Genomic DNA, 115,343 nt, shown 5'->3' with positions numbered 1-115,343 from the left:
GCAATGCCGCCGGCGCACGCATCCAGACCAACCAACCGCAGAACATGGCCAAGCTGTGGACCACCTGGCGCCTGGCGCAAGGCGTGCCTGGCCTGGTGCTGGGCGGCGGTGTGAACTGGCAAAGCGATATCTACATGGATGACCGCGGGCCGAACGGCGAACGCTTCACGCAGAAGGCCTATGCGGTGGCGGGACTGATGGCGCAGTACCAGTTCAGCAAGCAACTGGTGGCGACCCTGAACGTCAACAATGTCTTCGACAAGCGCTACTACTCGACGGGCATGGGTGGCTATTACGGCGATCCGCGCAACGCCATGCTGTCGCTGCGCTATCAGTTCTGAATGGCTTCGCCACTTTTGAGCAGCGCCTCGATACCCTCGGGCGCCATGGCGCGGCCCAGGTAGTAGCCAAACGCCTCGTCGCAGCCCATCTCGGCCAGCAGTTCCAGCTGCTCGCCGCTTTCCACCCCGCCGGCGATGGTGCGCAGTCCGAGCGTGCGTGCCATCGCCACGATGGCGCGCACCATGGCGCCGTCGCCGCCCGGCTTTCCCACGTCGTCGACAAAACACTTTTCGATCTTCACGGCATCCGTGGGAAAGCGTTTCAGGTAGTTCAGCGAAGCGTCGCCCGTGCCAAAATCGCTGATGGCAATCGCCATGCCCAGCTGGCGGAACTGGCGCAGTATCAGTTCGCAGTTCTGGTTGCGGGCGATCAGAATGCCGGCGGCGATTTCCAGTTCGATGCAATGCCCCGGCACGCCGGCCGCCTCCAGCGCAGCGGCGAAATTGCGTGCGATATCGCGCTGGTAGAACTGGCGCGCCGACAGGCTGACGGACACCGTCAGCATCTGCCCTTGCGCGATCCAGCTGCGCGCCTGCTCCACCGCCGTGGCCATCACCCACGCTCCCACAGGCAGGATCAGGGCGCTTTCCTCCAGTACCGGTAAAAAGTCGAGCGGCATCATCAGGCCCAGTTCCGGGTGCTTCCAGCGCAGCAGCGCCTTCACGCCCGTGATCCTGCGCATCTTCAAGTCCATGCGCGGCTGGTAGTACAGCGCGAATTCATCGCGTTCGAGCGCGTGGCGCAGGGCCGTCTCGAGGATGGTGCGCGAATACGACTGCGTCTGCATGCGCGGCGCGTAGCGCAGGCAGGTACCGGGCGCATGGCGCTTGGCCGCATACATGGCCAGGTCGGCCTTTTCGATCAGCGCATTGACGTCGTCGTCGTCGTCCGGGTACAGGGCCACGCCCACGCTGGCCGCCACCGACAGGCTGTATTCGCCGATGACGAAGGGGGCGGCGATGGCGCCGACGATTTTTTCGGCCACCCGCTCGGCATCGTGCGCCGTGCGCAATTCCGTCAGCAGGATGATGAATTCGTCGCCGCCCTGGCGCGCCACCGTGTCGACCTTGCGCACGCACTGCTGCACCCGGCGCGCGAACTCCGTCAGCACCTGGTCGCCCACGTCGTGCCCCAGGCTGTCGTTGATGGATTTGAAGCGGTCGATGTCGACGAACAGCACGGCCAGCAACGCCTGGTGGCGGCGCGCGTAGGCGATGCCGTGCTCGAAGCGGATCTGGAAATGCAGCCGGTTCGGCAGCCCCGTCAAGCCGTCGTGGTGGGCGATGAATTCCAGCTGCTGCTCGGCGCGCCGGCGCGCCGACACATCGTGCAGCAGCATTACGGCGCCACCCTGCGCCAGCGGCGCGCAGCTGTACTGCACGTCGATGCGCTTGCCGTCGAGATGGCGCAGCAGCACGGCGCCGCGCGCCACTTCCAGCACTTCCTGCTGCGCCACGCAGTCGCGCACCTGGCGCGCCGCATCGATGGGCGTGCCGTCATGGAACAGGGGCAGCAACTGTGTCACGGGCTGGCCCAGGCCACCGTCGCCCAGCAGTCCGCCCATGGCGCTGGCGCGGGGATTCAGGTACTGCACCACGCCATCGTGGTCGGTGCCGATGACGGCCGCCGGCAGCGCCTGCAACAGGGCCAGCGCATCGGCCATGCGCTGGCCCTGCGCCGCCTGCAGCACCACGCCCGTCGCATGGCGCAGGCGCCACGTGCGCGCCGCTTGCCACTGGCAGGCCAGCAGCATGCTCAGCACCACGGCCAGGACCAGGCACAGCGCCAGCAGCAGCGCCGTCATGCGTCACCCGGCAGGCAAGATTTGGAAGACATGCTTTTCCTTTGCAACGCGCGCCATGCAGCCGGGCGCAGAACCATGCGGAAAGGAAATAGTATAAGAATTTGGGCGCGATATTTGCCTGATCGGGGGCCGCTTGACTGGCATCAAGCGGAACGGGGCAGGTCTTCGTCAGGCCAGCGACAGCCTCCGGGCCAGCGTGGCACCGGCCGGTGCGGCCGCGCCGGGCGCCGCATGCAGCTTGAAGATACTGACGGCGTCGGCCAGGCTGGCCGCCTGCTGCTGCAGCGCGTCCGCAGCGGCGGCGGCCTGCTCCACCAGGGCCGCATTCTGCTGCGTCACGCCATCCATCTGGCTGATGGCGATGCTGATCTGCTCGATGCCGTCGCGCTGCTCCACGCTGGCCACGGCGATCTCGCCAATGATGGCGTTGACGCGCTGCACGCTGCTCACCACGTCATCCATCGTGCGCCCCGCCTGGCCGGCCAGCACGCTGCCCTCTTCCGCCGTGCGCACGGATTCGCCGATCAGCTGCTTGATTTCCATGGCCGCCGCTGCCGAACGTTGCGCCAGGTTGCGCACCTCGGTGGCAACGACGGCAAAGCCGCGTCCCTGCTCGCCGGCCCGCGCCGCTTCCACGGCCGCATTCAGGGCCAGGATATTCGTCTGGAAAGCAATGCCGTCGATGACGGCGATGATATCGACGATACGCTTCGACGAAGCATTGATATGGCTCATGGTCTGCACCACCTGCGCCACGGCCTCGCCGCCGCGCTGCGCCACGTCGGAGGCGCCGCCGGCCAGCTGGCGCGCCTGGTCCGCGTTGTCGTTATTCTGCCGCACGGTGGACGTCAGCTCGATCATCGAGGCAGCCGTTTCTTCCAGCGAACTGGCCTGTTCTTCCGTCCGCGACGACAGGTCCATATTGCCGCTGGCGATTTCGCCGGACGCCGTGGCGATGGCGTCCGTGCCGGCGCGCACCCGTCCCACGATGGCGGCCAGGTTACCGCTCATGGCTTTCAAGGCGCGCAGCAGGTCGCCGATTTCATCGCGGCTGCCGTCGGCCACCACGGCGCGCAGGTCGCCCGCCGCCACCTGCTGGGCGATGCCGACGGCCGCACCGAGCGGCACGGTGATGCTGCGGATCAGCCACCACACGGTCACGCTGCCGACGACCAGGGTCACCAGCACGGTGGCCAGCATCGCGATGCTGGCGCTGCGGTGCGCGGCCGCATCCTGCTCCTTCATCTGCGCCATCAGGGTGTGCGACTGCTTGCCGATGGTCGCGACGATGGCATCGATCTGGCGCGTCGGTTCGCGGTCCATGCCTTTCACCAGCGCATCGACGGTCTGGGCGCTGTCGGCGCGCGCGCCATCATACTTTTGCAGCGCCGCCAGGTAGCTGACGCCCAGCGCGTCGTGCGCCTGCAGCGCGTGCTCCACGGGCGCCGTGTCGAGCTTCAGCGCCCCCATCATCGCTTGCAGGCTTTTCAATTCCTTGCGCGTCTGCGCGCCGCTGGCGACGAAGGCTTCGCGGTAGCGCTGGAAGGCGGCAGCATCGCCGCCGCGCAGCAGGATGTTTTTCCATTCCTGCACCTGGATCTTGAATTCCACCTGCGCGCTGCGCGCCGCGTCGACCGCTTCCGTCAAGGCGACGGAACGCTGCATGGCGTCCGCGCTGCGCGCACTGGCCGCGTCGAGAGCGCTCCAGCCACGCGCGCCAACGAACACCAGCGCAAGAAAAAAGAAGGCGCCCAACAGACCCAGGCGGACGGAGATTTTCAGATTCGCGAGTTGCATGTGTTTCTCCCGGCTGCAAGAACAGGATGGCAACAAAGGCGCCGCCAAAACTAACCAATTCTCACCAAATGAAGAAATCATGCGGCGCGCCCCGTGAAAAACCAAGCAGCGCTTTCGTTAGAGAAACACTTTCAACATAGAAACAACAAATTACATGGAAAAGTTGACTGCCTGGCCATATTGGCGCGCCCACAGCATGGTCAGGCCGGCAATCTTGTTGGCAGCGTCAGCGCGCCACCACAGCGGCTCCCGCGAACTCTTCGCGCAGCAGCGGATACAGCCGCCGGTAGCGCGCCAGGCGGTCGTCCAGCACGGCGGACACCTGCGGTGCGATGGTTTCCTGCACGGGCGGGCGCGTGCACACCTGCGCGGGCGGCAAGCCCGTCACCGCCATCTGCGCCAGGCGCGCCGCGCCCATGGTGCCGCCGGCCACGCCGTGGTCGTGGCGCAGCACGTGCAAGCCCGAGGCATTCGCGCACAGCTGCGCCCAGAAGCGGCTGCGCGAGCCGCCGCCGACGAACGACGCTTCTTCCAGATGCGTGCCGGCGCTGCGCAAGGCCGCATTGCCGTCGGCCATGGCAAAGGCCACGCCTTCCATCACGCTGTAGGCCAGTTCGGCGCGCCCGTGTTCCGTCGACAAGCCGAAAAATACGCCGCGCGCGGAGGCATCGTTATGCGGCGTGCGTTCGCCGCTCAGGTAGGGCAGGAAGACCGGCGCCGTGCGCGCCTCGACATTTTCCGCCAGGCTGACCAGTTCGCCGATATCGCTCGACTGCGTCAGCCGCGCCACCCAGCTGAGGCTGGACGCGGCACTGAGGATCACGCTCATCTGGTGCCAACGCTCGGGCAGGCAATGGCAGAACGCATGCACGCCCTGGCCCGGATTCGGCGCAAAACCATCGCTGCCCGCGAACAGCACGCCCGAGGTACCCAGCGACAGCAGGCCGGCGCCCGGCTCCACCACGCCCAGGCCCACGGCGGCGGCCGCGTTGTCGCCCGCGCCGCCGGCCAGCAGCACCGGATGCGCGATGCCCCACTCCTGGCACAGGGACGGGCGCACCTGCGCCGCAGCGTCGCTGCCTTCGACCAGGCGCGGCATATGCTCGCGCGTCAAGCCAGTAGCGGCCAGCATGCGCTCGGACCAGTCGCGCCTGGCCACGTCCAGCCACAGGGTGCCGGAAGCGTCGGACATGTCGGACACATACTCGCCCGTCAGGCGCAGCGCCACGTAATCCTTCGGCAGCAAGACCTTGGCCGTGGCGCGGAACAGCGAGGGTTCGTACTTTTGCAGCCACAGCAGCTTGGGCGCCGTGAAGCCAGGCATCGCCTGGTTGCCCGTGATGGCGCGCGACTCGGGCACCAGCGCCTCGAGCTCCACGCATTCGGCAAACGCCCGCGTGTCATTCCACAGGATGGCCGCGCGCAGCACGTGCTGCTGCTTGTCGAGCAGGGTCGCGCCATGCATCTGGCCCGACAGGGCAATGCCGCGCAGGCCGGAAAACGCCACCGGCTGCGCGGCGCGGATGGCCGCGATGACGTCCAGGGTGGCGTGCCACCAGTCCTCGGGATTCTGTTCCGACCAGCCGGGATGGGGGCTGGAGACGCGCAGGGTCACGCCGGCGCTGGCAAGGATGGCCTGGGCATCATCGGTGAGGATGGCCTTGACTTCGGAAGTGCCGATATCGATACCGAGATAAGTCATTTGATTCCAAAAGAAAGTTAAGAATGGCCGTCGCCTGACGGCTCGGGCATGTTCATCAGCAGGCAGGAGCGGAATTTCGACGGCGACATCTGCTTGTGTGCCAAAAACTGGCGGTTGAAATTGGAAAGGTTGTTGAAGCCCGTGCGATAGCAGATATCGGTGACCTTCATGTCCGTGTTCATCAGCAGTTCGCAGGCCAGCGCGATGCGCTCCTGGTTGACGTATTGAATGAACGAGGTACCCGTATGCTTGCGGAAGAAACGCGTGAATTTGAGCGTATTCATCTCCGCCACGTCGGCCACGTCCTGCTCGCAAAAATCGAGCGTGATGTTCTGCTTGATATAGGCCAGCACCAGGTTGATGGTCGACGACATGTAGCGGCCCGCCTGCGCCAGGTAGGTGACGCTGGCCAGCGGGCGCCGCTCACGGCAGTCGCACAGCTCGCCGAACAGGCGCGTAAACAGTTCGACCCGGCGCAAGCCCTGCGCCGTCGTCAATTCCTTCATCAGCGGCACCAGGCGCAGGCCCAGCGCATCGGGAAATTGCAAGCCCCTGCCCGCCTCGGCCAGCAGAGCTTTCAAGGGCGCCATCTCCGGGAACAGCAGCGCGCAACGTTCGATGAAGTCGCTGGAAAACTGCAGCACCAGGTCGCGCTCGGGCAGGACCACGCCTTCCGGCAGTTCGCTGACCCAGTTATGCGGCAGGTTCGGCCCTGTCAGGATCAGATTGCCTGCCCCGTAACTGCCGATATGGTCGCCGATAAAAAATTTGCCATTCGATGTGATGATGAAGTGCAGCTCGTACTCGGGATGAAAATGCCATTTCGCCACGCTGTGCGGAAAACCGTGCGCCCACGCGCGAAACGATTCGTGGATCGGTTTATGGATCAGTTCCAGGTCAGGCGTCACGGCAGTTCCCTTGCACGGTCTTGGTCACCCTATTCTAACCACTTACTGACCACCGGGCGCCACGGCCAGCCCGCTGTCGGCGTCGAACAGATGCATGTGCTCTTCGTCGAAGGCCAGCGCCAGGGTCTGCCCTACCTGCGCCGCGCTGTTGGCCGCATTCGCCGGCAGCAGGGCCGACAAGGTCAAGGTGCCGCACTGAAAGCTGATCAGCGCTTCGGCGCCCAGCAGCTCGACCAGGTCGATGGCGCACGCCAGGCCATGGCTGCCGGCATGTTCCTGCGGCAGCGCCGCGCGCAAGTGGTTCGGCCGCAGGCCGAAGACCACGCGCGCGCCGGCCGGCAGCGCCGCGAAGCGGGGCGAGACCAGCGGCCAGCGGTAGCCGGCGCATACGAGCACCGTTTGCCCGTTTTCTTTTTCGATGACGCCGTCGATGAAATTCATGGCTGGCGTGCCGATGAACCCTGCCGCGAACAGGGTGCGCGGGTGGTTGTACAGCTCCGCCGGCGTGCCGATCTGCTCGATATGCCCGCCCTTCATCAGCACCACCCTGTCGGCCAGGGTCATCGCTTCGAGCTGGTCGTGCGTGACGTACAGGGTGGTGGTGCGCAAACGGCGGTGCAAGCGCTTGATGTCGGCGCGCAGCTGCGCGCGCAGCTTGGCGTCCAGGTTCGACAGCGGCTCATCGAACAGGAACACTTGCGGCGTCTTGATCATGGCGCGCGCAATCGCCGTGCGCTGCTGCTGGCCGCCCGACATGGCGCGCGGCTTGCGCTCGAGCAGGCTGTCCAGGCTGAGGATGGCCGCCACCTCGCGCACGCGGCGCTCGATCTCGTCATTCGGCACCTTCAGGCGGCGCAGGCCGAAGGCGATATTGTCGTACACCGTCATGTGCGGATACAGCGCGTAATTCTGGAACACCATCGCCACGTTGCGCGCGCGGGGCGGCAAGTCGTTGACGACGGCGCCGCCGATCAGCAGCTCGCCGCCGCTGATGTCTTCCAGGCCCGCGATCATGCGCAGCAAGGTCGACTTGCCGCAGCCCGATGGCCCCAGCAGGACGATGAATTCGCCGTCATCGATTTCCAGGTCGAACGGCTGCAGCACGGCCGTCTTCTCGTCATACGTCTTGTGCAGCTGCCTGCAGGCGATATTTGCCATGGTTAGTCTCCTGCCAGTTCAATCTGGATCTTGACGTCGCACGGATGGCCCTTGGCCGCTTCCTCGAACGCCTGCACGCCGTCGGCAAAGCCGAAGGTACGCGAAATGAAGGGCTTCACGTCGATCTTGCCGGAGGCCAGCAAGGCGATGGCGCGCGGGAAGATGTTCGCGTAGCGGAACACCGACTCGATGCGCACTTCCTTGGCCTGGATGGCGACGATATCCAAAGGTACCTTATCCGGCGGCATGCCGACCAGCACCAGGCAGCCGTTCGGGCAGAGCAGATCGATGATATTGTCGTAGGCGCGCATGCTGCCGCTGGCCTCGAAGACGATGTCGGCGCCCCATCCATCGGTAGCCTCGCGCACCGTGTCGGCCAGGCTGGCCTGGCGCACGTCGACCGTGGTCACGGCGGGATTGCCGGCGAACAGGGCCAGTTTTTCCGGCACCAGGTCGGCCAGGATCACGCGCGAGCAGCCGCCCGCCAGCGCGGCCAGGGTGTTCATGGCGCCAATGGTGCCGGCGCCGATCACCACGGCCACGTCGCCCGGCTTGATGGCCGCCTTCTTGGCCGCCTGCAGGCCGATGGCCAGCGGTTCGACGATGGCGCCTTCGCCGAAGCTGACGTTGTCGGGCAGCTTGAAGGTGAACGAGGCCGGATGCACGACATATGGCGTGAGACAGCCGTGGATGGGCGGCGTGGCCCAAAAGCGCACGGCGGGATCGAGGTTGTACAGGCCGCGCATGGTGGCCGGCGAATCGAACTGCGGCACGCCCGGCTCCATGCAGACCCGGTCCCCTACCTTCAGGTGCGTGACTTCCGCGCCCACTGCGGCCACCACGCCGGATGCCTCGTGGCCAAGCACCATCGGCGCTTCGACGGCGAAGGGGCCGATCTTGCCGTGCTTGAAGTAATGCACGTCGCTGCCGCAGATGCCCACGGTATGAATCTTGATTTTCACGTCGCGCGGGCCGACGGCGAGCGGCACGTCGATATCGCGCAGGGTGATGGAATGCGCCTGTTCCAGTACGAGTGCTTGCATGATAGCCTTCCTTATTTATGTTTGAGCATGGAGTTGAGCAGCCGTCCCAGGATGCCGACGAACAGCAGCGGCGGCAGCGCCAGCAGCACGGTGGAAGCGTTCACCACGCCCCACGGCACTTCCTGGCCCATCGACGTGAAGGCCGACGCCACCACGGGCAGGGTCATGCTTTTCGAGGAGGTGAGCGCCAGCGCGATCATCAGTTCGTTCCAGACCAGCACGAAGCTGAAGACGATGCCGCCCATCAGGGTTTTAGAGGCCACCGGCAGGGCCACGTGCCAGAACACCTGGTAAGGGCCGTAGCCGTCCAGCGCCGCCGCTTCCTCGATCTCTTTCGGGATGCGGGCAAACGCGGGAATCGACAGCCAGATGATGGTTGACAGGGTCACCAGCAGATATGTCACCACCATCGACAGGCGCGAGTCGTACAGGCCCAGGTCGATCCAGATCGAGATCAAGGGAATGGCGACGGCGACGGGTGGCAAAAAGCGCAGGGAGAGCAGGAAGAACTGGATATCCTTCTTGGCCGGGATCGGATAGCGGGCGATCGCATACGCGGCCGGCACGCCCAGCACGGCGCCCAGCAACACGGCCACGCCGACGATGGCCACGCTGTTGCCCAGTCCCGTCAGCACTTCGGGGCTGGCCAGCACCTGTTTGTAGTTGGCCAGGGTCGGGCTAAAGAAAAAGCGTGGCACGGGCGTGACGATATCCATCAACTCCTTGAAGGAATTGAGCACGGCCCACAGGATGGGAAACAGCGCCACCAGCACGATGGCGGTGGTAATGGCGGTGGTGGCGGCATGGTCCATGCCGCGCCGAACAGTCAGTTTTCCCATTTGGCGACCCGCTTCCAGAGTAAAGTGAAGATGACAGTCGTGGCCAGCATCATCAGCACGGCCATGCTGGACGCATACGACACCTTGCCCATCAGGCCGATGCCTTGCGCATACGCGTACATGTCCAGGGTTTCGGTGGAGATGCCGGGGCCGCCCTTGGTCATCACGTAGATCAGGTCGAACGAGCGCAGCGACTCGACCATCTTGATGAACACGAGGCTCATGATGGGCACCTTCAGCATCGGCAGCGCAATGTACGCATACACCTGGAGCGTGCTGGCGTAATCGAGGCGCGCCGCTTCCAGCGGTTCGGCGGGCAGGGTTTCCAGCAGCTTCAGGATGACGGCGCCGAAGAACAGGCCCCACTGCCAGATGTCGACCAGCGCCACCGCGTACAGGGCCGTGGCGGGATCGGACAGCAAGGCCGTGCCGCCCAGGCCCACGCACTCGAGCAGCCAGTTGAGGATGCCCATCAGCGGCGAATACATGAACTTCCAGATGAAGGCGGCCGAGACGCGCGGCAGCAGCACGGGCACGATCAGCAGCAGCGCGATGACGTCACGCGTGCGTCCCTTGACTCTCTCGAACAGGAACACGGCCAGCAGCACGCCGACGATCAGCGAGCCGGCCACGGTGACCACTTCCCAGATGGCCGATACCTGCACGGCATTGACGAAGCGGCGGTCGCCGAACAGGCGGATGAAATTGGCAAAGCCGACGTAATCGCTGTCGCTATAGCGCAGCACGCGGTTTTGCAGGGCCAGGTTGATGGCGGCGATGCTGGGCACCAGGCCCAGTATCAGCAGGACCAGCAGCGGCAGCGTCAAAAACACGGCCGGCAGCCAGGTGTGGCGTTTTTTACGGATGGAGTGTGACATAGGCATCGGCTTTCAAGCGTCATGTTTACCCCAAAGGCGAGTACCGGGGTCGGACCCTGAGGGTCCGACCCCAGCCTTTCGCCGTCGGGGGGTGGAACAGTACTACCGGCTTATTTGCGTTTACTAGCCCGTTGCATCACTTCCGTCGCGTACTCGTTGGCTTCATCGAGCGCGCTTTGCACGTCGCCGCGCGTGCCCGTAAATACCTCTTCCAGCACCACGCCCAGGTTGTCGCCGATGTCCGGCCACTCGGGGCTAGGCCAGATGGTGACGCGCGAGACGGGCGTGGTGTCCGTCAGGCCCGCCTGGATCTGCGGCTTGACGTGCTTGCGGAAGTAGTCGCTGGCGATGGTGCTGCTGCGGTTGTAGTCGCTGAAGACGTTGTCCTTCAGGCGCGCCTGCTCCTGTTCCTTGCCCGTGGCGAAAGCGATAAACTTGCCGGCCGCCTGGCGCGTGCATTCATCCTTCGCGCCCGTGGCGGAGATGGCCAGGCCGTGGCCGTAAGCGGCAGACGCCAGCGGCGCGGGCGGGCGCACATAGCCGACCTTGTCGACCACCGAGGATTTTTTCGGGTCTTCCATCCAGTCGGCAAACGGCGTCGACTCGATCATGAAGGCCACCTTGCCCGACCTGAACGCTTCGAGCGCATTGCTCCAGTCGTAGGTGGCGCCGCCCGGCGGCGAATACTTGAACAGGTCGCGGTACAAGGTGGTGGCCTTCACGGCCTGCGGCGAATTGAAGGTCGGCACGCCGTCCTTTTCCCACTTGCCGCCGGCGGCCAGCATGAACGGCGACCAGCGCCACACATTCATGCCCGAGCCGCGCTGGCCCCGCGCCGCCCAGCCATACACGTTGGGCGGGCTGTTGAGTTTTTTCACGGCGGCGACCAGTTCGTCGAGCGTCTTCGGCACGGCGATGCCGGCCTTTTCCAGCAGGTCGCGGCGGTAGAACAGGAAGTCGCTGCCGCCGATCAGGGGCGCGAAATACGCCACGCCCTTGTACGAGGCGACGGCGCGGCGGCCCGGCAGGAAGTCGTCGTAGTCGGCTTCCTTCGGCAGGTATTTGAGCAGGGGGACGACCCAGCCGGCAGTGGCAAATTCGGCCACGTTGGCTTCATCGATGTAATAGATCTGGTAGGAACCGGCCTTGGTGGAAGCATCGAGCCTGGCCTTGGAGCGGCGGTCGTTTTCGCCGAAATAGCTGATTTGTACCTTGGTGCCGCTTTTCTTTTCATACTCGGCGAGGGTCTTTTCCATCACGGTCAGGCCCAGGCTTTTTTGCGCCAGCACCTTGAGCACAGGCACCGAGCAGCTTTGCGCCGAGGCGTCTGCGAACCCGGCGGACATGAGGGCGCCCCATGCAACAGCAGTCATGATTTTCATAACACGTCTCCATTTTTATAGTCCGGCGGTTTTCCACCGGTATGCCAACTATAAAAACAAAGATCGCGCGCCACCACTACAAAAGGCGCGGGTTTCTAAATACTTTTTTTCACTTCCCTGATACGCATTTGCCGTCTCAGTCCAGACGAAAATCCTTGCGGTAGACATTCGTCTCCTTGCCATCCGGCGGCAGGCGCGAGAAACGCTCGAAGCGCAGGCCCAGCTTGTTGAGCAGGTTGATCGACGCCTGGTTCTGCTGCGAAGTGATGCCGTACAGGGTGCGCAGGCGCAGCACGTGCTGCGCATGCTGCACGATGGCGGCCGCCGCTTCCCAGGCATAGCCCTGGCCCCAGTACGCAGGGCGCACGGCATAGCCGATATCGGGGCCGGGCAGGCTGTCGCGGCGCACCAGGCCGGCCATGCCGACAGGCGCGCCGTCGCTGCGGCGCTCGACGATGTACAGCGAATAGCCATGCTCGCGGAACTGCGCCATGGGTCCCGTTTCAAGCGCGGCGCGGGCCGCTTCCAGGGTGTGGATGTTGCGCTGCCCGATGTTGGCGATCCACGACGGGTCGTTGACCAGCTCCATGTAGAAGGCCGCATCGTCCAGGGTAGCGGTGCGCAGGCGCAAGCGGGGCGTCTCGATGACGGTGATCGGCTCTGTCATGGCGCCGCTCATGCCGGCCACTGCATCGGGTCGGTCAGCAGCTGGTACATCACGTAGGCATCGACATAGCCCAGCTGCGCGTGGTGGTAGGCCAGCGGCAGGGTGGCGACGACCGTGAAGCCCAGTTTTTTCCACAGGGTGACGGCGGCCAGGTTGGTGCTGACGACGAAGTTGAACTGCATCGCCAGATAGCCCGCGCGGCGTGCTTCTTCCATGCAGTGCACGCCCAGCAGGCGGCCCACGCCCACGCCCTGCGCGGCGGGATCGACCATGAACGAGGCATTGGCCACGTGCGATCCATGGCCCGGCTGGTTCGCCACCAGCTTGTACATGCCCAGCAGGCGCTCGCTGCCCATCACGGCGACAAAGCTTTGCACGCCGGGGCCGAACCAGTAGGCATGGCACTCTTCGCGCGTGGTATCGGCGGGGAAGGTATAGGTGTCGCCGCCGGCAACCAGAGTCTGGAAGATCGGCCACATGGCGTCGAAGTCGGCTTCGTTGGCCGGGCGGATATCAATTTCTTTCAAAACGGTACTCCCGATAACAAGTGATGTCTGATTGTATCAGCGCCCCAGGCGAAAATTGACCGTTTCGGGCCGTCCCGGCAGGTGCAGGCGCGATTGCGCGCGCGGTGCCTCGCTGACGACTTTCCCCCGCCGCAGCACCAGGCGCCGCGCCGCGCGCAGGCGCAGCGCTTCCACCGTGGAGCTGCAATCGAGGATCAGCAGATCCGCATGGCAGCCGGGCGCGATGCCGTAGCCATCGAGGCCCAGGATGCGCGCCGGCGTCTCCGTCACGGCCAGGAAGCAGTCGTGCATGGCTTGCTGGCCCGTCATCTGCGCCACGTGCAAACCCATGTGCGCCACTTCCAGCATGTCGCCCGACCCCAGGCTGTACCACGGGTCCATCACGCAGTCGTGGCCGAAGGCGACGGGAATGCCGGCGGCCAGCATCTCGGGCACGCGCGTCATGCCGCGCCGCTTCGGATACGTGTCGTGGCGCGCCTGCAAAGTGATGTTGATGAGGGGGTTGGCGATGGCCGCCACGCCCGCCTCGCGGATCAGCGGCAGCAGTTTGCTGACATAATAATTGTCCATCGAATGCATGGACGTCAGGTGCGACCCCGTCACCCTGCCCTGCATGCCAAGACGCTGGCTGTGGAAGGCCAGGGTTTCGATGTGGCGCGACAGCGGGTCGTCCGACTCGTCGCAGTGCATGTCGACCATCAGGCCACGTTCACAGGCAAATTCGCACAGCAGGCGCACGGATTCCGCGCCGTCGGCCATGGTGCGCTCGAAATGCGGGATGCCGCCCACCACATCGACGCCCATGGCAATCGCGCGCTTCAGATTGTCGAAGGCGCCGGGGCTGCGCAGGATGCCATCCTGCGGGAAGGCCACCAGCTGCAAATCGAGATACGGCGCCACTTGCCGCTTGACGTCGAGCAGCGCTTCGACGGCCAGCAGGCGCGGGTCGCAGATATCCACGTGCGAGCGGATGGCCAGCAAGCCGCGCGCCACGGCCCAGTCGCAATACTGCAAGGCGCGATCCACCAGGGCGTCCTGCGTCAATTGCGGCTTCAGTTCGCCCCACAGGGCAATGCCTTCGAGCAGGGTGCCGGAAGCGTTCACGCGCGGCAAGCCGTAGCTGAGCGTGGCGTCCATGTGGAAGTGGGCGTCGACGAACGGCGGCGTGACGAGGTCGCCGGCGGCGTCGATCTCTTGCGCGCCCGCCACGGGCAAGGCGGGGCCGACGGCGGCGATGCGGCCGCCCTCGATGGCGATATCGATGGCGCGGCGCCCGTCGGGCAGGCTGGCATTGCGGATGACAAGGTCCATGCGGACACTCCTTCTGTTGGCTACTTGGGGGCAATGACATCATTGCCATTACATCTACTTCTGTGCGAATGCTGCAGTGCAAAAATATAGCGACTGGCAAAAACATAGCCATAGAATCACGATGCGCGCCTTGCGCGGGCGCAAACATTCGTCAGACAGCAACAAGCTGATGAATACTATGCCGCCATGACAGGGCGGCGCGATAAAAATAACTTTCAACCAACTCGAATCACCGCTAGAATATTCATATTGCGTTGCATCAAAATCAGCCTATGATCAGCTATTCAGCACGCTACCAGCTTTACAAAACGCGGCCAACTCTGGTTTTCGGGATTTTGCAGAGCGTTTTGCCAGCATTTTAATCCGTACAAAGGAGTAAATATGTTTCCGCTTCCTGAACAAATTTCCAGCGCCGCCAAGTCGCAACTGGAAAACCAGCTGCAGATCTTCAGCACGCTGACCAGCAAAGTCTTTGAAAGCGCCGAGAAAATCATCGCCCTGAACTTGAACGCAAGCAAGGCCGCCCTGTCGCAGACAGCGGAAACGGCGCAGCACCTGCTGGAAACGCAGGACCCGCGCGACTTCTTCAGCTACAGCAGCAACCAGGCGCAGCCTAACATCGAGAGCGTGCTGGCCTACAGCCGCCAGCTGTTCGGCATCGCCTCGAGCACCCAGGCGGAATTGCTGGCCTCGGCCAAGGCCCGCCTCGATGCGGTAGCCCCTGCCGCCGCAACGGCCCCTGCCGCTGCCAAGCCGGCGCCGGCCGCCGTACCGGCACCTGTTGCTCCCGCTGCCGCACCTGCGCCAGCAGCGGCCCCAGCGCCCGTTGCCGCCAAGCCTGCCGAAGTGGCCAAGCCTGTCGCCAAGCCAGCGCCCGCGCCTGTCGCCGCACCGGCAGCCAAGCCGGCGGCAGCGCCTGCCAAGGTGGCAGAGAAGGCCGCCGACAAGCCCGCCGTGAAAGCGGTCGAAGCCAAACCGGTTGCCAAGCCTGAAGCGGCCAAGCCCGCACCTGCACCCGCCGCCGCGCCAGCACCGACCAAACCGGCCGCCAAGCCGGCCAGCGCCGTCGGCAAGACCGTGGCCAAGGCCGCCGTGAAGCACGCTCCTGCGCCAGCCGCCAAGCCGGCAGCCAAGGCCGCCCCCAAAGGCACGCCATCGAAGCAGCTCGACATGCTGGGCGGCAAAGGCAGCGGTCGCAAGTAAGCGTCGCGCGCCGCACTGATGCAGCAAAACAACGGGCTACGGCCCGTTTTTTGCGTGCCCGTCCACAGCGCGCTTTTCTACCTTGTTGTATCCTACGCGTACTTTTCGTCCGCGTGCCCGTCCTTCCGCCCCGCGACACCCCATTACTAAAAACAAAAGGTAACCATGAGTTTATCGAGGCTCATCGCCGGCTTCGTGCGTCAGCATTGGCCGGCGTATGCCGCCGCTGCCGTCATGCTGACAGGCGTGGCAACACTGACCGTCTGGATTCCGCGCCGCGTGGGCGCCATCATCGACGCCCTGGCCGCACACCGCATGACGGCGGCCGAACTGTGGCTTGAGCTGCTGACCCTGCTCGCCGTCGGCGTCGTCATCTATTTCCTGCGCGTGGGCTGGCGCATCACCCTGTTCAAGGCCGCCTACCAGCTGGGCGTGATGCTGCGCACGCGTTTCTACACGCGCATGTCGCAGCAGGGCGCGTCGTTCTACCAGAACCAGCGCACGGGCGACCTGATGGCGCTGGCGACGAACGACATCGACGCCATCGAAATGGCCGCCGGCGAAGCCATGCTGGCCGGCTTCGACGGCACATTGACCTTGCTGATGGTGCTGGGCATTATGCTGCTGGGCGTGGACTGGCGCCTGGCCTGCATCGCCCTCTTGCCCTTCCCGTTGATGGGACTGGCCTTCTGGCGCATTTCCAGCCATATCCACACGGCGTCGACGGATTCATTGAAACGCTTTTCCGCGCTGAACGACCATGTGCAGGAATCGCTGTCGGGCGTGCGCACCCTGCGCGCGCTGGGCCTGGAAGAGCGTAGCAGCAAACAGTTTTCCGCCCTGGCCGGCCACGCGGCGAGCGCCAGCCTGACGGCGCAGCGCTGGGAAGCGGCATACGAACCGGCCGTCGGCCTGACGCTGACGGCCGCCACGGCGCTGACCCTGGGCCTGGGCGGCTACCTCGTGTGGCAAGACCAGCTGACCATCGGCGCGCTGACGAGCTTTTCCATGTACCTGGGCCAGCTGATCTGGCCCATGTTCGCCGCCGGCTGGGTGCTCTCCCTGATCGAACGGGGCCGCGCCGCCTGGCAGCGCTTGCAGCCGATGCTGGACGCGCCGCTGGCCATCGACGACCATGGCACTATTGATACGGTGACGCCCGGGCCCCTGCAATTGCAGGACGTCGGCTTCGCCTACGCGGGCCAGACGGCGCCCGCGCTGTCCGGCATTTCGTTGCATTTGGAACCGGGCCAGACCCTGGGTTTAGTGGGCCCGACGGGCAGCGGCAAGTCGACCCTGCTGCGCGTGCTGCTGCGCCAGGTCACGCCGCAATCGGGCACGGCCACGTGGAGCGGCCAGCCGCTGGACGCGTATACCTTACACGCGCTGCGCGCTGCCATCAGCTGGGTGCCGCAGGAATCGTTCCTGTTTTCCGCCACCATCGCGGACAATATCGCCCTGGCCCGTCCCGGCGCCACGCGCGAGGAAGTGGAACGGGCGGCGCAGCTGGCCGACATCCATGCCGATATCCTGCAATTCCCCGACGGCTATGCCACCCACGTGGGCGAGAAAGGCATCACCCTGTCGGGCGGCCAGCGCCAGCGCGTGGCGATTGCCCGGGCTCTGCTGGCCGACAACGGCTTGCTGCTGCTCGACGACGCGCTGTCCGCCGTCGACACGGGTACGGAAACGCGCATCCTGCAGCACCTGGAGGAACTGCGCCGCAAGCGCCCCGAACGCAGCGCCATCATCGCCAGCCACCGCCTGAGCGCCGTCGTCAACGCGGACCTGATCCTGGTGCTGCGCGACGGCCACGTCACGGAAACGGGCAACCACGACGCGCTGATGCAGCGCGACGGCTGGTATGCCAGCCAGTGGCGCTATCAACAACTGGAGGCCAGCCTCGATGCCATCTAAGACCGACCAAGCCACCACCGCCACGCAATCCGTGCGCCGCCAGGCCGCGCAAGCCATCGGCCTGCTGCGCCGCGCCGCCGCGCCCGACCTGCGCCATTTATACTGGGCCACATTCTGGCTGATCCTCGCCGCCGCCCTGGAAGTGACGGGGCCGATCCTGGGCAAGGCCCTGATCGACCAGCATCTGCTGCCACGCAACCTGGACTGGACGCGCATGTCGCTGCTGCTGGGCGGATGCCTGCTGACGGGCTGGGTCGCTTCCGGCCTGCGCTATCTGCAGCTGGTGCGCCTGTCCGGCCTGGCCATGCGTTCGGTGCAGCGCCTGCGCGAAACCGTCTACCAGCACGTGCTGCGCCTGCCCATGGCCTTCTTCGACCGCGCCATCACGGGACAACTGGTCAGCCGGGTCACCAACGACACGGAAGCGGTGAAATCGCTGTACGTGCAGGTGCTGTTCGTCATCCTCGACAGCTCCATCGTGCTGGTCGGCACCATGGCCGCCATGGCCTTCCTCGACTGGCGGCTGATGCTGATCGTGCTGGCCCTGCTGCCGGCCGTGCTGGCCATCGTCTTCCTGTACCAGCGCTGGAGCGCGCCGGCCGTCACGCGCGCGCGCGCCCTGCGCAGCGAGATCAACGGCCAGATCGCCGAATCGATCGGCGGCATGAGCGTGCTGCAGGCGAATAACGCGGAAAAGCGCTTCGGCGCGCGCTTCACGGGCATCAACCAGGACCACTACACGGCGCGCATGCAGGAATTGCGCGCCAACGCCTGGCTGCTGCGCCCTGCGCTCGACATGCTCAACATCGTGCTGCTGGCCGTCGTCATCTTCAGCTTCGGCCGGCGCGAGATGGGCGCCGTGGAAGTGGGCGTGCTGTATGCGTTCATCAGCTACATCGCGCGCGTGATCGAACCCTTGATCCAGATCACCATGCAATTCAGCCAGTTGCAGCAGTCGGTGGTGGCCACGGCCCGCGTCTCGGCCCTGCTGGACGAAGCGCAGGCGCTCGAGCATGCACAGGGAAGGGAAACACCGGCCCTGCGGCAGACGAAAGCGGGCAGCGACCTGCCCGCCGTGGACATCCAGAACCTGACGTTCGCCTACGTGGAAAACCAGCCCGTGCTGCACGACCTGTCGCTGACGATTCCGCAGGGCGCCTTCTTTGGCATCGTCGGCCATACGGGCAGCGGCAAGTCGACCCTGCTGTCGCTGCTGCTGCGCTTTTATCCCGTCGCGCGGGGCAGCATCGCCATCAATGGCGTGGCCCTCGACAGCATCGACAACGAGCACTTCCGCGCCGACGTGGGCCTAGTGCCGCAAGACCCCTTCCTGCTGGCGGCCTCGGCGCGCGAAAACATCGACATGGGCCGTGGCTACACGCAGCAGCAAATCGAGACGGCAGCCCGCGCCGCGCATGCGCACGATTTCATCGCCGCGCTGGAACACGGCTACGACACGCCGCTGGGCGAAGGCGGCTCGCGCCTGTCATCGGGGCAGAAGCAGCTGATCGCGATTGCCCGCGCGCTGGCCGGCCAACCGCGCATTCTGCTGCTCGACGAAGCGACGTCGCGCATCGATAGCCAGACGGAGCAGATCGTGCAGCAGGCCCTCAACGAGTTGCGCGGCAAGGTGACCATCATCGCCATCGCCCACCGCCTGTCGACCATCCGCGAGGCCGACCGCATCATCGTGCTGAACCACGGCCGCATCACGGAAGCGGGACCGCACGATGCCCTGATGCAGATCGAAGGCGGCCTGTACCAGCGCCTGTACCTGCTGCAGCAGCTGGCGCAGTAAAGGGGCCTTGTCAATGCCGGCAGTGTGCACTTTCGCAAATTTCTGTGCCCTGCATGATATTTCTTGATTGCAACAGAATATAATCTGTTACAGACAGGTGTCATTGCGGGAGCGGGACGTTGGCAGGCAGACAGAATCGGGCATCATGGCGAAAGGCGCATTGGCTGCTGGTACTGGCCTGCTTGCTGCCGCCCGCCAGCCATGCCCAGGTCAGCAAGCTGGAACAGCATATTGCCGCCGTGCGCGAAGATGGCCGCTTCGTCCCCGCGCGCGCCCTGCAGCGCCTGGAGGAGGTGGAATCGCAGGCGCGCAGCGCTCCCCTGCTGGTGCGCGCGGAATTCCTGACACAGCTGAGTACCGTGCGCATGCGCCTGGGACAGAACGATATCGCCATGCGCCTGGCCGAGGAACTGATCGCCTACGCCCGCCAGAACAAGAGCGACGTGGCGCTGGCAAAAGGCATCCTCTGCAAAGCCTATGTCACGTTCGCCATGAACGAGCGCCGCGCCTCGCACCTGCTGGCCTTTGAGGCGGAACGCATCGCCAACCGCACGGACGACCTGCCCGTGCGCGTGCAGGCCACCATCAGCGCGGGCCAGTCCTGGGCCGAGGAAGGCAATTTCCCGTTTGCGCTGGCCAAGCTGCAGGCGGCTGTCGACCTGGCGCGCCAGAGCAACTCCCCCTCCAGCCTGGCCGCCGCGCTGAATGCCCTCACCCTGCTGTACACGCAGATGCGCGAATACGACAAGGGCTTCGAGGTACTCGACGAATTGCTGGCCGTATCCGGCACCCTGGCATCGCCGGGCCGCATGGCGCAGGCAAAGAATACGGAATACGGGCTGGCGCTCGACGCGCAGCAGCCGCAGCGGGGCCAGCGCGCCCTGCTGGCGGCCCTGGCGCTGGAGCGCCAGCTGGGCGCGCGCGGCATGGTCGCCGTCACCCTCGTCAATCTGTCGGACAGCTATCTGAAGGAAGGCGACTACACGCGCGCCCTGCGCTTTGCGAATGAAGCCATCACGGCGGCGCGCCTGGTCAACAATGAACAGGTGGAGGCGACGGCGCGCCTGAACATCGGCCAGGCGCTGATCGGCCAGGGACGTTTACAGGAAGGCAAGCAAAGCGTGGCCACGGGCCTGGCCTACTACGAACGCACGGCCAACCAGCCGGAAATGCAGGCCGTGATGCTGGAATACGGCATGGCGCTGGAAAAGGCAGGCGACCTGCGCGGCGCCGTCACGGCGTATCACCGCGAACGGGGCATCTCGAACCAGCTGTTCGAGAAACAGCGGCAAAAGGCCGTATATGAGCTGCAGGAAAAGTATGAGGCGGAAAAGAAACAGCGCCAGATCGAGCTGCTGAGCCGCGAGAATCAGATCAAGAGCACGGAAATCGACAACCGCCGCCTGCAGCAGCGCGTATGGTGGCTGCTGGCACTGGTACTGGCCATGGCGTCCGTGATCGTCGGCTTGCTGTACCGCAAGGTGCGCCACGCGAACGTGCAGCTGAAGGTGAAAAATCAGGAACTCAAGCGCCAGAGCTCGCGCGACCCGCTGACGGCCCTGTACAACCGCCGCCATTTCCAGGAATTCATGCGCAGCCATGCGGGCAAGCCGCAGCCGTCCTATGGCGGCGCCGATGTCGTGGGCGCGCTGTTCCTGCTCGACGTCGACCATTTCAAGCACATCAACGACGCTTACGGCCATGCGGCAGGCGACCTGGTGCTGACGACGATCGCCGAAACCCTGCACGAAGTGCTGCGCGAAACGGACATGATCGTGCGCTGGGGCGGCGAAGAATTCCTCGCCTTCCTGCCAGCCGTCGCGCGCGACGGACTCGACGATATCGCGCGGCGCATCCTCAACGGCATGGCGGCGCAAAGCATCCACTACCAGGGGCAAGCCATCAAGGTGCACGTGTCCGTGGGCTTTGCGCCCTATCCGCTGGCGCCGCTGGGACGGCCGCTCACGTGGGAGCGCAGCGTCAACCTGATCGACATGGCGCTGTACCTGGCCAAGGCGCACGGGCGCAACCGGGCGTATGGCTTGCGCGGTTTTCAGCAGGTGGAAAGAACGACCCTGGAGGCGGTGGAGCAAGACCTGGAACGCGCGTGGCGCGACGGCTTTGTCGATTTGAGCGTGGTACTGGGGGGCGCGGACGAGGTGGACAAAACGGAGACGGCGGGGAAGAAGAGGCCAGGCGGCCAGGCCAGCGATGGCGTCGCCGCAGCCGCCATCACCTGACGACAGCTGCGGGGGCCGGGCCGGAAGTGGCCGGCCCTGGCGCGCCTGTTACGCTGATTACTTGTGCGCGGATTCCTGCATCTTTTCGCCGGCTTTTTCCACTTTCTTGCCGACGGCATCGGCCGCTTCGCTCATTTTCTTGTCGGCGTCAGCGGCGACCTGGTCCATCTTGGCGCCCGTATCGGCAGCGGCCTGGCTCACGGCAGCGTCAGCTTTGGTAGCGGCGGCCTTGATGTCGGCTTCAGCCTTGGCAGCGGCCGCATCGATCTTCTGGCCAGCCTGTTCAGCAGGGCCTGCAGCGACATCGTCCTTCTTCTGGCAGGCAGCCAGTGCCACAACCATCATCCCGGCGGCGCACACGGTCATCCAATTTTTGCTTACTTTCATGATATTCCCTTTCATTGTTATCAAAAGACACAGATCAGTTCGCAATATACACCTGCCTAAAATTTTCTAGCGTGCGCTAACGCACATAAAAACAGGCTTTTGTGGCGTAGTTGTAAGCAATGGTATCCTGATATCTTTTCAGCCATGTTTTCCCTGTGCCGGGCGGGGTGCCTGATAGCCATCCGTCAGGGTATGCAGGAAGGCGATCACGTCGGCGATCTCCGTTTCGTTCAGGGCGGGCGCCTGGCCCGGCTGGCGGTCGAATGGCGCTTCCACGTTCACGTTCGCCACCAGGCCGGGCGGCAAGTCGTCGTATTTGCGCACCTTGCCGTGCTTATCTGCCGGATACCATTTTTGCGGCGCCGTATCGCGCTGCACGTAAAAACGCAGCACCTGCTCCAGGCTGTCAAAGCTGCCATTGTGGAAAAACACCTTGCGCAGGGCGACATTGCGCAAGGATGGCGTCTTGAAGCTGCCGCAGTATTCCTTGTGCTCCATCAAGTCGGTGCGGTCCGGACCGCACAAGCCCATGTCGAAGAACGCCGGGTCCGCATTGACGGGCAGCTTGCCATTGCGCGGCACGCCGATATTGATCAAGCCGTAATCCGTAAATTGGGGAAAGGCGCCGCCGGCACTCACCTGGCTGATATGGCAGGACGCGCAATTGCCCTTGCGCTCATCATTGAACAGGGCCAGGCCGCGCGCTTCCTGCGGGCTCAGGACGGCCTGCTTGCGCAGCACGGCGTCGTACTTGCTCGTGTACGGATAGAAGTCCAACGGGCTTTCCTGGAACACTTCCAGCGACATCAGCGCCCAGCGCAGCGCCTGGCCCGGCTGTTCGAAGATATCCGCGCCATACGTCTGGCGGAACTGCGCCGCCAGAGGGCCGGCCCGCAACTTGGCGACGACGGCGGCCGCATCGCGGTTGCCCATCTCGCGCGGCGACAGCAACGGCGCCAGCGCCTGTTCGTGGCCGGACTGGGCGCGGCCATCCCAGTTGCGCCCGCCCGTGGGGCCCGCGTCGACGCTGTCGTCGCCATCGTCGTCATGGAAATGCTCGGTAAAGGCGGGCGCCGTCTGCAGGTAGCGCAGCGACGGCGCGGCCCGCGTGCCCGCATCCTTCAGTTCGGGGCCGCCCAGCTGCACTGCCAGGGCATTTGGCGGGCCATACGCGTGATCCGGACTGTGGCAGCTGGCGCACGCCATCTTCCCCGAGACGGACAGGCTGGGCTCGAAAAACATGGCGCGGCCCATGGCCGTCATCTGGGCCACGGAAGGCTGGCGTTGCAGGGTGGGGGCGTATGCGCCCGGCTTGGCTGCGGCTTCTTTCTGCGCTGCCGGATGGCAGGCGGCCAGCAGGCAGGCGGCTACAAAGGCAAGCAGCAGGGAGGGATTCGTTTTCATCATGGGCTGGCAGCGTAGCAACGGCATGTGACAGCTGCGTGACAAAACCCTGCAAAACCTCATGTATCAAGTCCGTACATTACGTCATGTAACAGGCGCCGACATGTCACGCAGCTGACATATTGCCTGCCTAGCATGCGACGTTTTCCACCCAGAAGGCATGAAAATGAACTTGCACGCAAAAACCTCTTTACGGCCCCTGCCGTTGTTACTGACGCTGGGCCTGGCCGCCTGCGGCAGCAACTATGCGATCACGCCCAGCACCCATGGCCAGGTGATCGGCAGCTACTATGAAAACGCCCAGGTGTGCCTGGAAAGCGCCACCGCCAGACTCACGTGCGACAGCGCCTCCGCCGCCGTGCGCACGGCCGCCGACGGCAGCTACACGCTGGACGGCCAGGGCGCCGTGCTGGTGACCATCGGCACGGATGCCATCCGCCATGAAGCCATCGGCGACGTGGGCAGCAAGGTGACGCAAAAACTGCTGCTGCGCGCCCCCGCCGGGCACAGCGGTTTCGTCAGCGCCCTGTCGACGGAACTGGCGCAAGTCATGGACGGCAACGGCGGCGACTTTGCGGCCGCCAGCAGCAAGCTGGCCGCGCGCCTCGGCGTGTCCGAAGCGGCCCTGGCGTCCGACTTCAACAAGGCCAGCGGCGACGAATTGACAAAACTCAAGGCGGAAAACGCCAGCGTGACGACATTCATCGCCAGCGCCAGCGCGCAGGCGGCGCCCGCCGACGCGCTGGCTGCACTGAACAGCGCGCTGGCGCTGAACAATATCCAGACCATCGTGGTCATCTACGCGGAAAACCGCGGCTTCGACAATCTGTACGGCCTTTTCCCGGGCGCCAACGGTGTGCCGGGCGTGAACCCCACCTCCAGCACCGCATACGTGCCGCAGAAGGACGTCGACGGCAGCACCCTGCCCGTGCTGCCGCCCTCCTGGGGCGGCATGACGGCGGCCGGCCAGAGCACCGTCATCACCCAGGCGCAATCGGCCAACCTGCCCAACAAGCCGTTCCAGATCGATGATGCCAACAGCCCCCTGTACCTGCCGCAATCGGTGATCACGCGCGACCTGGTCCACCGCTTCTACAACAACCAGATGCAGATCAACGGCGGCGCCAGCGACAAGTTCGCCGCGTATTCCGATGCGGGCGGTTTGAGCATGGGCTATTACGACGGCAGCAAGATGCAGCTGTGGGACATCGCCAAACAATATGCGCTGGCCGACAACCTGTTCATCGGCGCCTTTGGCGGCTCCTTCCTCACGCACCAGTACCTGATCTGCGCCTGCGCGCCCACCTATCCGAACGCGGACACCTCGGTCGCCAAGGGCTCGATCGCGAAGATCGACGTCGACGCCAACGGCAACTTCCTGCGCCTGACGCCGTCCGCCACGGCGCCAAGCACCGTCCTGAACGGCGCGCCTGCCTATGCCAACGACGGCGCGCTGACGCCGGCCGACAGCACGGGCATGTTCTACGCCGTCAATACCATGCAGCCGCCATTCCAGCCCAGCAGCAACGCGCCCGCCTCGGGCGACAGCAGCAAGCTGTATGCGGACACGGGCAAGGCCACCACCCTGCCGCCGCAAACGCAGACGAATATCGGCGACTTGCTCTCTGGCAAGAACATCGACTGGGCCTGGTATGCGGGCGCCTGGAAGGACACGACGGCCCTGGCCACGGCCGGCGCGCGCGCCGGCAGCTTCCCGAATCCCCCGAACTTCCAGTTCCACCACCAGCCCTTCAATTACTTTGCGAATATGGACCCCGTGAAGGCGCCCGCCTACCGCGCCGCCCACCTGCGCGACTTCGACAGCCAGTTCCTGGCCGACGCGAGTGCCGGCAAGCTGCCGCCCGTCACCTTCTACAAGCCGCAGGGCAACCTGAACCAGCACGCGGGCTACGCCAGCGTGGCCGACGGCGACGCGCACATCGCCGGCGTCATCGCCCAACTGAAGAAAAGTCCGCAATGGAAAAACATGCTGGTCATCGTCACCTACGATGAAAACGGCGGCTTTTATGACCACGCCACGCCGCCGAAGGGCGACCGCTGGGGTCCGGGCACGCGTGTGCCGGCCATCCTCGTTTCGCCCTACGTGAAAAAGGGATTAGTTGACCATACGCAATATGATTCGGCGTCCATCCTGCGCGCCATCACGCACCGCTTCGCCCTGCCCGTACTGGACGGCTTGAGCACGCGCGACAAGGCGCTGGCGGCCAACGGCGGCAAGCCGATGGGCGACTTCAGCGCGGCGCTGGCGCTGGTGCCGCAAGAGTAAGGCTGAGTAAAATTCGCCCGCCCGGCTTGACCCTGGCGGGCGTTTTACATGTTGGCGCTACTGGCCGGGGGACGCATCGAGCAGCGAACGTTCGAGCAATTGCGACAGCGCCGTGCGCAGCGCCTGCGTGCGCGCCGCCAGTTCCGGCCGCTTGTAGCGCTCGGCGGCAATCAGGCTGCTTTCCAGGCACACCCGGTCCGAACGCGCCAGGCAGGCGTCGGCCAGGTCGAGCTGGGCGCTGGCCAGCGCCACTTTCACCTTGGCGTCGAGTTCCAGCGTGTCGGGATCGTCGCCCCAGCGCTTGACGTGCACGGCCATGCGCGTGGCGGCCAGCTCCGGCTTGCCCGCGTCGAGGGCCTGGTTGACGCTGCCTTGCAGCGCCAGCCACGCCTGCGCCCGCTGCTGTTGCCTGTCGCAGGTAGCGGCGGACTTGGTGATGCTTGCCTGCAAGCGCTTGATCTGCGCGGCGGGCGCCTTGGCGCTTTTCAGCACGGCCAGCGCGCTGCGCGCCCCGTCTAGGTCGCACTGCGCCGCCAGCGCAGTGGCGGCCTCGACCTGTTCCGCCACGCTGGCAGGCTTGTCGGCGGGCTTGTTGAAAAACCAGATACCGGTCAGCACCACTGCCGCCGCGATCCACGTGCGCAAGCGCACGGGCGGGCGCGGCGGCGGCACCGAGCCCCTGGTGGCAGGCTTGGCGGGCGGCGCCTTGGCTGGCGCAACCGCCGGCGCGGCAGGCGCTGGCGGAATTGCCTGGGGAACGGGTGCGGGCTGCGGCACGGGGGCGGGCGCAGGCGAAGGAATGGGCGGAGCCGCGGGCACCGGCGGCGGCATGCGCGGCACGGGCGGCGGCGCTACGGCTTTCTCCAGAACAGGCGCTTGCGCCATCTGGCGCGCGCCGCAAAACGGGCAATGCGCCACGCGCAGCGGCAAGGTCCGGCCGCAAGCGGCGTTGATGCAAACGTCATTCACTGTTTCAGACACATTCCAACCTTCTGCTGATGCAACAACGCAAGGCATACGATCAAATCGAATGCCCTGGCCATTGCGAGCTCTGCTTATCTCTACTGGCGGAGATAGCGCAGACTTAACGCTCCGCCTTCACCAGCCCTAGTGCTCGTTCCTTTTCTAATATTACCTCACGATCACGGTTCAGCAGCTTCGCACGCGCCAACCACTTGGCAGCCGCGCCAAGATCATTTGATGCGGCACTTTTTTCAGCCAGTTTGATGTAATGATCAACTATCTTGCTGGCAAGCCCTTTGACCTCTTCACCACGATATTGTCCCTCGGGGTCGATCTGGCGAATTTGATCGAGAGAAGCCTTGGCCGAACTTTCCGGCGGATCAGTGTATTGAGCTTTCTCAATATAAAGGGAGGCACGACGCAACTGATCATCGATTTCCGAACGATCATTTTCATTGAGCTTAATCGCCTTCTTATCCACAGACCGGCTCTCATTGACTTGTGACACTGCGCCTGAAGTTGCGTCCTTCGACGCCCGAGTCGCAAAGAAGATCGCAGCGCCAACAACGGCAACAGCGACAACCGCCAGTCCCATCTGGGAACCCAACCATTTTTTTGTATCCGTCGAACGCGATGCCCCGTTTGCCTTACAAAAATTAGTCACATATTCTTCTGCCACACGTGGATCTAGTCCAACACGTTTGCCAGACGCCACGTTAACTACTTTACTCAGTGCCAGACGCTCTTCTTTCTGATCCAGTTTCTTGTCGTTGTCAGTGAACTGATGTAGCAACCTATCCAGCTCCTCTACGAGCGCACGCTCGGACACTGCGGAGTATTCATCTAACTGTTCACGGATCACCAACTCTATTTCTCTGCTCACGATACCGCGTGCGGCGGACTCTTCTTTAATGCGCCTCTCTTCACCCCGATCCAGATAAAAATCATCATCCACAGCCGCAGCTACACGGTTCTTCAACCAGTCCAGATCGGATTGATTCATGTTTTCCTCTGTTTTTAAAAATTGTAATTTGAACGATCAAACCAAATCAACTCTATGCAACCCACTACACTACAAAATTTTCCAGCCCCAGATACCTGACCTCTGCATCACGCTATGCTTGCGACAAAAATCGTTGATGTACCGCTCCGCGATCTCTGGATCGACACCCTTCATCGCGCCAGGACGCGGCTTACAGACACTTTGCAATGCGTCGACACGACTTTTGTTATCTAATTTTTTTTCAGTGTCTGTAAAAACGTGCAACAGTCCATCAAGTTCATCCAACAACGCTTTTTCGTTGACGACATTTAAACGTTGCAAAGCCACCGATAAAATCGACTCCACCCGCCTTGTATCCAGACCCAAGGTACTTTTCCCATATCGCAACAAAGCACTAAACGAGATGCTATCGCAGTACGAATTTGAAATATTGTCGACAATATGAATACTGTATTTTTTCTGACCATCGTCCAATAAAACAGTATCTGGCAATGCTCGCCCCCTCATTCCGTGATCATCCCGCTCACTGGAAGCAACAATCCTGGTCTGATCACTCATGGGAAACGGCGTATTCCCGTCAACGTTTTTCACCTCGAATTGCGATGACATTAACTTCACCTTGACAACCGTTTGCTTCGTTCCACAAAAAGGACAAAAGCTCACAGTCCAATGAAATGTCGCCTGACAAGTCGATTCCTGACATTGGTATTCAATTTCCTTTTTCACAAAATACCTCTTCATACGTCACCCATACGTCACGGGGAAAATCCATCCTGCCATAACGATGAAATCGACATCAATAAAATTACAATCAAACACTTCAAATTATCTTTCAAATAATAGCTCATCCTTTGCCAGCAATACCATTTATTTCCAGCACAACAAATTTAGAACTTCGGGCCAGCTCTGCCTGTTTATGAAAAATCGCACACTACGTTCCACATAAACACATGCTGCCGTATTTCAGTAGGTTTGAGGCTGATCAATCGCTGAATCGCCGCCGCAGTCTAAGCTGGAAGCACCGGCCAAGGACAAGGAGAACGCCATGCCAGCCCACCTGATCATCGAAGACGGCCAGCCCTCGTGGTGGGACAGCGCCGATATCTGGGTCGTGCCGGGCAATGATCCGAATGGCCCGCCCGGCGCGCCCATCGCCGGCACCAGCAATTACCTGTGGGGCCGCGTGCACAACACGGGCAACAGCGCCTCGAACGGCGTGCGCGTGGACTTTTACTGGGCCGACCCTTCCGGCCAGATCGCCGTCGGCGCCGCCACGCAGATCGGCTCCGCCTTTGCCGACCTGCCGCCCGGCGCCACGCAGGAAGTGCTGTGCCTGGTACCCTGGGTCCCCGTCATCGTCAATGGCGGCCACGAATGCCTGCTGGCCGTCGCCCACGGCCCGGGCGACATCAATCCGCTGCCCGATCCCCTGCCCAACGGTTTTCCTTTCCAGCCCAAGCAGCACGAGCAGATCGCCCAGCGCAATGTCACCGTGGTGCTGGCAGCCAGGCGCGCGCAATTGCTGAGCATCGCGGTGGCGGCCCTGCCCCGCGCAACGAAAAAAGTGGAATTGCAGATCGAACAGGGCGGCGAGCTGCCGGAGCGCCTGCTGGCCACCCTGGGGCTTGAGCGATGGCAGCCGGCCAGGGAAGCGCGCCTGGTCGCAGGCCTGGCACGCACGCCCCACTGCAATGGCGATGCGCCTGGCGAGCAAAAACTGGCGCTGGAGGTGCCGCGCGGCCAGGCGCAGGCCGTGTACCTGAGCGTGCGCGCCGAAGCCTTGCCGCCACGCCAGTATGCGCTGCTGCGCGTGCTGGAAAGCCAAGAAGGCGAGGTCATGGGCGGCATCACGTATATCGTCACCGATCTGGAGAAAGAGCAAGCTCAAGAGCAGCAAAGCCCCGAGGAGCAAGCATCATGAGCGATACCCCCCTGCAGGTACTGACGCGGCCGTTCGCGATCGAGCCCGTCACCAATATCATGCTGCCCGATGGCATCTTCGACAATGCCATCTATGGCTTGCGCATCGCCGCCCACGTCACCAATATGTCCGGCAGCGCCCTGAACAATGTCACGGTGTACCTGGAAAGCGTGGGCGACCCCGGCATCGTGCCCGTGGCGCGCACTTTCTTCTTTGCCAGCATTCCCGCCGGCGCGGCCATGCTCGTCATGTGGGATGCCGACTTCCAGCATGCGGCGCCCGGCAAGCGCCTCGTCAGCTTCGTCGCCAAGGCGGACGGCTACGCGCCGCGCCGCTCGATCCAGCAAATCTTCGTCTCGCAAACGCGCTTCGACAGCGCCACCAATACCTACACGTGCACGGTCGAGGAAGGCACCCTGGAACTGTCCAAGCCGCAAGGCCATTTGCCTGGCAAGCGCTGGGGCAGCACGGGTACGGATGGCAAAGGTGGGGAAAATGCGTGCCGCTGTCCGCCCGGCCTGGGGCCGATCGTGCCGACCGGCATGACCCTCGTCTGGACGCCGAACCCCGCCTACGCGGGCACGCATGGCGAGCTGCCGTTTGCCGACCCGTGGTGGAAGATACTCGCCATCATCATCGCCATCATCGCCGCGCTGGTGGCCATCATTTCAGCCGCGCTCGGTTCCGGCAAGGCCAGCTTCAGCGTGGGCGGCACCTTCGAGGAAACCGATCCCAGCGTCGACTGCTGCTCACTGGAAGGGGCCGGCTCGGGCCAGCCCGAATTCACGGTAGCGGGCGTCGCCTCGGCCATCGCCTCGGGCGCCATCGCCGTCGCCTGCTCCGATATCGCGGATCCGTTCTGGCGTGGCCAGGAAGCAACACCACCGGCCGCCGGCGAACTGACCCTGGCCGAGCGCGTGGTGGCGAAATGGGTGTTGCCCGAAGCGCCGAACGCGGGCTTGCCCTACACGGCCGACATCAGCTGGGAGTACCAACGCTTCACGACAGGCGCCACCTACCAGCATGCCGTCACCGAAACGCAAGTCAACATCCATGTGGCGGGGCCCGTGGAAACGGATACGCCCGCCGTCGTGCAAGCTTACGAACCGTTGTGGATACGCGCCAGCTTCAAGCGCGACAATGGCAATGTCTTCCGCGGCACGGAGCTGTATGCCTTCGTGCTGTTCCAGGCCCCCCAGGGCCTGTATTTCGTGGAATCGCTGACTGACGACGGCCTGGGCTTCGACCCGGGCGCCAACGATGGTGTCTACGCAGGCAGCCTGGACTTGAAGCGGGCTTACCGCACCCTGCTGCAATACGACCAGAAGGTCTACGGCACCTGGCGCGTCTTCGTCTTCGCCCAGGACGTCAACCTGACCAAGCCCGGCACGCCGCCGGAAATCGCGGCCCAGCACATCGGCGGCATGTTCATCGCCAGCGCCATCGAAATCACCTTCGACGACACCCTGCCCTGTCCGCTCAAGGCGCAGGCGAATATCGTCGTGGTGTGAGGGGGGCGTGAGCGAGGTCAGGCGTAGGTCGCGCAGGTCGGATCAGCGGGGCAAAGCCGCGCTAATCCGACAACATCGTTGGCTCCCGTATGCGCATCAGGAGCGGCTGAGAAAATGCTCAGGGTAGGCGCCGCCCCGAAGACAGTACTTCAGTACAGTGAGGTAAATGCAGGGCAGGCAACAACACCGAGGGTGTTGTATCAGCCGCTCTTAAACTTTAACGCTTTCAGGTTTCGCGATCAGCGTGCGCGGAATGATATCCGTTGCCGGGCAAGACTCCATCGCATCCGAATACGCGAGCCAGCGCTGCAGGCTTTCCATGCGGCGGATGGTGATGCCCTTGCCATTGATATAGCCGATCTGCTCGAAATTGGCGGGGCTGGTGGTCAGTTTCGATACGGTGGGCGCATTGTCGACCAGGCGGTCGTAGGCCTTGCGCGCCTTGTGCTCCCACTTGGCCAGCACGGGATCGTCAAAACGGTTGCTTTCAAAATACACGGTGATGGTGCGGTCGTGGTTGGCAAAGCCGACGATGGCCGCCCCCTTGCGTATGGTCAACAGGACATCTTCCTTCACGCCCGTGACGGGAACGAAGACGGCGGCGCGCCCATCCGTATCCGGCCGTTCCATGGGAATATCTTGTCCGATTATGCTCATCACATCACACTCTTAGTCATCGCCTGCTGGCTTGTTGTCCCTGCATCACTGAAAGCATGCCATGCGCATGCGCGCGTTTGCCGCTGCGCCGGGCCGATTCCAGGCTGTTTGTCAAATAATACATTGCCGTAAAGCACTACACAAGATAATCAGGGACGCGGCAGCCGCTTGTCCTCCGCCGGATGGGGAATGGTGTGCCCAGCGGCAATCGCCTTATAATGCTGTGATTACTTCACGTCCCCCACCTCTGCACCATGACGCTTCCCGAGAATGACACCAGCCGGCTCGACGCCATCAGCGCCGCCGCCACCGAAGTGGCCGCGCAAAACGTGGCCGACCTGCTGGCCATGGCCATCTGCCACCGCCCGGACGAACCATCCCTGATCGTCTGCGACAAGCGCAGCTGGCTCAATTTCGTGTTGACGGAAGCGTATCGCCAGGCCTTGCCCGACGCGACCTTCATCGATTTCGACGAAGTCACGCCCGATGCCGTGCTGGCTGCCTTTGCCGAGTTGCCCGCCGGCAGCCTCGTCGTGCTGATCCAGTCGACCAGCTTCCGCCTGGAAGCGTTCCGCATCCGCATCGAGCTGTTCAAGCGGGGCCTGAAGGTCATCGAGCACGTGCACCTGTCGCGCATGCCCGGCGTGCAGGGGCTGCATTACATCGCTTCGCTGGCGTACGATCCCGATTATTACCGGGGCGTGGGCCATGCACTGAAAGCGCGCATCGACGGCGCCCGCCACGGCATGGTCGACAGCGGCGGCGAGCAGCTGGTCTTTGCTTCGCCGTTCGAATCGGCCAAGCTGAATATCGGCGACTACAGCGGCATGAACAATATCGGCGGCCAGTTCCCGCTGGGCGAAGTGTTTACGGAAGCGCAGGACCTGGAAGCCGTGAACGGCCGGGTGCGCATCTTTGTTTTCGGCGATACGCACTTCATGGTCAACCGCCCCGACACGCCGATCACCCTGATCATCGAAAAGGGCAGAGTGACGGGCACGGAGCACGCCACGCCGGAATTCCTGGCCATGCTGGAGATCATCCGCGCGCATGAAGGCGAAGTATGGGTGCGCGAACTGGGCTTCGGCATGAACCGCGCCTTTTCGCGCGAACAGCTGGTCAACGACATCGGCACGTATGAGCGCATGTGCGGCATCCACCTGTCGCTGGGCGCCAAGCACGGCGTCTACGCCAAGCCGCAATTCAAGCGCAAGGATGCGCGCTACCACGTCGACATCTTCGCCGTCACCGAAGCCGTCTACCTCGACGACGAAAGAGTGTACGCGGATGGCGCGTGGACGGTGGAACCCCTCGCGTTCAACTGAGCCTCAATTGACCCTCAGCTGAAAAAACCTGCCGCTGCCAGCTCGCGGTCCCACGGCGGCACGGGCTGGTATTCGGCCACCAGGAAATCGATCAGCGCGCGCACCTTGGGCGACGGCTGGCGGCTGGCCGGATACAGGGCGCTCAGGTGATTCAGGGGCAGCTCCCAGCCAGACAGCACGGGCAGCAGACTGCCATCGAGCAGATTGCGCCAGGCGAGAAACGTGGTGCTGTAGACGATGCCGAGTCCCCGCTGCGCCGCCTGGTGCAGCACCAGGCCGTTATTCGCCGTGAAGCCGGCCTGCACGCGCACGCTCACCTCTTCTTGCTGGTCGCCGTCTCCACGCTGGAAATGCCAGTTCGTGCCATCCGTCAGGTGGCTGAAATGCAGGCACTGGTGTTGCAACAGCTCTTGCGGCGTCTGCGGCACGCCCCATTGCGCCAGGTAGGCTGGGCTGGCGCACAGCACGGCGCGGCACGGCGCCAGCGGGCGCATGGCCAGCGCGCTGCTGTCCGGGATGCCGCCCACGCGGATGGTCAAATCAAAACCGTGGCGTATCGGATCGAGCAGCGCATCGTCGACAAACAACTCGGCCTGCACCTGCGGGTGCAGCAAACTGAAACGGGCGACGGCATCGGCCAGCCACGCGCTGCCGAAACTCGATGGCGCCTGGATGCGCAGCGGCCCGGCCAGCTCCGCCCCCGCTCCCGCCTGCGCCACGTGCGCCACCATGCGCGCCGCCTCCTGCGCCTGGCTGACGGTGGCCATGCACGGCGCCAGATAGGCGCGGCCCGCATCCGTCAAGCTCACTTCGCGCGTGGAGCGGTGCAGCAGCCGCGCATGCAAGCGCTCTTCCAGCTGCATGATGGTCTTGCTGACCATGGCCCGCGTCAGGCCCAGGCGCTGCCCGGCCAGCGTGAAGCTGCGCTGACGCGCCACTTCGACAAAGATTTCCATCGCTTTTAATTGATCCATGTCAAAGATTGTCATCGTTTTGGCGACAATCTGTCAACCGCTGGGCAATTGTTTGCCGCCCTCGCCCATCCTACAATGGCGCTTTCCATTGACCTCCGGAGCCGCCGCCATGCTGACAATCCTGCAACAAGAACAATACCAACGCGACGGCTACATCATCCTGCCCGATTTCAAGGGTGCGGACGAAATCGCCGCCCTGCGCGCGCGCGCCGAGCAGATTGTCAACGAATTCGATCCCAGCGTCAGCCAGTCGATCTTCACCACGCGCGACCAGGCCAAGAACACCAACGATTATTTCCTCGCTTCCGACAACACCATCCGCTGCTTCTTCGAGGAAGAGGCGTTTGGTCCGGACGGCCAGCTGAAGCAGGCCAAGTCCCTGTCGATCAACAAGATCGGCCACGCCATGCACGACCTGGATCCCGTCTTCCGCAGCTTTTCTGCCGATCCAAAACTGGCCGCAGTGGCACGCGACCTGGGCCTGGCGGACGCGCAGGTTTGGCAATCGATGTACATTTTCAAGCAGCCCGGCATCGGCGGCGAAGTGCGCTGGCACCAGGACGCCACGTATTTCGAAACCACGCCAGTCAGCGTGACCACCTTCTGGTTCGCGCTGGAAGACGCCACCCTGGACAATGGCTGCCTGTGGGCGGAACCGGGCGGCCACCGCGGCCCCCTGCGCGAACGCTTCATCCGCAACGGCGACCAGGTGCGCGTGGAAAAACTCGATAACATGCCCTGGCCCGACGACAGCACGGCCGTGCCACTCGAAGTGAAGGCCGGCGCCCTCGTCTGCTTCCACGGCTTGCTGCCCCACTACAGCGCGCCGAACCGCTCGCCCGTCTCGCGCCACGCCTACACCTTGCACGCCACGGACGGCCAGACGGAATACGCGGCCCACAACTGGATCCAGCGCGATGCGTCCTTCCCCGTGCGGGGCTTCGTCTGATGCGCATCGACGTCTTTGCCGCCCACTGGGGCAATAACGAGCTGCCGCCCGACGTCTTCATCGACAGGGTAGCGGCGGCCGGCTTCGACGGCATCGAAATGTCGCTGCCGCTGGATGCGGCACTGCGCGAGGAGTGGACGGACCGCATCGCCAAGGCGGGACTGCGGCTGATCGCCGCACAGTGGGAAACCGTGTTCCACAGCGACTTCGAGCAGCACCGCGCCGCCCTGGCGGAACTGCTGGAAAACGCCTGCCTGGCGCGCCCCGTGCTGGTCAACACCCACACGGGCAAGGATTACTACAGCCAGGCGCAGAACGCGCAGCTGATCGACCTGGCCGCCGCCATCTCGAAAAAACACGGCGTGCCCATCGTGCATGAAATCCACCGCAGCCGCTTTTCCGGCCACCCGATGCTGCTGCTGCCCTACCTGGCGCAGTATCCCGAGCTGCCATTGACGGCCGACCTGTCGCACTGGTGCTGCGCCTGCGAATCCCTGCTGGAAGACCAGCCGCAGACGCTGGCGCAAGTACTGCCGCTGGTGCGCCACGTGCATGCCCGCGTGGGCCATGCGCAGGGTCCGCAGGTAGCCGACTTCCGCGCGCCGGAAGCGAAACCGGCGCTCGACGCCCACCTGGCCTGGTGGGACGCCATCGTCGCCCTGCGCCGCGCCGCAGGCGCCGAGCGCATGACGTTCACGCCGGAATTCGGCCCCGCGCCATACACGCAAACCCTGCCCTGGACGCAGCAGCCCGTGAGCGATGCCTGGGAACAGAACGTCGCCATGCTGCATCTGCTGCGCGCGCGTTACGCGCAGTAGTTCGTCACAGGCACTCTCCATGCACCGGGCCAGCCGGTCCGGTGCACGCGTGCATACCAGCCATGCTTGTCATTAAGTAGCGCGCTATATATACTGTGCCCATGGATACCACCACCTCCCCCAACCCCTTGCACCAGGTGCCGCGCCTGGACAGCCAGCTGTGCTTTGCGCTGTACTCGACCTCGCTTGCCATGAACAAGCTGTACCGCAAGCTCCTGCGCAAGCTGGGCCTTACCTATTCGCAATACCTGGTGATGATGGTGTTGTGGGAACGCGACGGCCTGACGGTGTCGGAAGTGGGCGAGCGCCTGTTCCTCGACTCGGCCACCCTGACCCCCCTGCTCAAGCGCATGGAGCAGTCGGGCCTGTTGACGCGCACGCGCGCCGCCAGCGACGAGCGGCAAGTCATCATTTCCCTCACGCAGCAAGGCGACCAGCTGCGCCATGAAGCAGCCTTGCTGCCCGAAGCCATCCTGACGGCCAGCCACTGTAGCGTGGAGCAAGTTGTGGATATGAAACAACAGCTGAACCAGTTGCGCGACAGCCTGATGAAAAGTGAGTAAAAACGCCGCTTTTCCGAGCAAAATCAGGTAAAGCATTGCCCTGACGGCGCAAGGCAAAAGCTGGCGCAAAATCCGCCTTTCTTTATTACAAATCGATACATGGATGGCCTCACCCTGCGTATAGAATAGTTGCCACTATTTCCTTACAACAACATCAGGGTGAATATGCGCATACCTTTCGGCTCCGTAGCCTCGCTGGCTCTTTGCTTTACCGTGTCGGCCTTCGCCGCCGAACCCTTCGACGACAAGTTCCGCCAGCTCGAAGAGGTGTTGCCTACCCCGAATACCTACCGCACCGCCTCAGGCGCGCCGGGCCACGCCTACTGGCAGCAGCGCGCCGACTACACGCTGCGCGCCACCCTGGACGAAACCAAACGCGAGATCGCCGGCAGCGGCACCATCACCTACCATAACCAGTCGCCCGACACCCTCGGCTACCTGTGGGTGCAGCTGGACCAGAATATCTACAAGCCCGATTCCGACGCGCGCCGCATGGCCACGGCGCCGTCGCGCCAGGCGTGGGCCAGGACGGCGGGCGAAGACACCATGAAATTCGAAGGCTTGCGCGGCCTCCTGGCGCGCGGCGACTTCCAGGGCGGCTTCAATATCCGCGCCCTGAAAGGCGCCGATGGCCGGCCTTTGACGTACGTTATCAACCGCACCATGATGCGCATCGACTTGCCGCAGCCATTGAAACCGGGCCAGGATTTCGCCTTCCAGATCGACTGGGATTACCGCATCAACGAACAGAAGGTGCTGGGCGGGCGCGCCGGCTATGAAGTCTTCGACGACAAGAACGCCCTGTTCGAAGTGGCGCAGTGGTTCCCCCGCATGGCGGCGTATTACGACGCGGCTGGCTGGCAGCACAAGCAGTTCCTCGGCTCGGGCGAATTCACCCTGGAATTCGGCGACTACGACGTGCAGTTGACGGTTCCGGCCGACCATATCGTCGCCTCCACGGGCCAGCTGCAAAACCCGCAGGACGTGCTGTCGTCCGCGCAGCGCGAGCGCCTGGAAAAGGCCCGCGGCAGCGACAAGCCCGTCGTCATCGTCACGCAAAAAGAGGCGGAAGCGGCCGAAAAATCCGTCAGCCGCGCGCAAAAGACGTGGCACTTCAAGGCGGCCAACGTGCGCGACTTCGCCTGGGCCTCGAGCCGCAAGTTCATCTGGGATGCGCAGGGCTACAAGAAGGGCGGCAGCGATGTGATGGCCATGTCCTACTATCCGAAAGAGGGCAATCCGCTGTGGGAAAAATACAGCACGCAAGCCATCGTGCACACGATTGAACAGTACAACAAGTACAGCATCGACTACCCGTATCCGACGGCCATCTCCGTCAACGGCCCCGTGGGCGGCATGGAGTATCCGATGATCTCGTTCAACGGCCCGCGCCCGGTGAAAGACAAAAAAACGGGCGAGCTGACGTATTCGAAGCGCACCAAATATGGCCTGATCGGCGTGATCATCCACGAAGTGGGCCACAACTACTACCCGATGATCATCAACTCGGACGAGCGCCAGTGGACGTGGATGGACGAAGGCCTCAACACCTTCGTGCAATACCTGGCACAGCAGGCGTGGGAAGAAAACTACCCTGCCTCGCGCGGCGAACCGCGCGAAATCGTCGACTACATGCGTAGCCGCGACCAGGTGCCGATCATGACCAATTCCGAATCCCTGCTGCAGTTCGGCAACAACGCCTACGCCAAGCCGGCGGCGGGCCTGAACATCCTGCGCGAGACCATCCTCGGGCGCGAGCTGTTCGACTACGCGTTCAAGGAATATGCGCAGCGCTGGAAATTCAAGCGCCCCACGCCCGCCGATTTTTTCCGCACCATGGAAGACGCTTCCGGCACGGACCTGGACTGGTTCTGGCGCGGCTGGTTCTATACCACCGACCCGGTCGACATCAGCATCGACGGCATCAGCGAATACGGCGTTAGTTCAAAGGATCCGGCAACGGAAAAGGCCTGGAAGAAGGCGCAGAAGGACGCCCAGCCGGAATCCGTCACGAGCCGCGCCAACAAGGGCATGCCGCGCCGGGTCGACGCGCATCCGGAGCTGAAGGATTTCTACAACCAGCACGACGATTTCACGGTGACCAACAAGGACCGCAACTCCTATGCCGAGGCGCTGGCCGCTCTGGAACCGTGGGAAAAGGACTTGCTGAAACAGGGCAAGCACCTGTACCTGGTCGACCTGTCGAACGTGGGCGGCATGGTCATGCCGCTGATACTCGAAATCGAACTGAAAAGCGGCAAGAAGTACGTCGAGCGCGTGCCGGCCGAAGTGTGGCGCTACTCGCCGAAGAAAATCACCAAGGTCGTCATCACGGACGAGCCGATGGTGGGCCTGGTGCAGGACCCGTACTGGGAAACGGCCGACATCGACACCAGCAACAATAGCTGGCCGCGAAAAATCACGCCATCGCGCCTGGAACTGTTCAAGAGCGAGAAGTCGCCCAAGGATAACCTGATGCGCGACTTTCATACGCCATTGAAAGGCAAGAATGGCGGCTCGGCCAAGGGCGACGAGGCATGAAGCGCTGGCGCGCGCTGGCCACCGCCACGCTGGCCTGCGCCAGCATGGCGGCCGGCGCCCACAATTTCCACATGGGTATCGCCGACATCAGCTATAACGCGGCCAACGGCAGCACGGAAGTGGTGCATACCTACACGGGCCACGACGTCGAGGCGCTGCTGACGAACCTGTACCAGCGCCAGTTCGACCTGGGCCAGGAGGACAGCGAAGCGGCCCTGCGCCGCTATGTCGAAAAACAGTTTTACCTCGTGGGGCCTGATGGCAAGCGCCTGCGCCTGAACTGGGTCGGCATGAAGGTCAATGCCGACAACGTGGTGATCTTCCAGGAAATCGAACGCACGCGCCTGGCCCCCGCCACGCGCATCCATAACCAGTTGCTGATCGACTTCCTGCCCAGCCAGCGCAATACCCTCAACGTGCAGGACAGCGGCAGCATCCAGACGTTGATCTTCGACCGCCAGAACACGGAACTGCCGATCCGCCAAGTCCCACTACACCCATGACGCCACGCCATCTTCCCCTCCTCCTCGCCGCCCTGTTTTCCGCAGCGACCGCCCACGCCGACGACATCTTCCAGCGCGTGCTGGTCGACGGTTCGCGCCTGAACCAGCTGGGCGTGGCCGATTCGGCCAACGCGGGCAGCGTCACGCAACAGCAGCTTGACGCGCGCACCAGCTACCGGCCAGGCGAACTGCTCGAAGCCGTGCCGGGGCTGATCGTCAGCCAGCATAGCGGCGAGGGCAAGGCCAACCAGTTCTACCTGCGCGGCTTCAATCTCGATCACGGCACGGATCTGCGCACCACCGTCGACGAGATGCCCGTCAACCAGCGCAGTCATGGCCACGGCCAAGGCTGGACGGACCTGAACTTCCTGATCCCCGAACTGGCCATGCGCCTCGACTACAAAAAGGGGCCGTATTCAGCGGAGCAAGGCGATTTCTCCTCGGCCGGCGCGGCGTCCGTCGTCTACGCGAACCGCCTGACGCAAGGCATCGCCAGCGTGGGCATCGGGCAGAACGGCTTTCGCCGCGCCCTGCTGGCCGATTCGCTCGATGCGAGCGACGGCAGCCTGCTGTACGCGCTCGAAGCGCAGCACAACGATGGCCCGTTCACGCAGCCGGACCGCTACCGCAAGCTCAATGGCGTGCTGCGCTACAGCGAAGGCTATGCCAACAACGGCTTCAACGTCACGGCCATGGCGTATGACGCCAGCTGGAACGCCACCGACCAGATTCCGTTGCGCGCCGTGCAGGACGGCACGCTGGGACGCTTCGACGCCATCGATGCCAGCGACGGCGGCAAGGCGCAGCGCTACAGCCTCTCGGGCGCCTGGCGCCAGACAACGGACGACATGTCGTCCAGGGTCAGCGCATATGTGATCGCCAACCGCCTGGCCCTGTTCTCGAATTTCACGTACGCGATGGATGACCCCGATAACGGCGACCAGTTCGCCCAGCCGGACCGGCGCGTGACCTCCGGTATCAACGCCAGCCACACCTGGCACCGCCACACGGACAGGGGCAGCAGCGACACCACCATCGGCCTGCAGCTACAGAACGACAATATCCACAATGGCCTGTACAACACGCGGCAGCGGCAGATCCTGTCAACCACGCGGCAAGACCATATCGTCGAATCGAGCCTCGGCGTGTATGGCGAAAACAGCACGCGCTGGTCGCGCTGGCTGCGCACCGTGGCCGGCCTGCGCGCGGACGCCCACCGCTTCGACGTGCGCAGCGACCGCGCCGCCAATTCAGGCAAGGCCAGCGACCATTTGTTCAGCCCCAGCCTGAGCGTGATCGCCGGGCCGTGGCGCGATACGGAAGCGTATTTCAACATCGGCAATGGCTTTCACAGCAACGATGCGCGCGGCACGACGATCACGGTCGACCCGAAGACGGGCGAGGCGGCCGACAAGGTCACGCCTCTGGCGCGCTCGCGGGGATTGGAACTGGGCTTGCGCAGCGCCGCCATCGCAGGCCTGCAAACCTCGCTGTCGCTGTACCGCCTGGACTTCGATTCCGAACTGCTGTTCATCGGCGACGCGGGCGCCACCGAGGCGGGCCGCCCCAGCCGCCGCTACGGCATCGAGTTTTCCAGCTACTACAAGGCGGCGAGCTGGCTGTCGCTGGACCTGGACCTGGCGTATGCGCGCGCACGCTCGCGCGGCAGCGACCCGGCGGGCGACTTCATCCCCGGCGCCATCGAAGGCGTAGCCCAGCTGGCCATGACGGTGACGCCGCCAGGGCCGTGGTCGGGTTCTTTGCGCCTGCGCTACTTCGGTCCGCGCCCCCTGATTGAAGACAACAGCGTGCGCTCGTCGGCCAGCGTGGGCTTGAACGGGCGCATCGCCTACCAGATCGACAAGACCTTGCGCGTGGAGCTGGAAGGCTACAACCTGGCCAACCGGCGCGACTCGGCCATCGATTACTACTATGCCTCGCGCCTGCCCGGCGAGGCGCAGCCCATCGACGACATCCACTTCCATCCGGTGGAATCGCGCTCGCTGCGCCTGACCCTGGTAAAGAATTTTTAACTCAACAAGAATAATTCCTGTCGCACTGCACAGGAAACGCCGCGAAGTCGTAGAATGCCAGGCTGGATAAACTGAGACAGGCCGCATTGCGGCCAGCACCGCCATGAGCACTTCCGCACCGATCTTTACCGACCCGTCCCACGTCAAGGATGCCTTGCGCGATGACGGCTATGCCGTGCTGCGCCCGCAGGACGTGGCCGCGCTGGCCGGCTGCCCGCTGGCCGCGCTGCGCGCGCTGGAGCCGAGCTGGAATACCCTGGCGCTGGACAATTACCTGAAGGATGGCGGCCGCTATCGCCGCCGGCGCCACTCGTGCTTCGTGCAGGATGGCGAGCGCCTGACCCAGACGGCGCACCGTCCGCACTGGCAACCGGTGGAATACAACGCCCTGCACGGCGGCATGCACCGCCTGTTCGAACCGGTCGAAGCGGCTATCGTCGCGCAAGCGGCCTGGCAGCAGCTGATCCGCGCGCTGGGCGACGTCTGCTCGCAGGTGAAGGGCAGCCAGCCCTGGTTCATCGAGGCGCACCAGTTCCGCATCGATACGACCGATGGCATCGGCCGGCCCACGCCGGAAGGCGCGCACCGCGACGGCGTCGATTTCGTCGCCGTGCTGCTGATCGGGCGCGACCAGGTCAAGGGCGGCGAGACGCGCATCTTCGAAGCAGACGGCCCCAACGGAAAGCGCTTTACCCTGACCGAACCGTGGTCGCTGCTGCTGCTCGACGATGCCGCCGTGATCCACGAATCGACCCCGATCCAGCCCATCGGCGAACATGGCCACCGCGATACGCTCGTGCTGACCTATCGCGCAGGCCAGTTCCAGGGCGAAAACTGACAAGCGGCCACAGCATTCCCTGTGGCCAAAATAGTTACTTGGAAGTTACTTTTGCAGACCTAAATCCGATATAGTCATACGATGTCGATATTGCGCGCTCACTGCGCCCAGCATCACCACACTGAAATCCTAGGAGAGGTCTGTGGACTCCAACAACCAAATCAAGCCTGACGAAATCGAGATCCTGATCGTCGAGGACAGCCCGACCCAGGCGGAGCGCTTGCGCCGCCTGATCCAGTCCCTGCACTATAACGCGCGCGTGGCGGCGAATGGGCAGCTGGCCCTGGCCGCCATCCGCGAGCGCAAGCCGCACCTGGTGCTGTCCGATATCGTCATGCCTGAAATGAATGGTTACGACCTGTGCCGCGCCATCAAGTCCGATCCGACCCTGCGCGACATCCCCGTGATCCTCGTCACCTCGCTCAACGATCCGAAGGACATCATCCGCGGCATCGAATGCGGCGCCGACAATTTCATCCGCAAGCCCTACGCGGAAGACTATCTGCTCAACCGCATCAGCCACATGCTGATGAACCAGAAGCTGCGCAAGAACCAGAACGTGGAAATCGGCATCGCCCTGTACCTGGGCGACCAGAAGCATTTCATCAATGCGGAACGCCAGCAAATCCTCGACCTGCTGATCTCCACGTATGAGCAGGCGGTGCAGGTCAACGGCGAGCTGCAGGCGCGCGAACGCCAGGTGATCGAACTGAACATGCGCCTGGCGCACCATGCGGCCGAACTGGAAACCATCAACCGCGAAATCGCCCTGAAAAACCTGGAACTGGCCGAAGCGAGCCGCATGAAGTCGGCCTTCATCGCCAACATGTCGCATGAACTGCGCACGCCATTGAACGCCATCATTGGCTTCACGGGCGCGCTGCTGATGAAACTTCCCGGTCCCCTGACGTCCGACCAGGACAAGCAACTCAATACCATCCGCGCCAGCGCGCGCCATCTGCTCTCGCTGATCAACGACATCCTCGACGTCGCCAAGATCGAAGCGGGCAAGCTGACCCTGTCGATCGAACCCGTGCACTGCCAGGAGCTGATGGCAGACGTGGCCGACACTCTGCGCCCCCTGGCCCAGCAAAAAGGCCTGGCGCTGGAAATGGCACTGGGAGAAGCGGGCCAGCCGCCCGCCATCATCGACACGGATCGCCGCGCACTGACGCAAATCCTCATCAACCTGCTCAACAACGCCATCAAATTCACGGAACAGGGCACGGTGCGCATCAGCCTGTCCCAGCGCGACGAAGACGGCGTGCTGGTGACGGAAATGAGCATCGCCGACAGCGGCGCCGGCATCAAGGAAGAAGACCAGGCCAAGCTGTTCCAGGCCTTCTCGCAGCTCGATTCCACCTCCACGCGCCACGTGGAAGGCGCGGGACTGGGCCTGTACCTGTGCCAGAACCTGGCCAACGCCATCGGCGGCGCGCTGTTCTTCAACAGCGACTACGGTTCCGGCAGCACGTTTACGCTGGCACTGCGCAGCAAAGCCTGACTTTCTGTGCGCCGCAGCATGGAATGCTGACTTTTTGCCATCCAGAAGAGACCGATACAGTAGTTCTACGGTATTGCACTGCACCATTTCCGGCGCTATAGTAGAACTGTCTCCTCCAATTCGTTCTCCGAACATTGGATTCCGCCCGCGAATACAACCGCGGGCTTTTTTTTGCCTGCGTTTTTCACGCATCTTCATCCTTTCTTAACTAAATCAAACGATTTAGTTATATCAATCGTTTGAGATATATGATTAAATCTCCGACATGATTGAAAAAAATATTTCCCATACCGTGCCCGCCGACGACGGGCGCAAGCCCCGTTCCGATGGCGAACAGTCGCGCGAGCGGCTGCTGCACAGTGCCATCCGCCTGTTTGCCGAGCAGGGCTACGCCAAGACGTCCACGCGCGAACTGGCGCAGGCGGCCGGCACCAACGCGGCTGCCATCAGCTACTATTTTGGCGACAAGGCGGGCCTGTACCGCGCCGCCTTCTCCCATCAACTATCGAATCCACAAGACAATATCGCCCTGTACGAGCAACCCCATTTCACCCTGCGCCAAAGTCTGGAAGGCTTTTATGCGCAATTGCTCGCCCCCATGCAGCAGGGAGAAATCGCGCGCGACTGCATGCGCCTGTGGTGCCGCGAGATGCTCGAACCGACGGGCCTGTGGGCGCGCGAGGTTGACCAGAACATCCGTGCCGAACACGAGGCGCTCACGCGCGTGCTGGCACGCCACCTGGGCGCGCCCGACAACAGCGACGACATGCACCGCCTGGCCTTTTCCATCGCCTCGCTGGCCCTGCAGCACATGGTCGGCGCCGAGGTGCTGCACACCTTGCGCCCGCAACTGATGGAAACGCCGCACGCGATCAACACCTGGCTGGCGCGCATGACCGACTACGCGCTGGCCATGGCCGACGTGGAGCGCCGGCGCCTGGCCATTCCTCCCTCCCACCCTACCGCTCAACAACAAGCAGAAGGACAAGCATGACGACTATTCGATGCACCGTTCAACGCGTCCTGGCCGCCAGCATCGCGCTGGCGCTGGGCGGTTGCGCCCTGCAGGGGCCGCCCGCAACGGTGGCCGCCAGCACGCCCGCGCAGTGGCAGGCGCCGCTGCCGCATAACGGCAAGCTGACAGACCTGTCCAGCTGGTGGCAGGGCCAGGGCGACAGCCTGCTGGTGGAATTGATCACCGACGCACAGCAGGTCAGCCCGACCATCGCCGCCGCCGGCACGCGCATCGCGCAGGCGCGCGCGGACAGCATCGCCGGCGGCGCCGCGCTGGCGCCCAAGCTCGACGCGACAGGCAGCATGGTGCGCACCAGCCAGCAATCGGCGCAGCCTAGCGGCACCACCTCGCAGGCGGCCTTGCAGGCTTCGTGGGAAATCGACGTCTTCGGCGCCAACCGCGCCACGCGCGATGCGGCGCAGGAGCGCTACGACAGCGCCCGCGCGCTCTGGCATGAGGCCCGCGTCTCGGTCGCAGCCGAAGTGGCAAACCAATACTACGCCTTGCGCACCTGCCAGCAATTGCAGGCCGTGTCCGAGCAGGACGCCGTCTCGCGCCGCGACTCGGCGCGCCTGACGGAACTGAGCGCCGGCGCCGGCTTCCAGCCGCCCGCCAACGCCGCCCTGGCCCGCGCCAGCGCCGCCGAAGGCGCCAGCCGCGCCATCGAACAACGGGCCGCGTGCGACGTGAATATCAAGGCGCTGGTGGCCTTGTCGGCCATGCCGGAAGACTCGCTGCGCCAGAAGCTGGGGGCCAGCCCGGCGGTCCTGCCCTCGCCCGTGGCGATTGCGGAACTGCCGGCGCAAACCCTGGGCCAGCGTCCCGACATCTACAGCGCCGAACGCGAAGTGGCGGCCGCCAGCTTCGAAGTGCGCGGCGCGCAGGCGCAGCGCTACCCTCGCCTGAGTCTGGCCGGCTCCATCGGCAAGGGCAATATCCGCGCCGGCGGCACCAGCATCACGACCAGTACCTGGAGCATCGGCCCGCTGGCCGTCAGCCTGCCTATCTTCGACGGCGGCACCCGCCGCGCCCAGGTCGACGCGGCCACGGCGCGCTACGACGAAGCCGTGGTGAAGTACCGCGCCGGCGTGCGCCAGGCCGTGCGCGAAGTGGAAGAGGCATTGGTCAACCTGGCTAGCACGGACGCGCGCAGCGTCCATGCGAAAACGGCCCTGGAAGGCTACCGCGTGTCGTTTGTCGCCACCGAGGACCGCTACAAGAATGGCCTGGCCAGCCTGATCGAACTGGAAGACGCGCGCCGCACGCGCCTGGCCGCCGAAAACACGGTGGCCAACCTCGAGCGCGAACGCAGCGCCGCCTGGGTGGCGCTGTACCGCGCCGCCGGCGGCGGCTGGAGCAGCAGCAGCAGCAGCGCCATCGCCAACAATGCCCCCTGACGGATACGACAACATGAAAAAAATGCCCCTGAAACCGATGGCTCTCGCCCTGGCCGCCCTTTGCGTTGTGCTGGGCGCCGGCGTGGCCCTGTACTCCCCTTCCTCCACGGCGGCCGACGACGCCAAGGATAAGAACGCGGCGCAAAAGCCGGCGCTCACCGTCACCACGGCCAAGCCGCAAACGGCCAGCCTGCCCATCAAGCTGAACGCCAACGGCAACGTGGCCGCCTGGCAGGAAGCCGTCATCGGCAGCGAATCGAACGGCTTGCGCCTCACCGAGGTGCGCGTGAATGTCGGCGACGTCGTGCGCGCCGGCCAGGTGCTGGCCGTGTTCTCGAACGACACGGTGAACGCCGACGTGGCGCAGGCGAAGGCCGCAGTGCTGGAAGCGGAAGCGAATGCGGCGGAAGCGGCCGCCAACGCGCAGCGCGCCCGCTCGCTGCAAAGCACGGGCGCCATCAGCGCGCAGCAGATCAGCCAGTACCTGACGGCCGAACAGACGGCCAACGCGCGCATCGCGTCCGCCAAGGCGCAACTGGCGTCGCAGCAGCTGCGCCTGAAATACACGCAGGTGCTGGCGCCCGACAGCGGCATCATTTCCTCGCGCTCGGCCACCGTCGGGTCCGTCGTGGGTGCAGGTACGGAACTGTTCCGCATGATCCGCCAGGGCCGCCTCGAATGGCGCGCCGAAGTGACGGCAACCGAGCTCATGAGCCTGAAACCGGGCACCCTGGCGCAGGTGAAGGCGGCCAACGGCAGCGTTTTGACGGGCAAGGTGCGCATGATCGCCCCTACCGTCGATCCGCAGACGCGTTCCGCCCTCGTGTATGTCGACCTGCCGGCCAGCGCCGGCAACAATGCGCCGTTCAAGGCCGGCATGTACGCCAGCGGCGAATTCGAACTGGGTAACTCGGGCGCGCTGACGGTGCCGCAGCAGGCGATCGCCGTGCGCGATGGCTTCAGCTATGTCTTCCGCCTGAATGCCGACCAGCGGGTCAGCCAGATCAAGGTGCAGGCCGGACGGCGCCTGAGCGACCGCATCGAGATTTTAGGCGGCATCACGGCCGACACCACCATCGTCGTCAGCGGCGCAGGCTTCCTCAATGACGGCGACCTGGTACGCAATGTTCAAAACCCGGTAGCAACCCCGGTCGCAGCCGCAGCCAAGCCGGCCGCAGCGAAAAAGTAAGGAGAGGCCATGAATTTTTCCTCCCTCTCGATCAAGAATCCGATCCCGGCCATCATGCTGTTCGCGCTGCTGACCCTGGCCGGTCTGCTGGCTTACAAGGCCAATCCGGTGCAGGATTTCCCCGACATCGAACTGCCCATCGTCACCGTCAGCGCGGTGCTGCCAGGCGCCGCGCCGGCCCAGCTGGAAACGGAAGTGGCGCGCAAGATCGAGGACTCCGTCGCCACCCTGCAAGGCGTGAAAAACATCTACACCAAGGTGCTCGATGGCGTCGTCACGGTCACCGTCGAATTCATCCTGGAAAAGCAGATTGCCGAAGCCGTCAACGATGTGCGCGATGCCGTCGCGCGGGTCAAGGCGGACATGCCGGCCGAGCTGCGCGACCCCACCGTCACCAAGGCGTCCACGGCCGGGCGCGTGGTGCTGACCTTTATCGCCACGGCGAAGCCAGGCGTCGACAACCCGCTCGATTCTCCCGACCTGTCCTGGTTCGTCGACAACACGGTGGCCAAGCGCCTCCTGACCGTGCCCGGCGTGGGCGCCGTCACCCGCGTGGGCGGCGTCTACCGCGAGATCCAGGTGGAACTCGACGAAGCGCGCATGGCGGCATTGAAGGTCTCCGCCCTCGACGTCTCGCGCCAGTTGCGCCTGGTCCAGCGCGAAGCGCCTGGCGGCCGGGGCGACATCAGCGGCGCCGAGCAGTCGGTGCGCACCATCGCCACCGTGAAAACGGCCGATGAACTGTCGCGCGTGGAAGTGCCGCTGCCGGACGGCCGCCATGTGCGCCTTGACCAGGTGGCCACCGTGCGCGACACGGTCGCCGAACCGCGCGCGCTGGCCGAGCAGGATGGCAAGACGGTCGTCGCCTTTGAGGTGTTCCGCACCAAGGGCGCCAGTGAAGTGGCCGTTGCCAAGGGCGCACGCGACGCCATCGCCGACCTGCAGAAGGAAAACCCCAACGTGGTGCTGCAGCAGTCGATCGACAATGCCTTCCCCGTCGAGGAAAACTTCGACGGCTCGATGGAGCTGCTGTACGAAGGCGCGCTGCTGGCCGTGCTGGTGGTGTGGTGGTTCCTGCGCGACTGGCGCGCCACCCTGGTCGCCGCCGCCGCCCTGCCCCTGTCCGTGATGCCGGCTTTCCTCGGCATCTACTGGTTCGGCTACACGCTCAATACCGTCACCCTGCTGTCGCTGGCCCTGGTCGTCGGCGTGCTGGTCGACGACGCCATCGTGGAAATCGAAAACATCGAGCGCCATCTGCGCATGGGCAAGTCGCCCATGGAAGCGGCCATGGAAGCGGCCGACGAAATCGGCATGGCGGTGATCGCCACCACCTTCGCGCTGGTGGCAGTATTCCTGCCGACGGCCTTCATGAGCGGCATTCCCGGCCTGTTCTTCAAGCAGTTCGGCTGGACGGCCGTGCTGGCCGTGCTGGCCTCGCTGGTGGTGGCGCGTCTGCTCACACCGATGATGGCAGCCTACATATTGAAACCGCTGCCGCACAAGGAAGAGCAGGATGGCTGGCTGATGACGCGCTATCTGACGGTCATGCGCTGGTGCCTGAACCACCGCGGCATCACGGCCATCGCCGCGGCCCTGTTCTTTGTCGGCGCCATCGCGCTCGTGCCGCTGCTGCCGACAGGCTTCGTGCCGGCCGCCGACCGCGCGCAGACGCAGATCAACCTGGAACTGCCGCCCGGCTCCACCCTGGGTGAAACGCAGGCCGTGGCAGCCCTGGCGCGCGATGCGGCCATGCGCACGCCAGGCGTCAAGGGCGTCTTCAGTTCGATAGGCGGCGGCTCCAGCGGCGACGCCTTCGCCCCCGGCGCGGCGGCCGAAGCGCGCCGTGCCGTGCTGACCCTGACCACCGTGCACCGCACGGAGCGCAAGGAATCGATGGCGGACCTGGAAACGCAGCTGCGCCACAAGCTCGATACGATCCCCGGCGCCCGCTTCACGGTGGGGCCGCCCGACACGGGCGTCAAGATGCAGCTGGTGCTGCGCTCGGAAGACCCGGTGGCGCTGATGGCGGCGGCGCAAAAGGTCGAGCGCGAACTGCGCGGCCTGAAAGGCATCGGCAACGTCAATTCCAGCGCCTCGCTGGTGCGCCCGGAAATCATCGTGCGTCCGGATTTCGCCAAGGCGGCGGACCTGGGCGTGACGGCCGCAGCCATCGGCGAGACCGTGCGCGTGGCCACGGCCGGCGACTACGACACGGACCTGACGAAAATGAACCTGCCGGAGCGGCAAGTACCGATCCGCGTCAAGCTGCCCAACAGCGTGCGCGCCGACCTGGCCGCCATCGAGCGGCTGACGGTGCCCGGCAAGAATGGCCCCGTGCGCCTGGCGAACGTGGCCAGCGTCACGATGGAAAGCGGCCCGGCGCAGATCGACCGCTTGAACCGCAGCCGCAACGTGACCCTCGACGTGGAACTCGGTTCGCGCACCCTCGGTGAATTGAACGTGGAAGCGCGCGCGCTGCCATCGATGAAGAATTTGCCTCCATCCGTGAAGATCGCCGAACTGGGCGACGCGCAGGAGATGGCCTCGCTGTTCGCCAGCTTCGGCCTGGCCATGCTGATCGGCGTGCTGTGCATCTACTGCGTGCTGGTATTGCTGTTCAAGGACTTCATGCAGCCGGTGACCATCCTGGCGGCGCTGCCGCTGTCGATCGGCGGCGCCTTCGTGGCGCTGCTGATCACGGGCAGCGCCCTGTCGATGCCATCGATGATCGGCCTGATCATGCTGATGGGGATCGTCACCAAGAACTCGATCCTGCTGGTCGACTATGCGATCCTGGCGCGCCAGGCCGGCATGAACCGCTTCGATGCGCTGGTCGATGCCTGCCACAAGCGCAGCCGCCCCATCCTGATGACGACGATTGCCATGGGCGCCGGCATGATGCCGCTGGCGCTGGGCTGGGGCGCCGACCCCAGCTTCCGTTCGCCGATGGCCATTACCGTGATCGGCGGCCTGATCACCTCGACCCTATTGAGCCTGCTGGTGGTGCCGGCCGTGTTCACCTACATCGACGACCTGGAGCACCTGCTCAAGCGCGGCATGGCCAGACTGCGCCGCCAGAAGGCGCCGCTGCGGCGCGATGACAAGGTAGCGCTGGAAAAATAGGCGTCGCCATTGTTTGCAAAATCGCCCCTCGCGGGCAAGGAAGCGAAGGACCGGCCGCCAGGCCGCGCTCCCTCGCTTCCATCTATCTGGCATACTGCGCCCATTCTCCATGAACGCAATCTGCCCTGCCTATGAATTACCGCACCCCGCTCGTCCTGCTACTGGTATCCGCGCTGCTCGGCGCCTGCTCGGAAAAGACCGCTCCCGCCAGCGCCGACCTGGCCGCTGACGTGGTAAGCGATGTCCCCGCTGCCGCTGACGATGCCGCATCGGCCGAACACGTGCCGCCGCCGGCCGCCACCGCCCCCAGGACGGAAGCGATGAACACGCCGCAGGCGCGCGAGCGTGAAGTGGGCATGATGCGCGCCATCTTCGGCAAGGACTACCGCAGCGACAGCGAGGATGCGCTGGCCGACCTGCCCGATCCTGACAACCATGTCGACAAACTCAGTTACGTGGTCAGTGCCGTCAGCCACAAACTCCTGCCCGATGGCCGCGCCATCCTGGTGGCGAATGCGGAAACGGCCAACACGGAAGGCACGGCGGAATCGGCACATGCCTCGTCGGGACTGTTGAATGTGTTTTTCCTGGCGCCCAAGGGCCAGCCGGAAGACGGCCAGTGGCAAGTCGTGAAACGCCTGGAAAACATCGCCGCCCTCGGTTCATCGGGGCAGCTCGGTGAAGTCCACTGGGTCATGCTGGGCGCGAACAAGCCGGGACTGGCGATCCGCCATGGCTATACGGGCCAGGGCTACACCATCACGCAACTGGCCCTGTTTGAAATCGGCGACGGCAAGGTAACCGCGCTCGATGGCGGCATGGACCTGTACTCGGACAATATGGGCGCCTGCACGCCGGACATGGATGAATGCTGGATGGTCGAAGGCAAGTGGCGCTTCGCCCCCGCGCGCAATGGCGGTGCCTACGATGACTTGCTGATCGATTTCAAGGGCGCCTCCGAGAAGATCAAGCCCGGCGTCACGGTCAAGCCGGATGAAGATCCGCCGCGCATCGCCACGCCACTGAACGGACACGCGCGCTATGCTTTCGATGGCAAGGGATATAAATTAATTGAAGGGAAAAACACGGTGCCTGGCGTTTGACGGGGTCGGACCCGCCGGGTCCGACCCCACGCACGCCAGCTACCTGCGCGCCGCCTCCAGGCGCACCAGCAGCGGCGCATACATGGCACGCGTATGGCTGCTCCAGCGGGCCATGGCGCTGTCGATATCGAGCAGCAGGCGTTCCGACAACACCTTGTCGCCCTGCTGCAACGCCCAGATCGCGCACTCGGCGCGGCACTCGAAACTGTTGTAGCGTGTCAGCGCATCGTCGAATTCCGCCTTCGCTTCCACCTGGCGCCCGCTTTGCGCCAGGGCGCGCGCCGTCAGCAGGGACACCATCTCGGGACGGAAATGGATATCCGTACGGCGGATGAATTCCAGGTGCGTCAAGGCCTCGGCGCCCCGTTCGCATTCCAGATAGGCGCGCGCCGCGCCCAGGCGAATTTCCAGGTCCGATGAAAACGCTCCCCGCAGGCAGGCTTCGTAGGTCGATGCCGCTTCCTGTGCATCGCCCGCTTCGAGCAGCGCGCTGGCCAGGCGCATCTGGTTTTGTGCCGTCGGCGTGTACTCGAAAGCGGCTCTCGCCTCGCGCAGTTCGCGGTTCGGATCGAGCACTTGCACGGCCACCGAAGCGACCTTGCGCGCGCCTTGCGGCAGGCGCGAATTGGGCAGGTAGATGGCGAAGAAATACACCACGCTGCCCAGCAGCGGGAACATGAATAAAATGAGCAGCCAGTACAGCTGCTGCCCGTTGCGCACCACGTGAATCGCAAAAAATACCGCGATCAGGATGTGGATGCCTATGCCAAAAATCGTCATGCTGCGACCTCGTTCGTGACGGGAGCAGCTGGCACCATGCCGCCGCTTTCCCCGGTCAGAATATTACACTGGCCACGGCAAACGACCGCGCCGTGCACGCGCGCCTATTCCGTCTTGGCGGACCAGCCGCCGCCCATGGCCCGGTACAGGTCGACCGAGGCGACAAGGACGCGCGTCTTCAGTTGCAGCAGCCCCACGTCGGCGCTGTACAGGGTGCGCTGGGCGTCGAGTTCTTCCAGGTACGAGGCGTAGCCATTGCGGTAGCGGTTGTGCGCGATGCGCAGGGTATCGGCAGCGGTGGCGCGGCGCGCCTCGTTTTCCACTGCTTGCTGCCGCAGGCGGTAGATGGCGCCCAGGCTGTTCTCCGTTTCGGCGAAGGCGTTGCGCACCACGTTTTCATACGCGTACACGAGCTGGTCGCGCTGCGCACCGGCCGCATCCGTCTGCGCCTGCACCCTGCCGCCATCGAACAGGGGACCGGCCGCCAGCGCCGTCAAGCGCCACAGGGCGGTGGGCGCATGCAGGAAATCGGTGAGGGTTGTGGCTTGCCCGCCGCCAACGGCCGTCAGCTTGAACGAGGGCAGCAGCTGGTCGCGCGTGGCGGCCAGGCTGGCGTTGGCTGCCGCCAGGTTGTGTTCCGCGCGCGCGATGTCGGGCCGCCGGCGCAGCAATTCGGAAGGCAAGCCGGCAGGCACGCCAGGCGCCGCCAGCTCGGCCAGCGGCAAGCCGCGCGCGATGGGACCGGGATTGCCGCCGACGAGGACGGCCAGCGCGTTTTCCTGTTCGAAGATCTGCCGCTGCAGCTGCGGCACCTGCTCGGCCGCCGCATGGTATTCCGATTGCGCCTGCAGCCATTCCAGACGCGAACTGTAGCCCACCTCGAACTGCTTGCGCGCCAGCTCGCGCGACTGTTCGCGCAGCTGCAGGGTCGATTGCGTCAACGCCAGCTGCGCGTCGAGGCCCCGCAAGTTCAGGTAGCTCGTCGCCACGCTGGCGGCGATCGACAGGGCTGCCGCATCGAGGCTGGCCTGTTCGGCACGGTAGCTCTCGCCCGCTGCATCGCTCAAATTGGCCAGCCGGCCCCACACATCGATTTCATAGCTGGCCTGCAGTTCGGCCTGGAAGACGTTCGTCACATACGGCTTGCCGCTGGACGCCAGGGTGCGCGTGCGCGTCGGCGAGCCATCGAAGGCCAGGCTGGGCGCGCGGTTCGCATCGGCCTGCGCCAGGCGCGCGCGGTATTCCTGCACGCGGGCGCGCGCCACGCGCAAGTCGCCATTGCGCGCCAGCGCCTCGCCCACCAGATCACTTAAAACCGGATCGCCGAACGTCTGCCACCACAGCTGTTCCACCTGTGTACCATGCGCGGACGCTGCGCCGCCCTCGCCTTGCGCGCGCCAGCCGGACGGCAGTTGCAGGGCCGATGCGGGCTGCGGTGGCGCGTTGACGGCGCAGCCCGCCAGCGCCAGCACGCCGGCAATCAGCAGGAGGCGGCGCCTCATGGCTTGGCCTTCGCGGTCGCCTTTTTCGGTGCAGGCGGTGGCGCGGGATTGTCCGCCGAGTCGTTCAGCACGGCGGACGTGTCGACGCTGACCACCACCGACATGCCCGGCACCAGGCGGCGCGCATTCGCCTGGCCCGCATCGATGCGGATGCGCACGGGAATGCGCTGGGCGATTTTGAGGTAGTTGCCCGTCGCATTATCGGCCGGCAGCACGGAAAACTCGGAGCCGGTGGCCGGCGAGATCCGTTCCACCTGGCCCGTCAGCACGGCGCCATCGAGCGCGTCGACGTGGAAGGTGGCGCTCTGCCCTTCCTGCACGCCATTCATTTGCGTTTCCTTGAAATTGGCAATCACCCACATCTGGCGCGGCACCAGCGCCATCAGCTGCGCACCGGAGTTCACATACGCGCCCTGGCGCACCGTCACCTGGCCCAGCTGGCCGTCGGATGGAGCCACGATGCGCGTGTTATCGAGGTCGATCTTCGCCGCCTTGACGGCCGCCTGCGCATTCGCCACGGCCGCTTCCAGCGCCTGCTTGTTGACCACCACGCTATGCACGCTTTGCTGGGCGATGTCGAGATTGGCGCGCGCCTGCGCCAGCGCCGCCGCCATCTGCGCCTGCGCGGCGCGCGACTGGTCGTGTTCGCGCTGCGACAGGGAACCGTCTGCCACCAGCTGCTCCACGCGATTCAGATCGGCGCTGGCCTTGCGCGCCTGCGCTTCCGCATTGGCCATCACGGCCTCGCTGACGGAAATGCCCGCCTGCGCGCTGGCCTTCTGCTGCGCCCAGTTCGACAGCGCCGCCTGCTGCGCGGCCAGCTGGGCCTGCGCCTGTTCGTAGCGCTGCTGGTAAATGCGGTCGTCGATGCGCACCAGCAGCTGGCCTTCCTTGACGTCCATGAAGTCCTGCACCGTCACTTCCACCACATAGCCCGACAGCTGCGTACCGATGATGGTCACCTGGCCCCGCACGGTGGCGTTTTCCGTCGTCACGATGGGGCTGGTGAACGGCGGCAGCCGCCACGCATACAGCACGATCAGCACGCCCACCAGGGCCACGGCGGCAAAGGCCAGCGCGGACAGCCACTGGTGACGCCGGTCCGGCTGCGGCGGCGTGCTGCTTGCCGCAGGCGCCGGGGCAGGTGGCGCAGCGGGTGCTGGTGTTGGTACTGGCGGCGTGGTGTTATTTTCTGTCATTGCTCGGTTCCGAATTGGTAATGGGGACGATGGCCATGGCCGTCTGCGCATCGCGCACGGGGCCGACCAGGCGACGCGCGCCGGTGGTGATGCGGGTCCAGGACTGGCTGACCAGCATCCAGATCAGGGTGGCGATGGCGACGCCGGCGATCATCAAAAAAACATCGTTATAGGCCAGCACATTGGCTTCGCGCGTGGCGATGGCGCCCAGGCGCGCCACGCCCTGGGCGCTGCGCAAGGCAGGGTCCGTCAGCACGCCGCCATAGCTTGCGGCTCCGGACTGCACGCGCGCGGCCACTTGCGGGTCAAGCATGGTGAGATGCTCGACCAGGTAGCTGGAATGGTATTTTTCACGCGCCGTCTGGATGGTGCCGACGATGGCCGCACCAAGCAGGCCGCCCAGGTTCTGCGTCATGGTAAACATCACGGAAAAACTCACCAGGTTGCGCGGTTCGGCGATGACGGCGCCCATGCCGGCCACCATGGTGGGACCGAGGAAATACGTGCCGCCAAAGGCCAGCAGGAACTGGCTGACATACATGTTGACGGGGCGCGTCTGGCTGGTGGCATGCGCGTCGATCAGGGCGCCTGCAGCGATCAGCAGCAGCGCGAACATCAGCGAGCGGTTCAACGTCGCCGGATTGATCGTCAGCGCGCTGACCACCAGGCCCGCCACGCTGCCCAGGAGCACGACGACGAACAGGTTTTGCATCTGGTCCGTGTTCAAGCCCAGCGCCTGCAGGAAGCCGACGGCGCCCGTCGATTCGGACAGCACGATACGAAACAGCAGCACGGACAAGAACAGCTTGGCGATCTTGCCCGTGGTGAGCCAGCGCGTGTTGAGCAGCGGGCGCGCGCGATTATGCTCGATGGCCAGCGAGGCGGCGATCAGCACGATCGAGCATGCCAGGCACACGCCCACCCACTCGGATTCCAGCCACCACGCCGTGCGCCCCTGCGCCAGCACGGCGCACAGCAGGGCCACGCCGGGCGCGAACAGGATGAAGGTGAGAAAATCGAGCGGCTCGAACGTCTGCACCCTGTCGCCGGGCGGCAGTTTCAGGGCCAGCACGCAGCCCAGCGCCAGCAGGGCCAGTCCCAGTTCGAACAGGTACAGGCCATGCCATTCGCCGATCTGCAGCAGTTCGGAAGTGAAGATGCGCGCCAGGGGCAGCGCCAACTGGGCAAAACCGAGGCCCAGCACCACGCCCTTCAGGCGGTGCCGCGCGGGAAACGCCTGCAGGGTGTAGTACAGGCCCAGCACCCCCAGCGCGCCGCCCACCATGCCATGCGCGGCGCGCACGGCGATCGCGGACGGCAAGGTATTCGCATACAAGTGGGCGAAGGTGACGAGCGCATACAACACCAGGAACGCTTCCGTAAACAGGCGCAGGCCGAACTGCTGGCGGAACTTCACCAGCAGCAGATTCATGGAAACGATGGTCATCACGTAGGCAGCCGGCAGCCACTGCATCTGGTAGGCATAGGCAGCCAGCGAACCTTGCAGGTTCAGCAAATTGGCCGTCACCAGGCCGTTGCCCAGTCCCCCCGTCAGCGCGACGATCAGGCCGACGATGAAATACGCGACACGCTTGGGCGTCGAATGTTCGGGCATCGATGGCGACCCGGGCAAGGTCGGGCGTTCGCCCGGCCCCCAGGTGCGAGGTGTGTACTTGTCCATGCAGTAATCGCGATCCGGTTTGCTGAAGCCGTTCCTTGCTGCTGTTCTGCTTCCTTCAAGCAAATAGTTGCAAATGAACAGTTCTAGTCAGCAGCATATCACTGCAGGACGTTTTTATTGTTTACATTGTTGCATGGCGTTGCGCATGCCGCTCAAACAGCGTAGGCAACGGGGCCGGCGGATCCGGCCCCCGTGCGGATGCCGCCACTCACACCCTCGGCGGATCCGTCTCGCGCGCAAACGCCCGGTGCGCGGCCAGCGCCTTTTTAAAGGCCGCCACGGCTTTCACCACGTCGCCGGAAGGCGCGACGATGATGGCGGGGTCCGGCTTGCCATCGGGCAGGGTCACCGGTACGCCAGCTTTGTCCAGCAAGTCCTTGCCGGCGCCGCTGGCCAGCATCGGCTTGCAGTGGCGGTATTGCAGGCGCAGGAAGTCGAGCGCGTTGGCGTCGCTGCCCAGCTGCTGCACGGCGCCCTGGCCGTCGGGAAGCACCACGGCGTCGAACAGCACGGACGGTCCCGCCTCGAGCGAGATTTCCACGTCGAGCGGCGCGCCGCCGCTGGTGTCGACTTTGCCCAGGTGGCTGCCCACGAGGCGCGGCACGGCGCCATCGGCCAGCAGCGAGGCATAGATATTGCGCACTTGCGCGCCATCGCTGCCCGGCCCCACCAGGATGGCCACGCGCAAGGTATGGATACCCGTCTTGCCGGGGCGGAAAAAGAGCGACAGGGCTGGCGATGGCGGATATGCCGGCAGCGGCTCCAGGGAGGCGCGCGGCATGACGGGCGGCAGCGCCAGGCCCAGGCCATCGGCCAGGCGCTGCGCCAGGGTCTCATCGACATTGCGCAGCATGGCGACGATGCGCTGGCGGATCGCCACCGTCTGCACCTTGCTCAGCTCAAAGCGGAACGCATGCACGATATGGTCTTGTTCCACCGGCGTCTGGCTGATCCAGAACAGGCGCGCCTGGCCATAATGCTCGGCGAATTTCTCGGGCTTGCCGCGCACCTTGTCGCCTTCGGCGGAAGCGGGAAAACTGTTGAAACCCTTCGCGCCCGCCTGGAACGGACAGCCGCCCGCCAGCGAGTTCGGCTCATACGCGACCCGGCCCCGGTTGATGGCCTGGCGGTGGATGCCGTCGCGCTGGTTGTTGTGCACGGGCGCCAGCGGCGCATTGATGGGGATTTCATGGAAGTTGGCGCCGCCCAGGCGCGTCAGCTGGGTATCGACATAGGAATGGATGCGCCCCTGCAGCAGCGGGTCGTTGGAGAAATCGATGCCGGGCACGATGTGCGCCGTGCAGAACGCCACCTGCTCCGTCTCGGCGAAAAAATTGTCCGGATTGCGGTTCAAGACCATTTTTCCGACGGGGACAAGAGGGACAAGTTCTTCGGGAATCAGCTTGGTCGGATCGAGCACGTCGAAGGGGAACGCTTCCGCCTGTACTTCCGTGAAGACCTGGAAGGACAACTCGTATTCGGGATACTCGCCGCACTCGATGGCTTCCCACAGGTCGCGCCGGTGGAAGTCGGAATCGGCGCCGCTGATCTTGACGGCTTCGTCCCACACGAGCGAGTGCGTGCCGGCCATGGGCGACCAGTGGAATTTGCAGAACACGGACTGCCCCTTGGCATTCACGAGGCGGAAGGTATGCACGCCGAAGCCCTGCATCATCCGGTAACTGCGCGGGATGGCGCGGTCCGACATGGCCCACATCAGCATGTGCGTGATTTCCGGTGACAGCGAGGCGAAATCCCAGAAGGTGTCGTGCGCGCTGGCCGCCTGCGGCATGCCATTGTGCGGTTCGGGCTTGACCGCATGCACGAGGTCGGGGAATTTCATCGCATCCTGGATGAAGAAGACGGGGATGTTATTGCCGACCAAATCCCAGTTGCCTTCGTCCGTATAAAACTTCACGGCAAAGCCGCGCACGTCGCGCGCCGTATCGGTCGAACCGCGTTCGCCGGCCACCGTGGAAAAGCGCACGAAGACGGGCGTGCGCTTGCCCGCCTTGGCGAACAGCCTGGCGCGCGTATGCTTGCTTTGCTCCTTGTAGCATTCGAAGTAACCGTGGGCGGCCGAACCGCGCGCATGCACGACGCGCTCGGGGATGCGCTCATGGTCGAAATGCGTGAGCTTTTCACGCAGGATGAAATCTTCCATCAGGGTGGGGCCGCGCAAGCCCGCCTTCAGCGAGTTCTGGTTGTCGCCGACGGGCACGCCCTGGTTGGTCGTCAGCACGCAGCCGCTATCGTCGCTACGGGCGCCATCCAGCGAGCTATTCAGCGCATTCTCGCCCAGCGCGGGCTGGCCGTCACCCGTCTTCGGAGAAGATAGCGTTTCGCCCGTGGTGCTGGCCGTGGCCAGCGCTTCGCCGGTCGCTACATGCACGCCTTCGACCGGCGTGCGCGCCGCCTCGCCATACTGGCCATCCTCCTTGGGATTGACGGCCATGGCGGCGGCCAGCTGCTGGCCGGCGGCCGTCTTTTGCAGCAGCGCGCGGGCCACGTCGTTGTCCGCGCCCAGGCTGTGCGGCGCATTGCTGTCGGATGGGCCGGACATGCTGCTCAATACGGAACCCGCACCGTCCGTGGACGGCGTTTTCTTGTTGCTAGCCATTACATCTCCTGTGAGTAATTTGCCCCGGGAAGTAACGCTACAACTCCCTCATTCAGCGCACGAACAGGGCAATCAAAATAATGATGGGAATAGGTATGCCGATCAACCACAACAAAATGGAGCGCATCATCACTCTCCTTTACCGCTTGCTGCTACCTTGTGCGCGTGGGCGCTGGCACGGCCCGCAATGAAGGCAGACCGGGCCAGCGCCCACGACAACGACCTTGCCTGGCTGCGTACAGTTACCTACGCGAACCCAGCAGTTTCGACAGGCCATAACCGGCTGCCGCCGCAATCAGCAAGGACACGGCCGGACGCTCGCGTACATAATCGCGGCCCGTCTCGCCAGCGCGCTGGCAGGCGGCGCCCAATTGCTTGCCGCGCGCCATCAAGGTTTCGGAAGCCTTGTTGACGGTGTCGCTGACCTGGCCGATGCGGTCGCCCACCTGGTCCACGCCGTCATGGGCGCGCGTGGCCACCTTGTCGGCCAGAGGCTGGGCCTGGCTTGCCACCTTGTCGATGGTGCGGTGCAAATCCTGGCGGGTATCCTGGACGGTGCCGTTCAAATCGGAGCTGGTTTTTTCAATCGCGTTCATGATGGTTTCCTTTAACAGTGAATAATTTCAACCATGCTCGATGCCGTGACCGAATCATGATTCTCCTCGCTTCGGGGAAAAAGAAGCGGCTAAACGCTGCCGGGCTGAGCCATATCAAACAGTGGATCAGCGGCAAGCTGTTGGTACTACCTTAACCGCCCCCGCCACGCGCCACCGTGCGCTGCCACACCTTGAGACGCAGACTTAAATGCCTGTTGGAAATAGCAATCCCCGCCGGCCTGGCGGGACGGGCGGGCAAACCATCCGTCATGCATCGTCCCGAAGATACAGCCCACCACGCATAAATGTATGGATTTTTTCAAGGCTTCCGCCCATAATTACGAGAAGCAATACCCATACATAAAACAAAATGCCCCAATCAAAATCCATACAAGAAGAAAGTCAGGCCAGCGCGTGGATCACGCCGTTCGTGCAGCATGGCGGCCCGCGCTACCTGCAGATCGCCGACATGCTCGAGCGCGCGTTGTCCGACGGCAGTCTGCGCCCGGGTGACCGATTGCCGCCACAGCGCCGCCTGGCCGCCCTGTACCAGGTCGACCTGACGACGGTAACGCGCGCCTACGACGAAGCCAAGCGCCGCAACCTGCTGGAGGGACATGGCGCGCGCGGCACCTATGTGGCGGCGCCGAAAGTGGAATTGACGCAGATGCTGGACCTGAGCATGAACATCCCGCCGCCGCCCGTGGGCGTGGATTTCGGCGACTTGCTGAAACAGGGCGTGGCGCAAGTGCTGATGCGCACGGACAGCGATCTGTTGATGAGTTATCACCTGGGCGGCGGCGGCAAGGCCGACCGCGCGGCGGGCGCCGTCTGGCTCGCGCCCATGTTCGGCGACGTCGATGCGGAACATGTGGTGGCCTGTCCCGGCGCGCAGGCGGCGCTGGCGGCGCTGATCTTGACTCTCAGCCGGCCAGGCGACAGCATCCTGACGGAAAGCGCCGTGTACCCCGGCCTGCGCCTGGCGGCGAGCCAGCTGAACCGCAAGGCCATCGTCGTGGAAACGGATGCCGACGGCATGCTGCCCGAAGCGCTGGAAAAGGCGTGCCGCAAGCACCAGGCGCGCCTCGTGTATTTGAACCCGACCCTGCAAAACCCGACAGCGCACACCATGCCGGCCGCGCGCCGCCTGGCCATCACGGAGGTGGTGCAGCGCTGCGGCATGCACATCATCGAGGATGACCCGTACTGGCTGCTGGCGTCCGACGCACCGCCCCCGCTGGCCCATTACGCGCCCGCCCACGTGTCGTATATCGCCACCCTGTCGAAATGCCTGGCGCCGGGCCTGCGCATGGCCTACACCTTGATCGCCGAGGTGCAGCTGCGCGAACGCTTCCTGCAGGCCATGCGCTCGTTTTCCCTGATGGCCACGCCCCTGACGACGGCGCTGACGACGCAATGGATACACGACGGCTCCGCGCACGCGCTGCTGGCCGGCATACGCAGCGAAGCGGACGCGCGCCAGGACGTCATCCGCACGATGTTGACGGGCACCAGCCAGCCGCACAGCAACGGCATCCACGTATGGTATTCACTGCCCAGCTACTGGACCTCGCGCGAACTGGCCGCCACGGCCCGCGCCCAGGGTGTGGCCGTCACGGCCTCGGACGCCTTCTACGACAACCGCCCACCGAATGCCATCCGCATTTCGCTGGGCAGCATCCGCGACCGCGCGCGCCTGGCCAACGCATTAAAGAAATTATCACTGCTGCTGGCGCACAAGCCGGCGCTGCCCCGGGAATTCGTCATTTAACGGCGCAGCCGCGCATCGAGCGAATAACGTCCCGCGCCACTGATGGCAATCGTGCCAAAGACGATGATCAGCAGCCAGCCGAACTGGCCGTCGGCGATGCTCCAGTCCGGGTGCACGAGCAGCATCGACACGCCCAGCAGGAACAGCAATGGCAGGCAGGCCAGGCGCGTCAGCAAGCCGGCGGCGACCAGCAGCGGGCAGAGGATTTCCGCGAACAGGGCGCAGTACAGGGTGACGGCGCGACCAAGGTGCAGCGGGTCGTCGATATGCGCCAGTTCATCGGAGAAGTGCAGCAGTTTGGGCAAACCGTGCACGTGCAGCACCAGCAGCGCGCCCGTCACGCGCGCAAACAGCAAGCCCGCATCGGGCAAGAAGGGGCCGGCCAGCGCCGCCATCCAGTGTTTCTTCATGATTACTCCAGTGGGAAAGCCAGGCGGCGCGGCGCGCCGCTGCCAGCCATCATAGGCAGGCGGGCGCCTGGGCGCGACTGGTCTTTTGGCAGAGGCGCCGGCGCGCGCGAAGGCCTAGACTGGCCGATGCCATTACTGGCTCAGGCCGTAACTGTGGTCCCTCCCCCATCCCCGAAGGAAATGCATCATGTCGAAGAAAATCGAAGCCGAAGAAGTCACATCCCGCCGCAAGCTGCTCGTCAGCGTCGCCGGTGTCGCCGCCGGCGCGGGCCTGCTGGCCGCCGGTGGCGCCAGCGCCGCCGCCAAGCAAGCCGCCAGCACTGCAGTGGCACCGGGCAAGCTCACCGTCAACAGCGTCACCGTCAAGGACGGCACCGTCATCCACTTCAAGGACTGGGGCAGTGGCACGCCCGTCGTCTTCAGCCACGGCTGGCCATTACAGGGCGACGCCTGGGAAGACCAGATGATGTTCCTGGCCAGCCACGGCTACCGCGTGATCGCGCACGACCGCCGCGGCCACGGCCTGTCCAGCCAGCCATGGCAGGGCAATGACATGGATACCTACGCCGACGACCTGGCCACCCTGCTCGACGCGCTCGACATCAAGGGCGCGACCCTGGTCGGCCATTCGACGGGCGGCGGCGAAGTGGCGCGTTATATCGGCCGCCATGGCGAAAAGCGCGTGGCCAAGGCCGTGCTGGTGGGCGCCGTGCCGCCGCAGATGGTCAAGTCGGAGACGAATCCCGGCGGCTTGCCGATGTCCGTCTTCGACGGCATCCGCGCCGGCGTGCTGGCCGACCGTTCGCAATTTTTCAAGGACCTGACGGTGCCGTTCTTCGGCGCCAACCGTCCCGGCAACAAGGTGTCGCAAGGCATGCGTGACACTTTCTGGCTGCAGGGCATGCAATGCGGCATCAAGAACGCCTACGATTGCATCAAGCAGTTTTCCGAGACGGACTTCACGGCCGACCTGAAGAAAATCTCCGTGCCAACGCTGGTGGTGCACGGCGGCGACGACCAGATCGTGCCGATCGACGCTTCCGGCAAGGCCGCGGCCAAGCTCATCAAGAACGCCAGGCTGGTCATCTATGAAGGCGCGCCGCATGGCTTGCCGGCCACCCACAAGGACCGCCTGAACGAAGACTTGCTGGCCTTTATCAAGTCCTGACCGTTCTGCGCTTCCCGCACCGCCGGCCCGCCCGGCGGTGCTACTCTTCCCCGCCGCGCAAAAAAAACCGCCCGCCTCCCCCATTCGTATAACTGCCATGCCTGATGCGCCGTGCATACTTGTTGCAGCGCGGCATACGCCGCAGCGAACGACAGGAGTTCCGCGATGGCCAGCATGCATTATTTCCCTCAGAAGCAAGACCCCGGCCCGGCGCAGGCGCAGCGCATGGGCAGCATGGACGGTATGGGCGAATTTGCCGCATCGGTCGCGCACGAGGTGCGCCAGCCGCTGGCGGCCATCGCGCTCAATGCCGATGCCGCCTTGCGCTGGCTCGATCACGATCCGCCCCGCCTCGACGAGGCACGCGCGGCGCTGGCCCTGGTCGCCAGTGCCGGCAGCCATGCCAGCGCCGTGCTGCGCAGCGTGCATGGCCTGGCCTGCAATTCGCCGGACAGCCACGGTCATTTTGTGGCCGACGACGCCGTGCAAGACCTGCTGCCGCTGTTGCGCGCGCCACTGCAACGCCACGCCATCCATCTGGAAACGCAGCTGGCGCCGGGCCGCCCGCTGCTGCATGCCGACCCGGTGCAATTCCGGCAAGTCATCCTGAACCTGCTGATGAACGCCATCGAGGCTCTGCGCGACACCGGCGGCCGGCCGCGCACGGTGCTGCTGTCTTCGCGCCTGGATGGCAGCGTGCAGCACTTCAGCATTGCCGACAATGGCGCCGGCATCGCGCCGCAGGCGGCCGACCGCCTGTACCACGCCCTGTATTCCAGCAAACCGGACGGCATGGGCATGGGCCTGGCCATCTGCCGCCGCATCCTCGACGCGCATGGCGGCCGCCTGTGGCATGCGCCCGGCGCGCCCCACGGCAGCGTCTTCCACTTCACCTTGCCAGCGCCATGAGCACAACCATGCACACGACCATGCCCCCGGCCGATCCGCCGATTACCCTGCTGATCGCCGACGACCACCCGCTGATCCTGGCCGGCCTGGCCTCGCTGATCGCGTCACTGCCTGGCTTACTCCTGCTGGGCCAGGCCGGCACGGGGAGCGCCGCCGTGGAACTGTACCGGCAACTGCGGCCCGACGTGGTGCTGATGGATTTGAACATGCCGGAAATGCATGGCGTCGAGGCGATCGAGCGCATCTGCGCCGACGACGCGCAAGCGAAGATCGTCATCCTCACCACCTACCAGGGCGAGGACAGCGTGCACCGGGCATTGCGCGCCGGCGCGCGCGGCTACCTGCTGAAGGATTCCGGCTTCCTGCAACTGACGCAGTGTATCCGCCAGGTGGCCGCCGGCAGGCACTACCTGCCGCCGGAACTGGCCGCGCAGCAGGCCGGCCGCATCGAGGCGAACCGCCTGTCGAAACGCGAGCACGACATCCTGCTGCACCTGTCAGCGGGCAAGAGCAACAAGATGATCGCGCGCAGCGCCGGCATCGAGGTGGGCACCGTCAAATTTCATGTGAATAATATTTTGACCAAGCTCAACGTATCAAGCCGCACCGAGGCGGCCACGGTGGCCGCCCGGCGCGGCTTGCTGGGCGCGTTCTAGCTGCCGGGAAAATCAGGCGGCGCTGTCATCCTTCTGCTGCGGCTCGGCCTTTGCCAATGTCGGCTTCGCTTCCACGCCGCTGATCTTCGGCACGCATTCGCTGCGCAGCCACGACACGGTGATGGCTTCTCCCGCCATCAGGCGCTTGACGCCGGGGACGATCTGTTCGCCGATCAGCATGCCCAGCAGGCCGATCAGGGCAATGGCGGGCGGCGCCGGCGAGCGCACCTGCAAGACGGCATAGATAATACCAACCAGCAAACCCACCGCCAGCGAAATCACATATAACTTCATGGCGCATTCCTTTCGATGAAAAAAAACGCCGCGCGCGGTCAGGCGCGCGGCGCATGGCACTGCCGCATGGCGTTTACTTGGCCGGCACCGGCGCCAGGGTGGCGTGTTCGCCATGGATGCGCTGCGGCGCCTTGTGCACCATCGTGTAGGCGTAGTCGACGCCCATGCCGTAGGCGCCCGAATGTTCGCGCACGATGGCCATGACGGCGTCATAGGTTTCCTTGTGCGCCCAGTCGCGCTGCCATTCCAGCAGCACCTGCTGCCACGTCACGGGCACCACGCCGGCCTGGATCATGCGCTGCATGGCGTAGTCGTGCGCTTCCTTCGAAGTGCCGCCGGAAGCGTCGGCCACCATGTAGATTTCGTAGTCGCCTTCGAGCATCGCGCACAGGGCGAAGCTGTTGTTGCACACTTCCGTCCACAGGCCCGAAACGACGACTTTCTTCTTGCCGTTGGCGGCCAGCGCATCGCGCACCTTCTGGTCATCCCACGAGTTCATCGAGCTGCGCTCGAGGATATCCTTGCCGGGGAAGACGTCCAGCAGTTCCGGATAGGTATGGCCGGAGAAGCTTTCCGTTTCGACGGTGGTGATGATGGTGGGGATGTTGAATACCTTGGCGGCCTTGGCCAGGCCCACGGTATTGTTTTTTAGCGCTTGCCGGTCCATCGACTGCACGCCGAACGCCATCTGCGGCTGCTGGTCGATGAAGATGATCTGGCAATTATCGGGGGTGAGGACTTCCAGTTTCGGATTGGTCATGATGTCATCCATGAAGAAAGGGTTGAGTGGGTACTGCCGTGCATCGTATGCCTGGCGGCGTGCCCGCACCACTATCTAAATATAGGCTGGCATGCAGGCTGCCTCCGGGAAATGCCCCCAGCAGGAGGGCGGGCGCTGCGGTAAAATACCTTTTGCTCACCATGCTCCGACGACTCTTGATCGATAACTCCTCTTTGCCAGGCAACATCATGCGCAGCGATACGGCGCCGATACGCGTCCTTATTGCCGACGACCACCAGTTACTGCTCGACGGCATCGCGGCCCTGCTACGCGCCTTTCCCGGCGTGGCGCTGGTGGGCCAGGCCACCGATGGCCAGCAGGCGGTGCAGCAGTTTGACGCGCTGCAGCCCGATGTCACGCTGATGGATTTGCAGATGCCGCGCATGAACGGCCTTGACGCCATCGGCGCCATCCGCGCACGCCATCCGCAGGCGCGCATCATCGTGCTGACCACCTACAAGGGCGACACGCAGGTGCTGCGCGCCATCCGCGCGGGCGCATGCGGCTATGTGCTGAAAAGCGCGCTGCGCCACGAATTGCTGGCGGCGATACAGAACGTGCACGCGGGCCGGCGCCACATCACGCCCGAGATCGAGGCGGAACTGGCGCTGTATGCCTGCAGCGACGTGCTGTCGAACCGCGAACTGGACGTGCTCAAGCAGGTTGCGCAAGGCAATTCCAACCGCGAGACGGGCGCCCTGCTGCAAATCAAGGAAGAAACCGTCAAGGCGCACATGAGCACCATCCTGGCCAAGCTGGGCGCCCGGGACCGCACCCACGCCGTCACCATCGCGCTACGGCGCGGCATCCTCGACGCCTGAGCGGCGCCAGCGCTGCCACCAGCGGCGCAGCGGGCCGTGCGCCAACGGCCAGGCGCGGTGCGCCGGCACCCGCAGGCGCCACTGCGTGCCGCCCCCATCGCGCCCGCCCACAGTCAGGCGCGCGCCAAGTTTCACCGCGCGCTCGCGCATGCCGGGCATGCCCCAGTGGCCGGGAATCTGCCCGTTCGCCGCGACCACCGGTGGCAAGCCCTGGCCATCGTCGCGCACGAGCAGTTCGATGCCTCCGCACGCATAGCGCACCGCCACCTCGACCACCTGCGCGCGCGCATGCTGGAAGGCATTGCGCAGCGCTTCGCTGGCGATGCGGTAGATTTCATGCGCCGCACGCGCATGCAGCATGCGCGCCTCGCCTTCCTCCGCATAGCGGAACACGATGCCGTGCTGCGCCGCCAGACGCTCGCCTTCGCGCCGCAGGATGGCGCTCCAGCGCGCGCCCGCATCGTCGCCCGCGCGCAGGTCGTGCACATGGTCGCGTCCCTCGCCCAGCATGCGGTCGGCATCGTCAAGCGCGCGCAGCATGGCGGCGCGCGCGGGATCATCCTCGGCGATGGCCATGCTGGCATTGTGAAAGTGCAGGATCATCGCCTGCGTGCCCTGCAGCAGGGTATCGTGCAGCTCGCGCGCGATACGCTCGCGCTCGGCCTGCTGCGCCTCCATCCGCGCCTGCAGGCGCGCGGCGTGCTGGCGCAGCCGCCAGCGGCAAACGCCGTATGCGGCCGCCAGCAGCGCCGCCGCGCACAGGCTGCGGAACCACCATGTCTGGTAGAAGGCGGGCAGCACGCGGAACGGCAGTTGCGCCACCGTGCTGGCCACGCCGTCGCCATTCGCCGCGATTACTTCGAAGCGGTAGCTGCCCGGCCCCAGGCCCGTGTACTGCGCCAGGCGCCGGCCGCCCGCCTGCTGCCACTGTGTATCGTAGCCGTCGAGCCGGTAGCGGAACTGCAAACGCTCCGGCGTGCCCAGACTGGCGGCGTTGTAATGGAATTGCACGTCGCGCGTGCCTGCCGCCAGCTGCAGGCCGACGCTTGCGGGCGGATCGACGCGTCGGCCGTCGGCCAGCAGCGCGCCGATTTCCACGCGTGGCGCCGGCAAGGGAGCAAGCGTCTGGCGCGGATCGATCCAGAACGTCGCGCTCTGGCGCGAAAACCAGATTTTGCCATCGTCCCCTTCGGCAACCGAGCGGTTGTGCAGCATGCTGATGCTGCCGTTCAAGCCATCGACGGCGTCGTACGAGGTGGCGCGCATGGCATGGGCGGCGTCGCGCAGCGCCAGGTCCACTTCCGCGGCGGGAATGTGCGCGGCGCCGCTGCCGTGATTGAGCCACAGGCTGCCGTCGCGCGCGCGCAGCAGGCCCACCACGCCCTCGGTGGCGCTGGCCGGCTCGCTGCGCAGGGTGACGAAGCGGCCACCGCGCCACAGCGCCACGCCACGCTGCCCGCCCGCCCACACCTGCCCGCGGTATTCGATCAGCATGGGAATCTTGCCCAGGTCCAGGCCCTGCGCGGGACCGAAGGTGTGCAGCCGCCCCCGTTCCAGCATGGCGACGCTGCCATCGGCATACGATAGCCACAGGCGCCCGGCCGCGTCGGCCAGCAGCGCCAGCGGCACTTTCGCGCCGCCATCGGGCAGCAGCGGTTCGCGCCGCCAGGCCCCGTCGCGATACTGGAAAACGCCGGCGCCGCTGAACACGCCCCAGATGCTGCCATCGGGCGCGAGCACCCCGGCGCGCATGCGCTTGACCGCGGCAGCGCCAGATGGATAGGCGATCGTGCGCAGTACGCGCCCATCCTCGCCGGCCAGCTGCTGCAGGCCGGCGCGGGCCGCCACCCACAGGCCGCCCGGCGCTTCCAGGATGGCGCTGATGGGCCCCAGGCGCGGCGCGCGCAGCACCGTGCCGTCGGCCCGCGCCAGCAGCAGCGGCCCCAGGACGTCATCGCGCGACAGCCACATCGCGCCTGCCGCTCCGGCCAGCATTTCCTGGGTACGGAACACTTCGGCCACGCCGGGCGCGGCACGCGTGCGCAGGACCACTGGCGCGGCCTGGCGGAAACGGTCCAGGCCTCCGTACGTGGCAACCCAGACATTGCCTTCATTGTCGTCGCACATGGAGCCGACGAGAACATTGCTCAAGCCATCGCGCGGCAGGAACGATTCCGTGTCGCTGCTGATGCCCAGCTGTCCCGGTGCCAGCGCGCCGCTGCTGCGCGTGCGGTGCAAGCCGTACTGGCTGTCGAACCACAAGGTGCCCGCGCGATCGACCAGCATGCTGCCGCTGGTGCCGCTGGTATCGCGGTAGATCCACCGATGATCGAGCTGCTCGTAGCGTTCCAGCGACTCGATGATGCGGATGCCGCGCATCTCCAGCAAATAAATGCGGCCGTCGGGTCCCTGCTGCGGCGGCGCGCGCAGGTCAAGCCGGCCGATGGGCGGCGCGAAGCGCGACTGCGTCGCCTGCCACATGAACAGGCCGTTTTCACTGAACACGGCGATGCGGCCATCGCGGTCGGCAAACACGGCGGACGCCTTTTGCGCCGTGTAGCCCTGCGCCGGTCCCATCGCCTGCCAGCGCCGGCCGTCGAAGCGCGAGATGCCGGACACGCCGGCCGCCCACACGGCGCCGTCGCCGCCGATGGCAAAGCCCCAGATGGCGCCCGCCGGCACGCCCTGCGCTTCGGCGTAATTGCGCACCACGCCATCCTTGACGTGGCTGATGCCGCCCACTTGCCAGCCTATCCACATGCCGCCGTCGGCGGCGCGCTTGAGCGCCAGCGCCACCGTGTCGGGAAAGCTGCCCTGGCGCGCGCGCACGGGCTCGAAGCGCAGGCCGTCGAAACGGCGCACGCCCGCATGCGTGCCCAGCCACAGGAAACCGTCATTGCCCTGAGCCATGACGATGATATCGTCGGGCGCGCCGTCGCTGGCCATCCAGCGCGTGTGCTGCAGCTGATGGATGCCGCGTGCGGCATCGATGGCCAGCCCGCAAGGACTGGCCAGCATGAACATCAGCCACAGCAGGAAGGCGCGCATGGCGGCTGTCAGGGCACGGGCACGGCGGTCCGTCCGCTACGCTGCTCCACGACGATCAGCCCGCCCAGCAGCACCAGCGGCACGGCCAGCGCCGCGAAACCGAAGACCAGGTAGCCAAAGCCGGCAGCGATGGCGCCCAGCGCAAAGGCCAGCAGCGGCCAGAAGAACTTGCCGCAGCGCGCGCGCGTGCCCTCGTCGGCCGCGCCGCGCAGCACGTCGACGGTGTCGAGCACGATCTGCGTCACGTTCCCCGTCATCATGGAGGTCGGCGCCAGGTGCGCCAGCAGCAGCCGGCTGGTGGCGCTGTGCACGCCCATGGCGGCCGTGCCCAGCAAGCCGGCGAGCATCGCCAGCGTGCCCACTTCCTTGCCGAGCGGCTCGGCCAGCACGCCGAACACCATGAAACCGGCCAGCAATATCCATTGCAGCAGGAAGGCCAGCGTCAGCGCCGGACCGCCGCGGCGCTCGATGGCCAGCACCATCAGGCGCGTGACGACGATGCCCGCGATAAAGGCGGGAAAAGCGAGGATTTTCAGCAGGATGGGGATGCGCGTCGGTTCGGCCAGGGCGGCGCCGATCAGCACGAAGTTGCCCGTGACATGGGCCGTAAACAGGCCAAACAGGGCGATAAAGCCCAGGGTATCGACATACCCGGCCAAAAAGCCCAGGCTGGTGCCGTATAAACGGCTATGTGGTGGCTGATCCATCGAATGACTCCCGATACCGTGCAATGCACTAAAAAACGAAAAACGCGCCAGGAAAGCGCCCCGGCGCCGCTGCCTGCATGGTAAGCCATGCGGCCGGCCGCCGCCCCCGCCATTCGGCCAGTGCGCAACGCGCCACCTGATCTTTTGGCCCGTGTTCAAGCGCGGGACGTCCGCTACACTGGCCGACGTGACTTTCGCGCCGCGCACGCCGGCCCCCTCCCCCCCTGCACCGCAACCATGGAGCTGCACCATGCCAGAACACACCCTCCCCGCCGCCGCACCCTTGATCCTGCTCAATGGCTGCTTCCATACCGTCGATAAAAGCTGCCCGCAAGCGAGCGCGGTGGCCATCGTCGACGGCAAATTCCTCGCCGTGGGCGATCTTGAAGACGTCATGCGCCACCGCGCGCCCGACAGCCGCGTGATCGACCTGGGTGGCCGCACGGTGATTCCCGGTCTGAACGACTCGCACCTGCACCTGATCCGCGGCGGCTTGAATTACAACCTGGAATTGCGCTGGGAAGGCGTGCCTTCGCTGGCCGATGCCCTGCGCATGCTCAAGGAGCAAGCCTTGCGCACGCCGAACCCGCAATGGGTGCGCGTGGTGGGCGGCTGGAACGAATTCCAGTTCGCGGAAAAGCGCATGCCTACCCTCGATGAAATCAACGCGGCCGCGCCCGACACCCCTGTCTTCATCCTGCACCTGTACGACCGCGCCCTGCTCAACCGCGCCGCCCTGCGCGTGGTCGGCTACGACAAGAACACGCCGAACCCGCCCGGCGGCGAAATCGTGCGCGACGCTGCCGGCAACCCCACGGGCATGCTGATCGCCCGGCCAAACGCCATGATCTTATATGCGACCCTGGCCAAGGGTCCGACCCTGCCGCGAGAATTGCAAGTCAATTCCACGCGCCAGTTCATGCGCGAACTCAATCGCCTCGGCCTGACCAGCGCCATCGACGCGGGCGGCGGCTTCCAGAATTATCCGGAAGACTACGCGGTGGTCGAGGAACTGGCGCAAAAAGAGCAGCTGACGATACGCATCGCCTACAACCTGTTCACGCAAAACAAGGGCCGCGAACTGGAGGATTTTGAAAAATGGACGGAGATGGTCACGCCGGGCCAGGGCGACGACTACTACCGCCATAACGGCGCCGGCGAAATGCTGGTATTTTCCGCCGCCGACTTCGAGGATTTCCTCGAACCGCGCCCGGACCTGGCATCCGGCATGGACGACGAACTGGAAAAGGTCGTGCGCCACCTGGTGTCCAAACGCTGGCCCTTCCGCCTGCACGCCACCTATGACGAATCGATCGACCGCATGCTGACGGTCTTTGAAAAGGTCAACCGCGACATTCCGTTCGACGGCCTGCACTGGATGTTCGACCACTGCGAAACCATCACGCCGAAAAACATCGACCGGGTCAAGGCGCTGGGAGGCGGCATCGCCATCCAGCACCGCATGGCTTTCCAGGGCGAGTACTTTGTCGACCGCTACGGTGCCGAAGCAGCCAAGGCCACGCCGCCGATCGCGCGCATGCTGGCCTCGGGCGTGCCGGTAGGCGGCGGCACCGACGCCACCAGGGTCGCCAGCTACAACCCGTGGACGGCGCTGTACTGGCTGGTGTCGGGCCGCACCGTCGGCGGCTTGCGCCTGTACGACGCGGGCAGCCGCTTGTCGCGCGACACGGCGCTGGAACTGTGGACGGCGGGCAGCGCCTGGTTCTCCAGCGAGCAAGGCAAGAAGGGCCGCATCCAGGAGGGCATGCTGGCCGACCTGGCCGTGCTGAGCGCGGATTTTTTCAGCATAGCTGAAGAGGCGATCAAGTCCATCGAATCGGTGCTCACCATCGTCGGCGGCAAGATCGTCTACGGCCAGGCGGAATTTTCCAATCTGGCGCCGCCTCCCATCCCCGTATTGCCGGACTGGTCGCCCGTGAAAAACGTGGCCGGCCATTACCGCGCCGCGCCGCCGCAAACGACCAGCGTGATGCAACAGCACCAGTGCCAGGGCGCCTGCGGCGTCCACGCCCACGCCCATGACGTGGCGCGCAAGAGTTCCGTGCCCGTCTCCAGCCACTCCGGCTTCTGGGGCGCGCTGGGGTGCAGCTGCTTTGCGTTCTGAGGCCATGCTGACGCGATTGCCCCTGCTGGCTGCCGGCGCGCTCGCGCTGGCGGCTACCCTGCCCGCCGCGGCACAGGACAATGTGCAGCTGTACGGCCGCCTGAACGTGGCGCTCGAAGCGCTGCACTCGTCCGCCAGCGGCGACAGCGTGCAGCGCGTATCCAACAACCGCTCGGTACTCGGTTTTCGCGGCAGCGAAGACCTGGGCGGCGGCTGGCAGGCGCTGCTCCAGGTCGAGGGCACCTTGTCGCCCGATACGGGCGCAGGATCAATCGCCGCGCGCGACACGCGCGTCGGTATTGCCGGGCCGTGGGGTACGCTCTTTGCCGGCAACTGGACCCTGCCCTACAACAGCGCCACATCCGCGCTCGACCCGTTCTACCCCACCACGGCCGGCTACATGAGCCTGATGGGCAACGGCGCCGGCGCCACCGAAAGCAATACCAGCAACACGTATTCCTTCGACCGGCGCCAGCAGAACAGCGTGCATTACTGGACGCCGCAGTGGCAAGGCTGGTCGCTGCGCGTGGCGCGCGGCATGGGAGAAGAACGGCTGGCCAGCGGCGCACGGCCAGCCCTGGCGTCGGCCGCCCTGCTTTATGACGATGGCGCCCTGTACGCCACCCTGGCGCATGAGGCACACCACGACTATCAGGGACGCGGACTCTCCGACCGTGGCAGCAAGCTGGCCCTGGCCTGGCGCGTCGACAGCGCCACGCAGCTGGCGCTGGCGCTGGAAAGCCTGCGCTATGCGACGCCCACGGGCGAACTGCACCGCCGCACGGTGTATGTCTCCGCCACGCGCCAGTTCGGCCGCCACGGCCTGCGCTTCGGCCTGGCGCATGCCCAAAGCGCCAGCGGCAGCGCGCTGGAAAGCATCGGCACCGTGCGTGCGGGAGCGGATACGGGCGCCACCCACGCCACCGCCGGCTACGACTACCAGCTGTCGAAACGCAGCAGCCTGTATGCCTACTACACGCGCCTGGCAAACGGCCGCCACGGCATCGCCGACTTTGCCATCAACAGCCTGGGACACGAAACAGGCAGGGCGGGCGCCACCATGTCGGGCATGGCGCTGGGGATCAGGCACAACTTCTGAGCGACGCTCAGTCCCAGCAGACCGACAGTACGGTATAGCCCTGTGACGGGTCAGGAGCGTTGTCGGGCTTGCCGTAAGGCCAGCCGGGGATGACGCCGTCGGCTTCCATGCCGGCGATCCAGCGCTCCACCTCGTCCTGGCGTGCGGACGTGAAGATATGCACGTTTTCCGCAGGCGGAAAACGTTTCGCGTCCACGTCCGCCTCGCCATAGTCGCACCAATCCTGGTGCAAGCCGACCAGCACCTTTTCCACGTCCGGCCTGGCGGCGATCTCGCGGAACCTTTCATACAGCTGCGCAATCGGCGGGCGGCCATAGCCCCACTGGTTCGGCGCGATCGACTCTTCGTCGGTATTGCCTGCAAAGTAGAGATCGAGATCAATCACGGGTGGCGCATCGCCATCGTAGGCGTCGAGCGAGGCCAGGTACTGGGACAGTTTTTCGGGCATGGGTAGAGTTCCGCTGATGTGAAAGCCAATGCAATATTGTAGCCTGCAGACGTATATGCCAGCGGAGCACCGCGCCTGGGTTCGAGCTCGCGGCCGGCTTCCAATACAGATTGGTCCCGTCAGCCATGGCGCTGAAATCGAGGACGACAAAAAACCCGCTGACTTTTGCAAGCAAGCGGGTTTTCTGATGAAACTTGGTGCCGTTGGCCGGAATCGAACTGGCGACCTTCACATTACGAATGTGCTGCTCTACCAACTGAGCTACAACGGCGAAGACCCACATTCTACAAACAATGCACAAAATTTGCTAGTGTCAACGCGAACTTTTTTGCATTTTTTTAGCGGCCCGGCTGCGGGCCGCTGAAAATCGTGGAAAAGTGCGGCTTTTTACTCCGCGTGGTAGGCGGTCACGCGGGCCACTTCGTCTTTCGAGCCGAGGAAGACGGGCACGCGCTGGTGCAGCTTGTGCGGGGCGATGTCCATGATGCGCTGCTGGCCGTCGGTGGCTGCGCCGCCGGCTTGCTCGACGATGAAGGCCATCGGATTCGCTTCGTACATCAGGCGCAGCTTGCCCGGCATCGAGGTGTCGCGCAGGTCGGCAGGGTACATGAAGATGCCGCCGCGGTTCAGGATGCGGTGCACGTCGGCCACCATCGAGGCGATCCAGCGCATATTGAAGTTGGTGCCGCGCGGACCCGTGTCGCCGGCCAGCAGTTCATCGACATAGCGTTTCACGGGCGGATGCCAGTGGCGCGCGTTCGACATGTTGATGGCGAATTCCTTCGTCGTCGGCGGAATCTGCATATTGCTTTGCGTGAGGACCCACGAACCCATCTCGCGGTCCAGGGTGAAGCAGTTCACGCCATTGCCGAAAGTCAGTACCAGCATGGTTTGCGGGCCGTACACGGCATAGCCGGCCGCCACCTGCTTGCTGCCCGCCTGCATGAAGTCCTGCTCGGTCGGCTGACCCATGCCGTCCGGCGCCTTCAGTACCGAGAAGATGGTGCCGATCGACACATTGACATCGATGTTCGAGGAACCATCCAGTGGGTCGAACAGCAGCATGTATTCGCCCTTCGGATAGCGGTTCGGGATCGGGTGGATCGATTCCATCTCTTCCGACGCCATGGCCGCCAGGTGGCCGCCCCATTCGTTCGCTTCGAGCAGGATCTCATTGGAGATGATGTCGAGTTTCTTCTGTACTTCGCCCTGCACGTTTTCCGTGTCGGCCGTGCCCAGCACTTCACCGAGCGCGCCCTTGCCGACAGCGTGGCTGATGGTTTTGCAAGCGCGCGCGACGACTTCGATCAGCAGGCGCAGTTCGGCCGGAATGCTGTTGTTCGAGCGCTGCTCTTCAACCAGGTATTGCGTAAGACTGATGCGTTTCATGAAATCCCTCTGTTTTGATGATTATTGCGGTGTTAATTGGCCAATGCCTTGCTGACGACTTCCATCACGTCATTGGACAGGCTGGCCTGGCCGGCGACTTTTTCCAGCGCGTCGCGCATGTGGCTTTGCAGCGCGGGTACGTAACGGCGCCAGCGGTCCATGGAGCGCGCCAGGCGGGCCGCCACTTGCGGGTTCAGGGCGTCGAGCGCGATGACTTGTTCGGCCCAGAAAGTGTAGCCGCTGCCGTCAGCCGCATGGAATTGCGACGGATTGGCGTTGGTGAAATTGAAGATCAGGCTGCGCGCGCGGTTCGGGTTTTTCAGGGTGAAGGCCGGATGCGTCATCAGCTGACGCACGGCGTGCACATCGGTCGATGGCGCGGCCGCCTGCATGGCGAACCACTTGTCGACCACCAGCGCCTCGTTCTCGAAATCGGCATAGAAGCTGGCCAGGGCCGCCTGCGCATGCGGCTGCGAGCCGGAATGAATCAGCGCCGCCAGTGCCGCAGCGCGGTCCGTCATGTTGCCGGCATTGTCGAACTGCAGCCGCGCCAGGTCCAGCTCCGCCGCTGCGGGCGCGATCAGCAGATACGACAGGGCCAGGTTTTTCAGCGCGCGCTTGCCGGCCGACAGGGCGTCCGGGCTGTACTCGCCCGGCGTCTGGTTGGCGTGGTATTGCGCCAGCAGCTCAGGTTTCAGCGCGGCAGCGATGGTGCGGCGCATGAACTGGCGCGCCGCATGGATGGCCTGCGGATCGACTTGCGCCAGGCGCTCGGCGATGATGGTTTCCGACGGCAGGATCAGGGCCAGCTCGCGGAAGGCAGGATCGAGCGTTTCATCGGCCAGCAGGGCGCGCTGCGCTTCGATGAAGGTGTCGTCCAGCGCCAGCGCATCGCCTGCGGCGACGGCGCCGGTCAGTTTCAGCAGGCGCTCCATGGCCAGGCGCTGGCCCGCTTCCCATCGGTTCACCGGGTCGCTGTCGTGGCGGAACAGGTGCAGCAGTTCGGCGTCGGTATAGCCGTATTCGAGCACCACGGGCGCGGAAAAGTCGCGCAGCAGCGACGGCACGGGGGCTTGCGTCACATTCGTGAAGCGGAAAGTCTGCGACGCTTGCGTCAATTCCAGCACGACGCTGGTGGCGCCGTTCGATGCCACGCCATCCACGTACAGCGGCAGGTCGCCGCCATCGGCAGCCAGCAGGCCGACGGTGACGGGAATGTGGAACGGCAGTTTCTTCGGCTGGCCCGGCGTGGCGGGGCAGCTTTGCGCCAGGGTCAGCTCGAACGTCTGGCTGGCGGCATCGTAGCGCGTGGAGGCGGTGACGATGGGCGTGCCGGCCTGGCTGTACCAGCGTTCGAACTGGCTGAAGTCGCGGCCATTCGCGTCGGCCATGGCGGCGCGGAAGTCGTCGCACTGGACGGCCTGGCCATCGTGGCGCTCGAAATACAGGTCCATGCCCTTGCGGAAGCCGTCGCGGCCCACGAGGGTCTGGTACATGCGCACCACTTCGGCGCCCTTTTCGTAGATCGTGACCGTATAAAAGTTATTGATCTCGACGAAGGAATCGGGACGCACGGGATGGGCCATCGGGCCCGCGTCTTCAGGGAACTGCGCCTGGCGCAGGGTGCGCACCTGGTCGATGCGCGTGACGGCGCGGCCCGTATCCGTGCCGATCATGTCGGCCGAGAATTCCTGGTCGCGGAACACCGTCAGGCCTTCCTTCAGCGACAGCTGGAACCAGTCGCGGCACGTCACGCGGTTACCGGTCCAGTTATGGAAGTATTCATGGCCCACCACCGCTTCGATGCCCGCGTAATCGACGTCGGTCGCCACGCGCGCATTGGCCAGCACATACTTGGTATTGAAGATGTTCAGCCCCTTGTTTTCCATGGCGCCCATGTTGAAGTCGCCCACGGCGACGATCATGAAGCGGTCCAGGTCCAGTTCCAGGCCGAAGCGCTCCTCGTCCCAGCGGATCGAGTTTTTCAGCGACTGCATGGCGTAGTCGGTTTTATCGAGGTTGCCGTCTTCCACCCACACTTGCAGCAGCACTTCGCGGCCCGACTTCAAGGTGTAGCGCTCTTCCTGGCACACCAGGCGCGCCGCCACCAGGGCGAACAGGTAGGACGGCTTCTTGAACGGGTCTTCCCACTTGGCGTAATGGCGGCCATCACCGAGGTCGCCCTCTTCGATCAGGTTGCCGTTCGATAGCAGTACCGGATATTGCTCCTTGTCGGCGCGCAGCATGACTGTGTACTTGGCCATCACGTCCGGGCGGTCCGGGAAGAAGGTGATGCGGCGGAAGCCTTCCGCTTCGCATTGCGTGAAGAAATTATGGTTCGACACGTACAGGCCGGACAGCGAGGTATTGTCCTGCGGCGCCAGCACGGTTTCGATATCGAGCGTAACATCGTCCGGTGCCTTGGGAATGGTCAGCATGCTGGCCGTCAGCTTGTACTGCGACGGCTTGAGCAGCTTGCCGTTCAGGCGGACTTGCACCAGTTCAATATGTTCGCCGTGCAATTCGATGCTGCGGCTGGTGCTGGCCGGGTTGTGGCGCATGCGGATCCGGCTCGCCACCACTGTGCGGGCGGGATCGAGATCGAAACCAAGTTCGACGCTGTCGACCAGGAAGCTGGGCGGCGTGTAATCTTTGCGGTAAATCGTCTGAGGGCTGTCTGTGCGCATAGGGATTTGGGTGGGAGCGGAGGCAAAAGCCTATTTTACCAACACCAGCCCCCGATAGTCGCGATTCAGGCCAGGAATGTTGGATTCCCTTACACGCCGACATGCTCGGTAACATTCTGTAATAATGAATAGAAACAAATAGAACTATTCTTATAATACTAAGCGATGAATTGTGTCTACTATCAGGAGGTCATGCAATGAAACGTTATCTCACCATCATGATGGCCGCATTGACCGTGTTGCTGACCGGATGCGCCACCACCATACGCAGCGACGTCACCGTCTTCCACGAGTGGCCTGCGCAATTGCAGGACAAATCGTATGCGTTTGAAGCGCCAGCGGCGGAAAACGACACGCTGGAATACCGCAGCTACCAGAACCTGGTGCGCGCGGAACTGGCCAAGCACGGCTTCGGCGAAGCTTCCGGCCCTGCGGCAGCCAATCTGCGCGTGGCGATGCAGTTTTCCACCGTCGACTATCCTGAGCGCGTGCTGCAGGCGTCCGATCCATTCTGGTATGGCCCCGGCTACTGGCCTGGCCGCTACGGCTACCGCTATGGCGCATGGCCAGGCTATGGCCGCTTTGGCTACAACCCCTACTGGTATGGTCCGATGGACATGGAAGAAAGCGTGCGCCATAAATACGAACGCGAATTGCGCGTGACGATCAATGACCGCAACGGCAAGAAACTGTATGACGTGACCGTGCAATCGACCAGCAACAAGCGCGCCACGTCGCAGGTGATGCCGGCCATGGTCGCCAGCGCCTTTGCCGACTTCCCCGGACAAAGCGGCGTGCCCCGCAAGGTGGAAGTCAAGATAGACTGAGAGCGCCAGCCAAAACCTACTGCGCGTCGCGCTTTGCGGCCGGCGATGCTCACCGTACTAAAGTACGGTTGCGCTTCTCGGCCACAAATCACTGCCGCTCGCTACGGTTTTGTCAGGCGCGAGAAGTCTGGAGTACTTTAAAAAAACCGGCTGGTGCAGCAATGCGCAAGCCGGTTTTTTTATGTCTACGAATAATACGCTTCGGCCGCAAACGTCAGCGCGCCGATCAGGGCCACGGCCAATAACAGCACGATCAGCAGGCGGCCGAACTTCGGCGTGCCGTCATCGCTGCCGCTCATGGCACGATGATGGTGGAACCGGTCGTCTTGCGCCCTTCCAGGTCCGTGTGCGCCTGGGCGATATGGGCCAGGCTGTAGCGCTGGTTGATCTCGATCTGCACTTCGCCGCTGCTGACGACGCCGAACAGCGAGGTGGCCATCTCTTCCAGGTTCGCACGGTTCGAGGCATAGCTGAACAGGGCCGGGCGCGTGAGGAACAGCGAGCCGCGCGACGCCAGTTCACTGAGGGTGAAGGCCGGCACGGGACCGGACGCGTTGCCGAAGCTGACCATCATGCCCAGCGGCGCCAGGCAGTCGAGCGAACCCGTAAACGTATCCTTGCCGATGGAATCGTACACCACGGAGACGCCCTTTCCGCCCGTGATCTCGCGCACGCGCTCGACGAAGTTTTCCGTGTTGTAGTTGATGACGTGGGCGGCGCCATGCGCCTTGGCCAGCGCCGCCTTTTCATCGGAACCAGCCGTGCCGATCAGGTTCACACCCAGCACTTTCGCCCACTGGCAGGCGATCAGGCCCACGCCGCCCGCGGCCGCGTGGAACAGTACCGTGTCGCCCGCCTTCAGGGCCACCGTGCGGTGGAACAGGTATTGCACCGTCAAGCCTTGCAGCATCATGGCGGCGGCCGTATCGAAAGCGATGCGCTCGGGCAACACCAGCAGCAGCGCCGCCGGCAAGTTGCGCTGCTGCGCATACGCGCCATTGATGCGCGCCGCATACGCCACCCGGTCGCCGATTTTCACTTCCGTGACGCCCTCACCCACTGCCTCGACGATGCCCGCCCCCTCGACACCGAGGCCATTGGGCAGCGGCTGCGGGTACAGGCCAGTGCGGAAATACACGTCGATGAAATTGAGGCCGATGGCCTCGTGTTTCACGCGCGCCTCGCCGGGGCCGGGCGGCGGCAGTTCCACGTCCACGTATTCCATCACATCCGGGCCGCCCACGCGCTGCACGCGGATGGCCTTGGTGGTAATCGTTGCACTCATGCTCATCTCCTTGTCTGGGGAATCAGGCGGCCGCGCTGGCCCGCGCCTGCAACTGCGACAGCACCAGGTGCGCCGAAGACAGATTCGTCGCGCACGCCACGTTGTGCACGTCGCAGGCGCGCACCAGGGCGTTGATGTCCGGCTCGTGCGGCTGCGGCGTCATCGGGTCGCGCAGGAAAATCACGCAATCGATCAAGCCTTCCACCAGCAGCGAACCGATCTGCAAGTCGCCGCCGAACGGACCGGAATGCTTGCGTTCGACCGCCAGGCCCAGTTCGTTGATCAGGCGGCCGCCCGTGGTGCCCGTGGCCGACAGTTCGCAACCCTTCAAAAAGTCCAGGTATTCGCCCGCCAGGGTAATCATGTCATCTTTTTTCTTGTCGTGGGCAATCAGGGCGATACGTGTTTTCATGGTGAGGACCATTTCAGTGGGTGGAGGAATTATTTCTTTTTCGACAGCAAGTAGATACCGGCCAATACCAGGCTGGTGCCAGCCAGTTGCCAGTTGGTGATCGGTTCATCGAGAATCATGGCGCCCAGGAACAGGGTCGACACGGGGCCTATCATGCCCGCTTGCGAGGCGACGGGCGCGCCGATGCGCTCGACGGCGATCATCGTCATGAAGACGGGCATCACCGTGCAAAAGATGCCGTTCAGCAAAGACAAGCCATACACGGGCATGGGCTGGATCAGCAGCTCGACGGGACGCAGGATGAAGAATTGAAAGATGCAGGCAAAGCTGGCCACGCACATCGCATAGCTAACCAGGCGCATCGAGCCGATGCGCTTGACCAGTTCACCCGAGCCCAGCAGATACACGGCATACGCGCAAGCCGAACCCAGCACGAGAGTCGACCCCAGCGCCACATTGCTGGCGCCGCCCTGCAAATCGTGCACGAACACCAGCACGATGCCGCAATAGGACGTGAACAGTGCCAGCCACTGCAGGCGGCTGATGCGCTGCTTGAAATACACGGTGGTAATCAGCAGTACGAAGGTGGGCGTAAGGAACAGGATCAAGCGCTCCAGGCCCACGGAAATGTATTGCAGGCCCAGAAAATCCAGATAGCTGGACAGGTAGTAGCCGACAAGGCCCAGCCCGACGAGGCGCAGCCGGTCGCTGGTCGACAGCGGCGGCTCCGTGCGCATCTTCCACCAGGCGATGACGGCGAATACGGGCAGCGAAAAAATCATCCTGAAGGCGATCAGGGTGACGGCGTCGATCTGGTAGCGGTACAGCAGCTTGGCGACGATGGCCTTGGTGGAAAACAGCACCGCCCCGCCCACGGCGATGGCCAGGCCACCGAGGTAGACGGAACGGGGAAGCGAGGGAGGAGATGCTTGCGGGGAACTGGAGCTCATCTCCAGATTGTAAGGCAAAAGCGACAGGCGGCTGATAAGCCCGACGGCAAAAACCGGGGTGGGACCCTGAGGGTCTGACCCCAGCCCTTGCTTTGGGCTTGACGTTTAATAAATAATTTTAAGACACCACCACCGCCGCCGCGCCCGCCGTCACCGTCGCCGTCGTCACCCGCGCAATCACGTTGCCTGGCGCCGCCGTGCCGATCAGTTTATTTACCTGCTTGAACTGCGCTACCAGCTTGCCCGGCGTCAAAGTAACCACCGTGTAGCCCTGCGCATCCGTATTCAGATGCTTGATCCACGGGTTGTTGCCCAGGCCGGACAATTGCTGCGCCAGGCCCAGCAGGGTTGCGCTGAAGTCAGTGCTCGCTTTCAAGCCGGCCTGCACGGCAGCTACCGTGGCATCGAGCTGCGCCTCCGGCACGCCCTTGGCGGCCAGGGCGCCGCGCAGCTGCACGCGCAATTGCTCCAGCAGGCTGTCGATGGTGGGCGCCGCCTTGCCCATGGTGTAGTCGAGCAGGTTGATGTCGAGATTCACCGTGCCCAGGCCCGTGACGGGAATGGCCAGCGGATAGCTGACGAGGGTGCCGATATCGCCCATGCTGCCGGCGGCCGACTTCAGGTAACTGAAGAAGGAATCGGAGCTGACGCCGGCCGACACCAGGTCCACCATGACGGGCGTGCCGCCGCCGGCGGCGTCGAAATCGTCGCTGACCGTGCCCGCAAAGAAGGAGTGGATATCGCCGGTAATCGCCACCACGTTGCCGATGGCATTATTTTTCAGGTGCGCCATCAAATTCTTGCGCTCGCTGTTGTAGCCATCCCACTGGTCGCAATTGAGCAGGAAGCGCGTGAAGAATGGCGCCAGCGCCGCCTGCTGGCCGGAAGCGACGACAAAACTCGATGCCGCACCCTTGGCCTGCACGTCGGGCTTGATCCAGCCGAAGGCGATCACTTGCGCGGCGGCGGCCGGCGAGCCGCTGTTGTAGGCGGCCACCGTGATGCCGGCCTGGGCCGCGCTCAAGCCGGCGCCCACGGCGGCGGCGCCCTGCGCGCCTGCATTGGTTGCCGCGCCGGCAATCGCTATGGCCGCCGCTTGCGCCACGGTCGCCGATGCGCCTGCCGTCGAAGCGGCCACGATGCCTGAGGCCAGCGGCACGCTGCCGCCCACCAGTGGCAGGGTGCTGGCGATGGCCTTGCCCACGTTCACCATGGCGCTCAGGGCCAGCAAGGTGGCGATCGCATCCGTGCCATTCAAGCCCATGCGCAGCAATGACACTTCATTGCCCCACAGCTTCCAGGTAGAGGTCGCTGCCTTCATCTTGCTTTTCCACCAGTCGCGCTGGGTCGTGCCCAGCATGCCGACGGCAGCCAGCGGGTCGGCGCCGGCCTTGGTGGCGGCGGCCATCTTCTGCCCTTCCACGCTGTCGAACAACGCTTGCGGCACCAGATAGCGGCTGCCGATGCTGCCCAGCGGCTTGCCCGTGGCGGGATTGATGGTCGACTCGGCGATCGCATGGTCGGCGCGGTACAGGCGCTCGTCCGTCATCACCAGCTGCATCAGTTTGCCGAACTGGAAATCGCGGTAGATCTGGATATTCTGGAACGTTGTCGCGGCGGCATCGAACGTGACGTCGGCCGGCATGTATTCGAACCACGCCTGGTTGGCGCTGCGGCGGCGGGCCGGCTGGTGCAAATCGCTGCCGTCGGCGGCCACGATGCCCTCGTAGGTGGACGCGTCCTGCCAGGCGTCGTCCGTGAATTCGTGATCATCCCAGATGGCGATGAAGGCAAAGCGTTCGTGCACGGCTTGCAGGCGCGCATCGGTGCGGTATTTCTTGTACAGGTAGCGGTAATCGGCCACCGTGGTGGCATATTTCGCGCCGGACGTGCCGCTTTTATACGTGCCGTCCGGCAGTTTCAGCTGGTCGTGGCGGCTTTCCACGGCGCCGCTCTGGAAGGCCTCGCCCACCGTTTCATAGATGTAGTCGCCCAGGTGGACGATGAAATCGAGCGACTCGTTGGCGGCGATGTGCGACAGCGCGCCCCAGTGGTTGATGCTCCAGTCCTGGCACGTCAGGTAGGCGAACTGCAGCTGCGGCACGTCGGCCGTGGCGGCGGGCGCCGTCTTGAAGCGGCCCACGTTCGAGCGCACGTCGCCGGCGATGAACTGGTAAAAATACACCTGGCCCGGCTGCAAGCCCGTCACCTTGTGGCGCAGGGTATTGTCGAAATCGGCTTTCAGCGGCAGCTTGGCATCGACGATGGGCGTGCCGGCCAGGGCCGTATTGCCGCCCAGGGCGGCCGTATTGTCGCTGGCGCTGACGATCAGGCGTACGGCAACCTCGTCCTTGCCGGCCACGGCGGGCGCGACGGCATCGAAACTGGCGGGCACGACGCGCGTCCACAGCATGGCGCTGTCGGCGCGCGGGTCGCCCGAGGCCACGCTTTGCGGGAATTTCCAGTCGCTGCCCGAGGCCAGCGGCACGCCAGGATCGCTGTAATCGGTGCTGCCGCAGGCGGCGAGGCCGGCGGTCGCCACGGAGACCGTGATAAAGCCGCCCAATTTCAGAAATTGCCGCCTATCCATTTGACTTGCCATGATGTCGCGCCCTCGATATGGTGAAAGCGCGTCACTTTAGCAACAGATTGTGTCATCCTGATGACGGGGCCATGCCGCTTCGCAGGGGGCCGATATGCTAAAATGTCGGCCACAATTGAACACCCGTCTAAGGAAGATTCGACATGGCAGGACATAGCAAATGGGCCAACATCAAGCATAAAAAGGCTGCCACCGATGCCAAGCGCGGCAAAATCTGGACGCGCCTGATCAAGGAAATCACGGTCGCGGCCCGCATGGGCGGCGCCGACGCCATCACCAATCCGCGCCTGCGCCTGGCGGTCGACAAGGCGGCCGATGCGAACATGCCAAAAGACAACGTCCAGCGCGCGATCAACCGCGGCAGCGGCGGCGTCGACGGCGCCAACTACGAGGAAGTGCGCTACGAAGGCTACGGCGTGGGCGGCGCAGCCGTCATCGTCGAATGCATGACCGACAACAAGGTGCGCACGGTGGCAGAGGTGCGCAACGCCTTCAACAAGAATGGCGGCAACATGGGCAATGAAGGCTCGGTTGCCTTCATGTTCCAGCACTGCGGCCAGTTGCTGTTCGCGCCGGGCACCGACGAAGACAAACTGATGGAAGCGGCACTGGAAGCGGGCGCCGACGACGTCATCGCCGATGAAGAGGGCGGCTTCGAAGTGGTCACTCCCGTGCACGATTTCGCCACCGTCAAGGAAGCGCTGGAAGCGGCCGGCTTCAAGGCCGAAGTGGCCGAAGTCATCATGAAGCCGGCGACGGAAACCGTGTACGCGGGCGACGACGCCATCAAGATGCAAAAGCTGATCGATGCGCTGGAACTGCTGGACGATGTCCAGGAAGTGTTTACGAACGCCCTGATCGAGAACTAAGCAACAACATCAAGGGCGGCACCGCCGCCCTGCAACCCACATTGAACGAACGGTACCTATGAAAATTCTGGTAGTCGGCTCTGGCGGCCGCGAACACGCCCTGGCCTGGAAACTGGCCCAGTCCGAACGCATACAGATGGTGTATGTTGCGCCGGGCAATGGCGGCACCGCGCGCGATGCGCGCCTGGTCAATCTCGACATCAGCGACCCGCAATTGCTGGCCGATTTCGTTCAACAGGAACACATCGGCCTCACGGTCGTCGGTCCGGAAGTGCCGCTGGCGGCGGGCATCGTCAACCTGTTCCGCTCGCGCGGCCTGAAAATCTTCGGCCCGACGAAAGAAGCGGCGCAGCTGGAATCGTCGAAGGACTTCGCCAAGGCCTTCATGCAGCGCCACGGCATCCCGACAGCCGCCTACCAGACGTTTTCCGACGTCGCTCCCGCGCACGCCTACATCGACGCCATGGGCGCACCCATCGTCATCAAGGCCGACGGCCTGGCCGCCGGCAAGGGCGTCGTCGTAGCCATGACCCTGGAAGAAGCACACCAGGCGGTCGACATGATGCTGGCCGATAACCAGTTCGGCGACGCCGGCGCGCGCATCGTCATCGAGGAATTCCTCGCCGGCGAAGAAGCGAGCTTCATCGTCATGTGCGACGGCAAGAACATCCTGCCGCTGGCCACCAGCCAGGACCACAAGCGCCTGAAGGACCACGACCAGGGCCCGAACACGGGCGGCATGGGCGCGTATTCGCCGGCGCCTATCGTCACGCCGGCCATGCATGCGCGCGTCATGCGCGAAATCATCGTGCCGACCATCCAGGGCATGGCCAAGGATGGCATCACGTTTACGGGCTTCCTGTACGCGGGCCTGATGATCGACGACAAGGGCACGCCGAAGACGCTGGAATTCAACTGCCGCATGGGCGACCCGGAAACGCAGCCGATCATGGCGCGCCTGAAAACCGACCTGGTCACCGTCATGGAGCACGCCGTCAACGGCACGCTCGACGCCGTGGAACTGGAATGGGACCGCCGCACGGCCGTCGGCGTCGTCATGGCTGCCGCCGGCTACCCGGACGATCCTGTCAAAGGCACGTCCATCGGCGACATCCCGGCCGAAACCGTCGATTCCGTCACCTTCCATGCGGGCACCCGCATCGAAGGCGAACGCCTGGTCACCAACGGCGGCCGCGTGCTGTGCGTGGTGGGCCTGGGCGACAGCATCAAGATGGCGCAGAAGCAGGCGTATGAAACCGTGGAAAAGATCCATTTCGACGGCGCCCAGTACCGCCGCGATATCGGCTGGCGCGGTCTGAAGCATTGATCGCCCCATAACGATCACACGGCGGGCCGGCGCGGAATGCATCCGCCCCGGCCCGTTTTCATTTTGATCGCCCCACATTCCTCGCCATGACCATTCCACCCGGCCTTGCCGCACCACACCGCGATGCCCCGGTGAGCCCCCTGGCATGGCTGACGCTTGCCTTGCTGCTCGTTGCCGGCCTGGCCTGGTACTGGTTCAGCAGCTATGCCGTACCACGCTGTGATACCAGACAAACCGTGGCCGCGGTCACGGATGGCAAATTCAGCCTGCACGCTATCAAGCAGGCCGGCTATGCCTGGTCGCAAAAAACCCGTGGCTGCCTGGCTACCGTCATCCAGGACAGCAAGCCGATGCAATACGCCTGGACCATTTCGCGCGTGGAAGGCCGCCGCAAAAGCCGGCTGGAGTATGACCATGCGCATCCGGGCATCGTGCAAGCGCGCTTTGCCGACATCGCCTGGCATGGCGGCTTTGCGCAGCAGGGCCAGCCCATCGGGCGCGATGGGCTGAAGAATGCGATGCTGGCCGGCATGGATGCACTGCGCGGCAAGCCGCTCTACCATGCCAATCTCAACGCGGTGGTGTCGCCGCAGCACTACCGTGAAATCGGCGATATTGAAGCGCTGGGTCCATGCAAGGCAGTATTGCCCGGCGTAGTTTCCTGCCGCCTGCTGCTGGCCCGCAACGACCTTGCGCCCGCTGCCGCAACAAAGGTGCTGGCAGTGTCGGTACTGCAACAAGGCGACTTTACTTTCCAGCGCAGCGAGGATGGCAAGAACTGGTCGGTAACACCGCGGTTCAGGACAGAACTGGAGCAGGCGCAACTTCAATAGTGCGCTGGAGAAACGAGATTACATTGTAAAATTTACCATCTTGATTCTTCACAAACCCACTCCCGATGACAAGCAATCCACCTGTGCCCACGCATACTTCCGTCGAGGCGCTGCATGTGCTGAAGCTGCTCACGCGCCGCCAGCGCGACGCGGCCGGCAATGGCTGGTCGGTGACGCCGCAATTTGCCGGCGAACCACGCCTGGCCAAAGTAAAAGAGTAAGTCCATGCAGATCGAACCGCCCCACGCATCGCTGGGCCAGCTGCACCAGCTTGGCCTGATCACCGCGCAGGAACTGGACGAGGCCAACTCGGAACGCGATATCGCCGCCCATGAGCGCCTGCACCCGCCCGAGGATCCCGTCGACATGCCGGAACTGGCGCAGGACGCCGATCTGGCCAGCACCCTGGGCTGGCTGCTGCTGACCGATCTGCTGCCCAAGAATGACTTCGACAAGCGCGTGGCCAAACTGCCACCCCGGCAACAGGCACTGGCAGCAGAGGGGGTGCGGCACTACAACCGCCGCGAGGTCGACGCCTTGTACGAGCTCGATTTGCTGAACCAGTTCCAGCGCGATGCGGCACACGCGGCGGCGCCAGCCGACCGCATGTTTTATACGCCCTGGATCGCCATGCGCTGGCTGGTGGCAAACAACATCCTGCCGACGGCGCAGTTCGAAGCGCTGGAAGTGCACGTGCGTGAACATGGCAGCGAACTGGCGCGCGACATCATGGAAGCGTCCAGGCTGCGCCATGGTCACGACCGCATCCCGTACAAGCGCCCACCGGCCTGGAAAGGCGCGCTGATCGTGCTGGGGCTGATCCTGGTCATGTCCGTCGTGTACGGCGTGCTTACCGGAAGCCTGCAGCCATGAGCACCGATCCACGCCTGCTGCCGCTGGCAGAACTGCTGCGCCTCGGCCTGATCACCAGCGACGAATACGACGATACGCTGGCCGAACTGGAGATCATCGACCTGCAGCGCGCGCACAATGCCGCCGAAGACATTGATGTGCCGGAGCTGGCGATGAATGCCGACCAGATCGGGACGCTGGCCTGGCTGCTGAGCGCCGAACTCGTGCCCGAGGACCGTTTTTTCAAGATGCTGCGCAAGCTGCCCGCCGATGAACCACGCCGGCACCTGGCCAGCGCCGCGCTGCAGCAGGTGAACCGGCAGGCGGTCGACGCGCTGTACCAGCAGAACCTGATCAACCCGTGGCAGCGCGACGCCGCCCACGACAGCCTGCCAGCCGGTCACCTGGCCGCCACGCCCGTCGCGGCCTTGCGGCATATGCTGAAACAGGGCACGCTATCGCCGCTGCAATACAAGGAGCTGCAAGCGCGCACGCGCACGCACGGCTCGCCACTGGCGCGCGTGATCGTCGATGCTGCCGGCAAACCGCCGGTTCAGTATGGCCGGCGCGCCGCGCGCCCGTTCAACGTCCTGATGATAGTGCTGATGCTGCTAATGCTGATGCTCGTGGCGATTGTGGGGCCGTTGTGGTTCAAGCGCGAGCAGCCAACGCCTGCGGCACCGCTGGCGCAACCGGCCGACACGGTGGAACGCGACGACCGGCAGCAGCGTGCGGCGCAAGCACTCGATGCCGCCCGCCAGCCGGGCCATGAGAGCGTGCAATACGATGTCCATGTGGTGCAGGACAAGCCGCCTCGGTAAAGCAGGGTCGGCAACAGCAGCGCCGGTTTTGCTATCACAAAAATCCGTAACAGGGTACAATCCGTCCTTACTTTTTTATTTCGGCCTCGTCGGCCCACGCGATGTCGTCAACTCCCTCTCCTTCGGCCGTCAAGGCCTATTTGCTCGATTTGCAAAGCCGTATCGTGCAGGCACTCGAAGCGCAGGACGGCAAGCCCTTCCTGACCGATGCCTGGCAGCGCCCCGAGGGCGGCGGCGGCATTTCGCGGCTGATCGAGGAAGGCAATGTATTCGAGCGGGGCGGCGTGAACTTTTCGCACGTTACCGGCGCCGCATTGCCGCCATCGGCAGCGGCCGCGCGCCCTGAACTGGGCGGCAAGGCGTGGGAAGCGATGGGCGTGTCGCTGGTGCTGCATCCGCGTAATCCGTATGCGCCGACGGTGCACATGAATGTGCGGTTTTTCAGCACCGTCAATGCCGATGGCGAACCCGTATGGTGGTTCGGCGGCGGCATGGACCTGACGCCGTATTATGGCGACGCGGGCGACGTGAAGCACTTCCACCAGGTGTGCCATGATGCGCTGGCGCCGTTTGGCGACGAACTGCATCCGAAGTTCAAGCAGTGGTGCGACGATTATTTCTACCTGAAGCACCGGCGCGAAGCGCGTGGCGCCGGTGGCATCTTCTTCGACGATTTCAATGCCCTGGGCTTTGACGACAGCTTTGCGATGATGCGCAGCGCCGGCGACGCTTTCGTCAAGGCCTATGTGCCGATCCTGGCGCGCCGCAAGGACACGCCCTACGGCGAACGCGAACGCGATTTCCAGTGCTACCGGCGCGGACGCTATGTCGAGTTCAACCTGGTGTTCGACCGCGGCACCCTGTTCGGCCTGCAGTCGGGCGGACGCACCGAGGCGATCCTGATGTCGATGCCGCCCGTGGTCAAGTGGCGCTACGACTGGCACCCGGAAGCGGGCAGTCCCGAAGCGGCGTTGTATACTGACTTCCTCGTGCATCGCGACTGGCTGCAGGCGTGACCGGAGTTAGCACGACGCATGGCATCGCCGGCAATACCCCATGCGTGGCGCTGCTGGGCGGCAGCTACGATCCGGTGCATATGGGCCATGTCGCGCTGGGCACGCATTTTTCCAGCCTGCTGCACGCCGATGAACTGCGCGTGATTCCGGCCGGCGCGCCCTGGCAAAAGGGCAACCTGGGCGCCACCGGCCAACAGCGCGCCGAGATGGCCGGCCTGGCGTTTGCCGGCCTGCCCGTGCCGGTCGTGATCGACCGACAGGAAATCGAGCGCAGCGAACATGGCCAGGCCAGCTACACCATCGATACCTTGCGCCAGGTACGCGCCGAGCTGGGAGCGCGCGCATCCATCGTTTTCCTGATGGGCGCCGACCAGCTGCAGCGGCTCGCGACATGGCGCGAATGGCAGCAATTATTTGAATACGCGCATATCTGCGTCGCGGCCCGCCCCGGCTTCGCGCTGAATGACACCGCAGTGCCGCAAGTGGTCGCCGAAGAATTTTCGCGCCGCCTGGGGTCACTGGAAAGCATCCGCAACACGCCGCACGGTCTGACTTATCTGGCACAGGACTTCGCGGTGGATATCTCCGCCACCGAAATACGTGCGGCATTACAACGGGGGAATCGGGCAAACTCGCTTGTTTCCCCGCTAGTGCTAGACTATATTGAACAACATAATTTATACAAAAGCTAAATGGACATCAAAAAACTGCAAACCCTCGTCGTTGACGCCCTTGAAGACGTCAAAGGCCAAGACATCGCCGTCTTCGAAACGAGTCACCTGACCAGCCTGTTCGACCGCATCGCGATCGTTTCCGGTACCTCGAACCGTCAAACCAAGGCGCTGGCCGCCTCGGTGCGCAACAAGGTCAAGGACGCCGGCGGCGACATCATCGGCATGGAAGGCGAGGAAACGGGTGAATGGGTGCTGGTCGATCTGGGCGACATGATCGTCCACATCATGCAAGCGCCTATCCGCGCCTACTACCGCCTGGAAGAAATCTGGGGCGACACGCCGGTCAAGCTGGGTGCCGCCAAGCGCGCGCCGAAAAAAGCGGCCGGCGACGAGCCGAAAAAGGTCAGCGGCCATCTGGCAGCGAGCAAGGCCAATGTGGAAGCTTCGCCCGTGATCGAGAAAAAGACACCGGCCAAGAAAGCCACGGCCGCCACCGCCGCCAAGAAAGCCCCGGCGAAAAAAGCCACCGCTTCCAAAGCTGTCGGCAAGACCGTGAAAGTCGCGCCAACCAAGACCGAAGCGGCTGCCGTGAAAGCCTTGAAAGCGCTGCCAGAGAAAAAAGTGCGCGCCCCACGCGCGGCCAAGCCGGCAGCCGATGCTGCACCGGCAAAAACCGTGATCAAGCGTATCAAAAAAGTCGAAGCGTAAGCCTCGATGCAGCTCATCATCGCTGCGGTCGGCCATAAAATGCCGGCCTGGATAGAGACGGGCTTCGCGGAATACGCGAAGCGCATGCCGCCGGAATTGCGCATCGTGCTGAAAGAAATCAAGCCGGTGGAGCGTTCCGGCAGCAAGACCGCCGCCACGGCGATGGCGCTGGAACGCGAACGCATCGAAGCCGTCCTGCCCAAGGGCGTGCGCATCATCGCGCTCGACGAACGCGGCAAGGACCTGACCAGTGTCGGCCTGTCGCAGCAGTTGATGGCGTGGCAGCAGGATGGCCGCGACACCGCCTTCCTGATCGGCGGCGCCGACGGCCTCGATCCGCAACTCAAGGCACGTGCCGAAGGCATGCTGCGCATTTCCAGCATGACCCTGCCGCACGGCGTGGTGCGCGTGATCCTCGCCGAGCAGCTGTATCGTGCCTGGTCGATCACGCAAAACCACCCCTATCACCGCGTCTGAACTCCCCCATGAAAACGGCTGATCACAAGATCTACCTTGCCTCCAAAAGCCCGCGACGGCGCGAACTGCTGCGCCAGATCGGCATCGATTTCGAATTGCTGCTGCTGCGCAGCGACGGCCCGCGCGGCGCCGACGTCACAGAGGAAGTCCTGCCCGGCGAATCGGCGCTCGACTATGTCGCCCGCGTATCGAATGAAAAAGCCGCCTTCGCCTGGGACCTGGTGCGCCGCCGCCACCTGACCCCGCGCCCCGTGCTGGCAGCCGACACCACCGTCACCATCGACGGCATCATCCTCGGCAAGCCGGCCGACCGCCTTGAGGCCGTGGCGATGCTGCAGCAGCTGTCGGGCCGCACGCACGAGGTGCTCACCTCGATCGCCGTGCACTACAAGGATTTCGCCGAGCAGCGCACGCAGGTGTCGCAAGTGCGCTTCGGCGTGCTCTCGCCGGCCTCCATCGCCGCCTACTGCGCCACGCCCGAGCCCTACGACAAGGCCGGCGGCTACGGCATCCAGGGCAGCGCCGCCCTGTTCGTCGAGCATATCGAAGGCAGCCATTCCGGCATCATGGGCCTGCCCCTGTACGAGACGGCGCAATTGCTGCGTGAAGCAGGTTTGCCCCTGCCCTGATCCCGGGTATGATGTCATTCGTCGCCTCCACTTCCCCGCCTCCATGAACGAAGACATCCTGATCAATATCACGCCGCAAGAAACGCGCGTCGCCCTCATCCTGCAGGGCGCCGTGCAGGAATTGCACATCGAGCGCACGCTCACGCGCGGCCTGGCCGGCAATGTGTATTCCGGCAAAGTGGTACGGGTGTTGCCGGGCATGCAGTCGGCCTTCATCGACATCGGCCTGGAGCGCGCCGCCTTCCTGCACGTGGCCGACATCTGGGAAGCGCGCGGCCACGACGGCCAGAACGCGACACCGGCGCCCATCGAAAAAATCCTCTTCGACGGCCAGGTGCTGACGGTGCAGGTGATCAAGGACCCGATCGGCACCAAGGGCGCGCGCCTGTCGACGCAGATTTCCATCGCCGGACGCATGCTGGTGTACCTGCCCCAGGACAAGCACATCGGCATCTCGCAGAAAATCGAAAAGGAAGCGGAGCGCGAGCAGCTGCGCGTGCGCCTGCAAAGCCTGCTGCCGCCCGATGAAAAAGGCGGCTACATCGTGCGCACCATGGCCGAAGACGCGTCCGACGCGGACCTGAAGGCGGACGTCGACTACCTGCGCAAGACCTGGAGCACGATCACGCACGGCGCGCGCACGCGTCCCGCCACCAGCCTGCTGCACCAGGACTTGAGCCTGGCGCAGCGCGTGCTGCGCGACTTCGTCGGCGATGAAACAGCCACCATCCAGGTCGATTCGCGCGAGAATTACGTCAAATTGCGCGAATTCGCTGAAATCTACACGCCCAGCGAACTGACGCGCTTGCAGCACTACACGGGCGAGCGCCCGCTGTTCGACCTGTATGGCGTGGAAGAAGAGATCCTGCGCGCGCTAGGCCGTCGGGTCGACCTGAAATCGGGCGGTTACCTGATCGTCGACCAGACGGAAGCGATGACCACCATCGACGTCAACACGGGCGGCTTCGTCGGCGGGCGCAACTTCGCCGACACGATTTTCAAGACCAACCTGGAAGCGGCGCACGCCATTGCGCGCCAGCTGCGCCTGCGCAACCTGGGCGGCATCATCATCCTCGACTTCATCGACATGGACAATGCCGAGCACCGCAACGCCGTGCTGGCCGAACTGAAACGCACGCTGTCGCGCGACCGCACCAAGGTTTCGGTGAGCAATTTCTCGCCGCTGGGCCTGGTGGAAATGACGCGCAAGCGCACGCGCGAATCGCTGGCCCACATCCTGTGCGAACCCTGCCCCGCCTGCGCCGGCAAGGGACAAGTCAAGACCTCGCGCACGATCTGCTATGAAATCCTGCGCGAACTGCTGCGCGAAGCAAAACAGTTCAACCCGCGCGAATTCCGCATCCTCGCCTCGCAGGAAGTGGTCGATCTGTTCCTCGAAGAAGAATCGCAGCACCTGGCCATGCTCGGTGATTTCATCGGCAAGAAAATCTCGCTGCAGGTGGAGAATGCCTACCACCAGGAGCAGTACGACGTGATCCTGATGTAGTCATGCCGGGCAGCACCGCCTTCTGGCGCGACCCGTCTCTCCCCCACGTGGAGAGCCGGCGCGCCTGCCACAGCCGGGCGTGCTACAAGCCGCACAGCCATCCCACGTTTTCCATCGGCGCCGTCGACGCAGGCGGCAGCATCTTTACAGGCAGCAAAGACGGCAAGGTCGCCCTCGGCAATGGCAGCCTGGTGCTGGTGCCGGCCGGCTGCGTGCACGCCTGCAATCCCCTGCCTGACGCCCCGTGGAGCTACCAGATGCTGCATCTCGATGCGCGGTGGCTGCAAGCACACGCGCCGGCGCTCGATGGCGACACGGCGACGGTGTTGCGTTGCCCGCTGCTGTATGCGCAGTTTTGCGCCATGAATGCGCTGCTGTTTTCAACGGCCGGCGCGGCGGAGAAAAATGCGGCGCTGCTGGCGTTCCTTGGCGCTTGCGCCAGCGCCTGCGCAGACGTGCTGCCGTCGGAACGCAAGCCGCTGCCGCGGCAACTGGCGCCCGTGTTCGCAACGCTGCAGGCGCAGCCCTCGGCCAGCCTGCGGCAACTGGCGGAGGCGGCTGGCCTGAGCCCCTATCAATTGATCCGCGCCTTTCGCGCCGCCACGGGCCTGACGCCGCATGCCTACCAGCTGAATATGCACGTCAACCGCGCGCGCAGCCGCTTGCAGGAAGGGACGGCGCTGGCGCAGCTGGCGCATGAGCTGGGCTTTGCCGACCAGAGCCACCTGCAGCGCGTCTTCAAGGCGCATGCGGGCATCACGCCCGGGCGCTACCGCTAGCCTGCAATTTTCTTCAATACGCGCCGGCAGCAGCATTGCATACTCGCCTCCCTATCGTTACGGAGCGCAAGCCATGCAGGACTTTTTATTGATCGCCGCCGCCCACTTTCTTTCCCTGCTGTCGCCCGGTCCCGATTTTTTCCTGATCGCGCGCACCTCGCTGGCCCACGGCTGGCGCGCCGCTGCCGGCACGTGCATGGGCATTACCGTGGCCAATGCGGTGTTTATCGTGGCGGCATTTGGAGGACTGTCGGTGCTGCGGGCGGGCAGTACGGCATTCATGGTGGTGCGGCTGGCGGGATGCGCCTATCTGCTGTACCTGGGCTGGCTGTTCTTGCGCCATGCGGGCAAGAGCGGCCTGGATGCCAAGCCCGCCACCAGCAAGGCGCGCTGGCGCGGCAGTGTCGTGATGGGGTTTGCCTCCGCCATCCTGAATCCGAAAAATGCGCTGTTCTATGTCAGCTTGGCCGCCGTGCTGGCCTCCAGGCAGACAAACACCGCTGCGATGGTCGCATATGGCGCGTGGATGGTCTTTGCCGTGCTGGCGTGGGATATGGCGGTGGCGCTGGCCATCGGCAGCACCGCCCTGCGGCAGCGCTTTGCACGCGCGCTGCCGTCGCTGGAACGGCTGTCGGGCGTGACGCTGATCGTGCTGGCGGTGGTGCTGCTAGCGGATCAGGCTGGCAGCGGATCCAGGTAAAACACGGCATACACTTTCAAGGGCGTGGTTTCCGTTGCTTTTTCCGAGCGCACGACGGAGCAGTCGTCGGCGGCCAGGCTGCGCCAGTTCTGGATGCCGGCCTTGGCGAACATGGCGTGCGCGGGGGCATTCGCCGCCAGGTCCAGCACCAGGCAGGCGTTGCGCGGGCCGGCGCCGTAGTTGACGGCGCGGATTTCAATGCCGAAGGTCGTCATCCACGGTTCCCACAAGCCTTTTTCCTTGCCGGCCGCCATGCGCTCGAGCATCTCGCCAAACGTCAGACCTTTCTTGACGGTATCGCGCAGTGCTTGCAGCGACGGCGCCAGGCGGGGATCGGGCTGCTTGTTGCCGGCGCGGATCTCGGCGATCGCTTTCAATTCCTTGATGATGGCCGCATCGCGTTCCGTGTAATCGCGCATGCGCGCGTAAAACTCGGCATCGAGAAAGGGATTGACGGTCAGCTTGGCGACGCCCTCTTCGCGGCGTTTCGGGGAGGGCGTGTTGGTTTTGGTCATGGCGATGGAGGGCAAAATACGTTGAGGGCCGCCAGTTTAACATCATGGCGCGTCGGCGGCGGCGTTAGCGCCGCTTTAATGTTGCCCCTGGCGGGTGCGGGGCGGCCACTGCGGCGCGCGCGCCAGGCCGCATGAAGTCACGCCGTGGCCCGAACAGGAAGACGGCGCCCGCATACAGTCCTGCCAGGGGGAAGCGCACCTCCCTGAGCAACTGCTGGAAAATGGCGATCGACTGCGCGCGGGTGACGGGAATATCGGCGCGCCACTGGCACAGCACATCATGCACGAGGCTGGCATGATACGTCGCCGGCAAGCCCAGGTGCTGCGCGCCATCGGGCGTGCCCACATAAAATAGGCCGAGCACGCTGATACAGGGCGAACAGCCATCCCAGGCATAGCCGGCGCGGATGCGGATCGCCGATTCGCGTATCGTCACCCACTCGTTTTCAAACTCTATGCCGTCAAGCAAGGGCGAGCAATAACCATAGTCGCTGCCCAGCGCATAGCGCCAGGCGTTGCCAGGCATGCCGAAATTCTTCGGCATCAGCGGCCTCCCTGCTGTGCATGCCGCCGTTGTCGCCTATATGTCGTCTGCATGGGGTTATCTTGATCATTATCAATATCAAGATTTAAACATACTCCAGCAAAAGAAGGGCAACAAGCGGCAGACTCAGGCGCGCGGTGCCGCCGTCGATTCGCGCACCACCAGTTCGGGTTTCAGGCGCACGTCGAGCACCGGGGAATCGGGCGAAGCTATGGTTTGCAGGATCAGCCGGGCCGCTTCCGTGCCGATGCCGTGGTGGCGGATGCGGATGGTGGTCAGGGGCGGACGGATCATGTCCATGTAGGGCATGTCGTTGTGGCCCACCACGGAAATATCTTCGGGGCAACTCAAACCCAGTTCGCGGATGGCGTCGTAGCAGCCGAGGGCCACCAGGTCGCTGCCCGTCACCACGGCCGTCGTCCGTGGCGACTGGCGCAGCAGTTCCAGCAGGGCCGCCTTGCCGCATTCGCGCGAATAGCCGCTGCTTTCAAACACGAACGCTTGCGAGCGATCGAGTTCGCTGGCCTGGATGGCGGCCAGGAAACCGAGGCGGCGCACGTGGCCCGTGGACAGGTTTTCCGGGCCGGCGATGTGCGCGATATGGCGGTGGCCCAGCGCCAGCAAGTGTTCCACCGCCAGACGCATGCCGACCACGTCGTCGCTGACGACGCAGGAAGCGACGCCCGTCTCGTCGCTGCGGTTGACGGTAACGACGGGCACATTCTGGTCGATGCACATCTTGATGACAGGATCGTCACGCCGTGCGGTAGCCAAAATCAGGCCGTCGACCTGCTGTCCCAGCAGGCGGTTGATGACGAACAGCTGCTCTTCCTCGTCAGCACCCACGTTGGCGACGATGGCCAGGTAGCCATGCTTGCGCAAGCCTTCCTCGATGCCCAGCAGGATCGGTGGAAAGACAGCGTTGGTAATGTCGGGCAAGACCACGCCGATGATGCGCGACTTGCGGGTGACGAGGGTGGAGGCGGCGCGGTTCGGCCGGTAGCCGAGCCGGCCCGCTTCGGCCAGCACGCGCGCGGCCACCTCGGCGCTGACCATTTGCCGCGTTGCCGGGTTCATCACGCGCGAGACGGTGGAAAAGTGCACGCCGCTGGCCCGCGCGACGTCGCTTAAGGTGGGGTTCTTGTTTGTCATGGGCTTCCCGGATCGCAATACGGTGATTTTATCGCAAAAAATGCCCCCGCCGTCAAAAACCGAGCAAACGCTTGCATTGAAATAATGCCGTTGCCCAAAGCGGTTTTGGCCGGCTTAAGTACAATCCAGCCTTGACAGCGTGCAAACGCTTGCATACCATGACTCGGACTTACCACTCGGGCCTGGTTGCCCCTCACAGAATTCCTATGTCTACTTCGCACAGCAAGCACGCCGAACAGAACGGCGAAACCTTCAACCTGAAAGAAGCCGCCCTCGCCTATCATGCGGAACCCCGCGCAGGCAAGATTTCCGTCACGCCAACCAAACCGCTGGGCGACGCCCGCGCCCTGACCCTGGCGTACTCGCCGGGCGTGGCCTTTGCCTGCGAAGCCATCGTGGAAGATCCGCGCACGGCCGGCATCTATACGTCGCGCAGCAACCTGGTGGCCGTGATCACCAATGGCACGGCCGTGCTGGGCCTGGGCGATATCGGTCCGCTGGCCAGCAAACCGGTGATGGAAGGCAAGGCTTGCCTGTTCAAGCAGTTCGCCGACGTCGATGTGTTCGACATCGAACTGGCGGAGAACGATCCCGACCTGTTCATCGACACCGTGGTGCGCATGGAGCCGACCTTTGGCGGCATCAACCTGGAAGATATCAAGGCGCCCGACTGCTTCTACATCGAACAGCAATTGCGCAAGCGCATGAATATTCCCGTCTTCCACGACGACCAGCACGGCACGGCCATCATCGTCGCGGCCGGCATCCTGAACGGCCTGGAACTGGTCGGCAAGGACATCGGCAACGTCAAAGTGGCCGTCTCGGGCGCTGGCGCCGCGTCGATCGCCTGCCTGGACCTGCTTGTCTCGCTGGGCCTGAACAAGTCGCTGCTGAAAGTGTGCGACAGCCAGGGCGTGATCTACCCGGGCCGCGATGCCAGCATGGAAGAGAACAAGGCGCGCTACGCGAACGACACGAGCGACCGCGACCTGGCTGACGCCATGGTCGGCGCCGACATCTTCATCGGCGTCTCGAAGGGCGGCGTGGTCAGCGCGCAGATGGTCGAATCGATGGCCGCCAAGCCGCTGATCTTCGCCCTGGCCAATCCGCATCCGGAAATCGCGCCGGAAAAAGTGCACGCCGTGCGCGACGACGCCATCGTCGCCACGGGCCGCTCGGATTACCCGAACCAGATCAACAATGTGCTGTGCTTCCCGTACATCTTCCGTGGCGCGCTCGACGTGGGCGCCACCACCATCAATGAAGAAATGAAGCTGGCCTGCGTGCGCGCCATCGCCGCGCTGGCCAAGGAGCCGCTGCCGGGTCACGAGAGCAGCGCCCTGACGCCGCTGCAACTGATACCGTCGCCGTTCGACGAGCGTCTGCGCAGCTGGGTCGCGCCTGCCGTGTCGCAAGCGGCCATCGCCACCGGCGTCGCCACCCGCGTGCCAGCAGTCGCCTGATACGCATGGCAGGCGATCCTGCCTTAGCAAAATAACAGCAAGTTACCATTGCTTACAAAAAAACCATGGCTGAAAACCATGGTTTTTTTCATTTCCCCCTTGAGACCGCCTATATAGTTATCGAAGAGTAAATTCCCGGGTGCCGTTTTTGCTGCCCCCTTCGATTACAATGACGCCTACTTTATGTTGCTACAGTTGCCATAATGGCGACGTCGTGCGTTACCAAGGATATTCATGCTCGGCCTGACCTCTGTTTGTGTTTTTCTCTTTTCGGCATTGGCGCTGGCAGTCAACAGCGGATATTCCCTTGGCGCGCTGGTGCTGCTGCTGGCCAGCAGCTGGCTGCTGTGGAAACGCCCCCGTCTGAATCTGCAGCGCCGCGATTACCTGATGCTCGGCACGCTGCTGCTGTACTTCTTCATCTTTACCGCCAATATGCTGTACCACGCCGATCCGGCGCGCGAACTCGACATGCCCCTGCGGGCCCTGCTGGCCGCGCCGGTGCTGCTGCTGCTGATTGCCTATCCGCCGCGGCCGGAAGCCTGGTGGAGCGGTGTTGCCATTGGCGCCATCGGCGGCGCTGCACTGGCTTTTTGGCAATTCTTTGTCCATGACATTGCTCGTCCCCAAGCTGCCACGAGCAACGCCATCCATTATGGCAATGTGAGCATGCTGCTGGGCATGCTCTCGCTATGCGGCGTCACGTGGGCACGCGCGCAATCGCGCCAGCGCCTGTGGACAGTGCTGATGCTGTGCGGCTGCATCGCTGGCATTGCCGGTTCGATCATCAGCGGTAGCCGTGGCGGCTGGCTGGCATTGCCGATCTGTGTCTGCATCATCGCCCTGCATCATGCTAGAAAACACGGCAAACGTTACCTTTTCAGTGTCGCAGCCGCCTTTGTCGTATTCGGCACCCTCGTCTATGCCCTCCCCAACTCACCGGTGCGGGAGCGCAGCGTCGCCGCCATCAACGAACTGAACAGTTTCAATGATTCCGGCAACATATACTCTTCCGTTGGCCAACGCGTGGAAATGTGGCGCTCCGCGCTGCGCATGTCGGATGAAAACCTGTTGCTGGGCATCGGCCGCAATGGCTATCTGGCGCAAAAGCAGGAGCTGGCAGCCGAAGGCAAGATGAATGCCGTGGCGCGCGACTTCACGAATGCGCACAACGACTATATCGATTCGCTGGTCAAGCGCGGCATGCTGGGCCTGTTAGCATTGCTGGTGCTGTTTTTCCTCCCGCTGCGCTTGTTCACCCATTCCCTGCGGGCGGCAGGACATGGACAAACGACACAACCCTATGCGCTGGCCGGCGTCATCCTGCTTTCCTGCTATATCACGTTCGGCTTGACGACGAACTCGCTCACCCTGAATATCGGCATCATCATGCTGGTCTTCCCGATGGTGATACTGTGGGCCATGCTGCGCCAGCAAGAACGCATTGCCTAAGCTTCCGCCTGACCGTTTTTGCTGTCCCCTGCAAGGAACCATACCGATGCTCACGCCCGACCTGAAGCGCCTCACCGCACTGCACGCGCCCTACAAGAAACACCTGGCCCTGGCCTTGCTGGCGATGGTCGTCACGGCGGCGACGGAACCGCTGCTGCCGTATGCGCTCAAGCTGCTGCTCGACAATGGCTTTGGCGGCAAGGTGAATTTTTCCTTCTGGCTCGTGCCGCTGATCGTCATCGGCATCTTTGCCATGCGCGGCGCGTCGACGTTTGCCAGCAGCTACCTGATGAGCTATGTCTCCACGCGCATCCTCAACGAGTTGCGGCGCAGGATGTTTGCCAGCATGCTCAACTTGCCCATCGACTTCTACAACACCCACACAGTGGGCAAAGTCATCAACTCCATCATGTTCGAAGTGCAGCAGATCATCGAGATGGTGACCAAGGTGTTTACGTCGATCGTGCGCTCCTCGCTGACCGTGCTGGGCCTGCTGGCGTGGCTGCTGTACCTGAACTGGGTGCTGACGCTGGTGACCCTGGTGCTGCTGCCCCTGCTGACCATCGTCGTGCGCACCACGGGCAAGCGCCTGAAAAAACTCAACCGCGACTCCCTGGCCGTCAACGCGGAGCTGACCCAGGTCATCGAGGAAACCACGCGCGCCCAGCAAGTGATCAAGATCTTCGGCGGCCAGGACTACGAAAAGTCGCGCTTCGAAGAGCGTGCCGAGCAATTGCGCCGCTACAGCATGCGCATGACCACCACTTTTTCCGCCACCGTCCCCATCACGCAGGTGATCACGGCCGCCGCCGTGGCCCTGGTCATCGTGATGGCCCTGTTCCAGTCGGAGCAGGGGCAGATCACGGTCGGCGGGTTTGTGTCCTTCATCACGGCCATGCTGATGCTACTGACGCCCTTGAAGCAACTGGCCGAAGTCAACGGCCCCCTGCAGCGCGGCATGGCCGCCGCGGAAGAAGTCTTTTTGCTGATCGACAAGACGCCGGAGCGCACGGGCGGCCAGCCGCTCGCCGGGCGCAGCAAAGGCCGCATCGAGTTCAGGGACGTGAGCTTTGCCTATCCCGGACATCCGGAACCGGCGCTGCAACACATCGATCTGAGCATTGCGCCAGGACAAACGATCGCCTTTGTCGGCATGTCCGGCGGCGGCAAATCAACCCTGGTCAGCCTGCTGCCCGGCTTTTACTCGGCCAGCAGTGGCGAGATCTTGCTCGATGGGCAGAATATCGATACCATCGCCCTGACGAGCCTGCGCAGCCAGATCGCCATGGTCAGCCAGCAAGTCGTATTGTTCGACGATACCCTGGCCGCCAATATCGCGTATGGCGATGCGGCGCCGGACCGGCAACGCATCGAAGCGGCTGCGGCCGCCGCCTTCCTGTCGGACGTCATCGACGGCTTGCCCGACGGCCTGGAAACGCGCTTGGGCGACAACGGCTCGCGCCTGTCCGGCGGCCAGCGCCAGCGCGTGGCCATCGCCCGCGCGATCTACAAGGATGCGCCCATCCTGATCCTCGATGAAGCGACCTCGGCACTGGATACGGAAGCGGAACGGGCCGTGCAAGCGGCGCTGGAACATCTGATGCAAGGTAAAACCACCCTCGTTATTGCGCATCGGCTATCAACAATTGAACGTGCGGACCGTATCGTGGTATTGTCACATGGGAAAATAATGGAAACCGGCAGTCACCAGCAATTATTGGATGCCAACGGCGCCTATGCCAATCTGCATCGCCTGCAATTTTCCCAGCAAGTGGCTTGACACCATCGAATGAATACCTGAAATCGTACTGATACATGACGCCTTTGATTCCCGCCGAACTTCTACAAAAGTCGGACAAAATTCTTTTCATCGCCCATCTGGCGCTGGGAGACTTTACCTACCTGCAAAACGGTTTCCGCGCCTTCGCCGCGGCCTATCCCCATATTCAGATCCACCTGTGGGTCGACGAAGTGCGCCGCACATCCGACGCGAAACAATGGGAAAGCCTGCGCACCTATTCGCTGTATGACTGGGTAGAGCAGTCTGGCCTGTTCGCCAAGGTGTACCGCAAGACCTACAGCCCGGCGCTCTACGAAGAGTCACTGCGCGAAGCCAAGGCGGAACACTATCCTGTCGTCGTGTCACTGGCCCACGTACGGCCACAGCAATACGCGGATCTTGCCCGCGCGATCAGCCCGAACGGGCTGGTGATCGGCACGCGCAAGCCGTTCAGCCCACTGCGTCCCTGGCATTACCTGGCCTATCGCAAGATCGATGCCGTGCTGGCCTCGTATGCGGGACAGGATGCCGGCGAGCACCATATCAGCAGCGTGTATGCGGACTGGTTCCATCAATTGACGGGAATCGACATTCCCGTGGCCGAACGCTATCCCTTCGTGCACATTCCCGAGCAGGCGCTGCAGCAAGCGCAGGCGCAGCTGGCCACCTGGGGCTTTGCGCCGCGCCAGGGTCCGCTCGTACTCCTGAACCCGTTTGCCAAGTCGCACAAGCGCGGCTGGCCGCTGGAACGCATCGCCGAACTGATCGCGCGCATGCAAGCGATGCCGAAGTGGAAAAATGCCTGCTTCCTGATCAATGCCATGCCGCAGGAACTGGCCAAGGTCGATGCGGTCGTGCAGGCGCGTGGCTTGCCGCGCACGCAAGCCTTCAGCGCTGTCGACAACTTTTTCCAGCTGCCCGCCATGCTGGCGCAATGCGACCTGATCATTTCGGTGGAAACATCGATCATGCACCTGGCGAACGCCGTGCATGTGCCGGTGGTGGCATTGATGCGCAAGAAGAATCCGGAATGGGCGCCGTTCGACAGCGCCAACAGCACCGTCATCACGGTGGCGCGGCGCAGCGACTGGGTCAAGGCGATCTCGGTCGACCAGGTATTGCAGACCATCGCCTAGACAACGCTGCAGTGGCTAACCGGTGCCCAGCATGCTGATGCGCACCAGGTCGGCCACATTGTCGACGCCCAGCTTGTCCATCAGGCGCGCCTTGTGCACTTCCACCGTGCGCACGGAAATGCGCAGTGCCGGGGCGATATCCCGGTTGTGCTGGCCTGTCACCACCAGATGCATCACCTCCCGCTCGCGTGGCGTCAAGGCGCGCAGCAAGGCTTGCCCCTCCACCTGGCGCAGCAATTGGCCGCGCGCATGCGCCTCGCGCGAAAACGCTTCATCGATGGCTGCCAGCAACTTGTCGTGGTCAAACGGTTTTTCCAGGAAATCGCTGGCCTGCGCCTTGAAGGCCTGGCGTGCCAGGGCGACGTCGCCGTGTCCCGTGATAATGATGACGGGCAGCATGCATTTGAGCTCCAGCAAGCGGCGCTGCAGGCTCAGGCCATCCATGCCCGACATGCGGATATCGACCAGCAGGCAGCCAGCCCACTCGGGATGCCAGCTGTGCAGGAAATCCTCGCCGCAGGAAAACAGGGCCGTGCGGTAGCCGCGTATGCCCAGCAGCAAACCCAGCGCATCGCGCACGGCGGGATCGTCGTCGACGATAAACACCGTCAAATTACTTGTCACCATACTCTCCTGTAGCAGCCGCACTGGCGCGCGCCAGGGGCAGGACAAAACGAAAAATGCCATGCTTGCCCACTTCGGCCCATAGCTGGCCGCCATGCGCCTCGACGATGCTGCGGCTGAGCACCAGCCCCAGACCCAGACCGCTGGCCTTGCTCGAGACAAACGGTTCGAACAGGCGCGCCGCCAGGCTATTGGAAATGCCGGGGCCGCTATCTTCCACGGACAGGCGCAGCCGCCCGCCTTCGAGCCGCTCGGCCGAGACCGTGATGCGGCGCCGTCCGCGCGGCTGCCCCATCACCGCATCCTGCGCATTGGCCAATAAATTACGCAACACCAGCTCGATTTGCAGGCGGTCGGCGTTGACGGCCAGCGGCGACGGCGGCACCAGCACCAGTTCGATGCCATGTTCATGGAACAGCGGCGTGAACTGGCGCGCCATGCCCTCGATCAAGGCGCTCGCCTCCACCGCTTCGAGCTGCATCGCGCCCGTGCGGAAAAAGTCGCGCAGGCGGCGCACCACGTCGGCGGCGCGTCCCGATTCCACGATCATGTGCCCCACCGCGCCCTGCAGCAAGGCGCCCGTCTCGCCCCGCTCCAGCAAGTATTCGCACGCCTTGCCATAGGTCGACAAGGCCGTCAGCGGCTGGTTCAGCTCATGCGCGAGCGCGGCCGCCATCTCTCCTGCGGCCGCCAGGCGCAGCGTGTGTTTCAGTTCGTCGGCCACCTGGCGCATCTCATCGACGACGATGCCGATAAAAAATCCCACCAGCGCCAGCACGGCATCGAGCAGTTGCAATTCATAAAACTGGATATCGACCGCATGCGTCCATTTCACCAGGGTGATGATGCACAGTTGCAATACAAACACGGCCAGCACGGCGCCATGCAATCCCTGGCGCGAGGCGGCCCAGATCACGGGGAGAAACAGGAAGTAGAAATGCTTGTATTCGGAACGCACGATGGAACCGAAGAGGCTCCACAGCACAAAACTGGCGAGTGCCAGATACGCCAGGGTTTCCCAGCGCCAGACAGCGGCATGCAGGCGCTCGCGCCCCCGTTCGCTGAACAGCACCCAGATCAGCGGCATCGACACCAGCATGCCGACCATGTCGCCGATGCCGAAACGCCAGACTGCCGTCCCCCATTCGCCGGCCGGGATGCGTCCCGTCAGCGACAGCAGGGAAATATAGCCGAGCGCATTGAGCACGGTGCCAAACAGCACGATGGCGACCCAGGCGCTCAGGCGGCGCCGGTTGTCGAAGATGTCGCTGCTGCTGAAACTGCGGCGCAAGACTGCGCCCATACTGCCATAGCCGAGCACCAGCCACGCCGAACAGAGCAAGGTCAGGGGCAAGCCTGCCGGCATGCCGCGCACCAGTACCTCGCCTGCCACCAGGGCGATAAACCACGGCAGCGCCGCCTTGCGGCCGTGGATCAGCCAGAATACCAGGCCCAGTGCGGGATCGGGATTCCAGGGGGTGATGTTCAGCCCGTACATCGGGTCGATATACGTGGCCCAGTCAAACAGCAGATACAAGCCGACAAAGGCGGGATACGGCAGGTAGCGGGACAGAAATAGGCGCATAACGGTGTTTTTTTAACTGTCCCGCATTATGCATCGCAAGCGTGCGCCACGCCATGCCAACTTGCGTTATAAGCACATGAAATAATCTTCATGCAATATCGCAAGGCACGCAGGCAGGCAGCGTCAGGCTTCGGCCAACGGCAAGCGCACTTCCACCAGCAAGCCCAGGCCGCCATTACCTCTGTGCAACTGAATCGTGCCGCCGTGCTGGCGCACGACGGAAGCGACGATGGACAAGCCCAGGCCGCTGCCTGGCTGCACCTGCTGCGGTGCGCGGAAAAAGCGGTCGAACACGCGTTCATACAGGGCCGGCGCGATGCCCGGCCCCTGATCGGCCACATGCAGCACGGCCTGGCCCCGCTCCGCGTGCAGCGACACCGTCACGGTGCTGCCGCGCGGGCTGTACTTGATGGCGTTTTCCACCAGATTGTCGATCAGCGAGACCAGGCTCTCGCGCTGTCCGGCCACGTTGAGCGAAACGCTGGCTTGCAACTCGAGTTCGATATCGCCCGCCTGGGCCAGGCCGGACAGGGCCGCCAGCCGGTCTTGCAGCAAGGTATCGAGCGCCTGCCGCCGCGGCAACTCGCCCCCGCCCGCCTGCACTTCACTGCGCGTCAGCTGCAGCAGCTGGCCCACCAGGCGCGCGGCCCGGTTGCCGCTGTTCAAGATACCGTCCAACAGCTCTTGCTGGCGTGCATCATGCGCCTGCCCCTGCAAAGCCTCGACATTCACGCGCATGGCCGCCAGCGGCGTGCGCAGCTCATGCGTGGCATCGGCGATGAAGCTGCGTTCGCGCGAGGCACTGGCATCGACCCGCTGCAGCAGGGCATTGATATTGTCGACCAGCGCCGCCAGTTCGCCATGCGGCGGCTTGAACGCCAGCGGACGCAAATCCTGCGGCCCGCGCGCCGCCACCTCCTGCGCCACCTTGCGCCACGGGCGCATGGCAAGGCGGATCGACAGCCAGGCCGGCACCAGCAGGAACGGCAAGCTGATCAGCAACGGCAGCAGGTAGTAGCCACGTGAATTGATCGTGACGAAAAATTGCCAGGCGCCCCCCACTTCCAGCACGGTCACGCGGGTTGTCCCTTCGGCCAGGCTGCGGCTGCGCCAGGCCTGGCCCTTGATGTACACCACTTCCATCTGCTCGGGGCCGGCGCTGCGGATGCCGCTGGGCGCGGCGGGGGACTTGTAGACCAGTTTGCCTTCGCGCCAGACCAGGATGCGCGGCGCCAGCTCAGGTACCTGGCCCATTTCAAATTCTTCGCGCAAGGCTTCGTCGATCGCGCGCAAGCTTTGCTCCTGGCGCTGCGGCTGCTCGGCCAGGTTATCGGCCACGCTGATAATGGCGTGCAGGACGCCGCGGCTCACCGTGCTCGCTTCGCTCGTCCCCTCGAACAGCACATACGCCACGGCCAGGCTCCACAGCACGGTCAGCATCAGCATTTGCGCCATCATCAGGCGGCGCACCAGGGTAGGCCGGCGCAGCATGGCCCAGAAACGCCCCATCATGCGCCAGCACCCGGCGGGGGGGATGTCTCGCCCTGCTGGTCGATGACATAGCCAACGCCGCGCACGGTACGGATATAACCTTCGCCTATCTTGCGGCGCAGATTGCCCATATGCACATCCAGGGTATTGCTGGCATTGGCCAGCCCGCCGGGCAGGATGTGCTCTTCCAGCACGCGGCGCGTGATGACCCGGTTGGCGCGCATCAGCAAGGTCTTCAGCAGGGCATATTCACTGGCCGTCAGCTCCACGGGCCGGCCATGCACGCTGACCCTGCGCGTGGGCACTTGCAGCAGCAAGCCGCGCAATTCGATGGTGTCGCCATCGAAGCCATAGCTGCGGCGTGCCAGGGCGCGCACGCGCGACAGCAGCTCGGCCAGCACGAAGGGCTTCACCAGGTAGTCATCGGCGCCACCGTCCAGGCCACGCAAGCGCTGTTCCAGCGTATCGCGGGCGCTGAGGATCAGCACCGGCAGGCGCGCCGCGCGCAGTCGGGCCAGCAAATCGAGGCCATCGCCATCGGGCAAGCCCAGGTCCAGCAGCACCAGTTCGCAACTGTCGTGCTCGATGCTGCGCGCCGCATCCTCCAGGCTGCGCACCCAGACCACTTGCATGCCCTGGTCGCGCAGGGCAATCCGCACGCCATTGCCCAGGTCCATATCGTCTTCAATCAGCAGTATCTTCATGGGGAGTATTAAACCACCGCAAGCTGAAGAATGGGTAAAGAAGCGTTCTTCATACAATCTTAATAAAAGGCTCATTTTTCCTTCATGGCAAGGATGGATACTGTCGGCTGTCAATCGAGCCACTCCGGACTCGGTTCTCCACCTGACGGAAAACTCCATGCACGCATCTACAACCTTGTTGACCTCGCTGGCACTGGCCTGCGGCCTGAGCTTGAATCCCCTGGCCGCCGCGGCGGCCGAACCGGCGGCGGAAAATGTCTTCACCATCGGCGGCGGCGTCGCTGCCGTGTCCAGCTATTCCGGCGCTGACAAGCTGTCGGCCTCGCCGCTGATCATCCTCGACTACGCCATGGCCAATGGCTTGTTCTTCAGCACTTCGCGCGGCATCGGTTATGGCGGCCAGGCAGGCCCCTTCAGCTACAGCGCCGCGCTGGGCTACCGCGGCAATCGCGAAGACCACAAGCGCAATGGTGCCAACGGCTGGGGCGGCAGCGATTATCTGAAGGGCATGGGCGAAGTCAAGGGCAACGCCAGCGCCCTGCTCAGCGCGGGCTATTCGCCCTTGCCGGGCCTGTCGTTGAGCGTGTCGAGCGACATTCCCCTGTCGAACCGCGAAAACGGCGCCAACGTGCATTTCGGCGCGACAGGCCAGATCTACGGCCGGGCCGATGCCAAGGGCGTGCAGCAAGACAGCGTGAACATCAGCGGCCAGCTGGGCTGGGGCGAGCGCAAGTACGTGCAAACCATGTATGGCGTGACGGCCACCCAGGCGGCGAATACCTCGTTCAAGCAATACACGCCCAAGGGCGGTTTCTATGAAGCACAGGCCACCATCAACTGGGAGCACCGCTTCGATGCGCGCTGGGGCATCAATACCCTGGTCGGCGTCGAGAGCCGCCTGGGCGACGCGGCCAAGAGCCCCATCGTGCAGCGCAAGACATCGCCGATCGGCGCCGTGTATGTCACCTACCGCTATTAAAACCGGGACGGCATAAGGGGAACCCGTACGCTGTTTCGCCAATTTACACAGGGGGGTGGCATGGATAACATGACATGGTTTTCCGACTATGGCCATCCCTTCCATGCATGCATCGCGCCTTGCCCCGCAACGTCACCGCGCCCCAGACAGCGCCGCGGGCGCGGGCGGCAAGCCGGGCCAGGATACCTTGCTGCTGCTCTTGCCCGTCAAGCGCGCCAGCGACATCATCTACGGCGCGCGCTACGCCAGGCGCTTGCAGGAATGGGGCATCCAGGTCAGCGTCAGCCTGCTGCACGTGACAGCGGCGCCACCGCGCCAGGCCGATGGCTTGCCCAGGCACAGCGCCGGCGCATGCCATGCGCTGGACCCGGCCACGCAGCAGATGATGCACGAGGCGGGACTGTATCTGAGCCGTTCGCAGCTCGCCTTCAGCACGCATATTGTCGCCGGCGAGCTGCTGTTTACGATCCTCGATACGGCTGAACTGCTCGGCTGCCACGAAATCGTCCTGCCGGCCCTGCGGCACAGTCCCTGGCAGCGCCGCTTTGCCGGAGCGCTGGCACGCAGGCTGGCGCGCGCCACGCGTAGCGCCACGGTCTTGCTGGCCGATACCGACGGCATGAGCGGACCGCCGCCTGCCTGAAGCGCCGCCGGCGCCAGGCCCATCCACATACACATGGAACCCTTTGATGACACAAGCCATTACCCTGCACGCAGGCCTGAGCAATATGCCGCCAGGCATGTCACGCGTGCGCGAGCTGCTCAAGCTGCAATTGCGGGCACAACTGCAGCGCCGGCAGACGCGCATCTGGCTGCAGCTGCTCAATTCCCATCCCGTGTTCCAGGATTTGCTGCAAGCCTATCCGCGCATGATGCACAAGGTGTACCGCCACTACCTGAGCACGAACCTGTCGTGCCGCCAGCGCGTCGCCTTGCTGGTCGAGCACTATCATTTCATCCTGCAACAAGGCTGGGGCAAGCTGATGACGCAGGCGGCGCGCGCCCCCGTGCGCCTGGGTACCGTACCGGGAAAATCGGGCGCGCCCTACCACCTGCAGCTGTGTTCGCTACAGCCGATGGACCGCGAAGGCGAGATGGTATTGCAACTGGCACATGGCGATGACGTGATCTACTCGGTCGCCTTTACCTTCTTCGGTTCCCGCGCGCGCGCCGGCATGGGCGTGGGTATCGGTTGCATCCAGGGTCCGCGCGGTGCGGAAGGCTTGCGCCGCGTGCGCGAGGCCACGCGCGATCTGCATGGCATGCGCCCCAAGGCCCTGATGGTGCGCCTGGTGCGCCAGCTGGGACATGAATATGGCTGCCGCAACATGGTACTTGTAGGTAACGCCAACCGCGCCGTCCACCATTCCGCCAAAAAGGGCCGTTTGTTTGCCGACTACAATGCCCTTTGGCAAGAACTTGGCGCCCAGGCACGCAAGGATGGCGATTTTGAGCTGCCATGCGAAAATCTGCCCCTGCCTGCCCTGGAAGACATTCCGTCAAAAAAACGCTCGGAAGCACGCAAACGCCACGAACTGACGCTGGCCATGATCGGCAGCCTGCGTAGCGGCCTCGACGCCCATCGCAGCCCGCTGCAGGTCGCCACGGCAGGCACTGCGGCAGCCGCCAACGAGGCACGGCAAGCGGTAGATATGGACGACGAAGACTACGCTTCCGCCGCCGCCTGAGCACCGCCCCTCCTCCTGCGGCACACGCTTCAACCCGTGCACGGCACAATCCTGTTACGCTAGCGCTATCGGTATGCACATGTGGTGCGCCGGTTCCCCCAACGCTTACTAGGAGGCAAGTCATGCGCGTAGACATCTACCGCCGGGCCGAGCACGACGGCATTTTTTCCTACCTCGCCGTGCCGGAAGGAAAGCTCATTCCGGAAGAAGTTACCAATACCGACTGGCAGCTGGAAGTACGCGCCAGCGAAGTGGCCGATGATGCCCAGGCCTTGCCCAACTACCATATCGAACAGCCGCACCAGCAGATCGCCGCCAAAGGCTATGCGATCACGGGCCTGAAAGACATGTAAACGAAAAAAGCCAAACCAGCGTGTCCGCGGTTTGGCTTTGTTGTATGCGCCGGGCGGTACCGGTCAGTATTCGACCGCCACTTCTTGCGCACCCAGCATTTGCTCCAGCGCCATCTGCAACTCATCCGATGGCGCCACTTTCCACTCGTCACCAAACTGCAGCACGCAACTGACGCCCTGCGGGCTGACCTTGGCTGCGATCGGCAGTCCGTCCGCAGCCCGGTGCGGCGTGATCACGTCGCTGATGCGTTTCATGTCCAGCGTCGTGGGCAGAGTCAAGCCCAGCTGGCGGCCATACTGCACGCGCGCGGCGATGATGTCGAAGGCGCTCTCGGCGGTAATGCGCAAGCCGCCCGAAAAACGGTCTTCCGAGACCTTGCCCACGACGGCCAGGAATTCATCTTCCTTGAAGATTTTCCTGTTCGAGTCGAACAATTCGCCGTACACCGTCACTTCCACCGTGCCGCTCTTGTCGTCCAGGGTGACGATGAGGATCTTGCCGCGCTGTGTCATCTGCGTGCGCAAGCCCGTGATGACGCCCGCCATCATGCGCGGTTCGCGCGACGGCGACAGTTCCGACAATTTCGTGCGCGCAAAACGGCGCGCCTCGGGCGCATACGAATCGAACAGGTGGCCGGACAGGTAGAAGCCCAGCGCGATCTTCTCTTCCGTCAATCGCTGTTTGTCCGTCCACACGGGAACCTTGACGTACTCGGGCGGCGCCACCATGTCGCTGTCGTCGCCGCCGAACAGGCTCACCTGGTTTGCCGCCTTGGCGGCCTGGTCGGCGCACTCCATGGCGAACGCCACGGACGCGAGCAGGATGGCGCGGTCGACCTTCAGGCAATCGAAGGCGCCGCTGCGGATCAGCGACTCGATGGTGCGGCGGTTGATCTGCTTCTTGTCCACGCGCTTGCAGAAGTCGAACAGGCTCGTAAACGGCCCGCCCGCCTCGCGCGCGGCGATGATGGCTTCGATGGCGTTCTGGCCGGAACCTTTCACGGCGCCCAGGCCATAGCGGATCTGCGTGACTTTCTTGCCGCTCACGGACGGCGCCGCGCCGCTTGGCGTGAAGCGATAGTCCGATTCGTTGATATCCGGCGGCAACAAGGTCAGCTTGCAGATTTCCAGCGAGTCTTCCACCAGGATCTTGATCTTGTCCGTGTCGTCCATGGCCAGCGACAAGTTGGCGGCCATGAAGGCGGCCGTATGGTGCGCTTTCAGGTAGGCCGTGTGGTATGACAGCAAGGCATAGGCGGCGGCGTGCGATTTGTTGAAACCGTAGCCGGCGAACTTTTCCATCAAGTCGAAGATCTCGTCGGCCTTTTCCGCCGTCAAGCCATCTTTCGCCGCACCGGCGCGGAAGATCTCGCGGTGCTCGGCCATCTCTTCGGCTTTCTTTTTACCCATGGCGCGGCGCAACATGTCGGCGCCGCCCAGCGAGTAGCCGCCGACGATCTGCGCCATCTGCATCACCTGCTCCTGATACACCATGATGCCGTAGGTTTCGGACAGAATCGATTCCGTGCGCGGATCGGGATAATCGAAACGTTCGCCGTGCTTGCGCTTGCAGAAATCGGGAATCAGGTCCATCGGGCCCGGACGGTACAGCGCCACCAGCGCGATAATGTCTTCAAAGCGGTCGGGACGCGCATCTTTCAGCATGCCCTGCATGCCGCGCGACTCCAGCTGGAACACGGCCACGGTCTTGGCCTTGGTCAACAAGTCGTACGACGGCTTGTCGTTCAGCGGCAAGGTCGCCAGGTCGAAGTTCGCCTGCGCCGGATCGAGCTGCTTGATATAGCGCACGGCGCGGTCGAGGATGGTGAGGGTCGTCAGGCCCAAAAAGTCGAACTTCACGAGGCCGACGGCTTCCACGTCATCCTTGTCGTACTGCGACACGACGCCGGAATCGCCGCCCTGCGTGTACAGCGGGCAGAAATCCGTCAGCTTGCCCGGAGCGATCAGCACGCCCCCCGCGTGCATGCCGATATTGCGCGTGATGCCTTCGACTTGCTGCGCCAGGTCCAGCAGCTGCTTGACCTCTTCCTCGTTTTCCAGGCGCTCCTTGAGCAGCGGTTCCTCTTCGATGGCGTCGGCGATCGACACGGGCTTGCCGGGCTTGAACGGGATCAGCTTGGAGATGCCGTCGCAGAAGTTATAGCCGAAGTCCATCACGCGGCCCACGTCGCGGATCGCGCCCTTGGCCGCCATGGTACCGAAGGTAGCGATCTGCGAGACCGCCTCCTTGCCATACAAATCCTTGACGTGCTGGATGACGCGGTCGCGCCCTTCCTGGCAAAAGTCAATATCGAAGTCGGGCATCGAGACGCGTTCGGGATTCAGGAAGCGCTCGAACAGCAGGTTGTACTGCAATGGATCGAGGTCGGTAATCAGCAGCGAATACGCCACCAGCGAACCCGCGCCCGAACCGCGGCCCGGGCCGACGGGCACGCCGTTTTCCTTGGCCCACTGGATAAACTCGGCCACGATCAGGAAGTAGCCGGGGAATTTCATGTTGCAAATCGTGTCCGTCTCGAATTTCAAGCGCGACTCGTAGCGCGGGCGCTCCTTTTCACGGCGCTCGGGATCCGGATACAGCTGCAATAAGCGTTTTTCCAGGCCTGCCTGCGACTCGGCAACGAGGAACTGGTCGATCGTCATGCCATCCGGCGTGGGGAAGTTCGGCAGCTGCGGCTTGCCCAGGGTCAGGGTCAGGTTGCAGCGCTTGGCGATTTCCACGGAATTGGCCAGCGCGGCCGGCAAGTCGGCGAACAGTTCCGCCATGTCGGCCTGCGACAGGAAGCGCTGGCTGTCGTTGAAACGTTTTACGCGCTTGGCGTTGGCCAGCATTTCGCCTTCGGCGATACAAGTGCGGGCTTCGTGGGCAATAAATTCTTCAGGGGAAATAAATTGCACGGGATGCGTGGCCACCACGGGCAAACCCAGCTTGGCCGCCAGAGCCACTGCATGGCGCACCTGCGCCTCCTGGTTGGCCTGGCCGCCGCGCTGGATTTCGATATAGAAATGGCCGGGGAAAATCTCGGCCCAGCGCTGCGCATTGCGCTCGGCCAGGGCCAGGTTGCCATTCTCGATGGCCGTGCCGACATCGCCGAAATGCGCGCCCGACAGCACGATCAAGCCATTCGCCGCGCTTTCGCCCGGGTACAGGTCGTAGGTATTCGTCGCCAGCGCCTGCAGCCACTCGATGCGCAGTTCGGCGCGGCCCTTGTACTGGTTCGTCAGCCAGGCCGTCGACAGCAGTTCGCACAGTTGCAGATAGCCCATGCGGTTCTTCGCCAGCAGCAGCAGCCGCGACGGCTTCTCGCGGTTGTCGTCATTCGTGATCCACACGTCGACGCCGACGATGGGCTTGATGCCCTTGCCGCGCGCTTCCTTGTAGAACTTGACCATGCCAAACAGGTTCGACAGGTCGGTGACGGCCAGTGCCACCTGCTTGTCCTTCGCCGCCGCCTTGACCACGTCGTCGATGCGCACCAGGCCATCGACGATCGAGTACTCCGAGTGCACGCGCAAATGGACGAAGGCAGGACCGGGCTGCATCGCTTGCTGTGAACCTGCCGGAGCGCCGGCCTCTTGCATTACCATTTCCATCCTGTGTACCGTTTCGTGCAAAATTCAATGGGGTCTATTCTACCGCGTCGCGGCCCCGGACCGGCGGTGCGGCCCTCGGTTGCGGGCAAGAAATTCCTGCCGTGCACAGCCCGCCGGCACGGCAAAACGTGGCTGGCCGGGTATCCTGCCTGGCCTGTCGGGCTTATAATATCGGCTGTTCAGTCTAACCCGATCGCCATCATGCAAGCCATCACCCCTGCCACACCCGCCGTTTCCGCCGCCGTCAGCCCGCTGGCCGCCACGTTTGTCAATATTGCCGCGTATAAATTCATCACGCTAGACGATACGGAAGCCATGCGCCCCTTGTATCAGGAGCAATGCCTGGCGCTGGAACTGAAGGGCACGATCCTGCTGACGCCGGAAGGCATCAATATTTTCCTGTCGGGCACGCGCGAGCATATCGATGCCTTCCTCGCCTGGGTGCGCAGTGACGAGCGTCTGGCCGATCTGGAATGGAAGGAAAGCTTGTCGAACGAGCAATCGCACAAGCGCATGCTGGTCAAGCTGAAAAAAGAAATCATCACCATGCGCATGCCGCTGATCAAGCCGGAACTGGGTCGCGCCCCGTCCGTCGACGCGCAGACGCTCAAGCGCTGGCTCGACGCCGGCGTCGACGATGCGGGCAAACCCGTGGTCATGATGGAAACGCGCAACGCCTTTGAAGTGGACGTGGGCACGTTCAACAACACGCTTGATTACCGCATCGACAAGTTTACGGAATTCCCGGCCGTGGCGGCCGCCCACAAGGATGAACT

96 protein-coding genes, 1 tRNA gene and 2 pseudogenes (2 of these 99 cut by a window edge) are annotated in these 115,343 nt (G+C 64.1%); 53 read left to right on the top strand and 46 right to left on the bottom strand.

What is annotated here, in order from left to right:
- Window positions 1-341: the 3' portion of a TonB-dependent siderophore receptor gene (locus IGS58_RS03935; protein ID WP_230520709.1), read on the top strand. Its footprint begins 2,107 nt before the window's first position; only the last 341 of its 2,448 coding nucleotides appear in the window; its start codon lies beyond the left edge, outside the window; its stop codon occupies window positions 339-341.
- Here IGS58_RS03935 and IGS58_RS03930 read toward each other — a convergent pair.
- The 12 genes and pseudogenes from IGS58_RS03930 to IGS58_RS03875 all read right to left on the bottom strand — a co-directional run bounded on the left by IGS58_RS03930 (window position 332) and on the right by IGS58_RS03875 (window position 14,358).
- Window positions 332-2,146: a putative bifunctional diguanylate cyclase/phosphodiesterase gene (locus IGS58_RS03930; RefSeq protein ID WP_230520708.1), complete on the bottom strand. Its 1,815-nt coding sequence runs from the start codon at window positions 2,144-2,146 to the stop codon at window positions 332-334. The genes IGS58_RS03935 and IGS58_RS03930 overlap by 10 nt on opposite strands.
- A gap of 168 nt (window positions 2,147-2,314) precedes the next feature.
- Window positions 2,315-3,943, bottom strand: coding sequence for a methyl-accepting chemotaxis protein (locus tag IGS58_RS03925; RefSeq protein WP_230520707.1), 1,629 nt, complete (start codon window positions 3,941-3,943; stop codon window positions 2,315-2,317).
- A 226-nt stretch (window positions 3,944-4,169) separates the two neighbouring features.
- Complete coding sequence (xylB, locus tag IGS58_RS03920; RefSeq protein ID WP_230520706.1) at window positions 4,170-5,645, bottom strand: xylulokinase; 1,476 nt, start codon at window positions 5,643-5,645, stop codon at window positions 4,170-4,172.
- A gap of 17 nt (window positions 5,646-5,662) precedes the next feature.
- Complete coding sequence (locus IGS58_RS03915; protein ID WP_230520705.1) at window positions 5,663-6,553, bottom strand: AraC family transcriptional regulator; 891 nt, start codon at window positions 6,551-6,553, stop codon at window positions 5,663-5,665.
- Between the two features lie 69 nt (window positions 6,554-6,622).
- A pseudogene (locus tag IGS58_RS03910) lies at window positions 6,623-7,711 on the bottom strand (ABC transporter ATP-binding protein); the annotation flags it as partial.
- Window positions 7,712-7,713: 2 nt separating this feature from the next.
- Window positions 7,714-8,754 carry an NAD(P)-dependent alcohol dehydrogenase gene (locus IGS58_RS03905; RefSeq protein WP_230520703.1) on the bottom strand — a complete coding sequence of 347 codons (1,041 nt, stop codon included), beginning with the start codon at window positions 8,752-8,754 and terminating at the stop codon, window positions 7,714-7,716.
- A gap of 11 nt (window positions 8,755-8,765) precedes the next feature.
- Window positions 8,766-9,593 carry a carbohydrate ABC transporter permease gene (locus IGS58_RS03900; protein ID WP_070257990.1) on the bottom strand — a complete coding sequence of 276 codons (828 nt, stop codon included), beginning with the start codon at window positions 9,591-9,593 and terminating at the stop codon, window positions 8,766-8,768.
- Window positions 9,581-10,471 (bottom strand): carbohydrate ABC transporter permease, encoded by an 891-nt coding sequence (locus IGS58_RS03895; protein ID WP_230520702.1) that lies wholly within the window; start codon window positions 10,469-10,471, stop codon window positions 9,581-9,583. Before IGS58_RS03895 ends, IGS58_RS03900 begins: the two co-directional genes overlap by 13 nt.
- 110 nt (window positions 10,472-10,581) lie before the next feature.
- Window positions 10,582-11,853 carry an ABC transporter substrate-binding protein gene (locus IGS58_RS03890; RefSeq protein WP_034786528.1) on the bottom strand — a complete coding sequence of 424 codons (1,272 nt, stop codon included), beginning with the start codon at window positions 11,851-11,853 and terminating at the stop codon, window positions 10,582-10,584.
- 136 nt (window positions 11,854-11,989) lie between these two features.
- Entirely contained in the window at window positions 11,990-12,520 is a 531-nt protein-coding gene (locus IGS58_RS03885; protein ID WP_099394732.1) for a GNAT family N-acetyltransferase, read from the bottom strand.
- Between the two features lie 8 nt (window positions 12,521-12,528).
- Window positions 12,529-13,047 carry a GNAT family N-acetyltransferase gene (locus IGS58_RS03880; protein WP_034786527.1) on the bottom strand — a complete coding sequence of 173 codons (519 nt, stop codon included), beginning with the start codon at window positions 13,045-13,047 and terminating at the stop codon, window positions 12,529-12,531.
- Window positions 13,048-13,083: 36 nt separating this feature from the next.
- The gene (locus IGS58_RS03875) at window positions 13,084-14,358 is read right to left on the bottom strand and encodes an amidohydrolase family protein (protein ID WP_070257993.1); all 1,275 of its coding nucleotides are present in this window, start codon (window positions 14,356-14,358) and stop codon (window positions 13,084-13,086) included.
- Window positions 14,359-14,739: 381 nt separating this feature from the next.
- On the opposite strand from IGS58_RS03875, the gene IGS58_RS03870 reads away from it, so the two are divergent.
- The 4 genes from IGS58_RS03870 to IGS58_RS03855 all read left to right on the top strand — a co-directional run bounded on the left by IGS58_RS03870 (window position 14,740) and on the right by IGS58_RS03855 (window position 21,516).
- On the top strand, window positions 14,740-15,561 hold the full coding sequence (locus tag IGS58_RS03870) for a phasin family protein (protein WP_230520701.1): 822 nt from the start codon (window positions 14,740-14,742) through the stop codon (window positions 15,559-15,561).
- A 165-nt stretch (window positions 15,562-15,726) separates the two neighbouring features.
- Window positions 15,727-17,478, top strand: a complete 1,752-nt coding sequence (locus tag IGS58_RS03865) for an ABC transporter ATP-binding protein (RefSeq protein WP_230520700.1) — start codon at window positions 15,727-15,729, stop codon at window positions 17,476-17,478.
- Entirely contained in the window at window positions 17,468-19,276 is a 1,809-nt protein-coding gene (locus IGS58_RS03860; protein WP_070254514.1) for an ABC transporter ATP-binding protein, read from the top strand. Before IGS58_RS03865 ends, IGS58_RS03860 begins: the two co-directional genes overlap by 11 nt.
- Window positions 19,277-19,458: 182 nt before the next feature.
- Window positions 19,459-21,516: a tetratricopeptide repeat-containing diguanylate cyclase gene (locus IGS58_RS03855; RefSeq protein ID WP_329957968.1), complete on the top strand. Its 2,058-nt coding sequence runs from the start codon at window positions 19,459-19,461 to the stop codon at window positions 21,514-21,516.
- A gap of 57 nt (window positions 21,517-21,573) precedes the next feature.
- Here IGS58_RS03855 and IGS58_RS03850 read toward each other — a convergent pair whose 3' ends face one another.
- Together IGS58_RS03850 and IGS58_RS03845 are read right to left on the bottom strand one after the other, a co-directional pair.
- Entirely contained in the window at window positions 21,574-21,903 is a 330-nt protein-coding gene (locus IGS58_RS03850; protein ID WP_034786523.1) for a hypothetical protein, read from the bottom strand.
- 138 nt (window positions 21,904-22,041) lie between these two features.
- A complete protein-coding gene (locus IGS58_RS03845) occupies window positions 22,042-23,307 on the bottom strand; it encodes a cytochrome-c peroxidase (RefSeq protein ID WP_230522189.1) in 1,266 nt (421 codons plus the stop codon).
- Between the two features lie 166 nt (window positions 23,308-23,473).
- Here IGS58_RS03845 and acpA point away from each other — a divergent pair, with 166 nt between their 5' ends.
- Complete coding sequence (acpA, locus tag IGS58_RS03840; RefSeq protein ID WP_230520699.1) at window positions 23,474-25,594, top strand: acid phosphatase; 2,121 nt, start codon at window positions 23,474-23,476, stop codon at window positions 25,592-25,594.
- 57 nt (window positions 25,595-25,651) lie between these two features.
- Here the strand turns inward: acpA and IGS58_RS03835 are convergent, their stop codons facing one another.
- The 3 genes from IGS58_RS03835 to IGS58_RS03825 all read right to left on the bottom strand — a co-directional run bounded on the left by IGS58_RS03835 (window position 25,652) and on the right by IGS58_RS03825 (window position 28,169).
- Window positions 25,652-26,575, bottom strand: a complete 924-nt coding sequence (locus IGS58_RS03835) for a hypothetical protein (RefSeq protein ID WP_230520698.1) — start codon at window positions 26,573-26,575, stop codon at window positions 25,652-25,654.
- Window positions 26,576-26,678: 103 nt separating this feature from the next.
- Window positions 26,679-27,560 carry a hypothetical protein gene (locus tag IGS58_RS03830; RefSeq protein WP_230520697.1) on the bottom strand — a complete coding sequence of 294 codons (882 nt, stop codon included), beginning with the start codon at window positions 27,558-27,560 and terminating at the stop codon, window positions 26,679-26,681.
- Between the two features lie 69 nt (window positions 27,561-27,629).
- A complete protein-coding gene (locus tag IGS58_RS03825; protein ID WP_230520696.1) occupies window positions 27,630-28,169 on the bottom strand; it encodes a hypothetical protein in 540 nt (179 codons plus the stop codon).
- A gap of 436 nt (window positions 28,170-28,605) precedes the next feature.
- Here IGS58_RS03825 and IGS58_RS03820 point away from each other — a divergent pair, with 436 nt between their 5' ends.
- Both IGS58_RS03820 and IGS58_RS03815 read left to right on the top strand, forming a co-directional pair.
- Window positions 28,606-29,481 (top strand): hypothetical protein, encoded by an 876-nt coding sequence (locus tag IGS58_RS03820; protein WP_139144100.1) that lies wholly within the window; start codon window positions 28,606-28,608, stop codon window positions 29,479-29,481.
- Window positions 29,478-30,992, top strand: coding sequence for a hypothetical protein (locus IGS58_RS03815; protein ID WP_230520695.1), 1,515 nt, complete (start codon window positions 29,478-29,480; stop codon window positions 30,990-30,992). Before IGS58_RS03820 ends, IGS58_RS03815 begins: the two co-directional genes overlap by 4 nt.
- Window positions 30,993-31,202: 210 nt before the next feature.
- Here the strand turns inward: IGS58_RS03815 and IGS58_RS03810 are convergent, their stop codons facing one another.
- Window positions 31,203-31,622 (bottom strand): hypothetical protein, encoded by a 420-nt coding sequence (locus IGS58_RS03810; RefSeq protein ID WP_081345510.1) that lies wholly within the window; start codon window positions 31,620-31,622, stop codon window positions 31,203-31,205.
- Window positions 31,623-31,903: 281 nt separating this feature from the next.
- Between IGS58_RS03810 and IGS58_RS03805 the strand changes: the two genes are divergently transcribed.
- Complete coding sequence (locus tag IGS58_RS03805) at window positions 31,904-32,974, top strand: hypothetical protein (RefSeq protein ID WP_230520694.1); 1,071 nt, start codon at window positions 31,904-31,906, stop codon at window positions 32,972-32,974.
- 14 nt (window positions 32,975-32,988) lie between these two features.
- Here IGS58_RS03805 and IGS58_RS03800 read toward each other — a convergent pair whose 3' ends face one another.
- Complete coding sequence (locus tag IGS58_RS03800) at window positions 32,989-33,948, bottom strand: LysR family transcriptional regulator (RefSeq protein ID WP_230520693.1); 960 nt, start codon at window positions 33,946-33,948, stop codon at window positions 32,989-32,991.
- A gap of 109 nt (window positions 33,949-34,057) precedes the next feature.
- On the opposite strand from IGS58_RS03800, the gene IGS58_RS03795 reads away from it, so the two are divergent.
- From IGS58_RS03795 to IGS58_RS03735, 13 genes are all read left to right on the top strand, one after another.
- Window positions 34,058-34,897: a phytanoyl-CoA dioxygenase family protein gene (locus IGS58_RS03795; protein ID WP_230520692.1), complete on the top strand. Its 840-nt coding sequence runs from the start codon at window positions 34,058-34,060 to the stop codon at window positions 34,895-34,897.
- On the top strand, window positions 34,897-35,715 hold the full coding sequence (locus IGS58_RS03790) for a sugar phosphate isomerase/epimerase family protein (RefSeq protein WP_230520691.1): 819 nt from the start codon (window positions 34,897-34,899) through the stop codon (window positions 35,713-35,715). Before IGS58_RS03795 ends, IGS58_RS03790 begins: the two co-directional genes overlap by 1 nt.
- Window positions 35,716-35,816: 101 nt before the next feature.
- The gene (locus tag IGS58_RS03785) at window positions 35,817-36,278 is read left to right on the top strand and encodes a MarR family winged helix-turn-helix transcriptional regulator (RefSeq protein WP_034786515.1); all 462 of its coding nucleotides are present in this window, start codon (window positions 35,817-35,819) and stop codon (window positions 36,276-36,278) included.
- 165 nt (window positions 36,279-36,443) lie between these two features.
- Window positions 36,444-38,819: a M1 family metallopeptidase gene (locus tag IGS58_RS03780; protein ID WP_070254503.1), complete on the top strand. Its 2,376-nt coding sequence runs from the start codon at window positions 36,444-36,446 to the stop codon at window positions 38,817-38,819.
- Entirely contained in the window at window positions 38,816-39,322 is a 507-nt protein-coding gene (locus IGS58_RS03775) for a DUF6702 family protein (RefSeq protein ID WP_070254502.1), read from the top strand. Before IGS58_RS03780 ends, IGS58_RS03775 begins: the two co-directional genes overlap by 4 nt.
- On the top strand, window positions 39,319-41,355 hold the full coding sequence (locus tag IGS58_RS03770) for a TonB-dependent receptor (protein WP_070254501.1): 2,037 nt from the start codon (window positions 39,319-39,321) through the stop codon (window positions 41,353-41,355). The genes IGS58_RS03775 and IGS58_RS03770 overlap by 4 nt, the downstream gene beginning before the upstream one ends.
- A gap of 103 nt (window positions 41,356-41,458) precedes the next feature.
- A complete protein-coding gene (locus IGS58_RS03765) occupies window positions 41,459-42,193 on the top strand; it encodes a 2OG-Fe dioxygenase family protein (RefSeq protein ID WP_070254500.1) in 735 nt (244 codons plus the stop codon).
- Between the two features lie 142 nt (window positions 42,194-42,335).
- Window positions 42,336-43,697, top strand: coding sequence for a hybrid sensor histidine kinase/response regulator (locus IGS58_RS03760; protein ID WP_034786510.1), 1,362 nt, complete (start codon window positions 42,336-42,338; stop codon window positions 43,695-43,697).
- A gap of 265 nt (window positions 43,698-43,962) precedes the next feature.
- Window positions 43,963-44,691, top strand: a complete 729-nt coding sequence (locus IGS58_RS03755) for a CerR family C-terminal domain-containing protein (protein WP_230520690.1) — start codon at window positions 43,963-43,965, stop codon at window positions 44,689-44,691.
- Window positions 44,688-46,109: an efflux transporter outer membrane subunit gene (locus IGS58_RS03750; RefSeq protein WP_230520689.1), complete on the top strand. Its 1,422-nt coding sequence runs from the start codon at window positions 44,688-44,690 to the stop codon at window positions 46,107-46,109. Before IGS58_RS03755 ends, IGS58_RS03750 begins: the two co-directional genes overlap by 4 nt.
- 13 nt (window positions 46,110-46,122) lie before the next feature.
- Window positions 46,123-47,298, top strand: a complete 1,176-nt coding sequence (locus tag IGS58_RS03745) for an efflux RND transporter periplasmic adaptor subunit (RefSeq protein WP_230520688.1) — start codon at window positions 46,123-46,125, stop codon at window positions 47,296-47,298.
- A gap of 9 nt (window positions 47,299-47,307) precedes the next feature.
- Window positions 47,308-50,424, top strand: a complete 3,117-nt coding sequence (locus IGS58_RS03740; RefSeq protein WP_034786506.1) for an efflux RND transporter permease subunit — start codon at window positions 47,308-47,310, stop codon at window positions 50,422-50,424.
- A gap of 131 nt (window positions 50,425-50,555) precedes the next feature.
- Window positions 50,556-51,527 (top strand): hypothetical protein, encoded by a 972-nt coding sequence (locus IGS58_RS03735; protein WP_099388917.1) that lies wholly within the window; start codon window positions 50,556-50,558, stop codon window positions 51,525-51,527.
- 39 nt (window positions 51,528-51,566) lie between these two features.
- Here the strand turns inward: IGS58_RS03735 and IGS58_RS03730 are convergent, their stop codons facing one another.
- The 6 genes from IGS58_RS03730 to IGS58_RS03705 all read right to left on the bottom strand — a co-directional run bounded on the left by IGS58_RS03730 (window position 51,567) and on the right by IGS58_RS03705 (window position 59,905).
- A complete protein-coding gene (locus tag IGS58_RS03730; protein WP_176376397.1) occupies window positions 51,567-52,307 on the bottom strand; it encodes a tetratricopeptide repeat protein in 741 nt (246 codons plus the stop codon).
- A gap of 104 nt (window positions 52,308-52,411) precedes the next feature.
- Entirely contained in the window at window positions 52,412-53,809 is a 1,398-nt protein-coding gene (locus IGS58_RS03725) for an efflux transporter outer membrane subunit (protein ID WP_230520687.1), read from the bottom strand.
- On the bottom strand, window positions 53,806-55,008 hold the full coding sequence (locus tag IGS58_RS03720) for an HlyD family secretion protein (RefSeq protein ID WP_070254492.1): 1,203 nt from the start codon (window positions 55,006-55,008) through the stop codon (window positions 53,806-53,808). The genes IGS58_RS03725 and IGS58_RS03720 overlap by 4 nt, the downstream gene beginning before the upstream one ends.
- A complete protein-coding gene (locus tag IGS58_RS03715; RefSeq protein WP_230520686.1) occupies window positions 54,995-56,689 on the bottom strand; it encodes an MFS transporter in 1,695 nt (564 codons plus the stop codon). Before IGS58_RS03715 ends, IGS58_RS03720 begins: the two co-directional genes overlap by 14 nt.
- Before the next feature lie 208 nt (window positions 56,690-56,897).
- Window positions 56,898-59,309, bottom strand: coding sequence for a catalase (locus IGS58_RS03710; protein WP_329957967.1), 2,412 nt, complete (start codon window positions 59,307-59,309; stop codon window positions 56,898-56,900).
- A 242-nt stretch (window positions 59,310-59,551) separates the two neighbouring features.
- A complete protein-coding gene (locus IGS58_RS03705; RefSeq protein ID WP_230520685.1) occupies window positions 59,552-59,905 on the bottom strand; it encodes a DUF883 family protein in 354 nt (117 codons plus the stop codon).
- A 370-nt stretch (window positions 59,906-60,275) separates the two neighbouring features.
- Between IGS58_RS03705 and IGS58_RS03700 the strand changes: the two genes are divergently transcribed.
- Entirely contained in the window at window positions 60,276-61,676 is a 1,401-nt protein-coding gene (locus tag IGS58_RS03700; RefSeq protein WP_070281422.1) for an aminotransferase-like domain-containing protein, read from the top strand.
- On the opposite strand, the gene IGS58_RS03695 is transcribed toward IGS58_RS03700, so the two are convergent.
- Window positions 61,673-62,086: a DoxX family protein gene (locus tag IGS58_RS03695; RefSeq protein WP_205412594.1), complete on the bottom strand. Its 414-nt coding sequence runs from the start codon at window positions 62,084-62,086 to the stop codon at window positions 61,673-61,675. The genes IGS58_RS03700 and IGS58_RS03695 overlap by 4 nt on opposite strands.
- Window positions 62,087-62,273: 187 nt before the next feature.
- Between IGS58_RS03695 and IGS58_RS03690 the strand changes: the two genes are divergently transcribed.
- The 3 genes from IGS58_RS03690 to IGS58_RS03680 all read left to right on the top strand — a co-directional run bounded on the left by IGS58_RS03690 (window position 62,274) and on the right by IGS58_RS03680 (window position 64,819).
- Entirely contained in the window at window positions 62,274-63,254 is a 981-nt protein-coding gene (locus IGS58_RS03690) for an alpha/beta fold hydrolase (protein ID WP_230520684.1), read from the top strand.
- 165 nt (window positions 63,255-63,419) lie between these two features.
- On the top strand, window positions 63,420-64,163 hold the full coding sequence (locus IGS58_RS03685) for a sensor histidine kinase (protein WP_092608154.1): 744 nt from the start codon (window positions 63,420-63,422) through the stop codon (window positions 64,161-64,163).
- Window positions 64,160-64,819, top strand: coding sequence for a response regulator (locus IGS58_RS03680; RefSeq protein WP_225317412.1), 660 nt, complete (start codon window positions 64,160-64,162; stop codon window positions 64,817-64,819). The genes IGS58_RS03685 and IGS58_RS03680 overlap by 4 nt, the downstream gene beginning before the upstream one ends.
- A gap of 12 nt (window positions 64,820-64,831) precedes the next feature.
- Here the strand turns inward: IGS58_RS03680 and IGS58_RS03675 are convergent, their stop codons facing one another.
- Both IGS58_RS03675 and IGS58_RS03670 read right to left on the bottom strand, forming a co-directional pair.
- Window positions 64,832-65,113, bottom strand: a complete 282-nt coding sequence (locus IGS58_RS03675) for a XapX domain-containing protein (RefSeq protein ID WP_034786497.1) — start codon at window positions 65,111-65,113, stop codon at window positions 64,832-64,834.
- Between the two features lie 73 nt (window positions 65,114-65,186).
- A complete protein-coding gene (locus IGS58_RS03670; protein ID WP_070281851.1) occupies window positions 65,187-65,873 on the bottom strand; it encodes a hydrolase in 687 nt (228 codons plus the stop codon).
- 209 nt (window positions 65,874-66,082) lie between these two features.
- Here IGS58_RS03670 and IGS58_RS03665 point away from each other — a divergent pair, with 209 nt between their 5' ends.
- Window positions 66,083-66,715 carry a response regulator transcription factor gene (locus tag IGS58_RS03665; protein WP_034786496.1) on the top strand — a complete coding sequence of 211 codons (633 nt, stop codon included), beginning with the start codon at window positions 66,083-66,085 and terminating at the stop codon, window positions 66,713-66,715.
- Here IGS58_RS03665 and IGS58_RS03660 read toward each other — a convergent pair.
- A complete protein-coding gene (locus tag IGS58_RS03660; RefSeq protein ID WP_230520683.1) occupies window positions 66,689-69,763 on the bottom strand; it encodes a sensor histidine kinase in 3,075 nt (1,024 codons plus the stop codon). The genes IGS58_RS03665 and IGS58_RS03660 overlap by 27 nt on opposite strands.
- Before the next feature lie 8 nt (window positions 69,764-69,771).
- Window positions 69,772-70,470, bottom strand: coding sequence for a YoaK family protein (locus tag IGS58_RS03655; protein WP_230520682.1), 699 nt, complete (start codon window positions 70,468-70,470; stop codon window positions 69,772-69,774).
- Between the two features lie 250 nt (window positions 70,471-70,720).
- Here IGS58_RS03655 and IGS58_RS03650 point away from each other — a divergent pair, with 250 nt between their 5' ends.
- Together IGS58_RS03650 and IGS58_RS03645 are read left to right on the top strand one after the other, a co-directional pair.
- Window positions 70,721-72,595 (top strand): amidohydrolase, encoded by a 1,875-nt coding sequence (locus IGS58_RS03650; RefSeq protein WP_230520681.1) that lies wholly within the window; start codon window positions 70,721-70,723, stop codon window positions 72,593-72,595.
- Window positions 72,596-72,599: 4 nt separating this feature from the next.
- The gene (locus IGS58_RS03645) at window positions 72,600-73,694 is read left to right on the top strand and encodes a porin (RefSeq protein ID WP_230520680.1); all 1,095 of its coding nucleotides are present in this window, start codon (window positions 72,600-72,602) and stop codon (window positions 73,692-73,694) included.
- A gap of 7 nt (window positions 73,695-73,701) precedes the next feature.
- Here IGS58_RS03645 and IGS58_RS03640 read toward each other — a convergent pair whose 3' ends face one another.
- The 4 genes from IGS58_RS03640 to pepN form a co-directional block, all read right to left on the bottom strand.
- Entirely contained in the window at window positions 73,702-74,142 is a 441-nt protein-coding gene (locus IGS58_RS03640) for a hypothetical protein (protein ID WP_034786491.1), read from the bottom strand.
- A gap of 195 nt (window positions 74,143-74,337) precedes the next feature.
- A tRNA-Thr gene (locus IGS58_RS03635) sits at window positions 74,338-74,413 on the bottom strand.
- Between the two features lie 116 nt (window positions 74,414-74,529).
- Window positions 74,530-75,531 (bottom strand): class 1 fructose-bisphosphatase, encoded by a 1,002-nt coding sequence (locus IGS58_RS03630; RefSeq protein ID WP_034747152.1) that lies wholly within the window; start codon window positions 75,529-75,531, stop codon window positions 74,530-74,532.
- A 32-nt stretch (window positions 75,532-75,563) separates the two neighbouring features.
- Entirely contained in the window at window positions 75,564-78,218 is a 2,655-nt protein-coding gene (pepN, locus tag IGS58_RS03625; RefSeq protein WP_230520679.1) for an aminopeptidase N, read from the bottom strand.
- 197 nt (window positions 78,219-78,415) lie between these two features.
- On the opposite strand from pepN, the gene IGS58_RS03620 reads away from it, so the two are divergent.
- A complete protein-coding gene (locus IGS58_RS03620) occupies window positions 78,416-79,045 on the top strand; it encodes a DUF4136 domain-containing protein (RefSeq protein WP_176376408.1) in 630 nt (209 codons plus the stop codon).
- Between the two features lie 295 nt (window positions 79,046-79,340).
- Here the strand turns inward: IGS58_RS03620 and IGS58_RS03615 are convergent, their stop codons facing one another.
- From IGS58_RS03615 to IGS58_RS03600, 4 genes are all read right to left on the bottom strand, one after another.
- Window positions 79,341-80,330 carry a quinone oxidoreductase family protein gene (locus tag IGS58_RS03615; RefSeq protein ID WP_070254265.1) on the bottom strand — a complete coding sequence of 330 codons (990 nt, stop codon included), beginning with the start codon at window positions 80,328-80,330 and terminating at the stop codon, window positions 79,341-79,343.
- A 22-nt stretch (window positions 80,331-80,352) separates the two neighbouring features.
- Entirely contained in the window at window positions 80,353-80,742 is a 390-nt protein-coding gene (locus tag IGS58_RS03610) for a methylglyoxal synthase (RefSeq protein WP_034786684.1), read from the bottom strand.
- A 29-nt stretch (window positions 80,743-80,771) separates the two neighbouring features.
- Window positions 80,772-81,692 (bottom strand): DMT family transporter, encoded by a 921-nt coding sequence (locus IGS58_RS03605; RefSeq protein ID WP_034786487.1) that lies wholly within the window; start codon window positions 81,690-81,692, stop codon window positions 80,772-80,774.
- A 118-nt stretch (window positions 81,693-81,810) separates the two neighbouring features.
- Complete coding sequence (locus IGS58_RS03600; protein WP_230520678.1) at window positions 81,811-84,282, bottom strand: alkaline phosphatase D family protein; 2,472 nt, start codon at window positions 84,280-84,282, stop codon at window positions 81,811-81,813.
- A 155-nt stretch (window positions 84,283-84,437) separates the two neighbouring features.
- Here IGS58_RS03600 and IGS58_RS03595 point away from each other — a divergent pair, with 155 nt between their 5' ends.
- From IGS58_RS03595 to IGS58_RS03530, 14 genes are all read left to right on the top strand, one after another.
- On the top strand, window positions 84,438-85,163 hold the full coding sequence (locus IGS58_RS03595) for a YebC/PmpR family DNA-binding transcriptional regulator (protein ID WP_034786485.1): 726 nt from the start codon (window positions 84,438-84,440) through the stop codon (window positions 85,161-85,163).
- 58 nt (window positions 85,164-85,221) lie between these two features.
- The gene (gene purD, locus IGS58_RS03590; protein ID WP_070254269.1) at window positions 85,222-86,490 is read left to right on the top strand and encodes a phosphoribosylamine--glycine ligase; all 1,269 of its coding nucleotides are present in this window, start codon (window positions 85,222-85,224) and stop codon (window positions 86,488-86,490) included.
- Window positions 86,491-86,576: 86 nt separating this feature from the next.
- A complete protein-coding gene (locus tag IGS58_RS03585) occupies window positions 86,577-87,323 on the top strand; it encodes a hypothetical protein (protein ID WP_230520677.1) in 747 nt (248 codons plus the stop codon).
- A gap of 83 nt (window positions 87,324-87,406) precedes the next feature.
- Window positions 87,407-87,544 (top strand): hypothetical protein, encoded by a 138-nt coding sequence (locus tag IGS58_RS03580; protein ID WP_167468696.1) that lies wholly within the window; start codon window positions 87,407-87,409, stop codon window positions 87,542-87,544.
- A gap of 4 nt (window positions 87,545-87,548) precedes the next feature.
- Complete coding sequence (locus IGS58_RS03575) at window positions 87,549-88,196, top strand: hypothetical protein (protein ID WP_230520676.1); 648 nt, start codon at window positions 87,549-87,551, stop codon at window positions 88,194-88,196.
- Window positions 88,193-88,996 carry a hypothetical protein gene (locus tag IGS58_RS03570; RefSeq protein ID WP_230520675.1) on the top strand — a complete coding sequence of 268 codons (804 nt, stop codon included), beginning with the start codon at window positions 88,193-88,195 and terminating at the stop codon, window positions 88,994-88,996. Before IGS58_RS03575 ends, IGS58_RS03570 begins: the two co-directional genes overlap by 4 nt.
- A 101-nt stretch (window positions 88,997-89,097) precedes the next feature.
- Complete coding sequence (gene hemF, locus IGS58_RS03565) at window positions 89,098-90,012, top strand: oxygen-dependent coproporphyrinogen oxidase (RefSeq protein ID WP_034786480.1); 915 nt, start codon at window positions 89,098-89,100, stop codon at window positions 90,010-90,012.
- A gap of 44 nt (window positions 90,013-90,056) precedes the next feature.
- Entirely contained in the window at window positions 90,057-90,704 is a 648-nt protein-coding gene (nadD, locus tag IGS58_RS03560; RefSeq protein ID WP_225317413.1) for a nicotinate (nicotinamide) nucleotide adenylyltransferase, read from the top strand.
- Window positions 90,705-91,394, top strand: a complete 690-nt coding sequence (gene rsfS, locus IGS58_RS03555) for a ribosome silencing factor (protein ID WP_034786479.1) — start codon at window positions 90,705-90,707, stop codon at window positions 91,392-91,394.
- Between the two features lie 6 nt (window positions 91,395-91,400).
- Window positions 91,401-91,871, top strand: a complete 471-nt coding sequence (gene rlmH / locus IGS58_RS03550) for a 23S rRNA (pseudouridine(1915)-N(3))-methyltransferase RlmH (RefSeq protein ID WP_034747108.1) — start codon at window positions 91,401-91,403, stop codon at window positions 91,869-91,871.
- An 8-nt stretch (window positions 91,872-91,879) separates the two neighbouring features.
- On the top strand, window positions 91,880-92,500 hold the full coding sequence (locus tag IGS58_RS03545) for a Maf family protein (RefSeq protein ID WP_034786478.1): 621 nt from the start codon (window positions 91,880-91,882) through the stop codon (window positions 92,498-92,500).
- 43 nt (window positions 92,501-92,543) lie between these two features.
- The gene (gene rng / locus IGS58_RS03540; RefSeq protein ID WP_034747098.1) at window positions 92,544-94,007 is read left to right on the top strand and encodes a ribonuclease G; all 1,464 of its coding nucleotides are present in this window, start codon (window positions 92,544-92,546) and stop codon (window positions 94,005-94,007) included.
- 2 nt (window positions 94,008-94,009) lie between these two features.
- The gene (locus IGS58_RS03535) at window positions 94,010-94,786 is read left to right on the top strand and encodes an AraC family transcriptional regulator (protein WP_070254274.1); all 777 of its coding nucleotides are present in this window, start codon (window positions 94,010-94,012) and stop codon (window positions 94,784-94,786) included.
- Window positions 94,787-94,859: 73 nt separating this feature from the next.
- A complete protein-coding gene (locus IGS58_RS03530) occupies window positions 94,860-95,486 on the top strand; it encodes a LysE family translocator (RefSeq protein ID WP_230520674.1) in 627 nt (208 codons plus the stop codon).
- Here the strand turns inward: IGS58_RS03530 and IGS58_RS03525 are convergent.
- The 3 genes from IGS58_RS03525 to IGS58_RS03515 form a co-directional block, all read right to left on the bottom strand.
- Window positions 95,462-96,001, bottom strand: a complete 540-nt coding sequence (locus IGS58_RS03525; RefSeq protein WP_226939445.1) for a hypothetical protein — start codon at window positions 95,999-96,001, stop codon at window positions 95,462-95,464. The genes IGS58_RS03530 and IGS58_RS03525 overlap by 25 nt on opposite strands.
- 64 nt (window positions 96,002-96,065) lie before the next feature.
- Window positions 96,066-96,545 (bottom strand): hypothetical protein, encoded by a 480-nt coding sequence (locus IGS58_RS03520; protein ID WP_052140504.1) that lies wholly within the window; start codon window positions 96,543-96,545, stop codon window positions 96,066-96,068.
- Window positions 96,546-96,671: 126 nt separating this feature from the next.
- A complete protein-coding gene (locus IGS58_RS03515) occupies window positions 96,672-97,697 on the bottom strand; it encodes a LacI family DNA-binding transcriptional regulator (protein WP_034786474.1) in 1,026 nt (341 codons plus the stop codon).
- A gap of 206 nt (window positions 97,698-97,903) precedes the next feature.
- On the opposite strand from IGS58_RS03515, the pseudogene IGS58_RS03510 reads away from it, so the two are divergent.
- The 4 genes and pseudogenes from IGS58_RS03510 to IGS58_RS03495 all read left to right on the top strand — a co-directional run.
- Window positions 97,904-99,142 (top strand): annotated as a pseudogene (locus tag IGS58_RS03510) (malic enzyme-like NAD(P)-binding protein); the annotation flags it as partial.
- 252 nt (window positions 99,143-99,394) lie between these two features.
- A complete protein-coding gene (locus IGS58_RS03505) occupies window positions 99,395-100,612 on the top strand; it encodes an O-antigen ligase family protein (RefSeq protein ID WP_230520673.1) in 1,218 nt (405 codons plus the stop codon).
- Window positions 100,613-100,658: 46 nt separating this feature from the next.
- Entirely contained in the window at window positions 100,659-102,392 is a 1,734-nt protein-coding gene (msbA, locus tag IGS58_RS03500; RefSeq protein ID WP_092608106.1) for a lipid A export permease/ATP-binding protein MsbA, read from the top strand.
- A 35-nt stretch (window positions 102,393-102,427) separates the two neighbouring features.
- Entirely contained in the window at window positions 102,428-103,528 is a 1,101-nt protein-coding gene (locus IGS58_RS03495; RefSeq protein WP_070254278.1) for a glycosyltransferase family 9 protein, read from the top strand.
- A 15-nt stretch (window positions 103,529-103,543) separates the two neighbouring features.
- On the opposite strand, the gene IGS58_RS03490 is transcribed toward IGS58_RS03495, so the two are convergent.
- The 4 genes from IGS58_RS03490 to IGS58_RS03475 all read right to left on the bottom strand — a co-directional run bounded on the left by IGS58_RS03490 (window position 103,544) and on the right by IGS58_RS03475 (window position 107,932).
- Window positions 103,544-104,155, bottom strand: coding sequence for a response regulator transcription factor (locus tag IGS58_RS03490; RefSeq protein WP_230520672.1), 612 nt, complete (start codon window positions 104,153-104,155; stop codon window positions 103,544-103,546).
- Window positions 104,142-105,737: an ATP-binding protein gene (locus IGS58_RS03485; RefSeq protein ID WP_070254279.1), complete on the bottom strand. Its 1,596-nt coding sequence runs from the start codon at window positions 105,735-105,737 to the stop codon at window positions 104,142-104,144. Before IGS58_RS03485 ends, IGS58_RS03490 begins: the two co-directional genes overlap by 14 nt.
- Before the next feature lie 123 nt (window positions 105,738-105,860).
- Window positions 105,861-107,249, bottom strand: a complete 1,389-nt coding sequence (locus IGS58_RS03480; RefSeq protein WP_230520671.1) for an ATP-binding protein — start codon at window positions 107,247-107,249, stop codon at window positions 105,861-105,863.
- Window positions 107,246-107,932, bottom strand: coding sequence for a response regulator (locus IGS58_RS03475; protein ID WP_070254281.1), 687 nt, complete (start codon window positions 107,930-107,932; stop codon window positions 107,246-107,248). Before IGS58_RS03475 ends, IGS58_RS03480 begins: the two co-directional genes overlap by 4 nt.
- Before the next feature lie 157 nt (window positions 107,933-108,089).
- Between IGS58_RS03475 and IGS58_RS03470 the strand changes: the two genes are divergently transcribed.
- The 4 genes from IGS58_RS03470 to IGS58_RS03455 all read left to right on the top strand — a co-directional run bounded on the left by IGS58_RS03470 (window position 108,090) and on the right by IGS58_RS03455 (window position 110,952).
- Entirely contained in the window at window positions 108,090-108,911 is an 822-nt protein-coding gene (locus tag IGS58_RS03470; protein ID WP_070254282.1) for a MipA/OmpV family protein, read from the top strand.
- An 88-nt stretch (window positions 108,912-108,999) separates the two neighbouring features.
- Window positions 109,000-109,554, top strand: coding sequence for a universal stress protein (locus IGS58_RS03465; protein WP_070281447.1), 555 nt, complete (start codon window positions 109,000-109,002; stop codon window positions 109,552-109,554).
- Between the two features lie 46 nt (window positions 109,555-109,600).
- Complete coding sequence (locus tag IGS58_RS03460; protein ID WP_230520670.1) at window positions 109,601-110,599, top strand: VirK/YbjX family protein; 999 nt, start codon at window positions 109,601-109,603, stop codon at window positions 110,597-110,599.
- A 122-nt stretch (window positions 110,600-110,721) separates the two neighbouring features.
- Complete coding sequence (locus IGS58_RS03455; protein ID WP_034786466.1) at window positions 110,722-110,952, top strand: DUF6139 family protein; 231 nt, start codon at window positions 110,722-110,724, stop codon at window positions 110,950-110,952.
- A 63-nt stretch (window positions 110,953-111,015) separates the two neighbouring features.
- On the opposite strand, the gene dnaE is transcribed toward IGS58_RS03455, so the two are convergent.
- Window positions 111,016-114,555: a DNA polymerase III subunit alpha gene (gene dnaE, locus IGS58_RS03450; RefSeq protein ID WP_099388945.1), complete on the bottom strand. Its 3,540-nt coding sequence runs from the start codon at window positions 114,553-114,555 to the stop codon at window positions 111,016-111,018.
- A 213-nt stretch (window positions 114,556-114,768) separates the two neighbouring features.
- Here dnaE and IGS58_RS03445 point away from each other — a divergent pair, with 213 nt between their 5' ends.
- Window positions 114,769-115,343, top strand: the 5' portion of a protein-coding gene (locus IGS58_RS03445) for a sulfurtransferase (RefSeq protein ID WP_230520669.1). The gene runs 319 nt beyond the window's last position; the window shows 575 of its 894 coding nt (coding positions 1-575); its start codon is at window positions 114,769-114,771; the stop codon falls past the right edge of the window.

Source organism: Janthinobacterium sp. EB271-G4-7A (assembly GCF_020858075.1).
Taxonomy (GTDB): domain Bacteria; phylum Pseudomonadota; class Gammaproteobacteria; order Burkholderiales; family Burkholderiaceae_D; genus Janthinobacterium; species Janthinobacterium lividum.
Note: the sequence above shows the minus strand (reverse complement) of the source record. Positions and strands in the feature narration are given on the sequence as shown.

Coding starts and splice junctions, on each gene's coding strand:
- IGS58_RS03810 (WP_081345510.1), bottom strand. CDS start 31,622: ATGGAACGGCCGGATACGGATGGGCGCGCCGCCGTCTTCGTTCCCGTC.
- IGS58_RS03845 (WP_230522189.1), bottom strand. CDS start 23,307: ATGAAAACGAATCCCTCCCTGCTGCTTGCCTTTGTAGCCGCCTGCCTG.
- IGS58_RS03765 (WP_070254500.1), top strand. CDS start 41,459: ATGAGCACTTCCGCACCGATCTTTACCGACCCGTCCCACGTCAAGGAT.
- IGS58_RS03790 (WP_230520691.1), top strand. CDS start 34,897: ATGCGCATCGACGTCTTTGCCGCCCACTGGGGCAATAACGAGCTGCCG.
- IGS58_RS03620 (WP_176376408.1), top strand. CDS start 78,416: ATGAAACGTTATCTCACCATCATGATGGCCGCATTGACCGTGTTGCTG.
- IGS58_RS03470 (WP_070254282.1), top strand. CDS start 108,090: ATGCACGCATCTACAACCTTGTTGACCTCGCTGGCACTGGCCTGCGGC.
- rlmH (WP_034747108.1), top strand. CDS start 91,401: ATGCAGCTCATCATCGCTGCGGTCGGCCATAAAATGCCGGCCTGGATA.
- IGS58_RS03495 (WP_070254278.1), top strand. CDS start 102,428: ATGACGCCTTTGATTCCCGCCGAACTTCTACAAAAGTCGGACAAAATT.
- IGS58_RS03705 (WP_230520685.1), bottom strand. CDS start 59,905: ATGAACGCGATTGAAAAAACCAGCTCCGATTTGAACGGCACCGTCCAG.
- IGS58_RS03480 (WP_230520671.1), bottom strand. CDS start 107,249: ATGATGGGGCGTTTCTGGGCCATGCTGCGCCGGCCTACCCTGGTGCGC.
- IGS58_RS03575 (WP_230520676.1), top strand. CDS start 87,549: ATGCAGATCGAACCGCCCCACGCATCGCTGGGCCAGCTGCACCAGCTT.
- IGS58_RS03710 (WP_329957967.1), bottom strand. CDS start 59,309: ATGGCTAGCAACAAGAAAACGCCGTCCACGGACGGTGCGGGTTCCGTA.
- IGS58_RS03720 (WP_070254492.1), bottom strand. CDS start 55,008: ATGACAGAAAATAACACCACGCCGCCAGTACCAACACCAGCACCCGCT.
- IGS58_RS03640 (WP_034786491.1), bottom strand. CDS start 74,142: ATGCCCGAAAAACTGTCCCAGTACCTGGCCTCGCTCGACGCCTACGAT.
- IGS58_RS03680 (WP_225317412.1), top strand. CDS start 64,160: ATGAGCACAACCATGCACACGACCATGCCCCCGGCCGATCCGCCGATT.
- IGS58_RS03490 (WP_230520672.1), bottom strand. CDS start 104,155: ATGGTGACAAGTAATTTGACGGTGTTTATCGTCGACGACGATCCCGCC.
- IGS58_RS03615 (WP_070254265.1), bottom strand. CDS start 80,330: ATGAGTGCAACGATTACCACCAAGGCCATCCGCGTGCAGCGCGTGGGC.
- IGS58_RS03600 (WP_230520678.1), bottom strand. CDS start 84,282: ATGGATAGGCGGCAATTTCTGAAATTGGGCGGCTTTATCACGGTCTCC.
- IGS58_RS03515 (WP_034786474.1), bottom strand. CDS start 97,697: ATGACAAACAAGAACCCCACCTTAAGCGACGTCGCGCGGGCCAGCGGC.
- pepN (WP_230520679.1), bottom strand. CDS start 78,218: ATGCGCACAGACAGCCCTCAGACGATTTACCGCAAAGATTACACGCCG.
- IGS58_RS03455 (WP_034786466.1), top strand. CDS start 110,722: ATGCGCGTAGACATCTACCGCCGGGCCGAGCACGACGGCATTTTTTCC.
- IGS58_RS03545 (WP_034786478.1), top strand. CDS start 91,880: ATGAAAACGGCTGATCACAAGATCTACCTTGCCTCCAAAAGCCCGCGA.
- IGS58_RS03895 (WP_230520702.1), bottom strand. CDS start 10,471: ATGTCACACTCCATCCGTAAAAAACGCCACACCTGGCTGCCGGCCGTG.
- IGS58_RS03785 (WP_034786515.1), top strand. CDS start 35,817: ATGGATACCACCACCTCCCCCAACCCCTTGCACCAGGTGCCGCGCCTG.
- IGS58_RS03890 (WP_034786528.1), bottom strand. CDS start 11,853: ATGAAAATCATGACTGCTGTTGCATGGGGCGCCCTCATGTCCGCCGGG.
- IGS58_RS03775 (WP_070254502.1), top strand. CDS start 38,816: ATGAAGCGCTGGCGCGCGCTGGCCACCGCCACGCTGGCCTGCGCCAGC.
- IGS58_RS03645 (WP_230520680.1), top strand. CDS start 72,600: ATGCTGACGCGATTGCCCCTGCTGGCTGCCGGCGCGCTCGCGCTGGCG.
- IGS58_RS03630 (WP_034747152.1), bottom strand. CDS start 75,531: ATGAAACGCATCAGTCTTACGCAATACCTGGTTGAAGAGCAGCGCTCG.
- IGS58_RS03865 (WP_230520700.1), top strand. CDS start 15,727: ATGAGTTTATCGAGGCTCATCGCCGGCTTCGTGCGTCAGCATTGGCCG.
- IGS58_RS03460 (WP_230520670.1), top strand. CDS start 109,601: ATGACACAAGCCATTACCCTGCACGCAGGCCTGAGCAATATGCCGCCA.
- IGS58_RS03860 (WP_070254514.1), top strand. CDS start 17,468: ATGCCATCTAAGACCGACCAAGCCACCACCGCCACGCAATCCGTGCGC.
- hemF (WP_034786480.1), top strand. CDS start 89,098: ATGTCGTCAACTCCCTCTCCTTCGGCCGTCAAGGCCTATTTGCTCGAT.
- acpA (WP_230520699.1), top strand. CDS start 23,474: ATGAACTTGCACGCAAAAACCTCTTTACGGCCCCTGCCGTTGTTACTG.
- IGS58_RS03795 (WP_230520692.1), top strand. CDS start 34,058: ATGCTGACAATCCTGCAACAAGAACAATACCAACGCGACGGCTACATC.
- IGS58_RS03885 (WP_099394732.1), bottom strand. CDS start 12,520: ATGACAGAGCCGATCACCGTCATCGAGACGCCCCGCTTGCGCCTGCGC.
- IGS58_RS03745 (WP_230520688.1), top strand. CDS start 46,123: ATGAAAAAAATGCCCCTGAAACCGATGGCTCTCGCCCTGGCCGCCCTT.
- IGS58_RS03875 (WP_070257993.1), bottom strand. CDS start 14,358: ATGGACCTTGTCATCCGCAATGCCAGCCTGCCCGACGGGCGCCGCGCC.
- dnaE (WP_099388945.1), bottom strand. CDS start 114,555: ATGCAAGAGGCCGGCGCTCCGGCAGGTTCACAGCAAGCGATGCAGCCC.
- IGS58_RS03925 (WP_230520707.1), bottom strand. CDS start 3,943: ATGCAACTCGCGAATCTGAAAATCTCCGTCCGCCTGGGTCTGTTGGGC.
- msbA (WP_092608106.1), top strand. CDS start 100,659: ATGCTCACGCCCGACCTGAAGCGCCTCACCGCACTGCACGCGCCCTAC.
- IGS58_RS03685 (WP_092608154.1), top strand. CDS start 63,420: ATGGCCAGCATGCATTATTTCCCTCAGAAGCAAGACCCCGGCCCGGCG.
- IGS58_RS03670 (WP_070281851.1), bottom strand. CDS start 65,873: ATGACCAATCCGAAACTGGAAGTCCTCACCCCCGATAATTGCCAGATC.
- IGS58_RS03485 (WP_070254279.1), bottom strand. CDS start 105,737: ATGCGCCTATTTCTGTCCCGCTACCTGCCGTATCCCGCCTTTGTCGGC.
- IGS58_RS03730 (WP_176376397.1), bottom strand. CDS start 52,307: ATGACGATTTTTGGCATAGGCATCCACATCCTGATCGCGGTATTTTTT.
- IGS58_RS03780 (WP_070254503.1), top strand. CDS start 36,444: ATGCGCATACCTTTCGGCTCCGTAGCCTCGCTGGCTCTTTGCTTTACC.
- IGS58_RS03725 (WP_230520687.1), bottom strand. CDS start 53,809: ATGAGGCGCCGCCTCCTGCTGATTGCCGGCGTGCTGGCGCTGGCGGGC.
- IGS58_RS03695 (WP_205412594.1), bottom strand. CDS start 62,086: ATGAAGAAACACTGGATGGCGGCGCTGGCCGGCCCCTTCTTGCCCGAT.
- IGS58_RS03530 (WP_230520674.1), top strand. CDS start 94,860: ATGCAGGACTTTTTATTGATCGCCGCCGCCCACTTTCTTTCCCTGCTG.
- IGS58_RS03930 (WP_230520708.1), bottom strand. CDS start 2,146: ATGACGGCGCTGCTGCTGGCGCTGTGCCTGGTCCTGGCCGTGGTGCTG.
- IGS58_RS03595 (WP_034786485.1), top strand. CDS start 84,438: ATGGCAGGACATAGCAAATGGGCCAACATCAAGCATAAAAAGGCTGCC.
- IGS58_RS03825 (WP_230520696.1), bottom strand. CDS start 28,169: ATGTCATCGCAATTCGAGGTGAAAAACGTTGACGGGAATACGCCGTTT.
- IGS58_RS03770 (WP_070254501.1), top strand. CDS start 39,319: ATGACGCCACGCCATCTTCCCCTCCTCCTCGCCGCCCTGTTTTCCGCA.
- IGS58_RS03520 (WP_052140504.1), bottom strand. CDS start 96,545: ATGCCGAAGAATTTCGGCATGCCTGGCAACGCCTGGCGCTATGCGCTG.
- rsfS (WP_034786479.1), top strand. CDS start 90,705: ATGGACATCAAAAAACTGCAAACCCTCGTCGTTGACGCCCTTGAAGAC.
- IGS58_RS03735 (WP_099388917.1), top strand. CDS start 50,556: ATGAATTACCGCACCCCGCTCGTCCTGCTACTGGTATCCGCGCTGCTC.
- IGS58_RS03660 (WP_230520683.1), bottom strand. CDS start 69,763: ATGCGCGCCTTCCTGCTGTGGCTGATGTTCATGCTGGCCAGTCCTTGC.
- IGS58_RS03570 (WP_230520675.1), top strand. CDS start 88,193: ATGAGCACCGATCCACGCCTGCTGCCGCTGGCAGAACTGCTGCGCCTC.
- IGS58_RS03650 (WP_230520681.1), top strand. CDS start 70,721: ATGCCAGAACACACCCTCCCCGCCGCCGCACCCTTGATCCTGCTCAAT.
- IGS58_RS03665 (WP_034786496.1), top strand. CDS start 66,083: ATGCGCAGCGATACGGCGCCGATACGCGTCCTTATTGCCGACGACCAC.
- IGS58_RS03715 (WP_230520686.1), bottom strand. CDS start 56,689: ATGGACAAGTACACACCTCGCACCTGGGGGCCGGGCGAACGCCCGACC.
- IGS58_RS03755 (WP_230520690.1), top strand. CDS start 43,963: ATGATTGAAAAAAATATTTCCCATACCGTGCCCGCCGACGACGGGCGC.
- IGS58_RS03830 (WP_230520697.1), bottom strand. CDS start 27,560: ATGAATCAATCCGATCTGGACTGGTTGAAGAACCGTGTAGCTGCGGCT.
- IGS58_RS03605 (WP_034786487.1), bottom strand. CDS start 81,692: ATGAGCTCCAGTTCCCCGCAAGCATCTCCTCCCTCGCTTCCCCGTTCC.
- IGS58_RS03905 (WP_230520703.1), bottom strand. CDS start 8,754: ATGCAAGCACTCGTACTGGAACAGGCGCATTCCATCACCCTGCGCGAT.
- IGS58_RS03525 (WP_226939445.1), bottom strand. CDS start 96,001: ATGACCAAAACCAACACGCCCTCCCCGAAACGCCGCGAAGAGGGCGTC.
- IGS58_RS03655 (WP_230520682.1), bottom strand. CDS start 70,470: ATGGATCAGCCACCACATAGCCGTTTATACGGCACCAGCCTGGGCTTT.
- IGS58_RS03805 (WP_230520694.1), top strand. CDS start 31,904: ATGACGCTTCCCGAGAATGACACCAGCCGGCTCGACGCCATCAGCGCC.
- IGS58_RS03850 (WP_034786523.1), bottom strand. CDS start 21,903: ATGAAAGTAAGCAAAAATTGGATGACCGTGTGCGCCGCCGGGATGATG.
- IGS58_RS03585 (WP_230520677.1), top strand. CDS start 86,577: ATGACCATTCCACCCGGCCTTGCCGCACCACACCGCGATGCCCCGGTG.
- IGS58_RS03475 (WP_070254281.1), bottom strand. CDS start 107,932: ATGAAGATACTGCTGATTGAAGACGATATGGACCTGGGCAATGGCGTG.
- IGS58_RS03870 (WP_230520701.1), top strand. CDS start 14,740: ATGTTTCCGCTTCCTGAACAAATTTCCAGCGCCGCCAAGTCGCAACTG.
- IGS58_RS03700 (WP_070281422.1), top strand. CDS start 60,276: ATGCCCCAATCAAAATCCATACAAGAAGAAAGTCAGGCCAGCGCGTGG.
- IGS58_RS03505 (WP_230520673.1), top strand. CDS start 99,395: ATGCTCGGCCTGACCTCTGTTTGTGTTTTTCTCTTTTCGGCATTGGCG.
- rng (WP_034747098.1), top strand. CDS start 92,544: ATGAACGAAGACATCCTGATCAATATCACGCCGCAAGAAACGCGCGTC.
- IGS58_RS03740 (WP_034786506.1), top strand. CDS start 47,308: ATGAATTTTTCCTCCCTCTCGATCAAGAATCCGATCCCGGCCATCATG.
- IGS58_RS03800 (WP_230520693.1), bottom strand. CDS start 33,948: ATGGATCAATTAAAAGCGATGGAAATCTTTGTCGAAGTGGCGCGTCAG.
- IGS58_RS03820 (WP_139144100.1), top strand. CDS start 28,606: ATGCCAGCCCACCTGATCATCGAAGACGGCCAGCCCTCGTGGTGGGAC.
- IGS58_RS03815 (WP_230520695.1), top strand. CDS start 29,478: ATGAGCGATACCCCCCTGCAGGTACTGACGCGGCCGTTCGCGATCGAG.
- xylB (WP_230520706.1), bottom strand. CDS start 5,645: ATGACTTATCTCGGTATCGATATCGGCACTTCCGAAGTCAAGGCCATC.
- IGS58_RS03610 (WP_034786684.1), bottom strand. CDS start 80,742: ATGAAAACACGTATCGCCCTGATTGCCCACGACAAGAAAAAAGATGAC.
- IGS58_RS03900 (WP_070257990.1), bottom strand. CDS start 9,593: ATGGGAAAACTGACTGTTCGGCGCGGCATGGACCATGCCGCCACCACC.
- IGS58_RS03750 (WP_230520689.1), top strand. CDS start 44,688: ATGACGACTATTCGATGCACCGTTCAACGCGTCCTGGCCGCCAGCATC.
- IGS58_RS03690 (WP_230520684.1), top strand. CDS start 62,274: ATGTCGAAGAAAATCGAAGCCGAAGAAGTCACATCCCGCCGCAAGCTG.
- IGS58_RS03465 (WP_070281447.1), top strand. CDS start 109,000: ATGGCCATCCCTTCCATGCATGCATCGCGCCTTGCCCCGCAACGTCAC.
- purD (WP_070254269.1), top strand. CDS start 85,222: ATGAAAATTCTGGTAGTCGGCTCTGGCGGCCGCGAACACGCCCTGGCC.
- IGS58_RS03675 (WP_034786497.1), bottom strand. CDS start 65,113: ATGAAGTTATATGTGATTTCGCTGGCGGTGGGTTTGCTGGTTGGTATT.
- IGS58_RS03535 (WP_070254274.1), top strand. CDS start 94,010: ATGCCGGGCAGCACCGCCTTCTGGCGCGACCCGTCTCTCCCCCACGTG.